Below are 95,173 nucleotides of genomic sequence, written 5' to 3'. Positions count from 1 at the left end.
GACAAGACAGACAAAACAAGCGCATTTGAAAAAGTTGCACAAAAACTAGGAATGAAGATTAAAAGGACAAGACCATATTCACCATGGCAAAATGGAAAAGTAGAAAGAAGCCATAGAGAAGATGGCAAAATAGTGTACAACAGAAAAATATTTACAAGAGAAAAAGATCTAATTAAGCAAATATATAAACATCAAAATAGATATAACAATACAGCAAAAATATCATTAAATTTTAAGACACCAAACCAAGTTGTAAAAGAATATTTTTCTAAGTGTAACATATGTCTTGACAATTAAGAATGGGCGCCACATAAAAACGCATCAAGTGCTTGAACTTATGCCTCTTTTGTAGTATAATATAAATTATAATGGAGAAGTAGGAGGCAAAATGAGAATTTTAGGTATAGACCCAGGCATCGCTATAGTTGGTGTGGGCATCATTGATTATGACGGCAATAAGGCTCGCGATGTGTTCTACGACGCAATCACAACGCACAAGGACCTTAGTTTAGATAAAAGACTTGAGAAGATTTACTTTGAGCTTGGAGCTATAATCGACAAGTACGACCCAGATGAAGCGGCAATTGAAGAACTATTTTATTTTAAAAATCAAAAAACGGTTATACAAGTTGCTGAAGCTAGAGGCGTGACTCTTCTTTGCTTAAAGCATAAGAATCTCGCAACATACGAGTACACTCCACTTCAAATTAAACAAGCTGTTACTGGTTATGGTAGGGCTGAGAAAAAGCAAATGCAAGAGATGGTTAAGACTTTTCTTCACTTAGAAAAGGTTCCAAAACCTGACGACGTTGCTGACGCTTTAGCAGTTGCTCTAACTCATAGCGCAAGTATTAATTTTAAAGATCAATTTTTATTGAGGTAATTATGTTTGAATATATGATAGGTGAGGTTGTAGATAAGAAGAAGGACTACATAGTTTTATTAGTAAATAATATTGCTTACAAAGTTTTTACATCCAAAGAAACTATGGAGAGCGATATCTACGACGGCGAAGTAAAAATTTATATGAATTTAGTAGTTAGGGAAGATGACATGAGTCTATATGGCTTTGCCAATAGATACGAAGTCGACTTTTTCAATCTGATTACAACAGTTAATGGCGTTGGACCAAAGACTGCCATAGGTATTTTGTCTGAACAAAAGGTAGTTGATCTACAAAAGGCCATCGTCACAAATGATGAAAAAGCCTTAATGAAGGCGCCTGGCATAGGAAAGAAAACTGCTCAAAGAATCATTCTTGAGCTTAAGGACAAAGTTAGCAAGGGAAGCGAATTTGAAGACCTTGCAAATGTTGTAAGTGTTGGCAGCAACCTAAACGAAGCTATAGAAGCGCTTACTTCGCTTGGCTACAATAAATATGAAATCACAAGCATTGCCAAAGGTTTAGACGAGACTATGGAAGTAGAAGATTTAATTAAAGAGCTATTGAAAAGGCTTTCAAAGTAGGTGTTTAAGTGGAAGAAGATAGATTAATAACAACTGATTTGAGGTCAGGCGAAGAAAATTTTGACAATTCACTCAGACCAAAGTGGTTTAACGACTATATTGGTCAAGACAGCGTTAAGGAAAAGCTAAAAATCTTTGTTAATGCTGCAAAGATGAGGGGCGAGCCACTTGACCACGTTCTTTTATATGGACCACCAGGACTTGGTAAGACTACTCTTGCGAATATCATCGCAAATGAGATGGGTGTTAATATCAAGATAACATCTGGTCCTGCTATTGAGAGGCCGGGCGATTTGGCCTCAGTTCTAACAAATTTAAAAGATGACGATGTATTATTCATTGACGAGATACATAGAATATCACGTTCTGTAGAGGAAATACTTTATCCAGCGATGGAGGACTATTCACTTGACCTAATCATAGGTAAAGGCCCATCGGCAAGATCGGTTAGGATAGATCTTTCAAGATTTACGCTAATAGGCGCAACAACTAGAGCAGGATTGTTGTCATCACCATTAAGAGATAGATTTGGTGTTATACTAAACTTAGATTTATACGATGAAGACTCACTTTGTGAGATAGTTACGAGATCTGCCGGCATTTTAGATGTAGAGATTGATGACGCAGGCGCAAGAGAGATAGCAAGAAGGTCTAGAGGCACTCCAAGAATTGCTAATAGGCTACTAAAGAGGGTTAGAGACTACTCTTTAGTACTAGAAGATGGCTCTATATCTGGCAAGATTGCTAAAAAAGGCCTAGATATACTAGAAATAGACCACTATGGCCTTGACAAAACTGACAGAAAGATACTTGATGTTATGATAAATACTTATGGTGGCAGGCCAGTCGGCTTAGATACGCTTGCAGCATCATCGAACGAGGAAAGAACTACGATAGAAGATGTTTACGAGCCATATCTAATTCAGCTTGGTTTTATCGCAAGAACGCCAAGAGGCAGAGTAGCAACCAAACTTGCTTATGACCACATGGGCTACAAGTATAACGAAGGAGAGAATTATGAAGAATAAAATATTAATTATACTATCAATATTTTTGTTAGCATTTTCTATAAACAGTGCTAAAGCAGAGACTGGATATGAGCATATAAGTAATGTTGATGTAAAGCTTGGTATAAGTGCGCAAAACATGAATGAATTAAAACTATACAGTGACGATGGTTTTGAAGTGAGAGATATGTACTCTAACTTAAGCCTATTCCAAAGCTTTGAAAAGAGTATCGTTCTTAAATTAAATGGACAAAATTATGATATTTATGACTCTTTAGGTAATTATTTATCAAGTATGGCTACAAACAAGTCTATGAAGATTCAATCTCCTAGTTCGAGTCCTATAAAGATAAATAATAAAAGATACAGAGGCTACTTAACATTTGATACAGTTGACAAGCAGTTGGCTGCTATTAACAATGTCGGCCTTGAAGAGTACCTTTATGGCGTCGTTCCAAGAGAGATGCCAAGCACTTTCTCATACGAAGCGCTTAAGGCACAAGCGGTAGCGGCTAGATCTTATGCGGTTTGTAGTGTTACAAGAAATAAGGATAAATCATTTGATTTATATGATACTGTATCTAGCCAAGTTTATGGCGGTTTTGACGCTGAAAGAGACAATGTGAGAAAAGCGGTCGATGAAACTAGAGGACAAATCTTATTGTCTGAAGGCAAGGTTGTTAACGCGACTTATTCATCATCAAACGGCGGATATACAGCGGATGCTAACGATGTTTGGGGCGCTAAGTATAAGTATTTAATCTCAAAAGAAGATAAATATTCTATAAATGAGCCAAATTATAATTGGAATTTTGAAATGAATGCAAATGACTTAATTAACGGACTTAAAAAGCAAGGCATTAGTATAAATTCGATAAATCAAATTTTTGTTAAAGAAAACAACAATAGCAGAAGAGTTAAGACTGTTGCTATAATGGACGGCACTAAAGAAGTGCTTGTCGATAACAATAAATTTAAGAATGCCATTGGCGCGAATAAATTCAAGAGCAGCATGTATACAGTTGAGGCAAATGGTGTAAGCACTGCTACGCAAGCGCCAGAAAACGATAATGATGGCGAAGTAACTGTTTTATTTGAAGATGGCGTAGCTATATTTATAAGCAGTGAAACTAGTGAAAAAGCTAGTCCGAGCCCAGCTATAAGCGCTGATGCAAAGATTAAGATAGCTGGTCACGGCTGGGGCCACGGTGTTGGACTAAGCCAATGGGGCGCAAACAACATGGCTAAGGCCGGACTAAAATATGATGAAATACTAAAATTCTACTATGACGGAGCTGAAATAAGTAATGGAAACTAAAGATTTTTACTATGATCTACCTGAGGAGCTAATTGCACAGCACCCCATAGACAAAAGAGATGAATCAAGACTTATGGTCTTGGACAGAAAAACTGGCAAGGTCGAACACATGATTTTTCATGACATAATAAACCTTCTTCATGAAGGAGACGTGCTAGTTGCAAACGATAGCAAGGTAATACCTGCAAGACTCTTTGGCAATAGGCCTGGAAAAGAAGAAAAGATAGAAGTTCTTCTAATTTCACAAACAGAAAAAGACACTTGGAAGACTCTTGTTAAGCCGGGCAAGAAGATGAAGATAGGCAGTGAAATTGAATTTGGTCACGGTCTTCTAAGAGCTGAAGTAGTTGATATTGATGACGATGGCGTTAGATATATAAAATTTAAATACGATGGAATTTTCCTAGAGATATTAAATGAACTTGGCGAGATGCCTCTTCCACCATATATTAAGGAAAGACTTGAAGATAAGGATAGATACCAAACTGTTTACGCTAAGAACCTTGGTTCAGCCGCCGCACCAACAGCGGGTCTACACTTTACTAAGGAGCTATTAAAAGAGCTAGAAGATAAGGGCGTGAAGATAGTTTATCTAACACTTCATGTTGGTCTTGGAACATTTAGACCTGTCAAGGTAACAGATGTTGAGAAACACAAGATGCACAGTGAGTTCTATAACCTTTCTGAAGAGGCGAGCGAGACCATAAACAAAGCAAAAAAAGAAGGTAGAAGAGTTATAGCTGTTGGAACTACTACAGTTAGAACGCTTGAAACGATAGCTGCAAAGGGCGAGATCAAGGCTAGTCACGGATGGACTGATATATTCATATATCCTGGCTTTGAATATAAGGCAGTTGACGCACTAATCACGAACTTCCACTTACCAGAGTCAACGCTAATTATGCTTGTAAGCGCCTTTGCTTCAAAAGAGATGATACTTAACGCATATGCGGAAGCTGTTAAAGAAAGATACAGATTCTTCAGCTTTGGCGATGCAATGTTTATATTGGATAGATAATATGGAATTTGAATTAATTAAAACAGATAGTAAAACTAAAGCAAGAGCTGGTCTAATGAAGCTAAAACATGGCGTTGTTGAGACGCCTATCTTCATGCCGGTAGGAACGAGAGCAACGGTTAAGACTATGACGCCTGATGAGCTTAAGGACTTGGGCGCTCAAATCATTCTTTCGAACACATATCACTTGCATTTAAGACCTGGCGAAGACATAGTTCAAAAAGCTGGTGGGCTTCACAAGTTTATGAACTGGGACAAGCCTATCTTAACAGATAGCGGCGGCTTTCAAGTCTTTAGCTTGGGCGGAATGAGAAAGATTAGTGAAGAAGGCGTTGAGTTTCGCTCACATATAGATGGCTCAAAGCTATTCATATCTCCGGAGAAATCGATTGAGATACAAACAAAGCTTGGCAGCGACATCATGATGGCCTTTGACGAGTGCGCTCCTTATCCTGCGTCTAGAGAATACATTATAAACTCGATGCATAGAACGACTAGGTGGCTTGAAAGATGTAAGGACGCTTGGACAGATAGAGAGAATCAAAATCTATTCGGCATTATTCAAGGCGGCCTTTACAAGGACCTTCGTGAAGAGCATGCGAAAGAAATTTGCTCTATTGATTTGCCTGGATATGCTGTTGGCGGCCTTTCAGTAGGTGAACCAGTTGATTTGATGAATGAGGTCTTGGACCATGTAACTGATTTTATGCCTGAGAATAAGCCTAGATACAATATGGGTGTAGGTACGCCACTATATTTATTTGAATCAGTTGAAAGAGGTATAGATATGGCGGACTGCGTTCTACCAACAAGAATCTCGAGAAATGGAACGCTTATGACATCACACGGAAGACTTGTAATAAAGAACGCTAAGTATAAGGAAGACTTCACTAAACCAGACCCTGAGTGCGATTGCTACACTTGTAGTCATTACTCAAGAGCTTATTTAAGACATCTTTTCAATGTTGACGAGATACTTGCTTATAGATTAGCTACTATTCATAATTTAACTTTCTTACTAAAGATGATGAAGAATATTAGAGAATCAATTTTAGGCGATTATTTCTTAGAGTATAAACATGAATTTTATAAAAAATATGGATATTTAAAGTAATATAGTGTATAATAGTATTAACAATATAGGGAGGTTATATGATGACATTAAATTTTTTAGCAGGAGCTCAACAAGCAAACGCAAGCGGATCATTACTTAGCATGATAATTCCATTTGTATTATTTGGTGCATTCGCATACTTCTTTTTAATCAGACCACAAAAGAAACAAGCACAAAAGTTACAAGAACTAATAGACTCACTTAAAGTTGGTGATCAAATCGTAACTATTGGCGGTATCTTAGGTAAGATTGTTCAAATTAAAGAAGATGTTTATGTAATCGAAATAAATCCAGGATGCAATATGGAGATAGCTAAGTGGGCATTCAGAGACAAGGCATCTAGAAAAGAGATTAAGAACGTAGAAAAATCAGAAGATTTATAAAAAGCAAAGGCTGGTCATAGTGGTCAGCCTTGATTTTTTTGATTAAAGATGAGTGTTTTGGGTAAATATACTTAGGTGGTGATTTAATGCAAAATATATTTTTAGTGGCAAATACAGATGTTTTTTTATTGACCGATATAGCGGCATTTTTATTAGTAATCATAGGCACGCTCTTTTTAAGTCTTGCTTTAATAAAGAAGAAGCAAAGTGCTTACATAAGTTTATTTTTCTTAACACATCTTCTTTTGTTTGGATCTAGAATTGTATGTCAAACAAATAATTTTTATCCACTCGGATTATTCATATTTGCTTGTATTTTTGTAGTTTTGGAAATATTTATTCCTGGCTTCACTATAACAGGTGTACTTGGTTTACTAGCATATTTCACATCTGTAGTTTTAGCTTTTACTGATTATAGATATGGCTTAATGACTGTATTTATATTGATAAATTGCAATATAGCTTTCCTTAAGTACATGCTTAGTAAGGGTTATTCATTTAATGGATTAACTCATCTTGTTTTAAGCACCGAATCAAATTTAAAAGAGAATAAAGAAGAAGTAAATGAGCTAGAAAAGCTCGTAGGAAGTAAGGCAAAATCAATCAGCTCTTTAGGACCAACAGGTTTTGTTTTGATTGATGGAGTCAAATATAACGCTATAAGCTACGACGGCTACCTTGATAATGGTCTTGATCTAAAGATTATAGCGGTTAAAGGAAGATATCTAATAGTTGACAGGGAGGTTAAGTAATTATGTTTTTAACAGGTTTTATTAATGCTTTATTATCAGGTAAATTAATTTTTGTAATACTTGGGATTATAGTCTTAAGTATGTTTTTCTCGTTCGTTCCTATAGGTTTATGGATAACAGCATTCTTCTCAGGAGTTAAGGTTAGCATGGCTACACTTACAGGTATGAGACTTAGAAGAGTTGCTCCAAGCAAGATTATCAATCCAATGATTAAGGCTACAAAGGCTGGACTTGATATAAAGGTTAACGAACTAGAAGCTCACTACCTAGCTGGTGGTAATGTAGATACACTTGTTGACGCACTTATCGCAGCACAAAGAGCTGATATACCACTAGACTTTACTAGAGCAGCAGCTATTGACCTAGCTGGTCGTAACGTACTTGAAGCTGTTCAAGTAAGCGTAAACCCTAAGGTTATAGAAACTCCTTCCATATCCGCAGTTGCTATGAACGGTATCGAAGTCGTTGTAAAAGCAAGAGTAACTGTTAGAGCAAATATCGAGAGATTAGTCGGTGGTGCTGGTGAAGAAACTATCATCGCAAGAGTTGGTGAAGGTATAGTAACTACAGTTGGTAGCGCGGATACACATAAGGCCGTGCTTGAAAATCCTGATAGCATTTCAAAAACAGTTCTTAAAAAAGGTCTTGATTCAGGAACAGCATTTGAAATACTTTCTATAGACATAGCAGATATCGACGTTGGTAGAAACATCGGAGCTAAACTGCTTATGGATCAAGCAGACGCCGATAAGAAGATAGCTCAAGCTAAGGCGGAAGAAAGACGTGCCATGGCCGTTGCTAGCGAACAAGAAATGAAGGCTGAAGTTCAAAAGATGAAGTCAAAAGTTGTTGAAGCTGAAAGAGAAGTACCTCTAGCTATAGCTGAAGCACTAAAGAACGGTAACTTAGGAGTTATGGATTATTACAAGATGAATAATATTAACTCAGATACTGATATGAGAAAGTCCATATCAGATACACAAAAGCTAGATAAGTAGGATACTATGGATGGATTATTTGTATTAGCGTTTTTATTTATGCTAATATCATCTATCGTCACTACTGTAAATGAAGCTAATAAGAAGAAAAAGCAAAGAGATATTTTAGATAAAAAGCTTGATGAAATTTACACTAGAACGATGAAAGATGCTAATAAAGCAAATGATAGAGAAAATAAAAAACGTGAAAGGGTTAAAAAGATAGGCAATTTAGAAAAGCACTATGACGAAGCAATTAGAGATGATTACAAAGAAAGAGCCGATGACTATTTCTCAGAAAAGAGCAAAAAGCTCGATGAATACCTTTCTAGAGATATTAAAGATAGGCTTCGTGATTATAAAGCAGAAAAAGAGGAAAAGCTTAGAGAAGAAAATAATGAAATAATTGCAGCAGAAAATAGCGCTTTTAATGAAATTGAGTCTGAAGAGATCGATGGTATTAATTTTACAAAGGAAAATTTAGCTAGATCTATAGTAATAAAAGAAATTTTAGACAAACCACTTGCCTTAAGGAGGATTAATGAGTAGAGAACTTAATTTTGACAGCAATAAGCAAGAAGCATTAGCTGGTAATTTAGATACAAATATCAAAATAATTGAAAAAGAACTAGACGTGAAGCTTGATATCAAATCTGATAAGATTGTGATAGCTTCAGGTGATGAAGAGAAAGAGGCTATGGCTGAGAGACTTATAAAAGCCTTATCAAGCCTTATCGACACACAAAAATCACTTAGTAAAGAGGACATATACTACTCCATCAATCTAGTGAAAAAATCCAAAGAACATCAATTATATGATATACAGAAGGATGTAGTTGCAATTACTAGCGAGGGCAAAACCATCAGACCAAAGACTATTGGCCAAAAAAGATATGTTGATATGATTAGAAAGTCAGGCATAACCTTTGGTATAGGACCTGCAGGTACTGGAAAGACTTATCTTGCCATCGCCATGGCGGTTAATGCTTTCAAAAATAAGGAAGTATCTAAGATTATATTAACAAGACCAGCTGTGGAAGCAGGCGAAAACCTTGGTTTCTTGCCGGGCGATCTAAAGGAAAAGGTAGATCCATATCTAAGGCCAGTTTATGACGCCTTATATGAAATTATGGGCAAGGAGCAATATGAAAAGAATGCTGAGAGAGGACTTATCGAGGTCGCTCCACTTGCTTACATGAGAGGAAGAACTTTGGATAAGGCCTTCATAATTCTTGATGAAGCGCAAAACACTACTGAAGAGCAAATGAAGATGTTCTTGACTAGGATGGGCTTTAACTCTAAGGTTATAGTTACTGGCGACATTACTCAAAGGGACTTGCCTAAGGGAAAAAAATCTGGTCTAATAGCTGCTAGCCATATCTTAAGAAATATAAATGGCATTAGTTTTATCGAACTTACTCAAACAGACGTTGTTAGAAACATACTTGTACAAAGAATTATCGAAGCATATAATGCATATGAGAGCAAAAAGCTTGATAAAGAAAGTAAAGAGAGAGAAGAAAAAGATGGACATAGTGATAAATAACGAAAATAATTATTCGATAGAGGCTTCTTACGAAGATACTATGAAGAGGATCGCTTCACTTGCTTTAAAGATGGAAGGTCTTGAAGATCACTACGAGGTAGGTCTTACTTATGTATCGAAGGACGAGATAAAGGATTTAAATAGAGAGTATAGAAATATTGATAAAGTAACTGACGTTTTATCTTTTCCTCTTATAGAAGATTTTTCATCTGATGAGACTCTCTTAGGTGATGTAGTTATTTCATATGAAGTAGCTCAGGAGCAAGCAAAGGAATATGGTCACAGCCTTGAAAGAGAAATCATGTTTCTCTTCACTCACAGTATACTGCACTTACTTGGCTACGACCACATCGAGGACGAAGACAGAGTCATTATGGAAGAAAGACAAAGAGAAATACTTGATGAGCTTAAAATCACGCGTTAAGTATTGAATTTATCACTAATTTATTGTATAATAAAGATTCGAGGGATGATATGGAATATAAAGAACTAGTTGAATCAGCCTTAAGCGTTTTAGATAGATCATACTCAGTTTATTCTAAATATAAAGTTGCTGCAGCCGTTGAAATGGACGACGGCAGTGTTTATAATGGCGTAAACATTGAGAATGCTTCTTATGGCTTAACAATATGCGCTGAGCAAAGCGCTATAGCAAATGCTATCACTAACGGTGATTCAAGAAAGATAAGTAAGATTGCAATAGTTAATCCAGATTCATATCCGTTTCCGTGTGGAGCGTGCAGACAATTTATTAGTGAGTTTACAAAAGATGCCAAGGTAATTGTTGCGAGGAACACGGGCGATTACAAAGTATATAATATAAAAGATCTGCTTCCAGCATCTTTTTCATTAGATGACAAATAGAGGTGAGACGATGGAATTTAAATCAGGCTATGTAGCCGTTGTAGGTAGGCCAAACGCTGGTAAATCGACGCTACTAAATAAATTAGTAAAATTTAATATATCAATAATCTCTGACAAACCGCAAACAACAAGAGATATAATCAATTTTATATATACAGATGACGACGCACAAATCATCTTCATGGATACACCTGGCTATCAAATAGCTAGAAATAAACTAGGAGATTACATGGATAAGGCCATGAGATCAGCTATAGAAGATGCTGATATGATTCTTTATATTATAGATGGTTCTGTGCCATTTAAGGCTGGAGAAAAAGAACTTATGGATATAGTCATGAGCTCAAATAAAGATGTCGTCATCGCCATAAATAAGATTGATAAAAAGGAATCATACTTAGACGAAATTATCGCAGAGATAAATGCGCGCAATTTGAAAGCTATTACTGTGCCAATAAGCGCTGCTAATGACGAGAACTTAAATAAATTATTAGATGAGATAAAAAACACATTAAAACCTGGACCAATGTACTACGACGGCGAGTATTTAACTGATAAGCCGATGAAGTTTATAGTCTCAGAGGTGATTAGACAAAAGTGCCTATTGTACTTATCTGAAGAAATACCTCACGGCATCAACGTTGAAATTATTAAGTACGAAGAATTTGAAGACAAGGTAAATATCGAAGCAATTATATACTGCGAAAGAGAAAGTCACAAGGGCATAGTCATTGGCAAGGACGCTTCTATGATTAAAAAAATCAGACTTGCTGCGAAAAAGGATATACAAGCAATGCTTGACACGGATGTTAATCTTAGCCTTAATGTAAAAGTTGCCAAAAACTGGAGAAAGAACGAAGACAAGGTGAAATTCTTTGGATACAAGTAAATCCGAAAAGTTTAGAGGCATAGTAATTGCAAGTAAAAGTGACCAGAAGAACGGTAAGATACTTGAGATATATACGGTAGAATTAGGTCGTATCAAGGCTTATGTAAGAAGCGCATATGATTTAAGAGATAATGTTGCGAGGAGCTCCTTTGTATTTACTGAATCAGAATTTACCCTATCGCAATATAAAGAGATATTCATGGTGAACGACTCAAAAGTTTTATATGCACCAAAGCTTTTAGATACAGATATGAAAAAGCTACATGATTTTGCCTTTTTATCAGAGCTGCTTGTGACACTTCTTAATACACAAGAAGGCGACGAGTACATCTACAGCATGATACTAACTATGCTAAACATTATGGACATATATCCAGAAAAAGCAGAGCAAATAATACTGGCCTTTATTTTGAAACTTATATACATACTAGGCTATTTCCCTAGAATTCAAATAAAGGATGGGCTTAATAGCTACAGTTTTAATTATGAAGATGGCATGATTGTGGCAAGAGACAAAGCTTACTCAAACAAGACCATAACGATAAAAGAACTTAGCTTTATGAAACACTTATTAAATAGCAAATTTACGGACTTAATTGCTATAGACTGCGAAGAAAAATCTATAGCAAATTTAAAAAGATTATTTATAAATTATATTTTATATATATTTGATAAAGATGAATTTAAGACTCTTAAAGTCAAATATTGAGGAGGACAAAATGTATTTTCAAGATTTAATGATGAATCTACTAAACTATTGGAAGGACAAAGGCTGCTTAGTTATGGAGCCTTACGACGTTGAAAAAGGCGCTGGAACTATGAATCCACATACTTTTCTTAGGTCGCTTGGACCTGAACCATGGAGGGTTGTTTACGTAGAACCATCTAGAAGACCAGCGGACGCAAGATATGGTGAGAACCCAAACAGAGTTTATCAACACCATCAATTACAAGTAATATTAAAACCATCGCCATATGATGTACAAGACCTATATTTAGATAGCTTAAAAGCTATAGGCATAGACCCATTGAAGCACGATATAAGATTCGTTGAAGACAACTGGGAATCGCCTACACTAGGAGCTTGGGGTTTAGGCTGGGAAGTTTGGCTTGACGGTATGGAAATAACTCAATTCACATATTTCCAACAAGTTGGTGGACTTAATCTAGATTTAGAATCCTCTGAATTAACTTACGGACTTGAAAGAATAGCTATGTATTTACAAGACGTTGACAATGTTTACGATATACGATGGAACGAGCACTTTACTTATGGAGACATATTTAAGAAGGCAGAGTACGAACACTCTGTATACAGCTTTGAATTAGCTGACAAAGACTTACTTCAAGAGATGTTTGAAAGATATGAGTCTGAGTGCAAGAGAGTTATCGAGGAAGGACTAATACTTCCAGCTTACGACTATGTACTTAAGTGCTCACACACATTTAACGTACTTGATGCGCTAGGAGCTATATCCGTTTCACAAAGAGCAAACTATATACTTAAGGTAAGGAGCTTAGCTAAGCTTATCGCAAGTAAATATGTAGAACAAAGGGAAGAGATGGGATTTCCTTTTACTAAGAAAGTAGGTTTTAACGATGGCAAATAGATACTTATTAGAAGTAGGTATGGAAGAATTACCTGCTAGCTACTCAAAATTAGCTATAGAACAATTTAAAAATGCTTTTGAAAAATTATTAAGTGAAAACTCATACGAAGACTTCGAAGTGAACGTATATACAACGCCTAGAAGAATCACTACTATAGTTGACAATATTATTGAAAACGAAAGCATAGAAAAAGAAGAGATAAAAGGACCATCAAAGGCAATAAGCTTTGACCAAGATGGCAATCCAAGTAAGGCGCTTCAAGGATTTTTAAAGTCAAAGGGCTTAAGCCTTGACGATATCTTTTATAAAGACATGGGCGGAACAGAATATGTTTTTGCTTCTGTTGAACACAAGAGCCTAAGCTTTACTGAACTTATTGAAGCTAATGCAGAAAGCATTATTAGAAAGATAGTTTTCCCTAAATCAATGAAGTGGGGCGGAAGAGATCTTAGATTTGCTAGACCTATCAGATGGATAGTATCTCTTTATAATGACAAAGTAGTTAAATTTAATTTAGAAAATATAAGAGTTTCTAATTTGACTAATGGCCACAGATTTTTATCTAAAAAGGATATAGAGATACCTGATGCACATGATTATATGAAGCTTATGGAAGATAATTATGTAATCGTTGACAATGAAGAGAGAAAAGCAAAAATTAGACTTGAATCAGAAAGATTAGCTAAGTCGGTTGGCGGAAGCTTACAAGATGACGAGGCCATCATAGATCAAGTTACTAACTTAGTTGAGTATCCTACGCCACTACTTGGAACAATCAAGGATCAATACTTAGAACTACCTGATGAAGTAGTAATAACACCTATGAAGGACCACTTAAGATACTTCCCAGTAGTCGATTCAAAGAATAGACTTATGAATCACTTCATTACTGTTAGAAATGGTGACAATAAATATCTAGATATAGTTAGAAAAGGTAATGAAAAAGTACTTGCTGCTAGACTTGAAGATGCAAAATTCTTCTTCAATGAAGACAGAAAGAAAGATCTTGAAGAATATGTTAATGATTTAAAAACTATAGTCTTCCAAGATAAGTTAGGAACACTATATGACAAGACATTAAGAAATATTAAACTAGCAGAAAAGATATGTGACGACTTAAACGTTGGAGATGAAACGCTAGAAACTACTAAGAGAGCAGCCTATCTTTCAAAAGCAGACCTTGCTACTAAGCTTGTTGTTGAATTTACTGAGCTACAAGGCGTTATGGGCAAGATTTATGCCAATCTATCAGGTGAGCCTATAGGCGTTCAAGAAGCAATTTACGAACACTATCTACCAAGATTTGCTCAAGATTCACTACCAACAACTACAGCAGGCGTTGTACTTGCAATGGCAGATAAACTTGATACTATATCAGGACTATTCGCAATTGGTACAAAACCAAGTGGCTCACAAGACCCATTTGGTATAAGAAGAGCAAGTTTGGGTATTATTAATATAGTATTAGAAAAGTCTTTAGACATATCTATCGATTCACTTGTAGAAGAAACATTGTATAATTATGTTAAAATAAATGAGCTAAAGTTTGACTACGATGAAGTTAAAAAGACTGTGCTAGACTATATAGAAACAAGATTTGTAGGTATATTACAAGACAGTAAATACGATGCAAACTTAATTAGAGCGGTTATTAACAAGCATAAAGATTTAAATTTACTAAGCATCAAACAAATTCTATCTAAGCTAGACGGCATTAAAGATAGCGAGGACTTTGAGGATGCAGTAGCTGCTTTTAGAAGAATATATCAAATATCTAAGGGTAAAGAATTCGAAAAAGTTGATCCTAATCAAGATATCATGGAAGAGAGCGAAAGAGAATTATTTAATCTATATACTGAATTAAAAGCAAAAGGCGAAAATATTCAAGACATGGATATAGTTGATGCGATAAAAGTGCTTGCTACTTATAAGGACGGTATAGATAAGTTCTTAGACACAACTATGGTTTTAGTTGATAACAAGCTTATAAAGAATAACAGACTTTCACTTATATCACTAATTCTTGATGAATTTAACTCCGTATTAGATTTTAAAGAAATAGAGGAGATTTAATTGAACGATATAACTATATTTGTAATTTCAGACTCAATAGGTGAAACAGCTGGTAAGATTGCTAGATCATGTATCAAGCAATTCTCTCCAGATGCGTATGAGATTAAGAGGTTTCCATACGTTGATAGTAAGGACAAGATATTTAATGTCTTTGAAAAGGCAAAGCTTGTTCCATCTGTAGTTATATTTACTACAGTGCTTGAAGAACATGCCCAATACATTGAAAGTTTAGGTAAAAAATACAATATACCTACAGTTAATGTAATGAGCAAAGTTTTGGACTCCATCGAATCAGTATTGCATCAAGCACCTATTAGGGAAGCAGGATTGATTAGAAGGCTCGATCAAGAGTACTTTGATAAAGTCTCTGCAATAGAATTTGCTGTTAAGTATGATGACGGTAAGGACCCAAGAGGAATTATCTTAGCGGATGTAGTCTTGCTAGGTATATCAAGAACGTCCAAGACACCGCTTTCTATGTATTTAGCAAATAAAAATTACAAAGTAGCTAACGTACCACTACTTCCTGAGATAGAGCCGAGCGAATTTCTTTTTGAAAAGGATAAGAGAAGGATATTCGGCCTTATCGCATCTGATAGAAAGATAAATGAAATCAGAATTGAAAGGATGAGATCCTTAGGTATAGAAGACATAGGCAACTACGCTTGTACTGATAGAATCAACGAAGAGCTTTTATATTCTAAGGAAATAATGGGCAAGATTGGCTGCCAAGTAATTGATGTTACAAATAAAGCTATAGAAGAAACCGCATCGATAATAATCGAAAGTTTAAATAGAGATTTTGGTGAGATGAATGACTAATTTTAGAGAAAATTATGAAGCATTTCAAAATTCTTACTTATCTGAATACGCTTGTAGATGCTCAGATACAAAGGGAAGAAAGATTGAAGAAGAAAAGTGTACTATAAGAACTGACTTTCAAAGAGATAGAGACAGAATACTTCACTCAAAAGCGTTTAGAAGGCTTAAACATAAGACACAAGTTTTCTTAGCACCACAAGGTGACCACTTCAGAACTAGACTTACTCATACACTAGAAGTAAGCCAGATAGCTAGAACTATAGCCAGAGCCTTAAGATTAAATGAAGATTTGGTTGAGGCCATATCCTTAGGTCATGACTTAGGACACACTCCATTCGGTCACGCAGGTGAGAGCGCATTAAATGAAAAGTGTAAGGACTTTGGTGGATTCAAGCACTACAAACAAAGTTTAAGAGTTGTTGATGTACTTGAAAAGAGAAATGGTCGCTTCGGTCTAAATCTTTGTGAAGAGGTTAGAGATGGTATACTTAATCATAGCGGACAAAATGAAGCCTTTACACTCGAAGGAAAATTAGTAAAGTTCGCAGATAGAATTGCTTATATCAATCATGATATAGACGATGCCATCAGAGCGGGTATATTATCAGAAAAAGATATACCTAAAGATTTGATAGAAATATTAGGAGATTCTCACTCAAAGAGAATAAATACTTTAATCACAGACATATTAAATGAAAGCTACGGACAAAATCACATAGCCATGTCGAAGGAGATTGGCGAAGCAATGGAGGCTTTAAGAGCTTTCATGTTTAAGGAAGTTTACTTTAATCCAATAACTACCAAAGAACATGATAAGGCGAAAAACATAATATCCATGCTATACGATTATTATGTAGAGCATCCTGAAAAATTGCCTGAGAATATTAAAGAGATAGATGCAAGTCTTAATCAACAAATATGTGACTACATCGCGGGTATGTCTGATATATATGCAATAAACGAATTTAACAAGATATATGTACCACAAACGTGGAAAAATGAGGTTATACTATGAAAGTAATTAATGCAGCAGTCATTGATAAAATTAAAGAATTTAATAATATTGAAGATGTGATTGGAGAAAATATTAAACTTGAGAAAAAAGGCACATCTTATACTGGTCTGTGCCCATTTCACAAGGAAAAGACTCCTTCCTTCCACGTTAATAGCAAGGACGGTTACTACAAGTGCTTTGGCTGCGGCGAAGCAGGTGACGTTATTACTTTTATAGAAAAGTATAAAAACTACTCTTTCCAAGAAGCAGTTGAGTACCTTGCAGATAGAGCAAATATAACGCTTCAAGAAGCAACAGCTAAAAAAAAACTGAAAATGATCTCATAGAGAAATTTTATGATATTAATAAAACAGCTCTTGACTTCTTCCAAAATCAAATACTAAAGTCAAAAATTGCTATTGATTATTTGATGAAGAGGAAGTTAAATAAAGACACTGTATTAAAATATCAATTAGGCTACGCGCCAAACGAGTGGACAGCGCTTAAAGACTATTTACTTAGCAAAGGTTATGACGAAAACTTCATAATTAGAGCAGGACTTGCGAAGAGAAAAGAAGGCAAAGATAGTTCATACGACACTTTTAGAAACAGATTAGTCTTTCCTATAGTGGACTCACATAACCACGTTCTTGGTTTTAGCGCAAGAAGCTTGGATAATAGCATGCCTAAGTACTTAAACACTAGCGAAAATATCGTTTTTAAGAAGAGAGAATTATTATTTGGCTACAATATATATAAAAAAGAAGCTGATAGAGATAAAATACTACTGGTAGAAGGAAACATTGATGTAATGAGTCTTTATCAAGCGGGTGTTAATTACGCTGTTGCCAATCTTGGAACTGCCTTTACCATAAACCAAGCTAATCTACTTAAAAGAAACGCAAAGAAGATTTATATCTGCTACGATGGTGATAAGGCAGGTAAAAATGCAACACACAAGGCGATTGAGATACTTAGGTCGATAGACGCTAAGGCGAATGTAGTTGAACTACCAGAGGGTCTTGATCCAGATGATTATATTAAGAAGTACGGTCTTGCTGGTTTTACGGCAAAGATAAATGAAGCAAAAAATTCTGTAGAGTATGAAGTTTCAGAGCTTATGGAGCTTTATGACGTTAACGATCCTGAAAGCCTTCTTCAGCTTATCAATGAACTATCAGATTTATTATCAAAGATAAACGATAAGATTGAAAGAGAGATTTACATAGACTACATTTCAAGGGTCTACTCTATAGACAAAAGACTATTAACAAATCAAGTTTCAAAAACAAAGTACGTTAACAATTATAAAGAAAAATACACTGTACCAGAGGTACCAAGAATTAAAAAGTTAGATATAGAAATTATCGATGAGAATCTTTTAATATATGCTCTTGCAGATATTAAATATTTTAAATATATTAATAAGGAAATTTCTATAGATAATTACAGTAAAGTGTTTAAAGTTAATATGCCACTACTTAAGTCCAAATACGAGGGCAATGGCGAGATAGAGCTTGATGACTTTGATTTAGCCGATAAAGAAAATGCGCTTTTAGAGATTGATAGTATTAGAAAGAAATCAGAAGAATCTACTTACATGAATCTCGAAGAATTATTAGAAAAAAGAGAGAAGCTAAAATCAAAGGATTACGTAAGCGACTTATTGAGCCAAATTAATGATGGCAAAAGTGATGCGATGGAGCTTTTAAAATTAATTAAAAAGCAAAAAGATAATGAATGATGAAGGGAAGTGTTCTTATGAAGAAAGAAAAGAATGCTAAGACGAATAATATTCAAGAAGAAAATTTAAATGAAGAGGCAATAAAGATAATAGAAGAAGAAGTCAGTGAAGAAAAAAGACAAGCTATGTATAATCTAATCGATGCTAGTAGACAAAAAGGCTTTATCGAATATAAAGATATTGAAGATGGCTTGGATAAATATGATCTTAGTGAAGATGAGATTCTATCTTTCTACGATGCTTTAGATGCTGTGCAAATTACTATTGTCGACTCAAAAAACTCAGATGATGATGAGATAGATTTAGAAAAGGATCTTGATATTGTTTCTGATGATGAAGATGAAGATATTGATTTAGATGAATTAAGATCTTTTGAGGAAGAATTAAGTAAAGAAGATAAACTTGAAGCTATTAGAGAAAAAGGAAAGAACAAGGTTGTTATAACTGATGACCCTGTTAGAATGTATCTTAAAGAGATAGGACGTATACCACTATTAACTTATGAAGAAGAGGTAGAACTAGCTAAGAGGATTGAAGCAGGAGATCAGAGAGCTAAGGATCAACTAGCTGAAGCAAACCTTAGACTAGTAGTAAGTATTGCCAAAAGATATGTGGGTAGAGGCATGCAATTTTTAGATCTTATCCAAGAGGGCAACATGGGCCTAATAAAGGCTGTTGACAAATTCGAGCATAAAAAAGGATTTAAGTTTAGTACTTACGCTACATGGTGGATTAGACAAGCCATCACTAGAGCAATTGCAGACCAAGCAAGAACAATTAGAATACCTGTTCACATGGTAGAAACTATAAATAAGCTTGTTAGAGCACAAAGACAACTAGTCCAAGAACTAGGTAGGGACCCACTTCCAGAAGAAGTTGCAGAGCTTATGAACATGGATGTAGAAAAGGTAAGAGAAGTTCAAAAGATAGCTCAAGAGCCAGTCTCGCTCGAAACACCTATAGGTGAAGAAGAAGATTCACACTTAGGGGACTTCATTCCAGATGAAGAGATACTTTCACCATCTGATGCAGCTACAAACACTATGCTTAGAGAGCAATTGATTTCAGTTTTAGATACACTAACAGATAGAGAAAGAAAAGTTCTAGCATTAAGATTTGGACTTGACGATGGCAGGACAAGAACGCTTGAAGAAGTTGGCCAAGCCTTTGACGTTACAAGAGAAAGAATAAGACAAATTGAGGCAAAGGCACTAAGAAAGCTTAAACATCCAAGCAGATCTAAAAAGCTTAGAGACTTCCTAGAACTATAATGAATTATTCTTTTAGACTTACTGAGATAGCAAAATCAGTTAAAGAAGGATCATCCTTAGTCGATGTTGGCTGTGATCACGGCTACATCGCTAAGATGCTTTTAGACTCAAATACCATAGTCAAAGTCATAGAGAGTGATATCAGTGAAAAATCACTTGAAAAGGCAAAGCTGCTTCTTTCAGGAGAAAAGTACAAGGACAAAGTTAAATTCATTGTGAGCGATGGACTTTCGGGCATTGACACAAGCGCTTATGACACGCTTTTAATTGCTGGCATGGGCGAAGAGACTATAATAAGTATACTAAATGAGAGCATTGATAAAGTAAGAAGCTTTAAGCATATCATCCTGCAAGCTATGGGCGAAGGCTCAAACATAAGAAAGTACTTTATGGAGAATGACTTCTTTATAGAAAAGGAGCGCCTATTCATTGAGAAGGACAAGTACTACAGGCTATTTGAGATAAGAAATAAAAAGACTAATGTCGCCGATTATAAATTCCCTGTAAACTTTGATAGAAATGATATTTCTTACTTAAATACTTACTATGACAATGAGATTAAAAATATAAAAACTATACTTCAAAAGATCAATAAAGAAAAAAATCTGATGAAGTATAATGAACTAGAAGAAGAATTAAATAAAATTTTACAATACATGGAGAAGATCAATGAAAAAAGATAAAATTATTAGTGCAATTGAAAGCATCTTCCCAAAGGAGCACGCAGAGACTTGGGACAATTCGGGACTCATAATAGATGCAGATAAAGAAGATATTAATAAAATTTATTTAAGCGTTGATCTCTTATATGATAATATTAATGAACTGGATGATGTGGATATGGTCATAACGCATCATCCTTTAATTTTTAAAGGCATAAAAGAGATTGATATGAGTGCTAGCTCGAAGCTTATTAAAGAGATGATTAAGCATGACATAGTCTACTACAGTGCACACACTTCCTTTGATATACAAAGAGCAGGCTTTTATAAATTTTATGAAGATAAATTAAATTTGACAAATACAGATTTCGCCATCAAAGCAGATGATGACTTGGGTTATGGCATAGCCGGCGATCTTAACGATATGGATCTAGTGAGCTTAGCTAATAGAATCAAAACTATAAACATGGCAAAGTACATTCAAGTATATAAAAACAATGATAAGAACAATAGAATAATGATATTAAACGGTAGCGGCAAGGACTTTTTAGACAATGTTCTTGAGGAAAGACCAGATACTCTTATAACATCAGACCTAGGCTATCACGATGTACAAGCACTAAGAAACGCAAAGATTAACTTAATTATGCAAGACCATAACAGCAGTGAAAGTGCTTTTGTTAATATCATGGAAGAGCTTATCAAAGAAGATTTTGAAGATGCGGAAATCATAAAAAATTTCTCGTCTTTTACTGATAATATTGAAATATTATAGAAATTTTATAGATTTTGTAGTATAATTAAATTTGTAATGAGTAAACCAGATGGTTGCGTGCTTAGGCATGAGGAAAGTCCGTGCTCCGTAGAGCAGAATGCTGGATAACGTCCAGTGAAGGTGACTTCAAGGATAGTGCAACAGAAATAAACCGCCATATTGGTAAGGGTGGAAAGGCAGTGTAAGAGACTACCTACTTTTAGGCGACTAAAGGTGACATGTAAACCCCATTCGGAGCAAAACAAACAAGGATCAAAGGTTGCTGCTCGTAACCTCCTGTAAGGTAAGTTGCTTGATTTTAGTGGTAACACTAAAACTAGATAGATAACCATCTAATACAGAACACGGCTTATAGGTTTACTCATTTACATAAATTTTCAACAAGGGAGCAATAAAATGAAAACAAAAACAAGTACAAACACAATTACAAAAGCGGCAGTAATAGCCACACTATACACAATACTAATACTATTACAAACAGTATTACCGTTCCAACAATTGACATTTGGACCAATACAATTAAGACTAGCAGAAGGACTTACAGTTCTTCCACTAATGGAAGCAGCTGCAGTACCTGGACTATTCGTAGGATGTTTAGTCTCAAACATCTTTTTATCATTTATGTCGGGCTATGGCATGATAGATATTATATGCGGAAGTTTAGTTACATTACTCGCAGCATATTTAACAAGAAAAGCAAAATCTAAATACTTAGCTATGTTACCACCAATTGTTTTAAATGGTTTCTTAGTATCAATATGGGTGTCATATTTCTCAGGTATACCATATTTTACAACAGTTTTAGGAATCATGGGTGGAGAAGCAATAAGTGTTGTAGTATTTGGATCATTAATTTATTATATTTACGATAAAAGATTAAAAAAGGTGATTTAATGAAAAAAAGAAGGATAATTACAATAACTGTATTAATACTTATAGTTCTTGCAATTATATGGAAGGTTAATTCATGTGTATCATGGATGTATAAGCCTTATGACCCAAATGATGATACTGAATATACTATAGAAATACCTGAAGGTAGTGGTGCGTCTTATGTAGCTAGAGAGCTTTATGAGAACAAAATCATTAGGAATGGTACTGCTTTTAAAGAAGTGCTTAAGGAGAATGACCTTGAAAAGCACATTAAGAGCGGTACATTTAAGGTGAAGAAATCTATGACTTTGCTAGAAATTGCTAATGTAATTGCTGGTGAAGCAGAAGAAGCTCCAAAGGGCGAAACTGTTAAAGTTACCATACCAGAAGGCTTTGAGCTTACACGTATAGCGCAAAGACTTGAGGAAAAAGGCTTAGTATCTAGCGAAGATTTCTTAAATGAATGCAAAAATGTAGATAAATACAAAGAAAAATATGAATTTTTATCAAGCATTAATAATGATACATTAGAAGGCTTTTTGTTCCCTGCAACTTATGATATTGCCATGGGTTCAAGCAGTGAAGAGATTATAACTATGATGCTTAATGCTTTTAACAATGTTTATGCAAAGATTAGCGGGGAAGTTGATGACTTAAATAAACTTATCACTTTAGCTTCAATTGTTGAAAGAGAAGCAAAGCTTGAAGAAGAAAGACCTATAATTGCAAAAGTATTTTTAAATAGAATTGATAAAAATATCAGGCTTCAATCCTGCGCCACAATTCAATATGCACTTGGCGAGAGAAAGCCTAATTTAAGTAATGAAGACTTAAAGGTTGATTCGCCATATAACACATACACACACGATGGTTTGCCACCTGCGCCTATTTGCAATCCTGGCGAAGCGTCAATTGTTGCGAGCCTTCATCCAGCTGATGTTGACTACTTATACTTTGTAGTTAAGCCTGGCTCAGATGGCGGACATAACTTCTCTTCTGACTACAATAAGTTCCTAGAAGATAAAAAGGATTATAAGAGTAATAATGATTAGTCAGTTTATTGATGAAGATGTTTTTAGCTATGTAGAAGATTTTTCTTCCGAGAAAGAAAATTTTAAAGATTTAGTTTGCTATGCTGAAGAGAATAGAGTTCCTATAGTCTCACAGGATGTGGCTAGATTTTTAGAGTTTTTACTAAAAACGATTAAGCCTAAGAATATATTAGAGATAGGATCAGCCATAGGCTATTCATCTTTGCTTATGCAAAAAGCATCTGGAGCTAATATATTTACTATTGAAAAAGATGAAGACACATTTAAGATACTAGAAGAGAATCTTAAAAAATATGATAAAGATAATAAGATAAAAGCTGTTAATGACGACGCTATAAGCGTATTAAAAAAGATGGACAAAGAAAAGAAATTTGATTTTTGCTTCATTGATGCTAACAAATCACAGTATGAAGAGTACTTAAACTTAGTATACGATTTAACAAGTGAGAATGCCATCATAGTTATTGATAATATCTTATTCAGAGGCTACGTAGCTAAAGAGGAAGACAATAAAAGATATAGAACTATAATAAAAAATTTAAAAAAATTTATAGAAGATGTTAAAAGCGATAAGAGATTCACAGCGAGTCTACTCACTGTTCATGACGGCTTATTGCTTTTAAGGAAGGAGTAAGATGAAAAAAGTTGAATTACTAGCACCAGCAGGAGACTTAGAAAAGTTTAAAACTGCGATACAATATGGAGCTGATGCTGTTTACTTAGCTGGAGACAAGCTAGGTTTAAGAACTGCTTCTAAAAATTTTAGCCTAGACGATATAAGGGAAGCAACAAAGCTTGCTCATGATTTAGATAAAAAAGTTTATTTAACACTTAATGTTATTTCACATAACAAGGATCTAGAAGGTGTTGATGAGTATATACAAAGCTTAGATGAAGCAGGTGTAGACGCATTTATAGTCTCAGACCCTGGTATATTTCAAAAGGTAAAAACACTTGCACCAAGTAAAGAGATTCATATAAGCACTCAAGCAAATATCACAAATACTGCTACAGTAGAATTTTGGAAGAGCCTTGGGGCAGATAGAGTTATCTTGGCGAGAGAATTAAGTTTAAAAGAAATAAAAGAGATAAAAGATGAAGTTAAAGACAGTATCATGATTGAGACCTTTGTTCATGGAGCAATGTGCATGAGCTACTCAGGTAGATGCCTTTTATCAAACTACATGACAGGCAGAAGCGCTAATATGGGTGACTGCGCTCATCCATGCAGATACAAGTACTATCTTATGGAAGAGAAAAGACCTGGAGAGTACTTCCAAATAACAGAGGATGAGAATGGCTCATACATCATGAACTCAAAAGACCTTTGCATGATTAACTACATTCCTGAGCTTATTGAAGCAGGAGTAGATTCATTCAAAATTGAAGGTAGAGTAAAGTCTGAATACTATGTAGCGACTGTCATCAACCAATATAGAAGAGCTATAGATGATTATTATGAAGATATTGAAATATATAATTATAATAGAGATAATAATATCTATCTAGAAGAGATAGAAAAAGTTAGTCATAGAGACTTCACTACAGCCTTCTTCTTTGGCGATGTTAAGGAAGCCTCATTAACTTATGATAATTCTTCATATATCAGACTATATGATTTTGTTGCGAAAGTTCTTGACTACGATGAAGACAAAAAGCTAATGAAGGTGCAAGAGAGAAATAAATTCTCTATTGGAGACGAAGTAGAGATATTTGGACCAAAGTTTTATGACAAATTCACCATTAATAAGATCTACGATGAGGACATGAATGAGGTAGACAATATAAATACACCTATGAAGGAAGCTTATCTAGCATATGATAAGAAGGTTGAATATAATTATATGATTAGAAGGAAGGCCAATGAATAGATTATCTTCTCTATATGACGATAAAGGCATAGTAGAGATACAAAGTAGCAAAGCTGAAGAATTTATTAAAAATACCATAGACTACGCCATTGATAATAGAGCTAGCGATATACACTTTGAACCTTATAGTAAGTATATATTGATTAGGCTTAGAATTGATGGCGAACTTGTGTTTTTTAAAAAGATCAATAAAAGCTCTTATCAAAACATTGTCAATATAATCAAGATTAAGTCCGATTGTGATACTGCAATTAAATTTGCTCCACAAGACGGAAGATTTAGTCACGGCGATGTTGACCTAAGAGTTTCCTTTATCGAGGCTATTTATGGAGAGAAAATCTGTATAAGAATTTTAAATAATAAAGAGATGTTTACCATTGACAACATAGGTTTGTCAGACAAGGCAAAAGAACTATTTAAAAAGATAGTTAAATATAAATATCAAATGACTATAATCACTGGACCAACAGGTTCGGGTAAGAACTCAACTATGTATACTATGCTTAACAACTTAGACAAAGAGCGTCTAAGCATAGTTAGCGTTGAGGATCCTGTTGAGTACAGAGTTAACGATATTGATCAAATTGAAATACATGACTACAAGGACATAACATTTGCAAATACACTTAGGGCCATACTTAGACAGGACCCTGATGTCATAGCCATTGGCGAAATAAGAGACGAAGAATCTGCACAGATAGCTGTAAGAGCTTCTCTAACTGGTCACAAGATCATTACGACTCTACATAGTATGAGCCCCGTAACTAGCATCAACAGATTATTAGAGATGGATGTAGAGGCTTCGTATTTATTTACCTCATTAAACGCTATAGTCAATCAACGTCTTGTGAAGCGTTTGAAGTCATCGTATGATGATATTGATTTTACTGATGATACAAGTGAGAGCGAGTACTACGGCAGAATTGCTGTCTTTGAAATAATGCTTATCAATGACAAGATTAGAGACCTTTTACTAAAGAACAATACAAAGCTTACAAGTGAGATTTATAATGAGATGAAGAAGCTAAGTGACTACGTTAGCTTTGAAGATTCTATAAATTATCTACTTGAGCATAAGTTTATAGACGAGAAGACTTATGATGAGTTCAAAGAGGGCGATATCAATGAAATTTGAAATCACTTTTGAAAATGGAAGGACAGAAAGCTTAAGAGCTAGAAACATTTACGAAGCCTTTCAATTGACTAAAGAAAAAGATATTGACTTTATGCACGTCCAATACTTTAGGCCGGCGAAAATCTATAGAGCTCTTAAGATTAATAGTGTAAGCAAAAAGCATATTGCTAACTTCTTTAGAATCATCGCCTTTAATCTAAAGATAAATAATAATCTGCCACAAATTTTAGAGCAAATGTATAATAATTCATCAGCTCTTAGCGATCCACTTAAGAATTATTATTTACTAATCAAGGAGCTTATAGAACACGGCTTTACTTTGTCAGACATATTAGCCAAGCTTGATATACTTGACAATCTATCATTACTAAGTCTTAGGATAGCTGAAAAGTCAGAGCATATAAAGTCAAGCAAAAACTCAAAAGACTTATCAGAGCAAATACTTGAGATAAGTGAAAACCTTTATGAACAAGAAGAGTATAAAAACACTATAAACAACATCATGATTAAGCCAAAATTTTTAATGCTGACTTTACTTGCTTTTATAATTATGATTATAGTCTTCTTAGTGCCGCAATTTTCATATTTATTTGATAACGATATGAACTTAATGCCTGATAGCTTAAGAATACTTCTAGTCGTTAGCAATTCAATTAAAAATCATTACATATACTATATCGCGGCTATATTTATAATAATTATAGTTTTCGCGATACTAAATAAGAACGACGCTTACTTATATATCAAGCAAAGATATTTACTCGAATCGAAGAACGGTTTATATAAATATAGAGTAAATTACAGAATTTTGTATTATATGCTTAGCATGCTTAGATCAGGCAGCAAAGTTAATGAAATTTTTGATTTCTTTGCAAAAAATTTTGACTTAGTGTACTTAAGAAAAGAATTTGAAAGAATGACTAAGATGCTAAACGAAGGAGAGACCCTGCAAAACGTTCTTGACTCTAGCCATATATTTTTAGATGATGTCAAGACAATCCTTATAACAGGATATGAATCAGAGCACTTAGTTGAAATTATTGAAAATGTTCTATCACTATACAAAAGAGATTTAAAGAGAAGACTAGATAAGTTTGTAAATTCTATCGAGCCACTCATGACCATAATCATGGGACTTGTGATTATGCTAATACTTGTAATGGTATTTAAGCCAATGTATGACTCGATGACTAGTATTATTTCATAGGAGGAGGAAATATTATGAAGAACTTTGAGAAGAAAAAAGGATTTACTTTTGTAGAGATAATTATCTCCATAGCGATAGTCGCTATACTTATAGCTGTTGCTATACCTGCTTACAAAGCGATTAAGACTAGCGCTGAAAGAACTGCTCACAATGCCAATGTTGATCAAATCAGTTCAGTTGCTTTATTATACTTTACTGATTTTCCTAAAGAAAAGAAGGTTACATCAGATCAATTATTTAGCGAAGGTTATTTAAAGAGCAAAGTTACTGTTCCTTCATCAATACCTGTTACTAGTGAAAATACTTCTAGGATTTATACTGTGACTCATGACGATAAAGGCGTTATAACAGTTAGTCCAGATAAGGTCGAAGCAAAGAAGAGCAGCGAAACAGGTACTGGAACAGGAACTGGCAATTAATAATTCATAATGCTTATAGCCTTATATATACTTCTGTCACTTCTTCTTTTATATATCTCATACAAAGACATAAAAGAAGCCGAGTACAATAGTTTTTATTTTTACTTTTTAATAATAATCATCTCAGCTATAGCTATATTAAAAGACGTATCTTATATTAAGATATGCCTTATATACCTAGCTTTATTTCTTTCGCACATTTTAAAGACTAAGTACCTTGATTACATTGGCGATGGTGACGTTGATCTATATATTTTGCTTTTTATGATATTTGATTTTGAAAAATTTTTGATATTAATAATAATATCAACTCTAAGCGCAATACTTATAAATCTAGCTAAAAACTATTGGCGTAAGAAAAAGGATAGTGGAGTTAGACTAGTTCCATATATAAGCTTTGCATTTTTTATCTTGATGCTCTTTGATCTATTTAAGGAGAAGGTCTTATGAAGAACATTATGTACATCGATTCATCCTATGTGTTTCTAAATAATAAAAAAACTAGCATTGTTGAGCAAATTACTTATGATGATAGTGATAAAAGTGAGAGCCTCAAGTATTTATTTAAAAAGTTTAGAGACAATAAATACTTAAATAAAGATACTCTCATTATTAAGCTAAATGATTATGATAGTGATTTAGATGCTTATTTAGCTAGCCTAGATACAATAGATCTTTTATCCTTAAACTTAAAAGAAGAGAAGATTATGAAGATTATTACAGATGAAGCGCTATATAAGTATGATGCAATTACTTCTTCATATGAAAAATCAAACTTTGATATCAATCTTTATAGTCTTGATAAGGATCAGCTTAATAACTATATTTTGAATCAAGCTAATAATATTGATGGCAAGGTCCTAGTCCTACTTAAGACAAAAGAATTTGAAGAAGTAAATAATATTTTATACTTAAAAGATTTATTTGAGATACTTGCACCGAAATATAAAAGCAAAATAAACTTATCACTCATTATAAACATAGCTTTAGATATCATTATACTAGCCTTAATTATATTGCTTGTATTGAGGTTTATAAGATGAGAAAGTATATAAATAAAGGGATAATCATAATTTTGCTTATCCTAGATAATTTATTTTTGCCTATAAATCGCGAGAAGCCAAATTATACAGATAGCGAAGTAAAAAAGAGATTTACTCTTGCGAAAGACAAGAACGACACACAGCTAAAGAAGGCAAAAAAGATTGAGATTGCAAAACACGATGCTGATGCGAGAACCATTAGCAAAGAAGAAATCATTAATAAGGTCATAATGTCTACGACTAATAGCTTTATTAGCTCTAGTGATTTTGACGAAGAAGACCCTTTTGATATCCTTGATGATTTTGATGAAGAAGACGAAGATGCTAATGAAGAGGCCATAGTTTTAGAAAGTGAAATAAGTAATCATATGCTGGATACATGGGAGGCAAAGGCGGGAAGCGTTTATTATCAAGATGAGAAATCGCTTGTCTTATATAATGACAGCAAAGAGAATATAGTTTTACTACCAAAGAATGATATTATAATTAATAAAGATTTTGTAAGCATCGATTTTACTGGCTGTAGTGAAGCAAAATTAAAACTTATTAAAGACGGACAAGAAGCTCTAATTGATTTAGAGGGCGCATCTGACTTTAAATACTTCTACATCGGCAATGATTTTAAAGGGGCAAGGATAGAGTCTATCGAGTTTATAAGAGATAACGATATGGCTTTTTATTTATCTATAGGTGAGATTGATTATGAATAAAAAGGGTTTTACATACATCGATACAGTCATTTCTTTATGCGTCGCAGCTATAATCATATCTATGTTTATACTAGCGTACAGATCTTTTACTAATTATAGCGAGAGAGCCGAGGCAAAAAATGTTGTTCAAATAATAAAAAAGGCTAGACTTAGCGCCATCATGCAAATGATTGATGTTGAAGTAGTTCTTGATGGAGACGAGATTGTAGTTTCAAATATTAACGAGATGAAGAAAGTTTACAAGCTAGAGCATCTTAAATTTGAGTCTAGCGAAAAATTTCTATTCACAAGTGAAGGCGGCACAAAATCTTTTAAGGGAGCATATAATATTATCTTAGTTTCAAATAAGAGTAAAAAGAAATATAATGTGATTGTAGCAGCAGTTGGAGGACAGGTTAGGTATGAAGAAGTATAAAAAAGCACTTACAATGATGGATATTGTAGTTTCCTTTGCTATACTTTCTTGCTTCATACTTTTTCTGTCTATTTTTATGAAGAATTTTATGACGCTTGAGGCAGATACGAAGAAGCTTAGAAAAGCTGATGCCTTTGCAAGTAATGCTATGGAGATACTTAGATCAGATGACACAAACGATGTCTATGCTATTTCAGATAAGATAAAAGACAATTTAGGTGAAGAATGTAAATTTAATCTAGTTAAAGAAGCATACACTGGAGATTTATATACATTTACACTATATATAATTGATGAAGAAGGAAATACATATGAAGAATATCAGATTATCAAATAAAAAAGCGGAGTCCTTAATCGAGTTAATTATCACTCTCTTCCTCTTGTCAATAGTCCTATTCGAAGCGAGCTCCTTACTAAAAAACTTTACTAGCTTTACTCAAAGGTACGAAGAGGACATAGAGAAGGAGGACGACATTAATCTATTCTTTTCCTTCATTGAAAATGACTTTACTTTATATAACGCAGTGAGTGTTAAAAACGACTCCATTCATTTTGAAAAGAAAGGCTCGAGAGAACTTAAATCATCTGACTATTATATGGATGGCGATAGAATAAAGAGAGTTGCGGGAGGCAAGTCTATTGGCGTAACATACTTTTTATCAGGTCTTGAAGATATCTCCTTTGCATATAACGCTGAGGATGGCTTTATCAGCATGCAAATTAAAGTCAAGGGCAAAGACTATAAAAAGTTATTCAGTACAAAGTATCTTGAGGTGATAGAATGAAAAAGGGCAGCGCAAGTCTAGTAGTTTTATCTGTAATATTTTTACTGACGGCTCTCTTAATATATCTCTTTGAATACGTAAGCATTGAAAGAACGATGTATACAAATAGGTCAAAGATGAAGCAATATGCTTATAACGAAGAGTCGCTTAATAATATAATCACTAAAGATATAGAAGAGACTTACTTAAATGGCGGCGACATTCATGACATTGTTGGTAAAGACTACTCAGTTTTTGAAAATCAAAAAGCTGTAGTCTCGCTTAATGATCCAACTGCGAAGCACGCATTTAATATTTACTACCATGAAATACTAGCTAGTAAAAAGAAAATATCTAGAAATACCAAGTATTCATTACTAAATAGAATATTTTTTAAAGACAATCCTAGTACTAAAGAGAAAAAAGATTTTTGTGATGAAATAGTTAAAAATAACGAAGTGCAAAACTTTAGCACGAGCGAAATCAATAATTACTTTATTGATATAGAGTACATAGAGTCAAGAAATTTTGATTATGGCAATGGCAATGCCATAGTCAAAATCACAGCTGACGATGAAGATCTAAACGCGAACATTAACGGCTCAGGTATAATGATTATAGATGGCGATGTAAATATAAAAGCAAATTTTAAGTTTAGAGGACTTTTGATTATAGATGGCAGCTTAAGCATTGAAGGCGATAGCGATATAATGGGAGCTCTTATTGATATAGATAAAAGATCCAATATTGACTATTCCAAATCGCTCAATATGATGTATAGAAGGTGCAAAACATTCAAAGGAATAATAAAGGTGACTAGATCAAACTATTAAAGATAATATTTATTTATAAAAATTTAGATATTATTAAAAAAATACTTGTTAAATTACAAATTAACTGATATAATAGTCTTAGAGATTAGAATTTAGGAGGAAATATATGTTATCGGCAAGTGATTTTAGAAATGGCGCTACATTCGAATGGGATGGAGACGTTTATCAAGTATTGGACTTTCAACATGTTAAGCCAGGAAAGGGAGCTGCTTTTGTTAGAGCAACTATCAGAAGCGTATTAAGCGGCGCAACAAAGGAATTAACATTCAACCCAACTGAAAAGTTCAATGACGCACAATTAGAAACAAAAGAAATGCAATATCTTTACAATGATGATGCACTTTACTACTTTATGGACAACGAAACATATGAGCAACTTCCATTAAACAAGGACGAAGTTAGCGAAGCTATTCAATTCTTAAGAGAAAATGATACAGCAGTTATAAGATTCTACAAAGGCAAAGCATTTTCAGTACAAGCACCTAACTTTGTTGAACTAGAAGTTACTCAAACAGAACCTGGTGTTAAGGGAAACACTACTACTGGAGCTACTAAACCAGCTACAGTTGAAACAGGATTTACATTAAATGTACCACTATTTGTTAATATTGGTGATAGAATTAAAATTGACACAAGAAGTGGAGAATATTTATCTAGAGTTTAAGGAGGTAGAAAAATGTACGAACTATCAAAGAGAGTTTCTTATTTAAAGGGACTTGCAGAAGGCTTAGGCTTGAATGAAGAAAGTAAAGAAGAAAAGATTTTAAGTGAAATCATCGACATTCTTGATGAAATGGCTGAAGTTGTTTGTGATAACGAAGTAGCTATCGAAGACTTAGAAGACTACATCTTCGAAGTTGACGAAGATCTTTCTTACTTAGAAGATGATGTTTATGGCGATGACTACGAAGATTATGATGATGACGACTACGACTACGATTTCGATGATGATTACGACTTTGATTATGATGATGATTATTTCGAATATCCAGAAGAAGATGAAGACGAGGAGGAAGACTCTAAATAGAGTAAGATATGGAAAATAACAATATTGGAAAGATTACTATATCTGATGATGTTATAGCAACTATAGCTAGCAATGCAACATGCGAAGTAGAACATGTTTGCTCACTATCAGCAGGTATTGGATCGAACATTACTGATTTATTAGGAGTAAAAAATTTTAATAAACCAATTAAAATTGAAAGCAGTGAAGAAGGTTGTATAATAGACATATATGTTGACATCGAATATGGTGCAAAGATTGACAAGGTTGGATACGATATTCAATCAAGTGTAAAATCGGCTGTTGAAGAGATGACTGACATACATGTTTTGCAAGTTAACGTTCATGTAAAGGGCGTTAAAGAAATACAAAAGGCTAATAAATAATTTGATTAAACTCCAGTAATTGCGCTGGAGTTTTTTTAAAGAAAAACTTAGGCACACAGCTGCCTTCTAAGTGAGGGATAATATGTCATACGACAAGACTAGATTAAATTTAATGAATGCAATATATCAATTTGACCTAAATAAATACAGCTCTGTAAGTGATTTAGATGGGTATTTTGAAGCGCTTGAGATAAGTGAAGAGAATAAATTGAAGCTTAGTAACAGACTTGAGAAATTTATTGAGAATATCGATCTAATTGATACAGAGCTTAAAAAAGCGTTTAAAGATGCAAAGCTTGAAAGGCTCTCATACATTGACAGAGCTCTACTAAGACTTGCTATCTTTGAAATATATATAGAAGAAGAAATTGCTTATCAAATTATAATTAACGATATAGTAGAAATTGCAAAGAACTTCTCAGACGATAACTCATACAAATTTATTAACGCTATACTTGGTGATTACGTAAGGAACTATTACCATGAATAAATTCACGGTAACGGGGCTTAACGACTACATAAAGGACGTTTTGGCGAGTGATTTTCTTTTGCAGGAGATATACGTCGAAGGTGAAGTGGCTGATTATAAGAAAAATAATTCGGGTCATTTATATTTTTTGATTAAGGATGAGAGCTCTAAGATTAAGTGCGCCTTCTATTGTTATAAGAATGAAGAAGAGATTACTCTTGAGAATGGTATGAAGGTCTTTATCAAAGGAAAGATTTCTACTTACGACCAAAACAGCACCTACCAGATCAATGTTGATTACGTTGAAGAGCTTGGCATAGGTAAGCTCAAGAGAGAGTTTAGAAAAACGCTTGAGAAACTTGAAAAGGAAGGCCTTTTTGACGAAGAATTTAAACAAGAAATACCAAAGTACCCAAGAAGACTTGGCCTCATCGCTTCATCAACAAGTGCCGGCTTTAGAGATATAGTAAAGGTGCTTAGACGAAGGACCAATATGATTGACATAATTCTATATGATTCCTTCGTTCAAGGGGATATGGCTGTATCTAATATAAATAGTGGACTTGATTATTTCAACCAAAAGAATGATGTTGATCTCATTCTTATTGCAAGAGGCGGGGGCAGTTACGAAGAGCTAGCCGTTTTTAACGACGAGAGCATGGCAAGAAAGATATTCGCATCAAAGATACCAGTTATGACAGCTGTTGGTCACCAGATAGATAGCTTTATAGCTGACCTTGTAGCAGATAAAAGATGCGCAACGCCATCTGAAGCGGCTGAGATTATATCAAAGTACTACTATGAACTACCAGATATGCTTGATCAAAGCATAATACAGATAAGTTTTTTAATGAATCACTATGTTTCAAGTGAAGAAGCTAATCTAAAGAATAAAAGAGATTTGATTAATAGCTTAAACACCAAAACTCTTATAGATAATTTTTATTCAAAGACAAATAATCTTATGATATTAATTAAAAAAGAGATGGATAAGTACATTTATGCGAAAGAGAAAAAAGTCGATATGCTCGCTTCAAGGCTAATTTATTCATCCGTAAGTAAAAGGATAGACGAAGCTAACAACACTATTGACAAGAGAATTGTTAATATTAATCAAGCTATGAACAATAAGCTGAGCGCTATGACAGAGGATTTACAAAAGTTTAAGCTAAGGCTTACTATAAACGATATTTATAAGACTTTAAGAAGAGGCTACTTTTTGATAAGTGATTTAGATAATAAAACCATAAAAGATGCTAGTGATATTAAGATAGGCTCGGATATATTAATTAAGTCATACAATAGTAGTATTAAAGCTCATGTTTTGGAGGTAAATAATGACATTAAATTATGAAAAAACATTAGATAACTTAGACGATATTCTTGAGAAATTGCAAAGTCAAGAGCTAAGTTTAGATGAAAGCATAGATGAATTTGAAAAAGCAGTTAAGCTTTACAAAGAATTGAATAAAAAATTAAGCGAAGCCAAGATGAAGATTAAAAAGATTGAGATAGATGACTTAAATTTATCAAAAGAGATTGATTATGACGTTGAAGATAATGACTTTGAAACTATAGACTCATTCAAAGACTTTGGCGAAGTGCACGATGACGATTTGGACTATGACGATGATGAATATTAATACATTTAAAGAGGCCTTTGACAAGAGGCTTCCTATGGAGCTAAGGCCTTACCTTAATGATGACGTCATCTCAAAGGCCATAGAATACGCTTCATACGATGCAGGCAAGAGGCTTAGACCCTTTATACTATATAGCCTTGGAAATGAGCTAGAGCTCGATAAGAAGCTAATAAATGCCTTTGCGGTCGCACTTGAGTTAATTCACAATTATTCCTTAGTTCATGACGATTTGCCAGCTATGGATAACGATGAGTATAGACGCGGTAAATTTACAGTTCATAAAAAATATGGCGAAGCAAATGCAATTTTGTGTGGCGATGCACTTTTGAACTTGTCTATGGAATACTTAGCTCACAAGCTTAGAGATAATGATAATAAAAACATATTAAAAGCAATGAGCTATATGTATAGATCATCAGGCGTAAAAGGCATGATACTTGGTCAGTCAGAAGACATTCGTATGGAGAGTGGTGAGATAGGCACATATACTTACGATGATTACAAGAGAATGATACTTAATAAAACAGGAAGACTTTTTAATATAGCCTTTCTTGTTCCATGTATTTTGGCCGATAAAGATGAAGAGACAATGAAAAACGTTTTAATCTTCTCAAGACTATTCGCAATGAGTTTTCAGATAAAAGATGATCTTGATGACTTGAATGAAAATAAAGAGATAGATGGCAACAATATACTTAAGTTTCATTCATTTGAAGAGGCAAAAGAGATACTTGATGAAAATCTTAAGAAGATGAAGGTGCTTCAAGCAAAGCTTAATTATGAAACAACAAAGTACTCATTAGAATTAATTAAATAAGACATATCTAAAACATATTGATTTTGAATCAGTATGTTTTTTTATTTCCTTAGGTTGATTATTAATTTGTATGTGATATAATATTTATAGATATAAATTTGCATGGAAGGGGATATAAATCATGAAAAAGAATGCTATCATATCATTTTGTCTTATTATACTTTTATTATTAGTCTCAATTTTTTCTTATAATAACTATATTAACACTAAGACTAATGACATAAGGACAATAAATTTAAAAGACTTGGAATATAAAGAATTTAATTTAAGTAAAGATGATTACATAGAAGATTTTAATTTTGCATACACTACCTTGAAAGAGCATTATCCATTTTTTGAAGTTAATAAAAAAGTATATGGTATTGATTGGCTAGCTAACAAAGAGAAGTATGAAGCATATATTGCAGAGTCAAAAGATGATGCAGACTTTTTTACTAGAATGACTTATGTTTTAGCTGAACTTCACAATGGACATACTCATTTAATGCCAGAAGATTTTGCAATGTTTATGTATACGACTTATTATCCTATGCCAAAGAATTCTTGGAGACATTATATTACTGAAATGTATGAGAAAGAAAGCGTTCGAAGAAGATACAATATTAATAATGAAACGGTAAAAAAATATGTTGCTGAAAATATGAAGAGCGATGATGAAGTAAATAAGACTTATTCAAAAAATCTTATGACTGAGAATATAATTAAAGATAAACTTGCTTATATCAAAATTAAATCACTTATAGGTGAGCAATATATCAATCAAGATAAAGATATCGTTATTAATTATCTTAATGAAATAAAAGATTATCCATTCTTGATAATCGATATAAGAGGCAATGGCGGTGGTGATAGCAATTATTGGCAAGAGTTTTTACTTCCCAAAATAGTGGATAAAAAATATGAAACGAAAAATTATTTTTTGATGAAATCAGGAGAAAAATATGAAAAAATTTATAAGCAGTTAGAATTTAAAAATGATGTAAAAACATTCTTAGATAACTCACACTTTAGTGAAGATGTGAAAAAGATTCTTAGTGATTTTGATTGCTATACACCTTTGGAGTTATCTGTTAAGCCAAGCAAGGATTCAATTAGGTTTAAAGGAAAGATATATCTTTTAGTAGATAATGGAGTTTATTCTTCGGCTGAGATGCTTGCCTCATTTTGCAAAGAAACTAAATTAGCTACCTTAGTTGGAAGCAGAACAGGCGGCGACGGCATTGGTTTTGATCCAATGCAAGTTGACCTTCCAAATACTGCTTTTGTTTTGAGGTTCTCTAATGTAATGGGTGTAACAGAGTCTGGATCAATAAATGAATTAGATCAAACAATGCCAGATATTATTGTTCAAGAGAGTGAAGAGGACAAGATGGGCCATCTTGAAAATCAAAGGATTATAAAAGCAGTGATGAGAGATGCTGGCCTTAGTAAATAGATATTGAGTTTAAAAATATCTAATAAAGAAAAAAATATTATATTTTTATAAAAAATACTTGAAATATGAACATTTATATGATATAATTTAGTGGTTAATGAGGTAAGAGAGGTGAAATAAATGAAAAAAGACATACATCCAGAATTTAAAGAAGTAACTGTAACATGCGCATGTGGTAACACTTTCGTTACAGGCTCAACAAGAGATGAGTTAAAAGTAGAAGTTTGCTCTGAATGTCACCCATTCTTTACAGGTAAACAAAAATTTACTGAACGTGGTGGCCGTGTAGAGAAATTCAAGAAGAGATACAAAAAAGACGAAAATTAGCAGACTTTTTTCTGCTAATTTTTCATTATATAGGTGAAAAAATGAAAAAGAATTTTAAAACAAGTATAGGTGGACAAGCTTTAATCGAAGGTATACTTATGAAAGGGCCACAAATGACTTCAGTTGCCGTAAGAAAACCAGATGGCGAGATAGAAGTTAAAGTGAAAGATGAATCAGCTAAGAATAATAAGCTCATCTTCAAGATCCCATTCATAAGAGGTATATCCAAGCTAGTGGACTCAATGTCTGAAGGCACTAAAGCTCTCTATTATTCTGCTTCTTTTTATGACGATGAAGAGGACAAAAAAGAAACTAGTAAATTTAAAGATACTTTGTTTAATATTTTTACTTTTGTTTTTTCTTTTTTTATAGCTATAGGACTTTTTGTTGTAATTCCAACATTCATAGCTAACTTCTTAAAGGATAAAATCAATAATATATTCTTACTAAACTTCGTTGAAGGCTTGATAAGGATATCTATATTTTTAATATATATTACTTTAATATCGAATCAAAAAGATTTAAAGAGAGTATTCATGTACCACGGGGCTGAGCACAAAACCATCTTTGCTTATGAGAATGGCCTTGATCTTACTGTTGAAAATGTACAAAAGATGAGCAAGTACCATCCAAGATGCGGAACAAGCTTTTTGTTTATGGTTATGCTTGTATCAATAGTAGTGCTGTCATTCTTTGGATGGCCATCGCCAGTAATGAGAGTAGTCTCAAGAATTATAGCTCTGCCACTAGTAGCTGCTATATCATACGAGATCAATAGACTCATAGGCAAGTACGATAACGTGGGCTTTTGTAGAGCGGTTGCTAAACCAGGACTATGGCTTCAAAAGATAGCTACAGTCAAAGAGCCTGATGACGATATGGTTGAAGTAGCGATAGCGGCGGTTAAAGAGGTAATACCTAGTGAAGAAGGTTTAGACGCTTGGTAGTTAAAGATATTATAAGGAAGGCTTTAGCTGATATAGAAGCATCGGGGAAAAATATTCCTAATCCTGTGGGCGAGATATATATACTTCTAGAGCATATAACGAGCAAGGATAAGCTATTTTTAAGCTTGAACAAAGATTTTGATATTAATGAAGAAGAGTTTTTTGCTCTTCTTAATAAGAGGTTAAACGATACGCCCATGGCTTATATCATAGGAAAGAAGTATTTTAGAAACATTGTTCTAAAAACTGATGAAAGAGCTTTGATACCTAGGTTTTGTACAGAGGAATTAATTGACATTGTTAATAGCTTTATAAAAGATAATGACAGTGTATTAGACATGTGTACAGGAACTGGAGCCATTGCTCTTGCTATAAAAGAAGAAAATACAAAAGTTGATGTTACATGCTCAGATATTTCTGAAGACGCACTAAATTTAGCAAAAGAGAATGCTGAATTAAACAATTTATCTATAAATTTCATTTTATCTGATTTATTTGAGAATATTAGTGAAACTTATGATATACTAATATCGAACCCACCATATATATCTAGTGAAGAATATATGGGTTTGGAAAAGGATATATTTAAGGAGCCTAAACTTGCCTTAGTGGGCGGGGATTTAGGATATGAATACTACGAAAAAATCATTAGACAGGCTAGAGAAAAGATTAAACGTATGGTATTTTTCGAGATTGGATACGATCAAGGAAATATTGTAAAAGATATATTAGAAAAGAATAATTATAAAGATATTAAAATCTACAAAGACCTTGAAGGCTTTGATAGATTTATTTCTGCCTGCATTTAGGAGATGAGAAAATGTTAGAAAAATTAAATTTTATTGAAGACAAGTATAAAGAACTTGGCGAAAAGGTTATGGATCCAGATCTTTTGAAAGACATGAAAGAGTATCAAAAGACAATGAAGGAATACTCTGACTTAAAGCCAATAGTTGATAGATATAAAGAGTATCAAGGTTATTTAAATGAACTTAAGGATACTGAAGAGATGCTTGGTGAGAACCTTGATGATGAGATGAGGGAACTTGCTAAAGAAGATTTAAAGAATTTACAAGAAAATATTGCCAAGGCTGAAGAAGACCTTAAAATTATGCTTATACCAAAGGACCCAAACGATGACAGAAACGTTATCGTTGAAATTAGAGGCGGTATAGGCGGTGAAGAAGCTGCACTATTTGCAGGCGACTTATTTAGGATGTATTCTATGTACGCTGACAAGAGAGGCTACAAAACTGAAGTCATGAGTACAAACGAAACTGGTATAGGTGGCTTTAAGGAAGTTATCTTCATGATAAATGGTAAAGGTGCTTACTCAAGACTAAAACATGAATCAGGCGTTCACAGAGTTCAAAGAGTTCCTGAAACAGAAGCCTCCGGACGTATACACACATCAGCAGCTACTGTTGCTGTTATGCCTGAAGCAGATGACGTTGAGATAGAAATCAATGAAAACGATTTAAAGATTGACGTTTATAGAGCTAGTGGTCACGGCGGACAATGCGTTAACACAACTGACTCTGCTGTTAGAATCACTCACGTTCCTACAGGACTTGTAGTTACTTGCCAAGATGAAAAATCACAATTAAAGAACAAAGAAAAAGCAATGAAGGTTCTTAAATCAAGACTATATGACAAGATGCTTCAAGAACAAAATGATGAACTAGCTAAGCTTAAGAAGGGCCAAGTAGGTTCAGGAGATAGGTCTGAAAGAATTAGAACATATAACTTCCCACAAGGAAGAGTAACTGATCATAGAATCAATTTAACTTTATATAGATTGGAAGACTTCTTGAATGGAGATTTAGATGAGATGATAGACGCTCTACTAACTCACGAACAAGCAGAAAAATTAAAAGAATTGGAGGCATAAGATGAAAGCATCTCTTAGTATTAAGAAATCGATTTTAGCTTTGCAACACCTGATTGCTATGTTTGGAGCTACAGTTTTAGTTCCTATACTTACAGGACTTGATCCATCAGTAGCACTTTTCAGTGCTGGTTGTGGTACACTTATATTCCACTACTGCACAAAGAAAAAAGTGCCAGTATTTTTGGGTTCATCATTTGCATTTATACCAGTTATAGTGCAAGTAGCTGAGCAATATGGCGATCTTAGATACGCTCAAGGCGGTATGCTGGTAGCAGGTTTGGTCTATGTATTATTTTCATTCTTCATTAGAGGCATAGGCATAGAAAAAATACAAAAGATACTACCACCACAAGTAATTGGACCTATGATTATAGTTATAGGCTTCAATCTATTGCCAACAGCGTTTAATATGGCGAAGACATCATATATAGTAGCAGGACTTACACTTGCAGTTGCTGTAGCTTGGCCATATTTAGTTAAAGGTTTCTTAAAGCAAATATCTATACTCGTTGCAGTAATATTTGGCTATATACTATCAGTTGCTTTACATCTTGTTGACTTTACAGCAATAAATAATGCTCAATATTTTGCGGTGCCAAACTTTACTTTGCCACTGTTTGATATTGAAGCTATTATAATCATTGTTCCAATAATATTTGCTGTATTTATGGAACACTTAGGTGATATCACTACTAATGGAGCAGTAGTTGGACAAAACTTCGTAGAAGATCCAGGTCTTAACAGAACTTTACTTGGCGATGGTTTAGCAACAGTATTTGCTTCACTTATAGGTGGACCAGCTAACACTACTTATGGCGAAAATACAGGAGTTTTAGCTATTACAAAGAACTACGACCCATCAATACTAAGACTTGCAGCAGTCTTTGCCATCATCCTAGGCTTTGTTGGCAAGCTTGGAGGCTTCTTAAGAACTATACCACAAGCAGTTATGGGTGGCATATCAATTATGCTATTCTCAATGATAGGCTTTATAGGAATTAGAAATATTAGAGATAATCATGTTAAATTTAATCTTAAAAATATCATAGTAATGGCAGCAATTCTTTTCATAGGATTTTCAGGCGGTTTATTTAAAGAGCTGTTCGGTTTTACTATAGAGCTTCCTATAACTGAAAGTATCAGTCTTAACGGACTAAGCTTAGCAGCTATAGTTGGTATTTTATTAAACGCTATTCTTAATGGAGTGAAGAAGGATGCTTGATATTGACCTTTTGGTCCAAGAAGTAAAAAAAGCAAAGCACATGGTTTTCTTTGGAGGAGCAGGTGTTTCGACTGAGAGCGGTATACCTGACTTTAGAGGAGCAGGCGGAATATATAACGACAGACTTTATGAAGGATATGAACCAGAAGTGGTTTTGAGCAATTCATTTTATCATGCTCATCCGGATATATTCTTTGACTTTTGCAGAGATAAGGTTATATATGAGAATGTTAAGCCAAACGAAGGCCATAAGGCGCTTGCAAGACTTGAGGAGATGGGTATACTAAAAGCAGTTATCACTCAAAACATAGACAATCTTCATCAAGACGCTGGCAGCAAGAAAGTTATTGAGCTTCACGGCAATATTAACAGGTCTTATTGCACTAAGTGCCATAAAGAATTTGACGCAATGTATATCAAGCACTCAAAAGGTGCTTGTACTTGTGATGAGTGCGGCGCATTGATTAAGCCGGACGTTGTTTTATACGGAGAGGCGCTAGACAATAATGTTATGTCTGAAGCTATAAATGAAATATCTATGGCTGATTTGCTTTTAGTTGCTGGAACATCTCTAAAGGTATATCCAGCAGCGGGACTAATTAGATACTTTAATTCAGACAATTTAGTAATTATAAATAAGGATAAAACATCTTACGATAGATATGCAAAACTTGTTTTTCATGAAGGTTTTGGAAAGATATTAAAAGAAGTGGTGGATAGAATTGACATATGATGCTATAGTCATAGGAGCAGGTGCAGCAGCACTATTTTTTGGGGCTCTTAATAAGGATAAATTAAATATACTTATGCTTGAGCGAAACGATAGAGTCGGTAAAAAGCTCCTTACTACTGGCAATGGCAGGTGCAACTACACTAACACCAAGCTTAATGAGAACCCATATAACGATAAGGCCTTTACTTCATATATGATTGAGAAATATGGCTATGAGACAATTTTAGAAAAGTTCAAAGCTATGGGCATATATCCCTATATGGAAGATGATAGGGTCTATCCTATGTCATTACAAGCGTCAAGCGTCCTTGACGTACTTAGATATGAAAATGATAGAAACAATATAGATATAAAAACTGATGTATTTGTAAAAAGTTTTCATAAAGCTGATGATATCTTTGTACTTAAAGATCAAAACTCAAATATTTATAAGGCTAAGAGCTTAGTTATAGCTTGTGGCGGCGCTGCTATGCCGAAATTTGGTTCAGATGCCAATCTATTTAAGCAAATAAAAGAGCTAGGTATATCAGTTATTGATACAAAGCCAGCTCTAGTACCATATGAGTGTGATTATAAGTACTTAAAGCACTTAGATGGATTTAGAGTAAAAGCAAAACTAAGTTTAAAAAAAGCAGGTAAGATTATTAAAGATGATGTAGATGATGTTTTATTTACGAAATATGGTTTATCGGGGCCAACAGTCTTTCAATTATCTAGATACATTAAGGGCAAGGAAAGTGCTTATAAATTTAGTATAGACTTCTTTTATACATTTACTGAAGAAGAAATGTTTGATTTATTAAGCGAAAGAAGAAAAGATTTAGGACACAAGAGTCTAGATGAATTTTTTATTGGCCTTATACACAAAAGACTTATAATTCCTGTGATAGATAGACTTGGTCTTGATAAAGAGATGCTTGCTAAGGATTTAAGCGATAATGATTTACATAAAATAATAGATATATTAAAAAATTTTGAATTAGACATTATTAAAAATAAAGGCTATGGCATTGGTCAGATAAGCCTTGGTGGAGTAGCTAGTAAAGAGATAAATAATAAGACTATGGAGTCAAAGAAAGTTCATGGACTATACTTCATCGGGGAGGTAATTGACATAGACGGCCCATGTGGAGGCTACAATCTAAGCTTTGCGTGGTTATCTGCCATGGCGGCATATGACGATATAAGATCGAGGTGGAAGGCTTGATAAATTATCAAAAGAAATTTTATGAATATAAAGAAAAAGGTAAAAAGATAAATGTTTCTTTACTAGGAGCCGGCTTTATGGGCAAGGCGCTGGTAAGTCAATATATACAAAGCGGGGTTTTAAATCCCTTATTAATATCTTCAAGACATATTGAAGACGCGATTGATGCTTATCTTGCAGCAGGTATTGCTAGAGAAGATATAATTAAAATCACTTGCGCTGACGAGATTAAGGACTTAAATAAGTATTATATATGTGAGGACAAAGAGCTTTTATACAAATCAGAGCACATTGATTATGTAATCGATGCGACAGGAGAGCCAATAGTCGGCACTGAAATCAGTTACAACGCTTTAATGAATGGCAAAAACGTTATTACATTCAATCTAGAGAGCGATGTCTGCGTTGGCACTATACTATCAAAGATAGCTGAAGAAAAGGGACTTATATATACAGGCATAGATGGTGACGAGCCAGGAACAGTTCTTGAGCTTTACAATGAAGCGAAAATAATGGGCTTTGATGTTTTAGCCATTGGCAAAGGAAAGAACAATGAAGTCGATTTAGAAGCTAATCCAGATACTGTTAGTGAATCTGCCAAAGAAAAAGGTATTAAAAAAGAGATGCTAGCAAGCTTTGTAGATGGTACTAAGACCATGGTTGAGATGGCCACTATGAGCAATGCGACTGGATTTAGAGTGGATGTCGATGGCGGACATGGAATCAAATCCGATATCAAATCGCTCGACAAGAAACTTTGTCTTAAATCAGAAGGCGGTGTGCTTAATTCATACGGCATAGTTGATTATGTTAACGGTATAGCGCCAGGCGTCTTTGTTATAGTTAAGAGCGACTTAAAGAAGATTGATCACTTAATGAGATTTTTAAAGATGGGCGAAGGTCCAAATTATGTTTTATACAGACCTTACCATTTGACCAGCATAGAGACTATAAACACAGTATTAAAGGCACACTTCGATAAGCTCGAAGCTATAAAACCTATATCTGAAATACCATACTCAGATGTAGTTGCTATTGCTAAGAAGGACATGAAGAAGGGCGAGAAGCTTGATTACATCGGAGGCTACACTTTTTATGGCAAGTGCATAGACTTTGAAAAGTCAAGAGAAAAGAATTTAGTGCCTATATCCGTCATAAACGAAGGCGCAGTCCTTACAAGAGATATTAAAAAGGGCGAAAATATTGATTATAATAGCGTAGAACTTGATAGTGAGACGCTTGTATATAAACTTAGAAAAGAAATAGAAGCAAAGTACGAAGCTTCAAGGAGGTAATTATGGACTTAAAAGCTTTATCAAATGATCGCGTAGCCGATAGAGAACATCAAATATCTGAATATTGGAAGAGCATCGATCTACTTAAATTAACAAACGATAAAAGAGATAAGGACAATAGATATGTTTTCTTCGAAGGCCCACCAACTGCTAACGGAAAGCCTGGTATACATCACGTAAGTGGTAGAACACTAAAGGACTCTGTATGCAGATATAAGGTTATGCAAGGCTATTACGTAAACAGAAAAGCCGGTTGGGATACTCACGGACTACCTGTTGAAATTGAGACTGAAAAACAATTAGGACTTCATAATAAACAAGATATAGAAAAGTATGGCGTAAAAGAGTTTAATGAAAAATGCAAAGAGTCAGTATTTAAGTATGAGTCACTATGGAGACAGATGACTGAAAAGATGGCTTATCTAATTGATCTTGACAATCCATATATAACTCTTGATAATGACTACATCGAATCTACTTGGCATATACTTGATAAGATGTTTAAGGATGGACTAATTTATGAAGGTCACAAGATTATGCCTTATTGCCCAAGATGCGGTACAGGTCTTGCTTCACACGAAGTAGCTCAAGGATATGAGATGATTAAAACTGAATCAGCTTATGTTAAGTTCAAAAAGAAAGATGCTGATAATGAGTACTATCTTGCATGGACAACAACACCATGGACACTTCCTTCAAACGTAAGTTTAACAGTTAATAAAGATTTTGATTACATTAAGATAAAACATAAAGAGACTGGCGAGATACTTTACTTAGCTAAATCGCTTTTCAAACAAGCTCTTGAAAAAGATGCAGAAAACTATGAAATAATAGCTGAGATGAAGGGCTCAGACCTAGTTGGTGGAGAGTACGAACAATTGCTACCATATTTACCATGCGATAAAAAAGCTTTCTTCATAACAGAAGCTGATTACGTTACTATGGAAGATGGTACTGGTATAGTTCACACAGCACCAGCCTTTGGTGAAGACGACTACAATACATCAAGAAGATATGATTTACCAGTTCTTAATCCAGTTGACGAAGAAGGTAAGTTCACAGATACTCCTTGGAAAGGCATGTGGGTTATGGATGCAGATCCATTAATCATTGAAGAGCTAAAAAAAGAAAATAAATTATATAGAAAACAAAAGATAGAGCACAACTATCCACATTGCTGGAGATGCCACACACCACTTCTTTATTATGCAAAACCATCTTGGTATATAGAAGTAACTAAGTTTAAAGACAAAATTGTTGAAAATAACAATACAGTTAATTGGTATCCAGACTATGTTGGTGAAAAGAGATTCGGTTTCTGGCTAGATAACCTAAAGGACTGGGCTCTGTCTAGATCAAGATACTGGGGAACACCACTACCAATTTGGAAGTGCGAAGACTGCGGTCGCATGGAAAGCGTTGGCTCAAGAAAAGAGCTTAAGCAAAAAGCTATTGAAGACATAGATGAAAACATTGAATTGCACAGACCATATGTTGACGACGTTCATCTAGAATGTCCACACTGTCATGGCAAGATGACTAGAGAAAAGGATGTAATCGACGTTTGGTTCGACTCAGGCGCAATGCCATTTAGTCAATGGCACTATCCATTTGAACATACAGAAGACTTTGATCATAAGTTCCCAGCAGACTTCATCTGTGAAGGCATAGACCAAACAAGAGGCTGGTTCTATAGCTTACTTGCTATATCAACATATATGACTGGTAAGGCTCCTTATAAAAACGTTCTTGTTAACAACTTAGTTCTTGATAAGTATGGCAAAAAGATGAGTAAAAGCAGGGGCAATACCATAGATCCATTCGAGCTATTTGATGAATATGGTGCAGATGCTGTAAGATGGTATCTATTATACGTATCACCAGCTTGGACTACTAAGAAAGTCGATGTAGATGGCTTAAAAGACATAAGCTCGAAATTCTTTAACACACTTAGAAATGTATATAACTTCTTCTACATGTATTTACAAACCGATGGCATTGATCCAAAGACATTAGATGTGCCATATGAAAAGAGAAGCGATATAGACAAGTGGATACTTGCTAAATATAACAAACTTCTTCTAAATATCGAAGAAGAGATGGATAAGTTCGAGCTAACAAATGTAGTTAGAATGATACAAGATTTTGTAGTTGAAGATATATCAAACTGGTATATCAGACGTTCAAGAAGAAGATTCTGGGCTACAGAACTTGATGATGACAAGAAGGCAGTTTTACAAACAACATACGAAATACTTCTTGGAGTATCTAAAATTATAGCACCATTTGCTCCATATACAGCAGAAGAGTTCTATCAAAGACTTGGCGATTTAGAATCAGTTCACATAGACTATTATCCAAAGGCTAATAAAGACCTAATCGATGAAAAGCTTATTTACAAGATGGATCTAGTTCGTACACTTGTTAAACTTGGTAGATCATCAAGAGAGAACGCTAAGATCAAGGTAAGAATACCTCTTAACGAGATAGTTATCGATGGTAAGTATAGAGAAGACCTAGAAGACTTGACAGACTTAATCAAGGAAGAGCTTAACGTAAAGAACGTTTACTACGAAGATGATTTGAAGAAGTACATGAATTTCAACTTGAAGCCGAACTTCAAAGTTGCTGGCTCAATACTTGGATCAAAGATTAAGGACTTCACTAAATATCTATTAAATGTTAATAGCATAGACTTTGTAGACAAGCTTGACCACGCTGATCAAACAGTTGAGCTTAATGGTGAAGCGACTGAAATCAAAAAAGATTATGTAGATGTAAGAATTGAGTCCAAAGAAGGCTTTAATGTTGAAATGGAAAATGGCGTCTTCATCATACTTGATACTAAGTTAACAGATGATCTTCTTGATGAAGGCTACTTAAGAGAGTTTATATCAAAGGTACAACAACTTAGAAAGCAAAATGATTTCGACGTGCTAGATAAGATTAAGATCTATGTTGATGCAAATGATGATTTGAAAGCTATCTTTGAAAAGTTCAAAGACTTTATACTAAAAGAAACTGTTGCAGATAGCATTGAATACAAAGAACTTGATGTAGAAGAAACAGACTTAAATGGTAAGATTGTAAAGATATTTGTCGAAAGAATATAAATTAACTAAGACTAGGGCAGATGCTCTAGTCTTTTTTTCGCGTATAAAAGGCCAGAGCAAATGCTCTGGCCATTGATTTATAAATTATTTTTTTCTCTTAAACGTATTCATTATATCTCTTGCAACAGTTCTACCTATTTGATAAGTAAAGGCACTGAAGACTCTTTTTAATATTTTATCAGCAGTACTTTCATTTCTCTTCTTTTGATTTTGTTTTGTTCTGTATTCTTTTTGTGCATCTTTTTCAGCTTTTTCAGCTTCCATTTCTTCATTAATCTTAATGTATCTTTCACTAAGTATCTCATATGCTGATTCTCTGTCAATTGGCTCTTTGTACTTAGAGTTAAAATCTGAATTATTAACAATCTCATTAAATACAGCTTCATCTATCATACCAATCTTAGACATAGGCGGCCTTATAAGTGTTATCTCAGCTATGGATGGCTCGCCATCTTCATTAAGAGTTGAGACCAAGGCTTCACCAGTTTTTAGATTAAGTATAGCTTTTTCGCTATCGAAGTTTGGATTCTTTCTAAAACTATCAGCAGCGTACTTAACGTTTTTAATCTCATTAGGAGTGTAGGCTCTTAAAGCGTGTTCGATTCTGTTAGATAATTGGCTTAAAACTTCTTCAGGTATATCCTTAGGGTTTTGAGTAACAAAGAAGATACCAACACCCTTAGACCTGATAAGCTTGATAATAGTAACGATGTTTTCAAGCATCTTTTTATTTAAGTCTTTAAAAATTAAATGAGCTTCATCTAAGAATAATACTAATTTAGGTTTATCAAGGTCACCAACTTCATCAAGACTAGTAAATATCTGACTAAGTAGATAGATTACAACCGATTGATACATCTTTGAGTTAAGGTAGAGCTCGGTACAGTTAAGTATGTTTGCTGTGCCTTTTTCACCATTTTTCACTAATAAATCATCTACATCGAAAGATGGTTCACCAAAGAAGTCAATCGCACCTTCATTTTCAAATCTAATAAGAGTTCTTTGTATAGCATTTATACTTTGCTTAGCTACATTGCCATATTTATTTGAAATATCACTAGAGAAGTCCGCCATATACTTAAGCATAATCTTTAAATCTTTAAAATCGATAAGTTTAAGCTCATTCTCGTCGGCAATTTTATACATAACATCGATGACGCCGCTTTGTACATCATTCAGTCCAAGCATCTTAGATAGTAGTACTGGACCTATATCAGTAACAGATGCTCTTAGCGGAACACCTCTTTTATATATATCAAAAATTTCAACAGGGAAGCTATCAACTTGGTAGTCATCTATACCAAGCTTATTAAGTCTTTCGTCGATCTTATCATTTCTCTCGCCATTCTCAGCTAGACTCATAATGTCGCCTTTAACATCGGTAATGAATGTGTTGATACCATCGTTATTAAGCATCTCACTAATTACTTTTAAAGTAACAGTCTTACCAGTACCAGTCGCTCCAGCTATGATGCCGTGTCTATTTAGCATCTTAGAGTTCAAATATACTTTTTCGTTCTCTCCACCTAGTAAATATTTCATAAAATCACCTCTCAAGACTATTATAACACATTTTCATCTTTAAAAATAGTCTTGCAAAATAATAATTTATATGATAATATAAATATGTGAAAGATTAAATTTTAAGGAGGATATTTTGGAAATAAATAAGGAAGTAGTCGCTAAAGTATGCGGCAAAGAAATTAAAAAAGAAGACGTTGTAAACTTTGCAAATATGCTTGGACCACAACTAACTATGCAGTTCCAATCAAAGGACGGAGTTAAAAAATTAGTTGAAGAGATGGTTAATCAAGCGATGTTATATAATAATGCTATCGATGAAAAACTAGACGAGAGTGAAGAGTACAAAGCTGAGATGGAAAAGGCTAAAGAAAACATCTTAACTAATATGGCTTTTAAAAAGGCGCTTGAATGTGAAGAAGCGACAGATGAAGAACTTAAAAACTATTATAATGAATTTAAGGATGAGTTTTCTGAGCCAGAATCAAGATCTGCTAGCCACATCTTAGTTGATAGTGAAGATAAGGCAAAGGATATCAAGGCTAAAATTGATAAGGGTGAGGACTTTGCTAGCCTTGCTCAAGAACACTCTGCATGCCCATCTAAGGCTAATGGTGGAGACTTAGGTACATTCCACAGAGGACAAATGGTTAAGGAATTTGACGACAAGGTATTCTCAATGAGCCTTGGAGAAATTTCTGAGCCAGTTAAGACTCAATTTGGCTATCATATAATCAAGTTAAATGAGATTAATGATGCAAAAGCTAGATCATTTGACGAAGTTAAAGATGAAGTGCGTGCTCATGTTATGCAAATTAAACAAATGAACGCATTTAAGGCAGTTATTGACAGCTTAAAGGATAAATACAAACCAGAAATATTTGTTTAATGAAAGGATATGAGAGCTGATGAGGCTTGAATTATTTGATTTTATAGATGACACTATAGATTTACTTGAAGAAAATAATGATAAATTGGAAGAAGTATTAGAGATTTTGGAGAATTTCTTTACTAATACATTCTGCGCTAAGGATCACTTTCTAGCTGCTAGAGGCAGAGTTAAGGAAGCTACTTCACTTAGAGAGAAGATACTTAGAAACAATTTATATACTGAGTACAAGACGCCAGAGAACCTTATGGAGAATATCTCAGACATCATCGGTGTTAGAATTGAGTGCAGGTTTATTGACGACGAAAAGAAAATATACAGAGACTTACTAAACTTATTCAATTATAAAGAGGACAGAGGTTACTACTCAAGCCATATCAATAAAAAGATATACCTAAAGCTATCTGAAGAGCAGCCACAATTACAAAAGAATGGTTTTGAGATCTACAAGATAGACGGCAAGTATGTTGATGATGACGGCAAGAAGATTCACTTTGAGCTTCAAATAAAGTCACTAGTCAATGTATTCTGGGGAGACATAGACCACAAAGTCTTATATAAGAACTACAACTACGTACTTACAGAAGATTTCTTTATAGACATCATGGCAACTATTAAGGATAATTTAACTATGGTTGATAGGCAGCTTATGAGCGTTTATAACCATCTTAATAGGTCTGACTCAACGATACAGGTTAATAAGAAGAAGCAACTTGTTAAGCTTGTATCAAAGACTATACATGATATATTTAAATCAAAGGTTAAGAGCGACTTAGGTTATATTATAGACTACAAGGACTCCTGCGACATGATTAGTGAGTACTTATTTATGAAGGCTCAAAGAAAATCTGCTAAGGATATATCACAAGAGTTTGTTGATTTAGTAGGAAGATTATCAGATATACAGGAAAATCTTGGACCTATAACAAACTATATAGAGTTTGAGAGAAAGCCTGCGTTTAACGATACTTTCACTCAAAGCTTAGGTAATGATATACTGAAACTTATAAATACTGATTTTAAGTGGAATTTATTCTTTAGGATAATATTTATTATTGAAAAGGGTACTAATGTTGAAGACTTTGAAGGCTTCATAATATTCTTAAGATACAAGTTCTACGAATCAGTTGCTCTAAGCATTAGAAATAAGGATATGTCAAAGGAAGAGAAAGAGTTTATAATTAACTACTACCTTGATCAAATAAGCTATGAGTTTAAGAAAAAACCTGAACTTTCATTTATAACTGACGAAAATATTAACGAAATTAATAAAAATATTAGCCTCGAATTAGTTAATATATCTAATTTTGAGGACTTTTCCGAACAAATTTTAGAAAGAGGAGAAACAGATGAGTAAAGATAAAGATTTTATTGATGAACACGATTGCTGCTGCCACGACGAAGACTGCGGCTGCGGACATGATCATGAACATGATGATTGCGACTGCGAAGACACAATGATCATCACATTAGATGACGGAACAGAGCTTGAATGCGCTGTACTTGATCTATTTAATTACAAAGGAGACGACTATATCTTCTTATTCCCACTAGACGTAGAAGAGGAAGAAGAGTACGTTTATCCTTATAAGTACATCGAGCATGAAAATGGTGTCGATGTTGAACTAGAAGTCGTAGATGACGCAATCATAGACGAGCTTATGGAAGAATTTTATAATAAAAACGAGGTAGATGAGTAATATTATAAGCTTTGAGGACGAGAAAAAACTCTATAGAGTCTACTCAGAGTACTTAAGAAATAAATTTCACACAAAGGTTTATAAGCTTCCTATAAGTCTAAACATAACTTGTCCCAATAGAGACGGCTCAAAGGCTTATGGCGGCTGCATCTTTTGCACAGCAGAGGGAGGCAGCTTTGAGAATTTATCTAACAAGCTATCTGTCAAAGAGCAGATTGAGCAAAACAAGGTAAATATCACGAAAAACCATAAGGCAACGAAGTTCATAGCTTATTTTCAAAACTTTTCTAATACTTATATGCCACTAGATCAGTTTAAGGAAAATATAATGAGCGCAATACAAGAAGATGTTGTTGGAATTAATATATCGACAAGGCCTGATTTAATCTTCGATGATTACATGAAGTTTTTGAAGGATGTAAAGGATGAGTATAATCTCGAGATAACTGTTGAACTGGGCTTACAGAGCTCAAATGATGAGACGCTTAAGATATTAAACCGTTGTCATAGTACTAAGGACTATATTAATGCATGTGAAACATTATCAAAGTACGGCTTAAGAAAGGCAGCTCACTTGATACTTGATTTGCCATGGGATAGCATAGATGACATATATAATGACGCTAGGCTCATTAACATGACAAAGACGGATGAAGTTAAACTACATAGTTTATATATCATGGAAGGAACTAAGATAGCCCAGATGTATAAAGCTCATGAGTTTAAACTCTTAAACAGAGAAGACTATGTAGATAGAGTAGAAATTTTCTTAACTCATATAAAAGATGATATAATTATACAAAGATTGGTCGGAAGGTCCGATGAAGAGGGAACGATTCATTGCAACTGGGGCGAATCTTGGTGGAGAATAAAAGATTCCATATTAGAACAAATGAAAAGAAAATCAAATTACCAAGGTAAATATTTTAAGGAGGATGATTTTTATGGTTAAATTAATCTTAGGAGCAAAAGGTGCAGGAAAGACTAAGTGGTTAATCAATGGTGCTAACGATGACATTAAGTCAGGTAACGGCAACATTACGTTCTTAGATGTTGAGGACGAACACATATTTTCTCTAGACACTAACGTTAGACTTATTAACTTAAGCGATTACAGTGTAAATTCTATTGAAAAGTTCTATGGTTTCTTGCTTGGAATGCTATCTATGGACTTCGACCTAGAAAAAATTTATATCGACAGTATTTATAAGCTTATCGATATTAAGAAAGAAGATTTAAAATGCTTAGTAAAGAATTTAGATGAAATTTCTGAAAAGCATGATGTAGACATACTTATCAACGTTGACTACGTAGCTGATGAAGTAGACAGTGACTTAAGGAGTTATATAGAAGAAGTTAAATAATTAGAAAGTGGTATTTAATGCTTTATGTAAAGAGGAAGAATCTTTTTGAGGTATTTTTCGAGAAGAGACATTCTTTGATCATACAGTTCAACAACGGTGACTTGACGAAGAAGGAGTTTCTTCAAGAGAATTTCAATTTTATTACTAGTCTAAACATCAAACCTTTTATTAAGATTGATTCATTTGAAAAGGGCATGTTTAACTACCAATACTATAATTCGCTTGCTAAGTACTATCTGATGCTTGCAAATGAGATAAAAAACACAAACAAGCACAAAAAGTATTTTGTCGAGTACAAAAACACTGGGCTAAGTTTGTATCATCAAAAAGATTTAACGACTATAAGCATACTGAGGCTGGTTGACTTTGAGAATGTTGATGCGTACTACGTTAAAACAAATTCAAAGTTCTTAAATGGCAAGCTTTATGAGATAGTCTTAAGTGACTATAATGAAGCAATCTTCCATTCGAAAGCTTTGTGGCTTGTAGACATTTTGAGAGAGAAGAACGTTTTTAGTGAAAAGAAGAAAGAGTCGGTAATAGATTCGTATATAAATAAACTCTACTAGTTTTAGTAGAGTTTATTTTTTATATTAAGGTTTCCTTTAGAATAGTATTTGCTCTCTATCATTAAAGAAAGCTTTGTATGCAAGCGATGTAAATATGCTTGTAGTTATCCCGACAGTTCCGACTATGGCTATCATGATTGTTATTTGATATAGTATAGCAGACATTGGGTCAGTCCCTGATAGTATTTGACCCGTCATCATGCCAGGCAAAAGCACTATGCCCATGCCGAGCATTGAGTTAAGTGTCGGTAGTATGGCTGAGCTAAATGCTTCTCTAGATATTTTTAATACAGCATCCTTAGGTTTTGCACTAAGCATAAGTGCCGACTCAATCGTATCTCTTTGATCATTAAGAGAATTTTTATAAGAGTTAATAGCAAGACTCATGCCCGTCATTGTATTACCAATAAGCATTCCTGAGATAGTTATGAAGTACCTTGGGTCGTACCATGGTCTAACGCCTACAACTACTATGATGTAGTAGAATATTGACACTAAACTCGATCCTATAAAGCATATTGCTATAAGCTCTTTAAGCTTGATTGATTTAACCTTGCTTCTTTTATATACATTAAATATTGCAAACGCTTCCATTATTGTAAGTATTAAAAGTGTTATCCATGGACTATCGCTCTTTAAAATGTATTTTAGTAGGTAGCCTGTTATTATTAGCTGAATTGTCATTCTAAGTGAAGCTACTATGATTAGTCCTTGATTTGATAGACCCTTTATCTTTGAAATTACTAGCAGTATTATGATAAATACAAAAGATAGGGCTAGCTGTAATGTTGAAATTTCAGTTAACATATTAGGCCTCCTTAATTGTCGCTGTCTTATCCTTGATGCTTATCACTTGATCAGCTAGGGAGAATAGTTTTTCTGAGTGCGATACCATAATTATCTTCTTATCTCTTTCTTTTAAGTACTTAATCACATTACTTATAAGCTTGTATTCGGTCTCTTCATCAAGTGAGGATGTTGGCTCGTCAAATAGATATACTTCAGCATCCATTGCCAAGACCCTCGCTATCGATAGTCTAGTTTTTTCTCCGCCAGAGAAGTCCTTTGGATTATCATTAAGATCTTTATCAAGCAAAACTATATCAAGCAGTTCTTTTAGTTTCGCATCATCAAGAGCGTCTATACCACTGAATTTCCTAGCTATATTTAAATTGTATCTCACATCGCCTTCGAAGATAGCGGGGAATTGTGACTGCATAATAACTTTTCTTCTTAATTCATGTGCTTTATATGTCTTAATATTGTCGCCTTTGTATAAAATATCGCCGCTATCAGGGCTTATAAGGTTATCAAGCATTTTTAAGAGAGTAGATTTACCGCTGCCGCTCGGACCCATAATCATAGTTAGGCCATTATCATCAATAGACAGATGCTCTATGCTAAGAATATCTTTGAATTTTATATTTTTTAGTTCAAACATCTTAATCCTCCATATAAATCAGCTCTTCATATAAGGCATCAAGCTTCTCATCAATCTCAGTAAGTTTAAAGTTCAAATCGTTAACTCTGTCTATGTCATCGTATATATCTGGATTTGCAAGCTCATTATGAATCTTATCCTTATGTTTTTCAAGCTCTGAAATTTCTTTTTCTAGAGCATCCTTAGCTTGTTTTTCTTTTTTAAGCCTTTCTTTTTCTTCTCTTTCACGCTTTTTATTGAGCTTTGCTTGAGTCTTTGTAATCTCTTCTGGCTCTTCTAAAAAGGCTTCTTCCTCACGCATACGCTTTTTCTTGTCAAGATAATAGTCATAATTACCTAAAAATTCATGAATGCCATCGGCTTTAAGCTCAAGTATTTTATTTACAACTTTATTTAGAAAATATCTATCGTGGCTAATTACAAGCAAAGTTCTTTCGTAAGAGTTAAGTGCCTCTTCTAAAACTTCTTTTGATTCGATATCCAAGTGATTTGTCGGCTCGTCTAGAACAAGGAAGTTTACATCAGAAAGCATTATTTTACATAGAGAAACTCTAGCTTTTTCTCCGCCAGATAATTCATCAATCATCTTATATATATCATCATCAATAAATAAGAACTTTGCAAGCGCCTTTCTTAGCTCAAAGTAAGTAAGGCGAGGGAAGCTGTCCCATATCTCTTCGGCTATGGATTTATTCACGTCAAGCTTTTCTAGCTCTTGATCAAAGTAGCCAACATTGACATTAGTCCCAAAGCGTATTTCACCAGAGTCATGACTTTCTTCACCAAGAATTATTTTAAATAGAGTTGACTTACCAATACCATTTGCACCGATGATGCCAACATGCTCACGCTTATATATGTTAAAGTTTATATCATTTAATAATTTAAAATCGCCAAAGCGTTTATTTATATTTTCAACAGCTAAGACATCATTACCTGACTCGACCTTCATCCTAAACTTGAAATTGATCTCACTGTCATCATTAACTTCACTTAAAAGCACAATCTTAGCAAGCATCTTCTCACGAGACTTTGCCTTAATAATGCTTTTTTCAGTAGCGTAGGACCTAAATCTTCTGATAATCTCTTTTTGTCTTTCAATTTCTTTTTGCTGATTAATATAAGCCTTCTCTTGAATTGCTTCATTTATCTTTCTTTGCTTGATATATTGTTCATAGCCCATATTGTACTCATGAGTTGTGTAATCCTTTATAAGAATAACCTTATTACATGTAGTATTTAAAAAATATCTATCGTGGCTGACCATAACAACAGTCTTATTAAATGAATTGATGTATTCTTGAAGGAATTCCATTGAGTCAATATCAAGATGATTAGTCGGCTCATCTAAGAAAAGTATGTCGGATTCTTGTATAAGTGCCTTGGCAAGCATTAGCTTAGATTTTTGCCCACCGCTAAGGGAGTTAAAGGCTTGGCCAAACTGTTCTTCGCAAAAACCAAGACCAGTCAAAACCTTTTTTATCTCAGCATCGTATGTATATCCGCCTTTCTTTTCGAAGTCTTCAAGTAAAAAGGCATATCTATCCAAGTTCTCTTGACTAGGGTCCTTGGCAATGATATCTTCAAAATTCCTAAGCTCCTCCTCAAGATCAGTCAAGTGCTTCATGGACTTCTTCATCTCATCATAAACACTTAAAGAACTTCTGATCGTTGTATTTTGCTCAAGGTAGGCGATTTTAATATCTTTAGAAATAAATATATCGCCTTCATCATAATTAAGCATCCCAGATAAAATATTAAGTAAAGTTGACTTACCAGTACCATTCATACCAACTATTGCAACTTTTTCGCCTTCATTTATATTAATAGAAACGTTTTCAAAAATTAACTTGTCTATAAAAACTTTTTTTATATTATTACATGCTAGTACAGTCATAAAAACACCTCGTTTATATTATAACATAAATGAAAAAATTATTGCTAAGAAATTCGCTATATGTTATACTATAATTGCTTTAATAATGAAAGGTGTGGACATATGGCTCGTGATATTACAATAAACGCAATTAAAAGATTACCTATATACTATGTGATTTTTGAAGACCTATACGCAAGGGGCGTACATAGGGTCTCTTCGAGTGAGCTATCGTCTTACACTAAGTTTACTGCCTCTCAGATCAGGGCCGATCTAAACACTTTTGGCGCTGAGGGTAGACAAGGTTATGGATATAATGTTGAGGCCATATACATGGACCTCAAAGGCGTTCTTGGTCTTGATTATAAAAAGAATTTAATTTTGACTGGCGTTGGCAATATCGGCCAAGCGATAATACAGTCGCGTGAGTTTGAATCGAGCGGCTTTAAATTCATTGGGCTATTCGATAGCAATCCCAATATGATAGGTCTTAGCTTTAATGGCATCAAGGTTAGAAATATTTCTGAGCTTGAGGACTTTGCCAAGAACAATAGCATTGATATAGGTGTCATAGCTGTTACTAGTAATAGCGCGAGAGATGTTGCTAGGACTTATGAAAAGATTGGCATAAAGGCGGTTTGGAACTTTGCACCAACTGTGCTTGATTTAGACAAGGACATCATAGTTGAGAACGTGCCACTATCAGAGAGCTTATTTACGCTAAACTATTTACTTAAATGTAAAAATGATGGCACTTTTACAAGTGACGACTATGTCAATAGAGCAAAGGACACTGTTTATGATAAGGAATTAGGAAGATATAGAGAGTCTAAGAAGAGGGGAAGACCTAGAAAGGAGAGTAAATAATGAAGTTAGAATTAATCGACATTAAAAAATCCTTCGCTGGAAAAGAAGTTTTACACGGAATTAATTTAGAGACTAGTTCTGGTAGTTCAACTGCTTTTTTAGGAAGGAATGGTGCTGGTAAAACGACTACCATAAGGATACTTATGGACGTTTTTAAGGCAGACAGCGGCAAGATACTGATTGACGGCGCGCCAATCGATAGAAAAGAGATTAAGCTAGGATATTTGCCTGAAGAAAGGGGTATGTACGCTAAGAGTGCCATACTTGATCAGTTAATTTACTTTGGTAGAATAAAAGGACTTACAAAAAAGGAAAGCCATGACAATGCGCTTGAGCTACTTGAAAAGGTTAAGCTAAGTGAATACAAGGCTAAAAATCTTGATACTTTGTCAAAGGGTAATCAACAAAAGATACAAATCATTCAGACATTTATTAATAAGCCTGATATTATTATTCTTGATGAGCCATTCTCAGGTCTAGACCCAGTTAACTCTCAAATACTTATTGATTTAATCAAAGAAGCTGTTTCAAGTGGCACTTTGCTTATATTCTCATCTCATCAAATGAGCCACGTTGAAAATTTCTGTGACAATATTGCTCTTATTAAAGACGGCAGCAATGTTTTAACTGGCAATCTTAAAGAAATTAAGAAAAATATGGGCGAGGGAAGATTAAGACTAAGCTTTTATAATGATGCTGTTAACTATTTACAAGATATATTTGATTTAGCTGGACAAGATAATGTAAGTATAAAAGATAATGATATCATCGTTAGAACGAGTGATAAAGCTGATGAACTAGCTAAGTTTGCTATAAGCAAGGACAATTTTAGAGCCATAGCAAAGTATGAACCAAGTCTAGAAGAGATATTCATAGAAGCGGTAGGTGATAAAGATGAAGAATAAAGTTGGATTAATAACATCATTTGAGTTTAAGCAGCTTATAAAGACTAAGTCGTATAAGATAACTTCAGTAGTCTTTTTCGTTCTAGCCTTATTAGGGGCTTTTGTTCCAAGACTTATACAAGGAAATTTATTTAAGTCTATCACGGATGAATTTAACAAAACACAAAAGCTAGGTGTAATTATAAATGATGATAGTATTGATGAAAGCGAATTAAAATCATTTTTATCTAATTATGAAGTTCATTTATATACTGATGAAGAAAAACTTAAAGATGATGTACTAAGTAAAGAACTTGATAGAGGAGCAATAATTGATTCAGATTCAGTTCAAAAATTTGTATTAAACTCTAAACTTACTGATATGGGTGATGGCTTAGACAGAGTCTTAAATGAATACAGATATAAAAAACTGATTGAAGCAGAAGGCGTGGATTATTCTAAAATCAAAGCCTTAGAAGAAAATCAATACCAAATAAATGAAGTAGTGCTAGGAAAGGACTCAAAGCAAAATTATTTTATAATATATTTCTTGTTATTTTTACTATATATGATTATACTAACATATGGCCAAATAACTGCAACATCAGTAGCTAAGGAAAAGAATGACAGGACTATGGAGCTGCTTATAACATCAACTAAACCTAAATACTTGATACTAAGTAAAGTATTAGCGACTGTAATAAGTGCGGTTATTCAAGTATCATTCTTGTTTATTGGATTTGCTGTAGGATACTTATTCAATAAAGAGTATTGGTCAGACATATTTAGCATCACAAGTGCACCTATACAATTAGTTATAACATTCATCTTGTTTATGATAGCAGGTTTCTTCTTATATCTGTTCATATTTGCAACACTTGGAGCACTAGTTAATAAGATAGAAGAAGTAAGTCAATCAATATCATCAGCTACAATATTAATTGTACTTGCATATTTTGGAGCTATATTTGCGTTAACATCTGGATCAGAATCAAGTTTTGTGGCGTTTTTATCATACTTCCCACTAACATCACCATTTGTAATGTTTATTAGGGCAGGCATGGTAAATATTTCTATCATAGAGATAGCTGCATCCTTTGCTATATTAGTAGCATCAGCATACTTCATATATAAACTTGCATGCGATATCTATAGATTAGGTACACTGCAATACGGAAACAGAATGACGCTTAAACAAGCGTTTAAAGCATTAAAAGAGGACAAAAAGACAAAGAGTAATGAATAAGATAATATTAAGGGGACAGACTAGCTTTGTCCCTTCTCATATATTTGAGTGCGGTCAAGCATTCAGATGGAAAAAGCTAGATGAAGAGGCATATAGATTTATATTTAGGGACATGGTCTTGGAGGCACATGCCACAGATGATGCTATAGAAATAATAGGGGACTTTAGAGATGAAAAGGATATCTTAAACTATTTTGACTTAAATACAGACTATGATGCAATTAAGAATACGCTATCTGCTAATGATGAAGTTATTAGAAAAGCTATTGACTTTGGCGGCGGAATGAGGATACTTAAACAGGATCCATTTGAGACATATATTTCCTTTATTATAAGTGCCAATAATCAAATCAAGAACATTAAGAATACAATTAAGAAACTGTCACAAATGTACGGAAAGAAGCTAAATAATCCATTTGATGAAGACGAGTACTATGCTTTTCCAAGTCCACTTGCTCTGTCTAATGCAAAGCCTGAGGACATAAAGGAGTATGCAAGAGCTGGCTTTAGATCTGAAAGGATAGTTATTGCTTCAAAAATGGTTCAAGAGGGTATAATAAATTTTGAAGAGCTTAAAGAAAAAAGCGTAGACGATATTAGAAAAACTTTATTAGAAGTGCCGGGTATAGGCGAGAAAGTCTTTCAATGCATATTACTCTTTGGTCTGGGTAGAACCGATTCATTCCCAGTCGATGTATGGGTTAAGAGAGTTATGGAAGAGCTATACTACGGTGGAGAAGAGCGAAATAAGAAGCTTATACAAGAGGATGGCATGAGAAGATTTGGCGATTTATCGGGCTATGCACAGCAATATCTTTTCTATTATATGAGAGAAAATTATAAAAAGATGAAAAAAGAAGAGGAAAAGCAAGATAATAAATAAATAATAATGATAAATATGAATAAATGCGATTATATTATCTTGTATATTTGAGGTATATTTACTACAATATAATTGTTAGCACTCAATAGAGACGAGTGCTAACAAGAAAAATATAAACAATATTATAAGGAGGAATAGATTATGAAATTAAGACCATTATCCGATAGGATAGTTATTAAGAAATTAGAAGCAGAAGAAAAAACTAAATCAGGCATAGTACTACCAAGTGCTTCAAAGGAAGCTCCTGTTATGGCTGAAGTTATAGCAATAGGATCTGACATCGCTAATGATGAAAAGAAGGCAAAAGAAGTAAAAGTAGGAGATAAGGTTATATTCTCAACATATGCAGGAACAAGCGCAAAGATTGACGGCGTTGAATACACTGTGTTAAAATTCGCTGACATCGTTGCAGTAGTTGAAGACTAGGAGGTAATTATATGGCAAAAGAAATTAAATTCAATGCAGATGCAAGACATAAAATGGAAGAAGGTATTAACATTCTTGCTAATACTGTAAAAGTAACATTAGGACCAAAAGGAAGAAATGTTGTCCTTGACAAATCATTTGGCTCACCACTAATCACTAATGACGGTGTTACTATCGCTAAGGAAATAGAACTAGAAGATAAATTTGAAAACATGGGAGCACAATTATTAAAAGAAGTTGCTACTAAGACAAATGACATCGCTGGTGACGGTACAACAACAGCAACACTTCTTGCACAAGCAATAATTAGAGAAGGTCTAAAGAATATTGCAGCTGGTGCAAATCCAATGATTCTACAAAGTGGTATTAGAAAAGCAGTTGACAAAACTGTTGAAAGCATTAAATCATATTCAAAGAAAGTTGAATCATCTGATGCTATAGCTCAAGTTGCTTCAATATCAGCTGGAGATAAAGAAATAGGTAAACTAATTGCAGATGCTATGGATAGAGTTGGTAATGACGGAGTTATTACTGTTGAAGAATCAAAATCTATGGGCACTACTTTAGAAGTAGTTGAAGGTATGCAATTTGATAGAGGATACGTTTCAAGCTATATGGTAACAGATACAGACAAGATGGTAGCTGAACTTGACAATCCTTACATCTTAATAACTGATAAGAAGATAACAAATATACAAGAGATTCTTCCTGTACTAGAAGAAATTGTTAAACAATCAAAACCATTATTAATAATCGCTGAAGATATAGAAGGCGATGCTATGGCAACACTTGTTGTTAACAAACTTAGAGGCACATTCAACTGCGTTGCAGTTAAGGCACCAGGCTTTGGTGACAGAAGAAAAGAAATGTTACAAGACATAGCAATATTAACAGGCGCTAAGGTTATATCTGAAGAACTTGGATATGACTTAAAAGAAGCTACTATAGATATGCTAGGAACTGCTCAAAAAGTTAAAGTTGACAAAGAAACTACAGTTATCGTTAACGGAGCAGGCGAAAAAGATGAAATAGAAGCAAGAGTAAAACAAATCAAGACTCAATACGAAGCATCAGACTCAGACTTTGACAGAGAAAAACTTCAAGAAAGATTAGCTAAATTAACTGGCGGCGTAGCAGTTGTTCAAGTTGGTGCAGCTAGTGAAATTGAATTAAAGGAAAGAAAATTAAGAATAGAAGACGCTCTATCGGCTACAAGAGCAGCAGTTGAAGAAGGTATAGTACCAGGAGGTGGAACTGTACTTGCAGACTCAATCAAGGCGCTAGAAGCTATAGTAGATGACTTTGAAGGAGACGAAAAGACAGGCGTTAAGATAATCTTAAGAGCACTACAAGAACCAGTAAGACAAATCGCTGAAAATGCTGGTTTAGAAGGATCAGTTGTTGTTGAAAATGTTATGAACGAAAAACCTGGCATTGGTTTTGACGCACTTAACAACAAATACGTTGACATGATTAAGTCAGGTATAGTTGACCCAACTAAGGTAACTAGATCAGCACTTCAAAATGCAGCATCAGTAGCATCAATGATACTAACTACTGAAGCAGCAGTAGCAGACATTCCTAAGGACGATGCACCTATGGCAGGTGGCATGCCTGGTGGAATGCCAATGATGTAAAATCAATTAAATAAGGTATAGAATAACTCATGGCTTAGGCTGTGAGTTATTTTTTGTTTGAACTCCATAAGAGAAGTATATATTAAAATAGAAATTTAATCTTATTATCATCGCTGCTTTATCACTGCTATTTAAATGCACCTAACAGCGCTGATAATAATACTTTAAAACGTTACAAAATCTTAAAAATATATTTACTTTAGCTCGGAGATATAGTATAATGTCTATGGTAATGGAGGGATGGAAGTGAAAAGAAAACAAATCATCGACACAATGGTAGTAGGCTTTGCACTATTTGCGATGTTCTTAGGTGCAGGGAACTTAATTTTTCCGCCAACATTAGGAGCCATAGCAGGAGACCAATGGTTCAAAGCAATGATTGGCTTTATGATGACAGGTATAGGACTACCAATACTTGGAGTTGTAGCATCGGCGAAGGCAGGAGGAAGACTTGAAGATGTTGCGGGCAAAGTAAATAATACTTTCTCAATTTTATTTGGCTCATTAATCATGATATGCATAGGACCTTTACTAGCGATACCTAGGACATGCGCCACTACATATGAGATAGCAGTTCAACCACTATTTGGTAATGTTAGCCCAATACTAGTATCTATAATCTTTTTTGGATTGACATTATTTTTTACATTAAATCAATCAAAAGTTGTTGACAAGATAGGTTCGATACTTACACCAATACTATTAGTTATTCTATTTACAATAATTATTTCTTCAATTGTTAAGCCAATAGGTGTACCAAAAAATACAGGAAGTACACAAAATTTTGTTAAAGGCTTTAAAGAAGGTTATCAAACTATGGATGCCATAGGCTCAATAATTATGGCGACTATTGTAATTAATAGTGTCAAAAAGAGAGGATATACTAGCCAAAAAGACATGTTTAGAATGACAGTTATATCTGGTATCATAGCAGCCTTTTGTTTAGCTTTTGTTTATGGCGGACTAGTTTACATCGGCGGAACTGGCAGTGGTTATTTAACTATTGATCCAGAAAACCCAAATAGAGTAGCTAACTTAATTTTCATGGTAAATAAGATTATGGGTCAATATGGAACAGCAGCTTTAGCTTTAACAGTAGCTTTAGCTTGCTTAACAACATCTATAGGCCTTACAGCAACAGCTGGAGAGTTCTTCTCAGATCTTACACATGGCAAATTAACATACAAGTCTATAGTTATATTCACTTGTTTATTTAGCGGAATAATCGCAACAAACGGTGTTGACTCAATCATAACATTCTCAGGACCAATACTTTCAGTTTTATATCCAGTTGCTATTGTAATCATTTTACTAAATATATTTGACCATAAAATAAAATACAAAGCTATATATAAAGGAGCTACACTTGGAGCATTTATGGCAAGCTTGTTAGATACTATTGCTAATATTGGCGATTTTAAAAATATAAGAAGCTTTTTAGATAGAATCCCACTAGGATCAGAAGGTTTTGCTTGGGTAATACCAGCCATAGTCTTTGGCTTTGCCTTTATAGTACTTGAAATGGCGATAGATAATAATAATCAAAAGGGTGTTATTTAGTGAAGAAATATAAAAAGTTTTTAGATCCTATTTATTCTTTGGAGAAATGGCTAAATAAAGTAGGTGAAGAAAATTATAAGCTGAACAATTTAAGAGGCTCATACTTTTATTTTGATAAAACTGAATCTAAATATGAGTACAAGGTATATTACTTCAAGGGACCGGAAAAGGACGTTAAGTCGTTTTTAACCTATGCTAGAAAAAAGGATATTGAGATTTTTCAATATCCTATAAGCGCTTCTCAAATTTCTTTGTTCTCGTTTATGGCGGCTACATTTGATAGTAACTCGCAAGACATTAGCTACAAGGCAAGTTTATTTGCAACACACATATATGTACTTATGAAGCCAAAAGTAGGAGAGAGCATAGAGGAGATATTAGGCGAAGATGACAATCTTTATTATTACAAAAGACAGATGGAGAACAAGCTTATATTAGCTCTAATACTTATGATACCACTACTATTAACGTACTTTAGAGTCTTTGGCGGAACATTTGAACAAAATAAGCTCTTCGTACAAGTGCTGATGGCTGTTGAAGTATTGATCTTGATATTTATCCTATTCTTAAACTTCAATAAGAATAGATTTTTAAGAAGTAAAAATAAGAAGTAAATTAATAAGATAATTAGGCTCATAAACATGGGCCTATTTGCTTATAAATATTGAAAATTTAATTGTTTTATGATATTATATAGATATATTTGAGTAATTTTATTTATTTTTTAGGAGGTTTTTAAAGTGTACGAAATTACAGAGAAAAAAGATATTGCTTTAAATACATTTCTTATGTACATAAAAGCTCCAGACATTGCTAGAAAAGCAGAACCTGGACAATTTTTAATTATTATAATCGATGAAAAGTCAGAAAGGCTACCTCTTACAATATGTGATAGCAATCCTGAAGAAGGAACAGTTATGATAGCTGTTCAAAAAATTGGCTCGACTACACAAAAGCTTGGTGAGCTTAATGTAGGCGACACTTTAAAGGATGTTTCTGGTCCACTTGGCAGGCCAAGTGATTTTATAAACATTCCATTAGAAGAATTAAAAAAAGAATCAATTATATTCCTAGCAGGTGGTTTAGGAACTGCAGCTGTTTATCCACAAGTTAAGTGGATGCACGATCATGGTGTTGATGTTGACGTTATAATAGCTGCAAGAAACAAGGAGTTAATTATACTTGAAGATGAGATGAAAAAAGTTGCTAAGAACGTTTATGTAGCAACAGATGACGGCTCATATGGTTTTAGCGGACTTATAACTGATTGTTTGGAAGATTTAATTTCAAATAAAGGCAAAAAATATACTTACGCGATAGTAGTTGGACCTATGATAATGATGAAGTTTGCTTGTTTAAAGACTAAGGAACACAATATAAAGACCATAGTTTCAATGAACACCATCATGGTAGATGGTAGCGGTATGTGCGGTGCATGTAGATTAACTGTTGACGGAAAAACTGTTTTTGCTTGTGTTGATGGACCTGAATTTGATGGTCACTTAATTGACTGGAACGAAGCCTTAAGAAGGTCAAGACAATATTCTAAGATAGAAAAAGAAGGTAAACACTTCTGTAACTTAATAGGAGGATTGAGATAATGGATAGATTTAAAAGAACTGAAATAAAATATCAAGATCCTAAGGAAAGAATCAATAATTTTGATGAAGTTTGTTATGGATACACGGAAGAAGAATGCATTTTAGAAGCAAAAAGATGTCTTCAATGTAAAAATCCTCAATGTGTAAAGATGTGTCCTGTAAATATCAACATACCATCATTTATTCAAAAACTTGCTGATAATAAGCCAAAGGAAGCTGCTGAAGATTTATTCAACTACACTACATTACCAGCAGTTTGCGGTAGAGTTTGTCCACAAGAAGATCAATGCGAAATGACTTGTGTATTAGGCAAGAAAGGCGAAGCTATTGCTATAGGTAAATTAGAGAGATATGCAGGCGACTACGCATTAAAGCACGGCATAAGACTTACTAAAAACGCTGAAAATAATGGTAAAAAGGTAGCTGTTGTAGGAAGTGGACCTTCTGGAATCACTTGCTCAGCGGATTTAGCAAAGCTTGGCTACGATGTTACTATGCTTGAATCGCTTCATGAAGCGGGTGGCGTTTTAACATACGGAATACCTGAGTTTAGACTACCAAAGGATGAAGTTGTAAAGAAAGAAATTGAAAACATAAAGTCCTTAGGCGTTAAGATTAAGCTAAATACAATAGTAGGAAGAACTGTTACAGTTGATGAGCTTATGGATGAATACGACGCTGTATTTATTGGCACAGGAGCTGGACTTCCTGTATTTATGAACATTCCTGGCGAAAATTACAACGGTGTCTTCTCAGCAAATGAATATTTAACAAGAACAAACTTAATGAAAGCATATCTAGAAGATACTGCTACACCTATAAGAGTAGGTGTAAATACTGTTGTTGTTGGTGCAGGAAACGTTGCAATGGACGCTGCTAGAACAGCAAGACGTTTTGGATCGAATGTAACAGTTGTTTACAGAAGAGAAGACAAGGACATGCCTGCTCGTAGAGAAGAGATTGAAAATGCAAAAGAAGAAGGCATCAATTTTATGTTCTTGTCAAATCCAGTAGAGATTTTAGCTGATGAAAACGGCGATGTTAATAAAGTAAAATGCGTAAAGATGGAGCTTGGAGAAGCTGATGCATCTGGTAGACAAAGACCAGTTATGATTGAAGGCTCAGAATTTGAGATAGAAGCTGACGTTGTAATCATGGCACTAGGCACAAGACCAAATCCACTTATAAAAGAAACAAGTACTGGAATCAAATTTAATGAAAAGGGCGGCATAATTGTTAATGAAGAAGAAAAAACTTCACGTGACTATATATATGCTGGTGGAGACGTAGTAACTGGAAGTGCAACAGTTATCGAAGCCATGGGAGCGGGTAAAAGAGCTGCTAAGGCTATTGACGAGGCGCTTTCAAAGTAATTATTTAAGGTAGTGGTGAGAAAATGTTTGTAGAAGTAAAACATATGTATAAAAGATATCAAATGGGTGACAGCACTATAGTAGCTAATAACGATATCAATTTTTCATTTAATAAAGGTGAATTGGTTGTCATAGTTGGTCCATCAGGAGCTGGTAAATCAACTCTATTAAATATAATTGGAGGTATGGATACAGCCGACGAAGGTGAGATAATTATCGACGGTAAAGACATACAAAAATACAATGAAAAAGAACTTACCACTTACAGAAGATACGATATAGGCTTTGTATTTCAATTCTATAACTTAGTTCAAAACTTAACTTGCCTTGAAAATGTTGAACTAGCTAGCCAAATAGTTAAGGACGCAATTGATCCAATGCAAGTTCTAATAGATGTAGGTCTTGAAGACAGAGCAAATAACTTCCCATCACAAATTTCTGGTGGCGAGCAACAAAGAGTTGCTATAGCGAGAGCCATAGCAAAAAATCCAAAACTATTGTTATGTGACGAACCAACAGGAGCATTGGATTATCATACAGGTAAGAAGATACTTAAGCTATTGCAAAGAAGGAGCTTGGAGGACGGTAATACGGTAGTTATTATTACTCATAATAAAGCCATCACCCCAATAGCTAACAGAGTTATAGAGATTAACGACTCAAAGGTTAGAAACGTCTTTGTTAATGATAATATTCAATCTATAGATGAGATAGAATGGTAGTGATTTTATGAAAAAAACTGCTTTATGGAAAGATATATTTAGAGAAATTAAAAATTCTCCAGGCAGATTCATTTCTATAGTTCTTTTAATCACGTTAGGAGTATTTGTCTACACTGGCCTAAAGTCAGTGGGTCCTCTTATGAGAAAAACGGCAGATACTTTTATAGATGAGTCAAATTTAGCGGATATTTATCTAAACTCACAATTTTCATTAGAAGAAAAAGATAAAGAAATAATTAATTCTGTAGTAGATATTAAAGATATAGAATATGTCTATAGCGAGGACGTTCTTGAAAAAGGAAGCGAAGCAATAATTAATCTTGAGTCACTTCCTGAGAAAATTTCTATGCCTAAACTTGTTGAGGGCAGATTGCCAGAGAAGAACGATGAGATACTTGTCGATGCCTATCCTATAAAACATTCGTTTAATATTGGAGATACTATAGAATTTGATAGTAAAAAATCCAAATTTGAGTTTGAGAACAAAAAGATACTTAAGAATTACAAATTCAAAGTAGTTGGTAAAGTTATTTCTCCTGAGAATATGTCTACGGTAATGAAAGGCACTAGCAAGAAGGGCTTAGGTGACTATGACTCTTTTGCCTACGTGCTAAAAGATGCTTTTAATGATACCGATGAGAGCAAAGCAAGAATTATTCTTAAAGGTACAGATGGATTAAAGACTACAGATAAAGAATATAAAAATATAGTCGGAGAAAACAGAAGAGAGTTAATATCCGCTTTTAATGAGAGATCTATAGAGAGATTTGAAAGCATAAAAGCTGATATTAGAGAAGAAATTGACGATGCTGACGATAAGATAGCTGATGCTGAGAAAAAGCTTAGTGATGCTAAAGAAGAGCTTGATGATGCAAAGCAAAAATTGGATGACGCTAATAAATCTTATAAAGACGGACTAAAGAAATACAATGACTCAATTAGTGAAGCTGAGAAAAAGCTTAGTGATAGTAAAAAAGAATTAGATGATAGCAAAATTACACTAGATGAAAATAAAAGCAATCTAGATGACGCTAAGGTTCAAATAGATGAATTAAAAACAAAATTAGATGAACTAAAAGATACTTATGAAAGCTCTATGACTGAGTATACTGCTAAAAAGGAAGAATTTGACAAAGCTGTAGAAGCTATGGCGGGGATACCTGAAGCAAGTATACCAGCAGATAAAGCTGAAGAGTTCAAAAAAGGCAAAGAAGAGCTAGATAAGGCAAAAGCACAATTAGATGAATTAAAAGAAAATATTGATAAGCTTGAAATAACTTATATAGAAAACAAAGCTAAATACGATGAAGGCTCGATTAAGCTTAACGAAGGCTTTGATAAGTATAACGACGGCTTAGAAATGTATAACACCGGTCTTAAAGAGTTTGAGGACAAGAAGGCTTCTGGACTTAGAGAACTTAATGATGCTAAGAAGAAAATTTCTGATGGACAAAAAGAATATGATGACGGAATCGAAAAATATGATTCAGAAAAGATAAAGGCAGATAAAAAGATAAAAGATGCCAAGAGCGATTTAGATGAAGCCAAAAGAGTTCTTAAGAATATGAAGAGACCAACATTTAATATCTTAGATAGAGAAAATATCGAAGGTCTACAATTGTTCTACGACTCAGGATATAGAATGGATATACTAGCCTTAGTCTTTCCAGCATTTTTCTTCTTAATCGCTTCAATTGTTGCACTAACTGCACTTATGCGTATGGCAGAAGAAAGAAGAACTCAAATTGGTACCTTCAAAGCGCTTGGTTACAATAACTTTGATATATATAAGAAGTATTTATTCTATGGCTTTGTAGCGACAACATTAGGCGTAGTTATAGGTATAGCACTAGGTCAAAGTATATTAACAAATATGGTATTTAAGACATATTCAGCATCATTTACACTTAAAAAGCCAATAGCATATTTTAATGTGACTTTCCCATTAATCAGTGCATTTATCTCGTACTTTTCAATTGTGGTTCCAGTAAGTATAGTTTTATCAAAGCATTTAAAACATAACTCTAGCGAACTTATGAGACCAAGGGCACCGAAGGCAGGATCAAAGATATTCTTAGAGAAAATACCATTTATATGGAAGAAATTAAGCTTCCTATACAAAGTAACATTTAGAAATACATTTAGATATAAGTCAAGAATGTTTATGACCTTGCTAGGAGTTGCGGGCTGCATGAGCCTTTTATTCTTCGGTTTTGCATTAAAAGGATCAGTTGCACAAGTAATTGATAGACAATATGGAAAAATATTTGATTATGACGTAATTGTTAATTATGATAAAGACTTTTCGAAGAATAAATTGAAAGAATATGACGATTTTGTAAATAATAATGAAGAAATTAAAGACAAAATGTCTATAAGAACAGAGAATTTAATAGCAGATACCGTTGATATACCAGATCAAAACGTTATACTTATGGCTGTTGATGATAACGAAAAGTTTTCTAACTATGTTCACTTAAATAACAATGGTGAAATGACAATCCCAGACGATGGAGTTATTGTTAATAAAAAACTATTAGACTCTTTAGGTAAAAACGTGGGCGATGAGATAGAACTAAGAGACTCATATAATAATTACTACAAGATGAAAGTAAAGGCTATAAATGAAAACTACTTAGGACATTACGCCTATATTTCAAAGACTTATTATGAAGAAGTATTCAAGAAAGATTATGATTATAATTCTGATATAATTAAATTAAACAGTAATGACGTTAAAGTCAAAGACAATTTTACTAAAGAAATTTCAAAAATTGACAGTGTAATGTATGTGTTTAATGTATTCAAAACTATAAACATAGCTAAAGACTGGTTATCAAACTTGACCTATGTAATCATACTAATCCTCTTTGTATCAGCGACTTTAGCCTTTGTAGTATTATATAATTTAAACAGTGTTAATATATCTGAAAGAATTAGAGAGATAGCTACACTAAAAGTTCTTGGTTTTTATCCGCGCGAACTAACAAGCTATGTATATAGAGAAACGATACTTTTATCAACACTGGGAATACTTTTGGGCTTCTTAGGCGGTATTGGATTAAATAATTTAATTCTTGAATATATTACGCCTATGAACATTCAACTAGTATCGCACATTATGTGGTATAACTATGTGATTTCCGCAGCTTTAACATATGTATTTATCTTCATGGTTATGATTATAGTTCATAAAAAGTTAAAGACTACAGATATGGTTGGCGCTTTAAAAGCATATGAATAAGGAGATAATATGATAGAAAAACTAAAACCTTTAGCCTTAGTTGGTCAAATCGGCATAGACATAGTATCAAGCATTGTTATTTCATACCTTGTTGGCTATGGACTTGACAAATTATTTAAGACAGATGGTACTTTTTCTATAATTTTCATAGTCATAGGAGTGTTAGCAGGTTTTTATAATTTCTATAGAAGTATCAAATACTATGTAAAACAAAAAAAATAATAAAGATCAAAAAGAAGATAAAGATGAAAAAAGATAAAGATTTTACATTTAAATATATAAGAGTCGCTATAATTTTAGCTATAGTTTCAAGCCTTATTATTGTAATTTTTTTCGGTTTCAGGAAGGATTTACTCTTAGGTTTGTACTTAGGAACACTCATAAGTGTGCTATTCTTCAGGCTTATGTACAGAAATGCAATCAAGGCAGTGGAGAAAGATGCTAAAGCTAGTAAGAGGTTCACTATAAATAATTATTATCTAAGACTCTTATTATATGGTATAATACTCTATGCGGCATATAAGAATCCTAATTTCGATTTTTATACGACAGCAATAGGCTTTACTATGATCAAATTTTCAATTCTTATAGTTGAAGTTTTTGGCATAGGTAAATAATTTCACAAATCAGTAGATTTGAATATATGAAAAGGGGGTAATAAGATGGAATTGTCGATAAGCTTTCAGATAGGTAAGAATGTATATTCACTAACACCAAGCGTTATCAACTCTGTGATAGTTGTCTTAGCATTAATAATTTTTATCTTTATTTGCTATGGCAAAATTAAAAAGACAGATTACAAAGCTAGACCAAGTGGCCTTGTTAGTGTTCTGGAAACCTTAGTTACATCAATTGATTCACTAATCGAACAAACTATGGGCAAGAACAGAGAAGGCTTTGCACCTTACATTCTTAGCTTGATGATGTTTTTATTGACAGCGAATCTGATGGGACTATTTGGCTTTAAACCGCCAACATCAGATCTTAATGTTACACTCACATTAGCGCTAATTACTTTTGTTTTGATTCATTATAACAAGATAAAAGTTAATGGCTTAAAAGATTCCATAAAAGGTTATTTTGAACCAATCTTTATACTATTCCCAATAAACATTATAGGTGATATTGCGCTTCCAGTATCATTATCATTCCGTTTATTTGGTAATATAGTCAGTGGTTCATTAATCATGGCACTTGTATATGCTGCGCTAGGTTACGTAAGTAATTTACTTACACCAATAGTAGCACCATGGTTTCACATCTACTTCGATGTATTCTCAGGTGTACTGCAAACTTTCATATTCGCAATGATAACAATGATTTACATTGCAATGGGTATGGGACAAGAAGAAAATTAAATTTGAAAGGAGAAATTTTAAATGCAAGGAATTTCAGGTCACGATTTTATTTTAGGTATGTCAGCTTTAGGAGCTGGTATAGCAATGATAGCAGGTTTAGGTCCTGGTATTGGTCAAGGTATTGCAGCTAGTAAAGGAGCTGAAGCAGTAGGTAGACAACCAGAAGCTAAAGGTGATATCATTCAAACAATGATTTTAGGACAAGCTGTTGCCGAAACAACAGGTATTTATTCACTAGTTATTGCCCTAATTCTTATCTTAGTTAAACCTTTAGTATAGTTTAGTATGGAAGGCTTAAATGTAAGCGTTGACTTTAATTTAGTCAATATGCTTGTTCAGCTTACAGCCACTCTCGTATTGTATTTTATTTTGCGTAAATTTTTATACTATCCTATAAAAGATTTACTAAAGAAAAGACAAGACTATGTAATGAAGAACATTGAAGATAGCGAGAAAAATAATTTAAAATCTCAAGTAGCATTAAGAGACTATGAGCTTAAACTAAAAGAAGCTAAAAAGGAAGCAAACGATATAGTTGATCAAGCTAAGAAGAGAGCTGATGATATCGTTAATAAGTCTGTTAATGATGCTAAAGAAGAGTCTAGAAAAATTATGGAAAAAGCTGATAAAGAACTTGCTAATAAAAAGTCAATGGCAATGGACGAAATGAAAGGCGATATGGTTAATATTGCCATCTTAGCTGCTGAAAAACTAATTGGTGAAAATATTAGCACGAAGAAAGACAAAGAGATCATAGAAAAGTCTATAGAAGAAGTAGGTAGTGGACAATGGAAGAATTAGCTACTACTTTATATGCAAAATCTATGTTCGAAGCATCTAAAGAAGATGATTGTCTTAAATTAGTTTATGAAGAGCTAAACTTAGTAAAGGAAAGTATTGATTCAAACCCTAGACTGATGGAAGTATTTAAGCATCCATTGTTTTCAAATAATGATAAAAAAGATATTGTAAAAGATATTTATGAAAAGAATCTATCTACTTTAACTATGAATTTTTTATATGTTTTAATTGATGCTAAAAGATTTGACATGATATCATCTATAATCGATGAATTTAACAATTTATACGACATAGACAACAATATTTTGAATGGAACTATAATTACTAAAAACAGTTTAAGTGATGAAGAAATAAAAAAATATGAAGAAAAATTGACTGCATCTTTAAAGTCTCATGTAAAACTAAAGAATGTTTTAGATGATACTATAATAGGTGGCTCAATTGTTAAGATCGGTGACAAGCTTATCGACTCAACACTAAAAGGTCAATTGAACGAATTAAGAAAAGAATTAATAAATAATAGTGAGGTGAGTATCTAAATGGGGTTAAAACCAGAAGAAATTAGCTCAGTTATAAAAGAATTAATAAAAAATTATGACAAAAAATTAGATACGGTTGAAGTTGGATCTATTATTGAAGTTGGAGACGGTATAGCTAGAGTTTACGGACTTGATAATGCTATGGCTGGTGAATTACTTGAACTACCTGGTGGCGTTTACGCTATGGCACTAAACCTTGAACAAGATAATATTGGTTGTGTACTTTTAGGTAGTGACAAGAACTTAAAAGAAGGAGACCCAGTTAAAAGAACTGGTAGAATCGTTGAAGTTCCAGTAGGCGAAGCGCTTATTGGCAGAGTAGTTAATTCACTAGGACAAGCTATCGATGGAAAAGGCAAAATTGAAAGCAAAAAGTATAGACCTATCGAAGCTAATGCGCCAGGTATCATTGACAGAAAGTCTGTATCTGAACCGTTACAAACTGGTATCAAAACTATTGACTCCATCATCCCTATAGGTAGAGGACAAAGAGAGTTAATTATAGGCGATAGACAAACAGGTAAGACTGCCATCGCCATAGATACAATAATAAATCAAAAGGATCAAGATGTAATATGTATATATGTTGCTATTGGCCAAAAGAACTCAACTGTAGCTCAATTAGTTAATGTACTAGAAGAACATGGTGCGATGGACTACACTATAGTAGTAAGTTCATCAGCAAGTGAATTAGCACCACTACAATACATTGCTCCATATGCAGGAACTGCTATGGCTGAAGAGTTCATGTATGCAGGTAAAGACGTACTTATCATCTACGATGACTTATCAAAGCACGCGGTTGCTTATCGTTCAATGTCTCTACTACTTAGAAGACCACCAGGACGTGAAGCGTACCCAGGTGACGTTTTCTATCTACACTCAAGACTACTTGAAAGATCAGCAAAGCTATCTGATAAATTAGGCGGAGGATCAATAACAGCTCTTCCTATCATAGAAACACAAGCTGGAGACATTTCAGCTTATATACCAACTAACGTTATATCAATCACTGACGGACAAATCTTCCTTGAAGGACAATTGTTCTTCTCAGGACAAAGACCAGCAGTAAACGCAGGTCTTTCGGTATCTCGTGTTGGTGGAGCTGCACAAATCAAGGCTATGAAGAAAGTTTCAAGTGGTATTAAACTAGAACTTGCTCAATACAGAGAATTATTGGCATTTGCTCAATTCGGTTCTGAGCTTGACAAGGACACTGCTGACAAGCTAAATCATGGTCAAAGAATCATGGAAATACTTAAACAAGCACAATATAAACCTTTAAAAGTCGAAGAAGAGGTTATGATTTTATTTGCTGTTACTAACAGATATCTTGATGATATTCCTGTAGACAGAGTTAAGGCTTTTGAAAATGATTTTCTAGAGTACATGGAAAATACTTCTAGCGAAACTGCTAAGAAGATTTTAGAGAAAAAAGAATTAACTGATGAAATAAAAGAAGAGCTAAAACTAAAGATAGAAGAATTTAAAAAGACTTTTAACTAGAGGTTTATTATGGCTGAACAAAGTAAAGAAATTAAAAGAAGAATAAAAAGTGTATCTAATATAAAGCAAATTACTAGAGCTATGGAATTAGTATCTACTTCTAAACTTCGTAAATCAAGAAAACAACTTGAACTTACAAGGCCATATTATAACACTGTTGAATCAAGTATAAGAGAAATACTAGCAAACACTAAGGGTGTTAAGTATGATTTACTTGAAAGAAGAGAAGTTAAAAATAGACTCATAATTGTTTTAACATCTGATAGAGGTTTAGCTGGTGGTTATAATATTAACGTTATAAGAAAAGCTGAATCATATATCGATGACAAAGTAGGAACAAAGTTTATACTTGTCGGTGTTGAAGCAAGAGAGTACTTTAAAAGAAGATACGATGGCATAGTAGAAGAATTTTCATATATTTCAGAAGAACCTTCATATAATAATGCTGCTAAGATAGGTAGCATCTGTTATGATTTATACAGAAAAAAAGAAATTGATGAAGTTCTATTAGTTTATACTCATTTCTCGACTGTACTAAGTTTAGTGCCTAGTATGGTTAAGCTATTACCAGCCGAATCTATAGAAAAGGAAGGCAATATGGAGAACAGACTTATTGAGTATGAACCATCTGCTGAAGAAGTATTAAACAGATTAGTTAAGGATTATATATCAATAACTATATTTGGAGCAATGATTGAGTCAGCAGCTTCAGAGCAAGCATCAAGAAGAAATTCTATGAAGAATGCTACTGATAATGCTAACGATATGCTTGAGAGTTTGTCTCTTAGATTCAACAGAGCAAGACAAGCTCAAATTACACAAGAAATTACTGAGATAGTCTCAGGTGCAAATGCATTAAATTAGAAGGGGTGAAATTATGGAAAATCAAAATATTGGTAAAGTTGTACAAATAATTGGACCGGTTCTTGATATAAGATTTAAACAAAATTCTCTACCAAACCTTCTGAACGCGATTAAAATTGATTTAAATGGCAAGCCGCTTATAGCTGAAGTAAGTCAACATATAGGTGACGATATAGTTAGATGTATATCAATGTCATCTACTGACGGACTAGTTAGAGGCGCTGAAGCTATAGATACAGGAAGCCCAATAAAGGTGCCTGTTGGCGATAAAACTTTAGGAAGACTTTTCAACGTTTTAGGTGAAAACATTGATGAAGATACTAAGGCTAAGTATGATAGATACGATCCAATACACAGACAAGCACCTACTTATGATGAACAAGTTACATCAAGAGAAATCTTTGAAACTGGTATCAAAGTTATCGACCTTATAGCTCCATATGCTAGAGGAGGTAAGATAGGTCTATTCGGTGGTGCCGGTGTTGGTAAAACTGTATTAATACAAGAGTTAATCAACAATATCGCTAAGGAACATGGTGGACTTTCAGTTTTTGCAGGCGTTGGAGAAAGAACAAGAGAAGGTAATGACCTTTACTACGAAATGAAAGAGTCTGGTGTTATTAACAAGACTGCCTTAGTTTTCGGTCAAATGAATGAACCACCAGGAGCAAGAATGAGAGTTGCTCTAACTGGATTAACTATGGCTGAGTACTTTAGAGATGAAAAACACCAAGACGTACTTTTATTCATTGACAATATATTCAGATTTACTCAAGCAGGTTCAGAAGTATCTGCACTTCTTGGTAGAATGCCATCAGCAGTAGGTTATCAACCAACACTTGCTACTGAAATGGGTCAACTACAAGAAAGAATCACATCTACAAAGAACGGCTCAATCACATCAGTACAAGCTGTTTACGTACCTGCCGACGACTTAACAGACCCTGCGCCAGCAACAACATTTACCCATCTTGACGCAACAACAGTTCTTTCACGTTCAATTTCAGAACTAGGTATATATCCAGCGGTAGACCCACTTGATTCAACATCAAGAATACTTGATCCACAAGTAGTTGGAGAAAAACACTATGAAGTTGCTAGACGTGTACAAGAGATACTACAAAGATACAAAGAACTTCAAGATATCATCGCTATACTTGGTATGGATGAATTATCTGAAGATGACAAGATAACTGTTGCTAGAGCAAGAAGAATACAAAGGTTCTTATCACAACCGTTCTCAGTTGCTGAACAATTTACAGGTATAGAAGGTCAATACGTTCCTATAGCTGAAACTATCAGAGGCTTTGAAGAAATACTTGACGGTAAACATGATGATTTACCTGAATCAGCATTCTTATTCGTTGGAACTATAGATGATGCTGTTAAAAAAGCTGAGAGTATGAGGCAAGATAATGAATAGATTATATCTTAAGGTTGTTACACCCGACAAATTGTTTTTCGAAGGCGAGATTGACATGCTTGTCGCTAGAACAATTGAAGGAGACGTAGGAATACTTCTTAATCACTCTCCACTGGTAACAATACTGGATATTGGTAGACTTGTTATTAAAGATGGAGATGAAAGAAAGATCGCTGCCTGCGCTGGCGGTTATATTGACGTAAGAAACAATAATATAACTGTAGTCTCAGACGCTTGCGAATGGGAAGACGAGATAGACATAAACAGAGCTGAGAGAGCTAAGGAAAGAGCAAGCAAGAGACTTGAAGACAAAGATACAGATACATTTAAGGCAGAGCTTGCGCTTAAGAAGGCAATCAACAGAATCAATGTTGGAAATAAAAATTATTAAAAGAAGGTAGCAATTTGCTACCCTCTTTTTGAAAGAGGAGGAATATTATGAAGTGGGATTTATCAGCATACTATAAATCATTTACTGACCCTAAATACAAAGAAGATTATGACAATATATTAAAAGAAGTAAAAGAATTAAAAGCATTTATCACAGATAACTTTGACGACAAGAAAAAAGTTTTACTTCAATATGTAGACAAAGCCAATCTTATAGAAAACTATGCTGCAAGACTATATGGTTACGTTTCACTAAACTTAAGTGAAAACGTTAACAATAAAGAAGCACTTACAGAAAAATCAAAGCTTATAGCTATAGGTAGAGAGTTTACTGAGCTAAATGTTGTCTACACAAAATTTTTAAAGAGCATCGACGACATCAATAAAATAATTGATGAAGATGACGCTCTTAAAGAATATAGATTTATTTTAAATGAAGGCTGTGAACAAGCTAAACACTCATTAAGTGATGATGTAGAGATAGCCGTTGCTCGTATAAAAGAAACAGGTTCATACGAGTGGAACAGATTACACTCTAATTTAACAAGTAAAGTAACTAGCAAAGTGGAATTCACAAATGGAGAAGTAAAAGAAATAAATCTACCAGCTATAAGAAACTTACAATATGAAGACGATAAAGAGCTTAGAAAAAAGAGTTTTGTAGCTGAAGAAGAATGCTACGACAAGATTAGAGATTCTGTAGCAATGTCACTTAGCTCAATCAAAGGCGAAGTTATTAATGAGTGCGAGTTAAGAGGATACGAAAGTCCATTAGAAAAAACACTTATCGATTCAAGATTTGATAAAGAGATACTTGACGCTATGTGGTCATCAGTTAGAAAGTATTTACCGGATTTTGTTAAGTACTTCAATAGAAAAGCAAAATTACTTGGCTACGATAAGCTTCCTTACTACGAAGCATTCGCGCCAGTAGGCAAGGGAAGTATCACTTATACATTTGATGAAGCAAAAGACTTTGTTATTAAGCAATACTATTCTTTCTCAGATAAATTAGGTGATTTTGCTAAACATGCCTTTGAAAACAATTGGCTAGATACAGAGCCTAGAGAAGGAAAAGTTGGCGGCGCATTTTGTTCAAGCTGCTCAGCTATAAAAGAATCAAGAGTTTTAGCAAACTTTGGTGGCACTTTTGATTCAATGATAACCTTTGCTCATGAACTAGGTCACGCTTATCATGGAAGAGTAATATTCCAAGAAAAGCCTATCAATCAAGACTACACTATGCCTATAGCTGAGACTGCATCGATATTTGCTGAGACAATAACATATAACGCAGCACTTAAAGATGCAAAGAATGACGATGAAAAGATATTTATACTTGAAAATATTATTTCAGGAGCAGCACAAACAGTTGTTGACATATATTCAAGATTCTTATTTGAAGATGAAGTATTTAGAAGAAGAAAAGATGGCGCACTTGATGCAGATGACTTTGATGAAATCATGATGAACGCCCAAAAAGAAGCTTTCAAAGATGGCTTAGACCCAGAAAAGCTTAATAAGGGAATGTGGATATGCAAGTCTCACTACTACAGCAGCGGCCTTGGATACTATAACTTCCCATATTGCTTTGGATTATTGTTCGCAAGAGGCCTATACAGCATATATAAGAATGAAGGAGATGCCTTCATAGAAAAATACGATACACTTCTAAGAAACACAGGCAAGATGAGTATTAAAGATTGCTGTAAATCAGTTGGTATCGACGTTACTAAAGAAGAATTCTTTGACGCATCACTAAAAACTATAAAAGCAGAAATAGATGAGTTCTTAAAATTAACTGAGTAATTGAAAATAAAAATTTTAAAGCAACCTCTTTACTTTGATTTAGTAGAGAGGTTTTTTTATAAATATATTGACAATTGATATACTATGTAGTACAATGTATATAGATAAACAATGTATATATACAAGTGGGGGATAAAATGAATTCAGATTGGATATCTCAAATAAAAAGAGGAACTTTGGAGTACGCAGTATTACTCTTAATTTATAAAAATGATAGGTATGGATACGAATTAATACAAATACTGAATAAATACACAATTCTCAATACTAACGAGAGTACAATTTATCCACTTCTTAGAAGACTTATGAAAAATGGATATCTTGAATCTTATTGGCAAAATATAGAAGAAGGCACACCACCAAGAAAATACTATAGAATAACAAAATCTGGAACTTTATATTTGGACAAACTTAAGTGTGACTGGTGTAAACTTATTGAGAATATTAACGATATAGAAAAGGAGTGATACTAATATGCAAGATGTAAAAATAAGTATTGATTTAGAAAAATATTTAAATCATGTCGATAGATACTTAAAGTATTTACCTATAAGTGAGAAAACTGATATTTTATCTGAGTTAAAAAGTTCATTTTATGAAAGGTTAATCTCTGGTCAATCTAGTGAAGAGATTATTGCTAAAATGCCTACAGCAAAAGATTTAGCTGGTAATTATATTGATGATGTTTTCGTTAAAACTAATAAATTATCTTTTAAAACATTATGTAAATATATATTATTTTTTTCATACTCTTCATTAATTTGGCTAGCTATTATACCAACGCTTTTCACACTAGCTATTGGTTTGTTCTTATCGGGAATTCTTTGTTTTGTAGCTGGTATAATGGGATTATTAAAAGGATTTATAAATATATCTTTTTTAGATAAGATTAAATTCATTTTTGTTTATTATGAATTGAAAGGAATATCTGCTTTATTTGTTGGTATTTTATTTGCAATTGTTTTTACTATATTAGGAATATTAACTTGGAGAGGAACATTAGCCATAATAAGATATTTACAAAATAAAAAGCTTAGCATTTATAATAAAAGTATATAAATTATAATTTAATATTAATAAGAAAAGTGTATCAATTTTATACACTTTTGTTTTTTTACAAAAAGTTTACATCTTTTACATTTATTTTTAACATATGAGGAATATAATCAATACAAAGAAAGGGGAGAATTCCATGAAAAAAAATTTTAAATTCTTTGTATTAGTTTTAGTACTAGCTATATTCGTATCTAGTTTTTCATTTTTAAGCGAAACAAGCTATGCTGAAAGCAAAAATGCCAAAAAGGCTAAGTATGTCTTCTTGTTTATAGGTGATGGTATGGGTGCAGCTCAAGTCAATGCTGCTCAAATCTACACTGGAAACAAGGATAAAGTAGAGATAAAACCATTAGAGTTTTATAAGTTCCCAACAGTTGGTCTTGTTAACACTGAAGACTCTACAAGCTTCTGCCCAGACTCAGCTTCAACTGCAACAGCTATCAGCTCAGGAACTAAGACTCATTCAGGCGTTATAGGTAAGACAAGTGATCTTCAAAAAAACGTTACAACTGTTGCAGAAAAAATGAAGGAACAAGGTAAAAAAATTGGTATAATATCAACTGTTACATTAAATCACGCAACACCAGCAGCTTTCTATGCTAATGTTACATCTAGAAAACAATACTACGAAATAGGTAAACAAATGGCAGCAAGTGGTTTTGATTATTTCGCAGGTGGTTCACTAGAACACAGAACTGGTGACGATAAGAACAAAAAAGAAAAAGATCTTTATGATATTTTAAGAGCCAATGGTTACACAGTAACTGAAACTAAAAAGGACTTTGAAAAGATTAACAAAAATACTGGTAAAGTATTTGCTGTTACTGAAAGAATACAAGATTCAGGATCTATGCCATATACACTTGATCAAAAGAAGGGTGATATGACTTTAAGAGATACAGTTAGAAAAGCTATCGAAGTACTAGACAATGACAAGGGCTTCTTCATTATGGCTGAAGCTGGTAAAGTTGACTGGGCTTGCCATGCTAATGATGCTTTCTCATCTATACATGAAGTGCTTGCACTAGACGATGCAGTTCAAGAAGCTATAGAATTTTACAAAAAACATCCAGATGAAACACTAATCCTAGTTACTGCCGATCATGAAACAGGCGGACTAAGCCTTGGCTATCAAGGAACAGGATACGACACACACTTTGAAATATTTGACAAGCAAAAATTAAGCTATGTTGAATTTGATAAGAAATTTGAAGAATTAAAGAAAAACAACAAGAACCTTAAATTTGAAGATGCACTAAAATTAGTTAAAGAATCATTTGGACTAATAGTTAAGGACAAAAACACTAAGAAGGAAGATGAATTATTCGTATTAAATGATTATGAGCTTGGCAAATTGAAAGCAGCTTTTGCTGAATCAATGAAAGAAAAAGACAAGAGAACTAAATCTATAGAAACAAACCTTTTATATGGCGGATATGATCCATTTAGCGCTACACTAACTCATATAATTGACAATAAAGCTGGTATAGGCTGGTCAACATTTGCACATACAGCTGTTCCAGTTCCTATATATGCATTAGGCGCAACCGCAGAACTATATGAAGGAACTTATCACGATAGTGAAATCTATAGTAAACTTATGGAATCTTTAGGAGCAAAATAATAAACTTTAATAAAATAAAATTAGCTTACAGATGAAAACAGGGAGCCGAAGCCCCCTGTTTTTTATATTGATATTAACTAATATATAACTTTATGAAATACTTTTTTACCTTTTTTAATCAATAGCTCTCCATCTTTAAAATCATCAAGCGTAATTACTTTAGATGCATCGCTTTCTTTTTCGCCATTAAGAAGTATGCCACCTTGTGAAATAAGTTGTCTTGCTTCTGAGTTTGATTTAGTTAAATTAAGTTCTTTTAGTAAGTTTAGTAGACCAATACCGTCCTCAAATAGCTTTTTATCCATAGTAGTACTTGGAATATTTTCCGAATCAGCATTGCCACTGAATAGGGCACGGCTTGCTTCTAGTGCTTTGTCTGCATCTTCTTTGCTATGAACATCCTTAGTGATTTCATAAGCAAGTATTTCTTTTGCTTTGTTAATTTCGTTGTCTTTAAGCTTTGCTAATTCATTTATTTCTTCCATAGGAAGCATTGTTAAAAGCTTTAAGAACTTAATAACGTCTCTGTCATCAACATTTCTGAAGTATTGGAAAAGTTCATAAGGAGTAGTTTTTTCTCTGTCAAGCCAAACAGCGCCTGAAACAGTTTTACCCATCTTAACGCCATCAGCATTTGTTAATAACTTAAGAGTCATAACGTAGGCTTGTTTACCTTCAAGTTTGTTTATTAGCTCAGTTCCTTCAAGCATGTTAGCCCATTGGTCTGATCCACCAACTTGAAGAACGCAGCCATATTTTCTATATAGCTCTAAGAAGTCATAAGCTTGCATTAACATATAACCCATTTCAAAGAAAGTTAAGCCAGAAGAAATTCTGTTCTTATAGCAATCATAAGCAAGCATCTTAGAAACGTTGAAGTTAACGCCTATAGTTCTCATAAAATCAAGGTACTTTACATCGCGAAGCCACTCTTTATTGTCAACGTGCAATGCTTTGCCATTAGAAAAATCAATAAATCTTGATAATTGCTCAACAAAGATTCTAGCATTTTCGTTAATAGTTTCTTCAGTAAGAAGCTTCCTCATATCTTGCTTACCAGATGGGTCACCAATCATAGTTGTCGCTCCACCAGTTAAGCAGATAGCTCTATGCCCAGCTGTTTGCAAGTGTTTCATAACCATAAGCGTAATGTAGTGACCTATAGTTAATGAGTTTGCTGTTGCATCATAACCAGTATAGAATGTAATTTTTTCATTATTTAATAAATTTCTTAATTCATCTTCATAATTGCAGTTATCTATGTAACCTCTTTCTTTTAACACGTCAAAAACGTTCATAAAATCACTCCTTTAAACTGCCTTGATTATAACATATTTCTAAATAATTTGTCAATCTATAAGCATGAAAAAGGATGGGCACTTGTCCCATCCTTATAAGCTTAAATTATATTTCTTCTGAGTTTTCCCATAAACCATGGATATTGCAGTAGCTTAATGCAAGTAGAGTACCCTTAGCATTAGCTTTTAGCTTAACGCTCATTGATGGTTCAGTGAATAAATCTGATTCGCCATGAGCTGATGTTACATAGCTAGCTACTTCAACTGGAATTTCTTTTCCTTCAGGTACGAAGAATAACTTCATCCATGCTATGTGGTGCTCAAGAGTGTTTGGATGAGCAATTTCATCTCCAACACTTACGCAAACCTTTAAATCGTCTGCTTCTTTTGATACGTGTATAACTGGAACGTGCTTTTCGCTCTTCCAATCTGCGCTTTTAACTAATTCTGATAATTTCATTTTTATCAACCCCCTTGTAGTTAATCTATACCCAAAGATGATTTTTAATACACATTTATACGAAAATATTTATTAATATATTCATTGTTTAATAAGCTAATATATGTTATAATTGTTATGGAAGTGATAGTATGTATGAATTAATTGCAACAAGTTCTTTTGGCTTAGAAGCAATAGTTAAAAGAGAATTAAATGATTTAGGTTTAGAAGTTACAAAAACTGATAACGGTCACATTTATTTCAATGGCGATGCCATAGACATTGCGAGGGCAAATATTAATCTTAGATGTGCTGACAGGGTACTAATTAACTTAAAGAGCTTCAAGGCAGAGAGCTTTGAAGAGCTTTTTGATGGCATATATGAGCTTCCATGGAATGATATTTTAGATGAAGACTCTAATTTTATAGTTGAGGGTCGTTCACACAAGTCAAAGCTATTCTCAATATCTGACTGCCAAAGGATTACTGAGAAGGCTATAATAAAGAAACTACAAATGAAGCACGATATAAGTAGATTCGCAAAGTCATCTCATAGACATAGACTTGAAATATCTCTATTAAATGACATTGCAAGCATCACGCTTGACACTTCAGGAGACAGTCTTCACAAGAGAGGCTATAGGGACAAACAAGGCGCTGCGCCTTTAAAGGAGACTATGGCAGCGGCACTTGTAAAGCTTTCCTTTTATAATAAAGATAGACCTTTCTTTGATCCTTTCTGTGGTTCAGGTACTATACCTATAGAAGCTTTATTAATAGCTAGAAACATTGCTCCTGGCCTAGATAGAGATTTTGACAGCATGAACTTTAAGTTTATAGATGCTGACTTATTTAAAAAGGCAAGGATGGAAGCGATGGAGAAGATTGATTATAAGTCAAAGGTCTACATCGACGCGAGTGATATATCTCACAAATCCATTGCCATAGCGAAACATAATCTTGAAAATCTTGGCCTAAGTGATGATATAAGGTTTTTTGTAAAAGATTTTAGAGATGTAGATATCAAGAATAACTACGGAGTAATGATTACAAATCCGCCATATGGTAAGCGTCTCGAGGAAGATAATTTAAGGAGTTTATACAGTGATTTTGGTAAAAAGATAAAAAATTTAGATACATGGTCGATATATGTTTTGACTTCATATGAAGATATAGAAAGAGACTTTTCTAGAAAGGCTGACAAGAACAGAAAGCTTTACAACGGAAGTTTAAAGACGTATTACTATCAATTTTATGGCAAGAAGCCTGAGAAATAGTGGAGGATATTTAAGTATGGAAAGAAAAGATGAAATATTAGATAAAATACTCTCCGTTGAAGTTTTGGACGCCATGGCAGATTGGGTTAAGGTAGTTAATATAAAAGGCAAGATACTTTATGCTAACCAAGCTCTTAAAGATGCGATAGGCTACGACCCGACTGGTACTAATACTGATGATTTAGATGATTTTTTAAAGCTTGATACGAGCGAAACAACTAGCGCTATTGAAAAGAATGAGATTATACAAAAGGAATTAAACATTGGTGACAACTACTACCAAGTGAAGTGCTCACCAATATATGATGAGAAGATGAATCCTATCGCCATAGTTGAAGTGTTTAGAGATGTTACAAGAGAGAGGGTTCTAGAGCTTCAACTTATTCAAAGCAATGAGAACGTTTTTCATGATATGGAAATTACAAAAAGGATACAAAAAAGTATACTTCCATTAAAAACTAAGTATAAAAACATTGCTATAGACTACCTATATGAAGCGACTGAAACGCTATCTGGAGATATGTTTGATATATTTGAGATAGAGAAGGATACTTATGTAATCTACATCGCTGACGTTGCAGGCCATGGTATAGCAGCCTCTATGCTAACTATGTTTATAAGACAAACTGTTAGAAATTTAAATAAGAACAATTACAAACCTGAAATTGCTCTTAAGCATATAAGTGATAAGTTTTTAGAGCTTAATTTGCAAAGCGACAGATATATAACTATATTCTACGGGGTTTATTACGCGGACAAAGAAGAATTTGTTTATGCAAATGCTGGTCACAACTCGATGCCAATAATATTTAATGATAATAAGATATCTGTTTTAGAGGCAAAGGGTAGACCTATAATGAGTATAGACTTAGGTAATGAATATGAAGTAAAGAAAACTGCACTCAGGGCAGGCGATAAATTGTTTTTATATACAGATGGCATAGTTGAGAGCAAAAACGCACATGGCGAAGAATTTGGTATGGATAGGCTTATAACAACGATACTAAGTAAGCCAAATAAACTACTCAAAGCCATAGACATAGCAGTACTTCAATACTCCTTTGGCGATCAAAGAGATGACTTCGCTATGCTATTAGTAGATATAGACGAAATGAATAGATAAAGCAAAAAGCTCTTCTTAAGCAAGAAGAGCTTTTAATATGTCCTGAAATACTTTTTCCTTTTCAATATCATGAAGTAGTTCATGTTTTAAATTATCATACTCTATAAGTTCTAGATCTTCTATACCAACGCTTCTTAATAGGCCATAGATTTGTTTAATGCCTAACTCGAAGTTTGATAGAGGATCTTTTTTACCTGAAAATAAATATATAGGTAAGTCTTTTGGTATATATTTTAAATTTTCTCTTCTAGTTGCTTTATCAACGCCATGTATAAGCATTTGGAAGAAGCCGTTACTGTATTCAAAGATACACAATTCATCTTGTAAGAACTTGGCTCTTTCCTCTGGATCTGATGTTAGCATATCTTCTTGAACGTTTTTACTCATGAAGTCGAAGGATTTTTGATTAAGCGATTCATTCTTCGCGTCGTAGCCTTCCTTTGAAATAACTACTTTTAAGAATACCTTAAATAACTTATTTAAGAATATAGGGCACTTAACGCTAGATAGTAAAAACATTTTATCAATGTTCTCGCCATACTTATAAGCATATGTTCTAGCAAGTATTGAGCCCATGGAGTGGCCTAGTAATACGACTTTTTTACCTGGATTTTCTTTTCTTATAATTGAATTTAACATATCGATGTCGTCAACCATCTTCATCCAAGCGTTATTCTTAGGAACTATGCCTAAGTGATCCTTATCTTCAGCAGTCATACCATGGCCTCTAAGGTCAAGCGCGTATGACGATATGCCATTAGCTTGTAAGAATCTAGCAAACTCATCGTATCTCATAGCGTGATCATGCATGCCGTGAACTATTTCCACACAAAGTTTGGGGTCTTCAGCTTTCCATTCTAAATACTTTATTTTGTTTTTGTCCTTTGCCGTGAATTCTAAATAATTTTTTTCCATTTACCTCACCTTAAAAAATATTACTTCCCCTTTTAGATATTATACTATATTTCTAAGTAATAATCAATATTTTAACTAATATAAGTCAATTTATGATATAATACAAGTACTGAAATCACATTGGAGGAATTTTTATGAAATACACTTTAGAAGTTTGCACTGACTCATTCGAATCAACTCTTATAGCTCAAAGAGCAGGGGCAGATAGAGTTGAACTTATTGCATCGACAGTACTTGGCGGAATAACGCCGTCATACGGCTTGTGTAAGAAGGTACTTAATGAGCTTGATATACCCTTCGTTGCTATGATAAGACCTAGACAAGCAGGTTTTTCTTATTCTAAATATGATTTAGATGTTATGAAAGAAGATATCATTGCTCTCAAAGAGCTTGGCGTAAAAGGCTTTGTCTTTGGCTCTTTAAATGATGATGGAAGTATTAATATGAAGGCTAATGAATACTTACTTAAGTACTGCGAAGGCATGGATAACGTTTTTCACAGAGCCTTTGATATAGATCCAGACCTTGATGGCAACTGCAAAAAGCTTATAGAACTTGGCTTTAAACGTGTATTAACTAAAGGTGGAGACAACAAAATTACAGATACATATAAGATAATCAATTCGCTTTATGAAAAGTATCATGACAAGCTTGAATTTATCACTGGAGGAGTGAGGGAGAATAACGTAGATTTTATTAAAAACAATCTACTTGTTGATCAGCTCCATATATCATCTAATAAAGTATGTATAGATAAATCGACTCTTGCAAACGATAAATTATATTTTGGCACAAACCCAAATGAAGATGAGGGAACATATTATTTAGCCGACGAAGACTATCTTAAGAGGATAATAAAATCTTTTAGATAATTATGACAAAAATTTAACAATTCTTATTTGCAAGTAAAAAAATATAAATTGCAAAAATGTTAAAAATGCATCAATATTTATGACATATATGACATATTTTGAAAACTAAGATTAGTTTTATTCATTGCTTATATTTACACATGAAAAATCAATTTTTGCTCTTTAAAAATATCCATACATGTGGTAAAATGAGTATATAATTCAAATAGGAGGAGTACTATGAAAGAAAAAAATGGTAAGACAATCGTCCTAGGGGTAATCGGATCAGATTGTCACGCAGTTGGATTAACTATATTGGACCATGCTTTTACAAATGCTGGATTCAACGTAGTTAACATAGGTGTTTTATCACCTCAAGAAGACTTCATCAACGCAGCTGTTGAAACTAACGCTGACCTTATCTGTGTATCATCACTATATGGTCAAGGAGAAATTGACTGTAAAGGCATGAGAGAAGCGTGCGATGAAGCTGGTCTTAAAGACATTCCGCTATATGTTGGAGGCAACATCGTTGTTGGTAAACAAAAGTGGGAAGAAGTTGAACCTAGATTTAAAGCTATGGGCTTTAACAGGGTTTATCCACCAGGAACAAGTCCTGATGTAACAATTGCAGACATGAAAAAAGACTTGGGAATTGATTAGATGAAAGCATATCTTTTTATTGATTTTGGAAGCACATTTACAAAATTAACTCTAATAGATATCGAAAAAGAAGAAATTATTGCTACAGCAAAGAGCTACACAACTGTTGAAACAGATGTAGCAAACGGATATCACAATGCTTATAAGGATCTTATGTCAAAAGTCGATGGAGAACTTGATATAGTTAAGAAGCTAGCTTGTTCTTCTGCAGCAGGTGGCTTAAAGATAGCAGCCATAGGCCTAGTGCCTGATCTTACTGCAGAAGCAGCTAAGAGAGCAGCCTTAGGAGCAGGAGCTAGAGTTATTAAGACATATTCATACAAGATGAACAATCATGAGATAGAAGAGCTTAGAGATTCAAATGCTGATATGATTCTTCTAGCAGGTGGAACTGACGGAGGCAACACTGAAGTAATTTTGCATAACGCTCAATTGATTGCTGACTTTGGTATTACAAAGCCAGTTGTTGTTGCGGGTAATAAGAGCAGCTACGACGATATTGAAAAAGTATTTAAAGATAAGATTGAGTACAGACTTACAGAAAATGTTATGCCAAAACTAAATGAAATCAATGTTAATCCTGCAAGAGAAACAATCAGAGACATTTTTATGGAAAGAATCACAAAAGCTAAAGGCATGACTCATATAGAAGATGATATCTCAGGCATACTAATGCCTACACCACAAGCTGTCTTAAAGGCTGCCGAAGCACTTAGCTTAGGAACACCTGATGAAGATGGCGTTGGTGACTTAGTCGTAGTTGATATAGGCGGAGCAACAACAGATATTCACTCAATAGCTGATGGCGCACCTTCTAAACCTGGAGTAATTTACAGAGGCTTGGAAGAACCTATTTCAAAGAGAACTGTTGAAGGCGACCTAGGTATGAGATACTCAGCTGAAAGTATATATGAAGCAGCTGGATTGAGAATGATTAAGAAGTACTTAGATATCAGTGATTATGATGTAGAAGAAGAATTCAAGAGAAGATACGATCACACTGATTTAGTTTTCACCGATGAAAAAGAAATAAAATTCGATGAAATGATGGCAAAGATTTGTGTAGATATATCAATGAAAAGACATTGCGGCTATGTAGAAGCTGTTTATTCACCTCTAGGAACAATGTATCAACAGATAGGTAAGGACTTAACTGAACTTAATCTTATGATAGGTACTGGAGGTATACTGGTAAATTCGGAACACCCAGAAGAAATACTAAAAGCTGGGCTTTATGATAATGAAGATTTAAACTCATTAAAGCCAAGATATCCTGAATTTTCAGTAGATAAAAATTATATTCTATCTGCTATGGGTTTACTAACAATGGTCGATAAGAACATGGCAGTTAGAATGATGAAGAAATATATAGTTATATAGGGGGAAGCTATGAAAGTAGAAAATAAAAGATGGACTGATGAAGAATTTTTCGCTGAGCGTGAAAAAGTTCTTAAACAATGGCCCACAGGAGATGAAGTTGATTCACAAGAAGCAATTGACTTTTTAAAGAAAATACCTGCAGAAAAGAACTTTGCCGAAGTTATGGCAAAGGCAAAAAAAGAAGGAAAAACATTAGCACAACCAAGAGCTGGCGTTGCGCTTATTGATAAACACATAGAACTACTAACATTCTTGACAGATCAAGGTGGAGCAGATTTACTTCCATCAACAATTGACTCATATACAAGACAAAATAGATATGACGAATGTGAAGTTGGTATAAAAGAATCATTAAAAGCAGGTAGATCATTATTAAATGGATTCCCGGCTGTTAACCACGGTGTTAAGGGATGTAGGATGGTTTACGATGCTGTTTCTAAACCACTTCAAGCAAGACATGGTACACCAGACTCAAGATTACTTTCTGAAATAATTCACGCTGGTGGATTTACTTCAAACGAAGGTGGCGCTATAAGCTACAACGTTCCATATGCAAAATCAGTACCAATAGACAGATGCTTACATGATTGGCAATATTGTGACAGATTAGTTGGTTTTTATGAAGAAAATGGTGTTCATATAAACAGAGAACCATTTGGACCACTAACTGGTACACTTTGTCCACCATCAACATCAAACGCTGTTGCTATAGTTGAAGCACTTTTAGCTGCTGAACAAGGCGTAAAGAACATTACAGTTGGTTATGGCCAATGCGGTAACTTAATTCAAGACGTTGCAGCTATTAGATCACTAGAAGAACAAGTAAATGAATACTTAAATAAATATGGTTATAACGATGTTTTAATAACTACAGTATTCCACCAATGGATGGGTGGTTTCCCTCAAGATGAAGCTAAGGCATTTGGCGTTATCTCTTGGGGTGCAGCAACTGGTTCATTAGCGGGAGCAACAAAAGTTATAGTTAAGACACCTCATGAAGCTATAGGTATTCCTACTAAGGAAGCAAACGCTGAAGGTATCAGAGCTACTAAGATGGTTTTAAATATGACTGAAGGACAATTACTTCCAGAAGGTAAAGAATTAAGAGCTGAAATTGAATTAATTAAGGCAGAAACAAGATGTATTGTAGATAAATTATTTGAATTAGGTAAAGGCGACTTAGCTGTTGGTACTGTTGAAGGCTTTGCACAAGGCGTTATGGACGTACCATTTGCACCATCTAAGTACAATGCAGGCAAGATGATGCCAGCAAGAGACAACAACGGAGCTGTTAGATACTTATTTACAGGTAACTTACCATTCACAAAAGATATACTAGACATTAACAAAGCAAAACTTGAAGAAAGAGCAAAATTCGAAGGACGTCCAGTAAGCTTTGACATGACAACTGACGATATCTTTGCTGTTGGCTTCGGCAGATTAATCGGTAGACCAAAAAATAATTAATATATAAAAGGAGACTTTATTATGAAAATTAAAAAAGTTATCTGCTCAGCAGGTAAAACAGGTTTTTACTTTGATGACCAAAAGGCTATCAAATTAGGAGCAAAACATGACGGTATGTTCTACTTAGGAGATCCAGTTACCCCTGGATTTAAAGCTATAAGACAATCAGGAGAATCAATCTCAGTTATGCTTGTTCTTGATGACGGACAAGTTGCTCACGGTGATTGCGCAGCTGTTCAATACTCAGGAGCAGGTGGAAGAGACCCACTTTTCTTAGCAGAAGATTTTATTGAATTTATCAATAAAAACATTGCACCTAAATTAGAAGGAAGAGAAATAACTACATTCAAGGAAATGGCTGAAGAATTTGACCACATGCAAGTAGATGGCAAGAGACTTCATACAGCTATCAGATATGGTATCACTCAAGCAATACTTGATGCAGTTGCTAAGACAAACAAAGTAACTATGGCTGAAGTAGTTAAAAAAGAATACAATACTGGCGTTGAAATCAAGAGAGTACCTATCTTTGCTCAATCAGGTGATGACAGATACCTAAACGCTGATAAGATGATTATAAAAGAAGCTGACGTTTTACCACACGGTCTATTCAACAACGTTGAAGAAAAAACTGGTAAGAACGGTGAGCTTTTAAGAGACTATGTTGTTTGGTTAAGAAACAGAATTATTGAACACAGACACAATGAATCATATAGCCCAATCTTCCACATCGACGTATATGGAACTATAGGTGACGCTTTCAACAACGACGTTGATAAGATGGCTGAATACCTAAAGACTCTTGAAGAAGCTGCTAAACCATTCAAGCTTAGAATAGAAGGACCTATGGATATGGGTGAAAGAACTAGACAAATGGAAGTTCTTAGAGACTTAACTAAGAAGCTTGATGAAGAAAACATTCACGTAGAATTAGTTGCTGACGAATGGTGTAACACTTACGAAGATGTTGTTTACTTCGTAGATAACGGTGCTGGACACATGATTCAAATCAAGACCCCAGACTTAGGCGGTATCAATAACACTATTGAAGCTGTTAAGTATTGTAAAGATCACCACGTAGGAGCTTACTGCGGTGGTACTTGCAACGAAACTAACAGATCTGCAGAAGTTTTAGTAAATATTTCTATGGCTACAGGAGCTGACCAACAATTAGCTAAACCAGGTATGGGTGTTGACGAAGGTATCATGATTGTTAATAACGAAATGAACAGAGTAGTTGCACTAGTTAATAACAGATAATATTTTTTATTGAAAGTAGCAATATTTTATTGCTACTTTCATAATATACATAGGGGGTTATAATTTTGAGAGAAGTAAAAAGTAGTGATATCACTAAAAAATTAAAAGAAGGTCTTTTGGAGATAGCTTCAGTTCTTCCAAAAGATGTAATGGATAGACTTGTTGAACTAAGAGATAAAGAAAAGTGGCCACTAGCTAAAGAAACTATCACAACAATTATAGATAATGACAATCTAGCTGAAAGAGATAGCGTTCCAATGTGCCAAGACACTGGTATGGTTATCTGTTTTGTTAAGATTGGTCAAGATGTACATGTAGATGGATCTATAAGTGATGCTATAAACGAAGCTGTTAGAGAAGCATATACAGAAGGTTACTTAAGAAAATCAGTTGTTAAGGACCCTATAAACAGAGTTAATACAAAAGATAACACTCCGGCTATCATTCACTATGAATTAGTTGAAGGAGATGTATTTGAAATATCTTTCGCAGCAAAGGGATTTGGCTCAGAAAATATGTCTAAGCAAAAGATGCTTAAACCTGCAGATGGACTTGAAGGTGTTAAGAAATTTATACTTGAATCAGTTGAAGCTGCAGGACCTAACCCATGTCCACCTATCATAGTAGGTGTAGGTATCGGTGGAGACTTTGAAAAATCATGTATCATGGCAAAGAAATCACTTATGAGAGATGTAAATGATTATAATAAAGATCCATTCTATGCAGATTTAGAAAAAGAATTGCTAGAAAAGATAAACGAACTAGGCATAGGACCTCAAGGTTTTGGTGGCAAGACAACAGCATTAAGAGTATTTATAGAGACTCATCCAACACATATTGCTGGTCTACCAGTAGCTGTTAACATCCAATGTCACGCTGCTAGACATAAAGTTATTTCATTATAAAGGGGGATATTACTATGGCTATAGAAATTAAAACACCATTTACAAGAGAAACGCTTAAGGATTTAAAAGCAGGAGATAACGTATTAATTACAGGCACTATATATACAGCAAGAGACGCTGCTCACAAAAGATTAGTTGATCTTCTTAATGAAGGAAAAGAACTACCATTTGACCCAAAGGGAGCTTGTATCTATTATGTAGGGCCATCGCCAGCAAAACCTGGTAGAGTTATAGGCTCAGCTGGACCTACTACAAGCTATAGAATGGACCCATATGCGCCACAAATGATGGACGCAGGTGTTATGGGCATGATAGGCAAAGG

General features: G+C 34.0%; 104 protein-coding genes and 1 other RNA gene (1 of these 105 only partly in view). 98 read left to right on the top strand and 7 right to left on the bottom strand.

Going from position 1 to position 95,173, the window contains the following annotated elements:
• The 57 genes from AC1EJ0_RS01290 to ileS form a co-directional block, all read left to right on the top strand.
• Window positions 1–297, top strand: a 297-nt coding sequence (locus AC1EJ0_RS01290; RefSeq protein ID WP_480022735.1) for an integrase core domain-containing protein, incomplete at its 5' end; no start/stop codon positions are given.
• Between the two features lie 91 nt (window positions 298–388).
• Window positions 389–883, top strand: coding sequence for a crossover junction endodeoxyribonuclease RuvC (gene ruvC / locus AC1EJ0_RS01285; RefSeq protein WP_058260476.1), 495 nt, complete (start codon window positions 389–391; stop codon window positions 881–883).
• Between the two features lie 2 nt (window positions 884–885).
• Window positions 886–1,467 carry a Holliday junction branch migration protein RuvA gene (gene ruvA, locus AC1EJ0_RS01280; RefSeq protein WP_294796354.1) on the top strand — a complete coding sequence of 194 codons (582 nt, stop codon included), beginning with the start codon at window positions 886–888 and terminating at the stop codon, window positions 1,465–1,467.
• Between the two features lie 8 nt (window positions 1,468–1,475).
• Window positions 1,476–2,495 (top strand): Holliday junction branch migration DNA helicase RuvB, encoded by a 1,020-nt coding sequence (ruvB, locus tag AC1EJ0_RS01275; protein ID WP_480022736.1) that lies wholly within the window; start codon window positions 1,476–1,478, stop codon window positions 2,493–2,495.
• The gene (locus AC1EJ0_RS01270) at window positions 2,485–3,792 is read left to right on the top strand and encodes a SpoIID/LytB domain-containing protein (RefSeq protein WP_480022737.1); all 1,308 of its coding nucleotides are present in this window, start codon (window positions 2,485–2,487) and stop codon (window positions 3,790–3,792) included. The genes ruvB and AC1EJ0_RS01270 overlap by 11 nt, the downstream gene beginning before the upstream one ends.
• Window positions 3,782–4,810 (top strand): tRNA preQ1(34) S-adenosylmethionine ribosyltransferase-isomerase QueA, encoded by a 1,029-nt coding sequence (queA, locus tag AC1EJ0_RS01265; RefSeq protein ID WP_480022738.1) that lies wholly within the window; start codon window positions 3,782–3,784, stop codon window positions 4,808–4,810. The genes AC1EJ0_RS01270 and queA overlap by 11 nt, the downstream gene beginning before the upstream one ends.
• A 1-nt stretch (window position 4,811) precedes the next feature.
• A complete protein-coding gene (gene tgt, locus AC1EJ0_RS01260; RefSeq protein WP_480022739.1) occupies window positions 4,812–5,924 on the top strand; it encodes a tRNA guanosine(34) transglycosylase Tgt in 1,113 nt (370 codons plus the stop codon).
• A gap of 38 nt (window positions 5,925–5,962) precedes the next feature.
• Entirely contained in the window at window positions 5,963–6,307 is a 345-nt protein-coding gene (gene yajC, locus AC1EJ0_RS01255; RefSeq protein WP_480022740.1) for a preprotein translocase subunit YajC, read from the top strand.
• Window positions 6,308–6,393: 86 nt separating this feature from the next.
• The gene (locus tag AC1EJ0_RS01250) at window positions 6,394–7,059 is read left to right on the top strand and encodes an NfeD family protein (protein ID WP_480022741.1); all 666 of its coding nucleotides are present in this window, start codon (window positions 6,394–6,396) and stop codon (window positions 7,057–7,059) included.
• Window positions 7,060–7,061: 2 nt separating this feature from the next.
• The gene (gene floA / locus AC1EJ0_RS01245; protein ID WP_480022742.1) at window positions 7,062–8,057 is read left to right on the top strand and encodes a flotillin-like protein FloA; all 996 of its coding nucleotides are present in this window, start codon (window positions 7,062–7,064) and stop codon (window positions 8,055–8,057) included.
• Between the two features lie 6 nt (window positions 8,058–8,063).
• Window positions 8,064–8,585, top strand: coding sequence for a hypothetical protein (locus AC1EJ0_RS01240; RefSeq protein WP_480022743.1), 522 nt, complete (start codon window positions 8,064–8,066; stop codon window positions 8,583–8,585).
• Entirely contained in the window at window positions 8,578–9,582 is a 1,005-nt protein-coding gene (locus tag AC1EJ0_RS01235; RefSeq protein WP_294984850.1) for a PhoH family protein, read from the top strand. Before AC1EJ0_RS01240 ends, AC1EJ0_RS01235 begins: the two co-directional genes overlap by 8 nt.
• Window positions 9,563–10,006: an rRNA maturation RNase YbeY gene (gene ybeY, locus AC1EJ0_RS01230; RefSeq protein WP_480022744.1), complete on the top strand. Its 444-nt coding sequence runs from the start codon at window positions 9,563–9,565 to the stop codon at window positions 10,004–10,006. Before AC1EJ0_RS01235 ends, ybeY begins: the two co-directional genes overlap by 20 nt.
• Before the next feature lie 23 nt (window positions 10,007–10,029).
• Complete coding sequence (cdd, locus tag AC1EJ0_RS01225) at window positions 10,030–10,446, top strand: cytidine deaminase (RefSeq protein ID WP_480022745.1); 417 nt, start codon at window positions 10,030–10,032, stop codon at window positions 10,444–10,446.
• A gap of 10 nt (window positions 10,447–10,456) precedes the next feature.
• On the top strand, window positions 10,457–11,335 hold the full coding sequence (era, locus tag AC1EJ0_RS01220) for a GTPase Era (protein ID WP_480022746.1): 879 nt from the start codon (window positions 10,457–10,459) through the stop codon (window positions 11,333–11,335).
• Window positions 11,322–12,044, top strand: a complete 723-nt coding sequence (recO, locus tag AC1EJ0_RS01215; RefSeq protein ID WP_480022747.1) for a DNA repair protein RecO — start codon at window positions 11,322–11,324, stop codon at window positions 12,042–12,044. The genes era and recO overlap by 14 nt, the downstream gene beginning before the upstream one ends.
• Window positions 12,045–12,054: 10 nt before the next feature.
• Window positions 12,055–12,945, top strand: a complete 891-nt coding sequence (gene glyQ, locus AC1EJ0_RS01210) for a glycine--tRNA ligase subunit alpha (protein WP_480022748.1) — start codon at window positions 12,055–12,057, stop codon at window positions 12,943–12,945.
• Window positions 12,935–15,019 (top strand): glycine--tRNA ligase subunit beta, encoded by a 2,085-nt coding sequence (gene glyS / locus AC1EJ0_RS01205; protein ID WP_480022749.1) that lies wholly within the window; start codon window positions 12,935–12,937, stop codon window positions 15,017–15,019. The genes glyQ and glyS overlap by 11 nt, the downstream gene beginning before the upstream one ends.
• A complete protein-coding gene (locus AC1EJ0_RS01200) occupies window positions 15,020–15,841 on the top strand; it encodes a pyruvate, water dikinase regulatory protein (protein ID WP_294984832.1) in 822 nt (273 codons plus the stop codon).
• Entirely contained in the window at window positions 15,834–16,856 is a 1,023-nt protein-coding gene (locus tag AC1EJ0_RS01195; RefSeq protein WP_480022750.1) for a deoxyguanosinetriphosphate triphosphohydrolase, read from the top strand. The genes AC1EJ0_RS01200 and AC1EJ0_RS01195 overlap by 8 nt, the downstream gene beginning before the upstream one ends.
• Window positions 16,853–17,182, top strand: a complete 330-nt coding sequence (locus AC1EJ0_RS01190) for a CHC2 zinc finger domain-containing protein (protein WP_058260459.1) — start codon at window positions 16,853–16,855, stop codon at window positions 17,180–17,182. The genes AC1EJ0_RS01195 and AC1EJ0_RS01190 overlap by 4 nt, the downstream gene beginning before the upstream one ends.
• Window positions 17,179–18,579: a DNA primase gene (dnaG, locus tag AC1EJ0_RS01185; protein ID WP_480023972.1), complete on the top strand. Its 1,401-nt coding sequence runs from the start codon at window positions 17,179–17,181 to the stop codon at window positions 18,577–18,579. Before AC1EJ0_RS01190 ends, dnaG begins: the two co-directional genes overlap by 4 nt.
• Window positions 18,580–18,596: 17 nt before the next feature.
• A complete protein-coding gene (gene rpoD / locus AC1EJ0_RS01180) occupies window positions 18,597–19,850 on the top strand; it encodes an RNA polymerase sigma factor RpoD (RefSeq protein ID WP_480022751.1) in 1,254 nt (417 codons plus the stop codon).
• Window positions 19,850–20,533, top strand: coding sequence for a tRNA (adenine(22)-N(1))-methyltransferase (locus AC1EJ0_RS01175; protein ID WP_480022752.1), 684 nt, complete (start codon window positions 19,850–19,852; stop codon window positions 20,531–20,533). Before rpoD ends, AC1EJ0_RS01175 begins: the two co-directional genes overlap by 1 nt.
• Window positions 20,520–21,287 (top strand): Nif3-like dinuclear metal center hexameric protein, encoded by a 768-nt coding sequence (locus tag AC1EJ0_RS01170; RefSeq protein WP_480022753.1) that lies wholly within the window; start codon window positions 20,520–20,522, stop codon window positions 21,285–21,287. Before AC1EJ0_RS01175 ends, AC1EJ0_RS01170 begins: the two co-directional genes overlap by 14 nt.
• A gap of 37 nt (window positions 21,288–21,324) precedes the next feature.
• An RNA gene (gene rnpB, locus AC1EJ0_RS01165) (RNase P RNA component class A) lies at window positions 21,325–21,655 on the top strand.
• 28 nt (window positions 21,656–21,683) lie between these two features.
• The gene (locus tag AC1EJ0_RS01160; RefSeq protein WP_294984821.1) at window positions 21,684–22,181 is read left to right on the top strand and encodes a QueT transporter family protein; all 498 of its coding nucleotides are present in this window, start codon (window positions 21,684–21,686) and stop codon (window positions 22,179–22,181) included.
• Window positions 22,181–23,212 carry an endolytic transglycosylase MltG gene (mltG, locus tag AC1EJ0_RS01155; RefSeq protein ID WP_480022754.1) on the top strand — a complete coding sequence of 344 codons (1,032 nt, stop codon included), beginning with the start codon at window positions 22,181–22,183 and terminating at the stop codon, window positions 23,210–23,212. The genes AC1EJ0_RS01160 and mltG overlap by 1 nt, the downstream gene beginning before the upstream one ends.
• Entirely contained in the window at window positions 23,205–23,846 is a 642-nt protein-coding gene (locus AC1EJ0_RS01150) for an O-methyltransferase (RefSeq protein WP_480022755.1), read from the top strand. Before mltG ends, AC1EJ0_RS01150 begins: the two co-directional genes overlap by 8 nt.
• 1 nt (window position 23,847) lies before the next feature.
• Window positions 23,848–25,083, top strand: coding sequence for a peptidase U32 family protein (locus tag AC1EJ0_RS01145; RefSeq protein WP_480022756.1), 1,236 nt, complete (start codon window positions 23,848–23,850; stop codon window positions 25,081–25,083).
• Complete coding sequence (locus AC1EJ0_RS01140) at window positions 25,076–26,218, top strand: GspE/PulE family protein (RefSeq protein WP_480022757.1); 1,143 nt, start codon at window positions 25,076–25,078, stop codon at window positions 26,216–26,218. The genes AC1EJ0_RS01145 and AC1EJ0_RS01140 overlap by 8 nt, the downstream gene beginning before the upstream one ends.
• On the top strand, window positions 26,208–27,425 hold the full coding sequence (locus tag AC1EJ0_RS01135) for a type II secretion system F family protein (RefSeq protein ID WP_480022758.1): 1,218 nt from the start codon (window positions 26,208–26,210) through the stop codon (window positions 27,423–27,425). The genes AC1EJ0_RS01140 and AC1EJ0_RS01135 overlap by 11 nt, the downstream gene beginning before the upstream one ends.
• Before the next feature lie 14 nt (window positions 27,426–27,439).
• A complete protein-coding gene (locus AC1EJ0_RS01130; RefSeq protein WP_480022759.1) occupies window positions 27,440–27,844 on the top strand; it encodes a prepilin-type N-terminal cleavage/methylation domain-containing protein in 405 nt (134 codons plus the stop codon).
• A 9-nt stretch (window positions 27,845–27,853) separates the two neighbouring features.
• Complete coding sequence (locus tag AC1EJ0_RS01125) at window positions 27,854–28,294, top strand: hypothetical protein (protein ID WP_480022760.1); 441 nt, start codon at window positions 27,854–27,856, stop codon at window positions 28,292–28,294.
• Window positions 28,291–28,887 carry a hypothetical protein gene (locus AC1EJ0_RS01120; RefSeq protein WP_480022761.1) on the top strand — a complete coding sequence of 199 codons (597 nt, stop codon included), beginning with the start codon at window positions 28,291–28,293 and terminating at the stop codon, window positions 28,885–28,887. Before AC1EJ0_RS01125 ends, AC1EJ0_RS01120 begins: the two co-directional genes overlap by 4 nt.
• Window positions 28,884–29,597 carry a hypothetical protein gene (locus tag AC1EJ0_RS01115; protein WP_480022762.1) on the top strand — a complete coding sequence of 238 codons (714 nt, stop codon included), beginning with the start codon at window positions 28,884–28,886 and terminating at the stop codon, window positions 29,595–29,597. Before AC1EJ0_RS01120 ends, AC1EJ0_RS01115 begins: the two co-directional genes overlap by 4 nt.
• Window positions 29,590–30,012, top strand: a complete 423-nt coding sequence (locus AC1EJ0_RS01110; protein ID WP_480022763.1) for a hypothetical protein — start codon at window positions 29,590–29,592, stop codon at window positions 30,010–30,012. The genes AC1EJ0_RS01115 and AC1EJ0_RS01110 overlap by 8 nt, the downstream gene beginning before the upstream one ends.
• The gene (locus AC1EJ0_RS01105) at window positions 29,999–30,349 is read left to right on the top strand and encodes a hypothetical protein (RefSeq protein WP_480022764.1); all 351 of its coding nucleotides are present in this window, start codon (window positions 29,999–30,001) and stop codon (window positions 30,347–30,349) included. Before AC1EJ0_RS01110 ends, AC1EJ0_RS01105 begins: the two co-directional genes overlap by 14 nt.
• Window positions 30,324–30,797 (top strand): hypothetical protein, encoded by a 474-nt coding sequence (locus AC1EJ0_RS01100; protein WP_480022765.1) that lies wholly within the window; start codon window positions 30,324–30,326, stop codon window positions 30,795–30,797. Before AC1EJ0_RS01105 ends, AC1EJ0_RS01100 begins: the two co-directional genes overlap by 26 nt.
• Window positions 30,794–31,609: a hypothetical protein gene (locus tag AC1EJ0_RS01095; protein WP_480022766.1), complete on the top strand. Its 816-nt coding sequence runs from the start codon at window positions 30,794–30,796 to the stop codon at window positions 31,607–31,609. Before AC1EJ0_RS01100 ends, AC1EJ0_RS01095 begins: the two co-directional genes overlap by 4 nt.
• Before the next feature lie 106 nt (window positions 31,610–31,715).
• Window positions 31,716–32,273, top strand: a complete 558-nt coding sequence (efp, locus tag AC1EJ0_RS01090) for an elongation factor P (protein WP_058260441.1) — start codon at window positions 31,716–31,718, stop codon at window positions 32,271–32,273.
• Window positions 32,274–32,285: 12 nt separating this feature from the next.
• The gene (locus AC1EJ0_RS01085; RefSeq protein ID WP_294986081.1) at window positions 32,286–32,636 is read left to right on the top strand and encodes a CD1247 N-terminal domain-containing protein; all 351 of its coding nucleotides are present in this window, start codon (window positions 32,286–32,288) and stop codon (window positions 32,634–32,636) included.
• 8 nt (window positions 32,637–32,644) lie between these two features.
• Window positions 32,645–33,001: an Asp23/Gls24 family envelope stress response protein gene (locus AC1EJ0_RS01080; RefSeq protein ID WP_058260439.1), complete on the top strand. Its 357-nt coding sequence runs from the start codon at window positions 32,645–32,647 to the stop codon at window positions 32,999–33,001.
• Between the two features lie 82 nt (window positions 33,002–33,083).
• Window positions 33,084–33,491, top strand: a complete 408-nt coding sequence (nusB, locus tag AC1EJ0_RS01075; protein ID WP_320604531.1) for a transcription antitermination factor NusB — start codon at window positions 33,084–33,086, stop codon at window positions 33,489–33,491.
• Window positions 33,484–34,824: an exodeoxyribonuclease VII large subunit gene (xseA, locus tag AC1EJ0_RS01070; RefSeq protein WP_480022767.1), complete on the top strand. Its 1,341-nt coding sequence runs from the start codon at window positions 33,484–33,486 to the stop codon at window positions 34,822–34,824. The genes nusB and xseA overlap by 8 nt, the downstream gene beginning before the upstream one ends.
• A complete protein-coding gene (xseB, locus tag AC1EJ0_RS01065) occupies window positions 34,808–35,113 on the top strand; it encodes an exodeoxyribonuclease VII small subunit (RefSeq protein WP_294796494.1) in 306 nt (101 codons plus the stop codon). The genes xseA and xseB overlap by 17 nt, the downstream gene beginning before the upstream one ends.
• The gene (locus AC1EJ0_RS01060) at window positions 35,100–35,930 is read left to right on the top strand and encodes a polyprenyl synthetase family protein (protein WP_480022768.1); all 831 of its coding nucleotides are present in this window, start codon (window positions 35,100–35,102) and stop codon (window positions 35,928–35,930) included. The genes xseB and AC1EJ0_RS01060 overlap by 14 nt, the downstream gene beginning before the upstream one ends.
• Window positions 35,931–36,051: 121 nt before the next feature.
• A complete protein-coding gene (locus AC1EJ0_RS01055) occupies window positions 36,052–37,365 on the top strand; it encodes a S41 family peptidase (RefSeq protein WP_480022769.1) in 1,314 nt (437 codons plus the stop codon).
• A 120-nt stretch (window positions 37,366–37,485) separates the two neighbouring features.
• Complete coding sequence (gene rpmE / locus AC1EJ0_RS01050) at window positions 37,486–37,692, top strand: 50S ribosomal protein L31 (protein ID WP_019213484.1); 207 nt, start codon at window positions 37,486–37,488, stop codon at window positions 37,690–37,692.
• A 41-nt stretch (window positions 37,693–37,733) separates the two neighbouring features.
• Complete coding sequence (locus AC1EJ0_RS01045) at window positions 37,734–38,639, top strand: DUF1385 domain-containing protein (protein WP_320604541.1); 906 nt, start codon at window positions 37,734–37,736, stop codon at window positions 38,637–38,639.
• Window positions 38,633–39,448, top strand: a complete 816-nt coding sequence (gene prmC / locus AC1EJ0_RS01040) for a peptide chain release factor N(5)-glutamine methyltransferase (protein WP_480022770.1) — start codon at window positions 38,633–38,635, stop codon at window positions 39,446–39,448. The genes AC1EJ0_RS01045 and prmC overlap by 7 nt, the downstream gene beginning before the upstream one ends.
• An 11-nt stretch (window positions 39,449–39,459) precedes the next feature.
• Window positions 39,460–40,530: a peptide chain release factor 1 gene (prfA, locus tag AC1EJ0_RS01035; protein ID WP_058260432.1), complete on the top strand. Its 1,071-nt coding sequence runs from the start codon at window positions 39,460–39,462 to the stop codon at window positions 40,528–40,530.
• Window position 40,531: 1 nt separating this feature from the next.
• Complete coding sequence (locus AC1EJ0_RS01030) at window positions 40,532–41,752, top strand: uracil-xanthine permease family protein (RefSeq protein WP_480022771.1); 1,221 nt, start codon at window positions 40,532–40,534, stop codon at window positions 41,750–41,752.
• Window positions 41,745–42,485: an NAD-dependent protein deacylase gene (locus AC1EJ0_RS01025; protein WP_480022772.1), complete on the top strand. Its 741-nt coding sequence runs from the start codon at window positions 41,745–41,747 to the stop codon at window positions 42,483–42,485. Before AC1EJ0_RS01030 ends, AC1EJ0_RS01025 begins: the two co-directional genes overlap by 8 nt.
• Window positions 42,475–43,692 (top strand): BaiN/RdsA family NAD(P)/FAD-dependent oxidoreductase, encoded by a 1,218-nt coding sequence (locus AC1EJ0_RS01020; RefSeq protein WP_480022773.1) that lies wholly within the window; start codon window positions 42,475–42,477, stop codon window positions 43,690–43,692. Before AC1EJ0_RS01025 ends, AC1EJ0_RS01020 begins: the two co-directional genes overlap by 11 nt.
• Entirely contained in the window at window positions 43,689–44,987 is a 1,299-nt protein-coding gene (locus AC1EJ0_RS01015) for an NAD(P)H-dependent oxidoreductase (protein ID WP_480022774.1), read from the top strand. Before AC1EJ0_RS01020 ends, AC1EJ0_RS01015 begins: the two co-directional genes overlap by 4 nt.
• 2 nt (window positions 44,988–44,989) lie before the next feature.
• Window positions 44,990–48,100, top strand: coding sequence for an isoleucine--tRNA ligase (ileS, locus tag AC1EJ0_RS01010; protein ID WP_480022775.1), 3,111 nt, complete (start codon window positions 44,990–44,992; stop codon window positions 48,098–48,100).
• A gap of 84 nt (window positions 48,101–48,184) precedes the next feature.
• Here the strand turns inward: ileS and AC1EJ0_RS01005 are convergent, their stop codons facing one another.
• Window positions 48,185–49,642, bottom strand: a complete 1,458-nt coding sequence (locus AC1EJ0_RS01005) for a helicase HerA-like domain-containing protein (RefSeq protein WP_480022776.1) — start codon at window positions 49,640–49,642, stop codon at window positions 48,185–48,187.
• Window positions 49,643–49,757: 115 nt separating this feature from the next.
• Between AC1EJ0_RS01005 and AC1EJ0_RS01000 the strand changes: the two genes are divergently transcribed.
• Genes AC1EJ0_RS01000 through AC1EJ0_RS00975 form a run of 6 tightly spaced genes read left to right on the top strand, consistent with a single transcriptional unit; the run spans window position 49,758 to window position 54,143 of the window.
• Window positions 49,758–50,510, top strand: a complete 753-nt coding sequence (locus AC1EJ0_RS01000) for a peptidyl-prolyl cis-trans isomerase (RefSeq protein ID WP_294985959.1) — start codon at window positions 49,758–49,760, stop codon at window positions 50,508–50,510.
• A 19-nt stretch (window positions 50,511–50,529) separates the two neighbouring features.
• Window positions 50,530–51,867 carry a GTP pyrophosphokinase gene (locus AC1EJ0_RS00995; protein ID WP_480022777.1) on the top strand — a complete coding sequence of 446 codons (1,338 nt, stop codon included), beginning with the start codon at window positions 50,530–50,532 and terminating at the stop codon, window positions 51,865–51,867.
• Entirely contained in the window at window positions 51,860–52,210 is a 351-nt protein-coding gene (locus AC1EJ0_RS00990) for a DUF1292 domain-containing protein (RefSeq protein ID WP_058260423.1), read from the top strand. The genes AC1EJ0_RS00995 and AC1EJ0_RS00990 overlap by 8 nt, the downstream gene beginning before the upstream one ends.
• Window positions 52,203–53,162, top strand: a complete 960-nt coding sequence (mnmL, locus tag AC1EJ0_RS00985) for a tRNA modification radical SAM protein MnmL/YtqA (RefSeq protein ID WP_480022778.1) — start codon at window positions 52,203–52,205, stop codon at window positions 53,160–53,162. Before AC1EJ0_RS00990 ends, mnmL begins: the two co-directional genes overlap by 8 nt.
• Window positions 53,155–53,574 (top strand): hypothetical protein, encoded by a 420-nt coding sequence (locus AC1EJ0_RS00980; protein ID WP_480022779.1) that lies wholly within the window; start codon window positions 53,155–53,157, stop codon window positions 53,572–53,574. The genes mnmL and AC1EJ0_RS00980 overlap by 8 nt, the downstream gene beginning before the upstream one ends.
• 17 nt (window positions 53,575–53,591) lie before the next feature.
• Window positions 53,592–54,143 carry a DUF6648 family protein gene (locus AC1EJ0_RS00975; RefSeq protein ID WP_294796017.1) on the top strand — a complete coding sequence of 184 codons (552 nt, stop codon included), beginning with the start codon at window positions 53,592–53,594 and terminating at the stop codon, window positions 54,141–54,143.
• Window positions 54,144–54,179: 36 nt separating this feature from the next.
• Here AC1EJ0_RS00975 and AC1EJ0_RS00970 read toward each other — a convergent pair whose 3' ends face one another.
• The 3 genes from AC1EJ0_RS00970 to AC1EJ0_RS00960 are packed head-to-tail and all read right to left on the bottom strand — an operon-like array spanning window position 54,180 to window position 57,481.
• Window positions 54,180–54,950 (bottom strand): ABC transporter permease, encoded by a 771-nt coding sequence (locus tag AC1EJ0_RS00970; RefSeq protein ID WP_480022780.1) that lies wholly within the window; start codon window positions 54,948–54,950, stop codon window positions 54,180–54,182.
• A 1-nt stretch (window position 54,951) separates the two neighbouring features.
• Window positions 54,952–55,584, bottom strand: coding sequence for an ABC transporter ATP-binding protein (locus tag AC1EJ0_RS00965; protein WP_480022781.1), 633 nt, complete (start codon window positions 55,582–55,584; stop codon window positions 54,952–54,954).
• A 1-nt stretch (window position 55,585) separates the two neighbouring features.
• The gene (locus tag AC1EJ0_RS00960; RefSeq protein WP_480022782.1) at window positions 55,586–57,481 is read right to left on the bottom strand and encodes an ABC-F family ATP-binding cassette domain-containing protein; all 1,896 of its coding nucleotides are present in this window, start codon (window positions 57,479–57,481) and stop codon (window positions 55,586–55,588) included.
• Between the two features lie 102 nt (window positions 57,482–57,583).
• Between AC1EJ0_RS00960 and AC1EJ0_RS00955 the strand changes: the two genes are divergently transcribed.
• The 26 genes from AC1EJ0_RS00955 to AC1EJ0_RS00830 all read left to right on the top strand — a co-directional run bounded on the left by AC1EJ0_RS00955 (window position 57,584) and on the right by AC1EJ0_RS00830 (window position 83,273).
• The gene (locus AC1EJ0_RS00955; protein ID WP_480022783.1) at window positions 57,584–58,327 is read left to right on the top strand and encodes a redox-sensing transcriptional repressor Rex; all 744 of its coding nucleotides are present in this window, start codon (window positions 57,584–57,586) and stop codon (window positions 58,325–58,327) included.
• Window positions 58,327–59,232: an ABC transporter ATP-binding protein gene (locus AC1EJ0_RS00950; RefSeq protein WP_480022784.1), complete on the top strand. Its 906-nt coding sequence runs from the start codon at window positions 58,327–58,329 to the stop codon at window positions 59,230–59,232. Before AC1EJ0_RS00955 ends, AC1EJ0_RS00950 begins: the two co-directional genes overlap by 1 nt.
• Entirely contained in the window at window positions 59,222–60,457 is a 1,236-nt protein-coding gene (locus AC1EJ0_RS00945; RefSeq protein WP_480022785.1) for an ABC transporter permease, read from the top strand. Before AC1EJ0_RS00950 ends, AC1EJ0_RS00945 begins: the two co-directional genes overlap by 11 nt.
• Window positions 60,450–61,340: a DNA-3-methyladenine glycosylase family protein gene (locus AC1EJ0_RS00940; protein WP_480022786.1), complete on the top strand. Its 891-nt coding sequence runs from the start codon at window positions 60,450–60,452 to the stop codon at window positions 61,338–61,340. Before AC1EJ0_RS00945 ends, AC1EJ0_RS00940 begins: the two co-directional genes overlap by 8 nt.
• Window positions 61,341–61,481: 141 nt before the next feature.
• Entirely contained in the window at window positions 61,482–61,766 is a 285-nt protein-coding gene (locus AC1EJ0_RS00935; protein WP_294985448.1) for a co-chaperone GroES, read from the top strand.
• 11 nt (window positions 61,767–61,777) lie between these two features.
• On the top strand, window positions 61,778–63,403 hold the full coding sequence (groL, locus tag AC1EJ0_RS00930) for a chaperonin GroEL (RefSeq protein WP_294985446.1): 1,626 nt from the start codon (window positions 61,778–61,780) through the stop codon (window positions 63,401–63,403).
• Between the two features lie 246 nt (window positions 63,404–63,649).
• Complete coding sequence (gene brnQ, locus AC1EJ0_RS00925; RefSeq protein ID WP_480022787.1) at window positions 63,650–64,963, top strand: branched-chain amino acid transport system II carrier protein; 1,314 nt, start codon at window positions 63,650–63,652, stop codon at window positions 64,961–64,963.
• Complete coding sequence (locus tag AC1EJ0_RS00920) at window positions 64,963–65,577, top strand: hypothetical protein (protein ID WP_480022788.1); 615 nt, start codon at window positions 64,963–64,965, stop codon at window positions 65,575–65,577. The genes brnQ and AC1EJ0_RS00920 overlap by 1 nt, the downstream gene beginning before the upstream one ends.
• Before the next feature lie 126 nt (window positions 65,578–65,703).
• On the top strand, window positions 65,704–66,564 hold the full coding sequence (locus AC1EJ0_RS00915) for a sulfide/dihydroorotate dehydrogenase-like FAD/NAD-binding protein (RefSeq protein WP_058260403.1): 861 nt from the start codon (window positions 65,704–65,706) through the stop codon (window positions 66,562–66,564).
• Entirely contained in the window at window positions 66,564–67,937 is a 1,374-nt protein-coding gene (gene gltA, locus AC1EJ0_RS00910) for an NADPH-dependent glutamate synthase (RefSeq protein ID WP_480022789.1), read from the top strand. The genes AC1EJ0_RS00915 and gltA overlap by 1 nt, the downstream gene beginning before the upstream one ends.
• A gap of 23 nt (window positions 67,938–67,960) precedes the next feature.
• Window positions 67,961–68,659: an ABC transporter ATP-binding protein gene (locus AC1EJ0_RS00905; RefSeq protein WP_480022790.1), complete on the top strand. Its 699-nt coding sequence runs from the start codon at window positions 67,961–67,963 to the stop codon at window positions 68,657–68,659.
• A gap of 7 nt (window positions 68,660–68,666) precedes the next feature.
• Complete coding sequence (locus AC1EJ0_RS00900; protein ID WP_480022791.1) at window positions 68,667–71,903, top strand: FtsX-like permease family protein; 3,237 nt, start codon at window positions 68,667–68,669, stop codon at window positions 71,901–71,903.
• Window positions 71,904–71,912: 9 nt separating this feature from the next.
• Window positions 71,913–72,125: an AtpZ/AtpI family protein gene (locus AC1EJ0_RS00895; RefSeq protein WP_480022792.1), complete on the top strand. Its 213-nt coding sequence runs from the start codon at window positions 71,913–71,915 to the stop codon at window positions 72,123–72,125.
• Between the two features lie 23 nt (window positions 72,126–72,148).
• Complete coding sequence (locus tag AC1EJ0_RS00890) at window positions 72,149–72,520, top strand: ATP synthase subunit I (RefSeq protein ID WP_480022793.1); 372 nt, start codon at window positions 72,149–72,151, stop codon at window positions 72,518–72,520.
• A gap of 45 nt (window positions 72,521–72,565) precedes the next feature.
• Complete coding sequence (atpB, locus tag AC1EJ0_RS00885; RefSeq protein ID WP_480022794.1) at window positions 72,566–73,261, top strand: F0F1 ATP synthase subunit A; 696 nt, start codon at window positions 72,566–72,568, stop codon at window positions 73,259–73,261.
• Window positions 73,262–73,282: 21 nt separating this feature from the next.
• Window positions 73,283–73,540, top strand: coding sequence for an ATP synthase F0 subunit C (gene atpE, locus AC1EJ0_RS00880; RefSeq protein WP_019213523.1), 258 nt, complete (start codon window positions 73,283–73,285; stop codon window positions 73,538–73,540).
• A 6-nt stretch (window positions 73,541–73,546) separates the two neighbouring features.
• Window positions 73,547–74,062: a F0F1 ATP synthase subunit B gene (gene atpF / locus AC1EJ0_RS00875; RefSeq protein WP_058260397.1), complete on the top strand. Its 516-nt coding sequence runs from the start codon at window positions 73,547–73,549 to the stop codon at window positions 74,060–74,062.
• Window positions 74,050–74,601 carry an ATP synthase F1 subunit delta gene (gene atpH / locus AC1EJ0_RS00870; protein ID WP_480022795.1) on the top strand — a complete coding sequence of 184 codons (552 nt, stop codon included), beginning with the start codon at window positions 74,050–74,052 and terminating at the stop codon, window positions 74,599–74,601. The genes atpF and atpH overlap by 13 nt, the downstream gene beginning before the upstream one ends.
• Complete coding sequence (gene atpA / locus AC1EJ0_RS00865) at window positions 74,602–76,107, top strand: F0F1 ATP synthase subunit alpha (protein WP_058260395.1); 1,506 nt, start codon at window positions 74,602–74,604, stop codon at window positions 76,105–76,107.
• A gap of 9 nt (window positions 76,108–76,116) precedes the next feature.
• Window positions 76,117–76,971, top strand: a complete 855-nt coding sequence (atpG, locus tag AC1EJ0_RS00860; RefSeq protein WP_320605157.1) for an ATP synthase F1 subunit gamma — start codon at window positions 76,117–76,119, stop codon at window positions 76,969–76,971.
• A gap of 13 nt (window positions 76,972–76,984) precedes the next feature.
• On the top strand, window positions 76,985–78,394 hold the full coding sequence (gene atpD / locus AC1EJ0_RS00855; protein ID WP_480022796.1) for a F0F1 ATP synthase subunit beta: 1,410 nt from the start codon (window positions 76,985–76,987) through the stop codon (window positions 78,392–78,394).
• A complete protein-coding gene (locus tag AC1EJ0_RS00850; protein WP_480022797.1) occupies window positions 78,387–78,785 on the top strand; it encodes a F0F1 ATP synthase subunit epsilon in 399 nt (132 codons plus the stop codon). The genes atpD and AC1EJ0_RS00850 overlap by 8 nt, the downstream gene beginning before the upstream one ends.
• Before the next feature lie 47 nt (window positions 78,786–78,832).
• Window positions 78,833–80,593, top strand: a complete 1,761-nt coding sequence (locus AC1EJ0_RS00845) for a M3 family oligoendopeptidase (protein ID WP_480022798.1) — start codon at window positions 78,833–78,835, stop codon at window positions 80,591–80,593.
• Between the two features lie 137 nt (window positions 80,594–80,730).
• A complete protein-coding gene (locus AC1EJ0_RS00840) occupies window positions 80,731–81,060 on the top strand; it encodes a PadR family transcriptional regulator (RefSeq protein WP_480022799.1) in 330 nt (109 codons plus the stop codon).
• A 7-nt stretch (window positions 81,061–81,067) separates the two neighbouring features.
• Window positions 81,068–81,652, top strand: coding sequence for an HAAS signaling domain-containing protein (locus tag AC1EJ0_RS00835; RefSeq protein ID WP_480022800.1), 585 nt, complete (start codon window positions 81,068–81,070; stop codon window positions 81,650–81,652).
• Window positions 81,653–81,785: 133 nt separating this feature from the next.
• Complete coding sequence (locus AC1EJ0_RS00830; protein WP_480022801.1) at window positions 81,786–83,273, top strand: alkaline phosphatase; 1,488 nt, start codon at window positions 81,786–81,788, stop codon at window positions 83,271–83,273.
• A 77-nt stretch (window positions 83,274–83,350) separates the two neighbouring features.
• Here the strand turns inward: AC1EJ0_RS00830 and tyrS are convergent, their stop codons facing one another.
• Together tyrS and AC1EJ0_RS00820 are read right to left on the bottom strand one after the other, a co-directional pair.
• Window positions 83,351–84,571: a tyrosine--tRNA ligase gene (gene tyrS / locus AC1EJ0_RS00825; protein WP_480022802.1), complete on the bottom strand. Its 1,221-nt coding sequence runs from the start codon at window positions 84,569–84,571 to the stop codon at window positions 83,351–83,353.
• A gap of 106 nt (window positions 84,572–84,677) precedes the next feature.
• A complete protein-coding gene (locus tag AC1EJ0_RS00820) occupies window positions 84,678–85,031 on the bottom strand; it encodes a class II SORL domain-containing protein (protein WP_480022803.1) in 354 nt (117 codons plus the stop codon).
• 131 nt (window positions 85,032–85,162) lie between these two features.
• Here AC1EJ0_RS00820 and AC1EJ0_RS00815 point away from each other — a divergent pair, with 131 nt between their 5' ends.
• Both AC1EJ0_RS00815 and AC1EJ0_RS00810 read left to right on the top strand, forming a co-directional pair.
• Window positions 85,163–86,287 carry a THUMP domain-containing class I SAM-dependent RNA methyltransferase gene (locus tag AC1EJ0_RS00815; RefSeq protein WP_480022804.1) on the top strand — a complete coding sequence of 375 codons (1,125 nt, stop codon included), beginning with the start codon at window positions 85,163–85,165 and terminating at the stop codon, window positions 86,285–86,287.
• 16 nt (window positions 86,288–86,303) lie between these two features.
• Window positions 86,304–87,410, top strand: coding sequence for a SpoIIE family protein phosphatase (locus AC1EJ0_RS00810; RefSeq protein WP_480022805.1), 1,107 nt, complete (start codon window positions 86,304–86,306; stop codon window positions 87,408–87,410).
• Window positions 87,411–87,425: 15 nt separating this feature from the next.
• Here AC1EJ0_RS00810 and AC1EJ0_RS00805 read toward each other — a convergent pair whose 3' ends face one another.
• On the bottom strand, window positions 87,426–88,325 hold the full coding sequence (locus AC1EJ0_RS00805) for an alpha/beta fold hydrolase (RefSeq protein ID WP_480022806.1): 900 nt from the start codon (window positions 88,323–88,325) through the stop codon (window positions 87,426–87,428).
• A 134-nt stretch (window positions 88,326–88,459) separates the two neighbouring features.
• Here AC1EJ0_RS00805 and AC1EJ0_RS00800 point away from each other — a divergent pair, with 134 nt between their 5' ends.
• The 7 genes from AC1EJ0_RS00800 to AC1EJ0_RS00770 form a co-directional block, all read left to right on the top strand.
• Entirely contained in the window at window positions 88,460–89,197 is a 738-nt protein-coding gene (locus AC1EJ0_RS00800; protein WP_480022807.1) for a copper homeostasis protein CutC, read from the top strand.
• 219 nt (window positions 89,198–89,416) lie between these two features.
• Window positions 89,417–89,839, top strand: a complete 423-nt coding sequence (gene glmS / locus AC1EJ0_RS00795) for a methylaspartate mutase subunit S (protein WP_058260382.1) — start codon at window positions 89,417–89,419, stop codon at window positions 89,837–89,839.
• Window positions 89,840–91,219 (top strand): methylaspartate mutase accessory protein GlmL, encoded by a 1,380-nt coding sequence (gene glmL, locus AC1EJ0_RS00790; protein ID WP_480022808.1) that lies wholly within the window; start codon window positions 89,840–89,842, stop codon window positions 91,217–91,219.
• A 9-nt stretch (window positions 91,220–91,228) separates the two neighbouring features.
• A complete protein-coding gene (locus AC1EJ0_RS00785; RefSeq protein WP_480022809.1) occupies window positions 91,229–92,686 on the top strand; it encodes a methylaspartate mutase subunit E in 1,458 nt (485 codons plus the stop codon).
• Window positions 92,687–92,707: 21 nt separating this feature from the next.
• Window positions 92,708–93,946: a methylaspartate ammonia-lyase gene (locus tag AC1EJ0_RS00780; protein ID WP_304016293.1), complete on the top strand. Its 1,239-nt coding sequence runs from the start codon at window positions 92,708–92,710 to the stop codon at window positions 93,944–93,946.
• Between the two features lie 65 nt (window positions 93,947–94,011).
• Complete coding sequence (locus AC1EJ0_RS00775) at window positions 94,012–94,851, top strand: fumarate hydratase (RefSeq protein WP_304016294.1); 840 nt, start codon at window positions 94,012–94,014, stop codon at window positions 94,849–94,851.
• 14 nt (window positions 94,852–94,865) lie between these two features.
• A protein-coding gene (locus tag AC1EJ0_RS00770; RefSeq protein ID WP_320605182.1) for a Fe-S-containing hydro-lyase crosses the window boundary here: on the top strand, window positions 94,866–95,173 show its 5' portion. It continues 259 nt past the right edge of the window; the window shows 308 of its 567 coding nt (coding positions 1–308); its start codon is at window positions 94,866–94,868; the stop codon falls past the right edge of the window.

It is taken from the genome of Fenollaria sp. C0166D3, assembly GCF_056590255.1.
This window is presented reverse-complemented; position numbering and strand designations above follow the sequence as displayed.

Coding starts and splice junctions, on each gene's coding strand:
- ruvC (WP_058260476.1), top strand. CDS start 389: ATGAGAATTTTAGGTATAGACCCAGGCATCGCTATAGTTGGTGTGGGC.
- ruvA (WP_294796354.1), top strand. CDS start 886: ATGTTTGAATATATGATAGGTGAGGTTGTAGATAAGAAGAAGGACTAC.
- AC1EJ0_RS01270 (WP_480022737.1), top strand. CDS start 2,485: ATGAAGAATAAAATATTAATTATACTATCAATATTTTTGTTAGCATTT.
- queA (WP_480022738.1), top strand. CDS start 3,782: ATGGAAACTAAAGATTTTTACTATGATCTACCTGAGGAGCTAATTGCA.
- tgt (WP_480022739.1), top strand. CDS start 4,812: ATGGAATTTGAATTAATTAAAACAGATAGTAAAACTAAAGCAAGAGCT.
- yajC (WP_480022740.1), top strand. CDS start 5,963: ATGATGACATTAAATTTTTTAGCAGGAGCTCAACAAGCAAACGCAAGC.
- AC1EJ0_RS01250 (WP_480022741.1), top strand. CDS start 6,394: ATGCAAAATATATTTTTAGTGGCAAATACAGATGTTTTTTTATTGACC.
- floA (WP_480022742.1), top strand. CDS start 7,062: ATGTTTTTAACAGGTTTTATTAATGCTTTATTATCAGGTAAATTAATT.
- AC1EJ0_RS01240 (WP_480022743.1), top strand. CDS start 8,064: ATGGATGGATTATTTGTATTAGCGTTTTTATTTATGCTAATATCATCT.
- AC1EJ0_RS01235 (WP_294984850.1), top strand. CDS start 8,578: ATGAGTAGAGAACTTAATTTTGACAGCAATAAGCAAGAAGCATTAGCT.
- ybeY (WP_480022744.1), top strand. CDS start 9,563: ATGGACATAGTGATAAATAACGAAAATAATTATTCGATAGAGGCTTCT.
- era (WP_480022746.1), top strand. CDS start 10,457: ATGGAATTTAAATCAGGCTATGTAGCCGTTGTAGGTAGGCCAAACGCT.
- glyQ (WP_480022748.1), top strand. CDS start 12,055: ATGTATTTTCAAGATTTAATGATGAATCTACTAAACTATTGGAAGGAC.
- glyS (WP_480022749.1), top strand. CDS start 12,935: ATGGCAAATAGATACTTATTAGAAGTAGGTATGGAAGAATTACCTGCT.
- AC1EJ0_RS01195 (WP_480022750.1), top strand. CDS start 15,834: ATGACTAATTTTAGAGAAAATTATGAAGCATTTCAAAATTCTTACTTA.
- AC1EJ0_RS01190 (WP_058260459.1), top strand. CDS start 16,853: ATGAAAGTAATTAATGCAGCAGTCATTGATAAAATTAAAGAATTTAAT.
- rpoD (WP_480022751.1), top strand. CDS start 18,597: ATGAAGAAAGAAAAGAATGCTAAGACGAATAATATTCAAGAAGAAAAT.
- AC1EJ0_RS01175 (WP_480022752.1), top strand. CDS start 19,850: ATGAATTATTCTTTTAGACTTACTGAGATAGCAAAATCAGTTAAAGAA.
- AC1EJ0_RS01170 (WP_480022753.1), top strand. CDS start 20,520: ATGAAAAAAGATAAAATTATTAGTGCAATTGAAAGCATCTTCCCAAAG.
- AC1EJ0_RS01160 (WP_294984821.1), top strand. CDS start 21,684: ATGAAAACAAAAACAAGTACAAACACAATTACAAAAGCGGCAGTAATA.
- mltG (WP_480022754.1), top strand. CDS start 22,181: ATGAAAAAAAGAAGGATAATTACAATAACTGTATTAATACTTATAGTT.
- AC1EJ0_RS01150 (WP_480022755.1), top strand. CDS start 23,205: ATGATTAGTCAGTTTATTGATGAAGATGTTTTTAGCTATGTAGAAGAT.
- AC1EJ0_RS01145 (WP_480022756.1), top strand. CDS start 23,848: ATGAAAAAAGTTGAATTACTAGCACCAGCAGGAGACTTAGAAAAGTTT.
- AC1EJ0_RS01140 (WP_480022757.1), top strand. CDS start 25,076: ATGAATAGATTATCTTCTCTATATGACGATAAAGGCATAGTAGAGATA.
- AC1EJ0_RS01135 (WP_480022758.1), top strand. CDS start 26,208: ATGAAATTTGAAATCACTTTTGAAAATGGAAGGACAGAAAGCTTAAGA.
- AC1EJ0_RS01130 (WP_480022759.1), top strand. CDS start 27,440: ATGAAGAACTTTGAGAAGAAAAAAGGATTTACTTTTGTAGAGATAATT.
- AC1EJ0_RS01125 (WP_480022760.1), top strand. CDS start 27,854: ATGCTTATAGCCTTATATATACTTCTGTCACTTCTTCTTTTATATATC.
- AC1EJ0_RS01120 (WP_480022761.1), top strand. CDS start 28,291: ATGAAGAACATTATGTACATCGATTCATCCTATGTGTTTCTAAATAAT.
- AC1EJ0_RS01115 (WP_480022762.1), top strand. CDS start 28,884: ATGAGAAAGTATATAAATAAAGGGATAATCATAATTTTGCTTATCCTA.
- AC1EJ0_RS01110 (WP_480022763.1), top strand. CDS start 29,590: ATGAATAAAAAGGGTTTTACATACATCGATACAGTCATTTCTTTATGC.
- AC1EJ0_RS01105 (WP_480022764.1), top strand. CDS start 29,999: ATGAAGAAGTATAAAAAAGCACTTACAATGATGGATATTGTAGTTTCC.
- AC1EJ0_RS01100 (WP_480022765.1), top strand. CDS start 30,324: ATGAAGAATATCAGATTATCAAATAAAAAAGCGGAGTCCTTAATCGAG.
- AC1EJ0_RS01095 (WP_480022766.1), top strand. CDS start 30,794: ATGAAAAAGGGCAGCGCAAGTCTAGTAGTTTTATCTGTAATATTTTTA.
- efp (WP_058260441.1), top strand. CDS start 31,716: ATGTTATCGGCAAGTGATTTTAGAAATGGCGCTACATTCGAATGGGAT.
- AC1EJ0_RS01085 (WP_294986081.1), top strand. CDS start 32,286: ATGTACGAACTATCAAAGAGAGTTTCTTATTTAAAGGGACTTGCAGAA.
- AC1EJ0_RS01080 (WP_058260439.1), top strand. CDS start 32,645: ATGGAAAATAACAATATTGGAAAGATTACTATATCTGATGATGTTATA.
- nusB (WP_320604531.1), top strand. CDS start 33,084: ATGTCATACGACAAGACTAGATTAAATTTAATGAATGCAATATATCAA.
- xseA (WP_480022767.1), top strand. CDS start 33,484: ATGAATAAATTCACGGTAACGGGGCTTAACGACTACATAAAGGACGTT.
- xseB (WP_294796494.1), top strand. CDS start 34,808: ATGACATTAAATTATGAAAAAACATTAGATAACTTAGACGATATTCTT.
- AC1EJ0_RS01060 (WP_480022768.1), top strand. CDS start 35,100: ATGATGAATATTAATACATTTAAAGAGGCCTTTGACAAGAGGCTTCCT.
- AC1EJ0_RS01055 (WP_480022769.1), top strand. CDS start 36,052: ATGAAAAAGAATGCTATCATATCATTTTGTCTTATTATACTTTTATTA.
- rpmE (WP_019213484.1), top strand. CDS start 37,486: ATGAAAAAAGACATACATCCAGAATTTAAAGAAGTAACTGTAACATGC.
- AC1EJ0_RS01045 (WP_320604541.1), top strand. CDS start 37,734: ATGAAAAAGAATTTTAAAACAAGTATAGGTGGACAAGCTTTAATCGAA.
- prfA (WP_058260432.1), top strand. CDS start 39,460: ATGTTAGAAAAATTAAATTTTATTGAAGACAAGTATAAAGAACTTGGC.
- AC1EJ0_RS01030 (WP_480022771.1), top strand. CDS start 40,532: ATGAAAGCATCTCTTAGTATTAAGAAATCGATTTTAGCTTTGCAACAC.
- AC1EJ0_RS01025 (WP_480022772.1), top strand. CDS start 41,745: ATGCTTGATATTGACCTTTTGGTCCAAGAAGTAAAAAAAGCAAAGCAC.
- ileS (WP_480022775.1), top strand. CDS start 44,990: ATGGACTTAAAAGCTTTATCAAATGATCGCGTAGCCGATAGAGAACAT.
- AC1EJ0_RS01005 (WP_480022776.1), bottom strand. CDS start 49,642: ATGAAATATTTACTAGGTGGAGAGAACGAAAAAGTATATTTGAACTCT.
- AC1EJ0_RS00995 (WP_480022777.1), top strand. CDS start 50,530: ATGAGGCTTGAATTATTTGATTTTATAGATGACACTATAGATTTACTT.
- AC1EJ0_RS00990 (WP_058260423.1), top strand. CDS start 51,860: ATGAGTAAAGATAAAGATTTTATTGATGAACACGATTGCTGCTGCCAC.
- mnmL (WP_480022778.1), top strand. CDS start 52,203: ATGAGTAATATTATAAGCTTTGAGGACGAGAAAAAACTCTATAGAGTC.
- AC1EJ0_RS00980 (WP_480022779.1), top strand. CDS start 53,155: ATGGTTAAATTAATCTTAGGAGCAAAAGGTGCAGGAAAGACTAAGTGG.
- AC1EJ0_RS00975 (WP_294796017.1), top strand. CDS start 53,592: ATGCTTTATGTAAAGAGGAAGAATCTTTTTGAGGTATTTTTCGAGAAG.
- AC1EJ0_RS00970 (WP_480022780.1), bottom strand. CDS start 54,950: ATGTTAACTGAAATTTCAACATTACAGCTAGCCCTATCTTTTGTATTT.
- AC1EJ0_RS00965 (WP_480022781.1), bottom strand. CDS start 55,584: ATGTTTGAACTAAAAAATATAAAATTCAAAGATATTCTTAGCATAGAG.
- AC1EJ0_RS00960 (WP_480022782.1), bottom strand. CDS start 57,481: ATGACTGTACTAGCATGTAATAATATAAAAAAAGTTTTTATAGACAAG.
- AC1EJ0_RS00955 (WP_480022783.1), top strand. CDS start 57,584: ATGGCTCGTGATATTACAATAAACGCAATTAAAAGATTACCTATATAC.
- AC1EJ0_RS00950 (WP_480022784.1), top strand. CDS start 58,327: ATGAAGTTAGAATTAATCGACATTAAAAAATCCTTCGCTGGAAAAGAA.
- AC1EJ0_RS00945 (WP_480022785.1), top strand. CDS start 59,222: ATGAAGAATAAAGTTGGATTAATAACATCATTTGAGTTTAAGCAGCTT.
- AC1EJ0_RS00940 (WP_480022786.1), top strand. CDS start 60,450: ATGAATAAGATAATATTAAGGGGACAGACTAGCTTTGTCCCTTCTCAT.
- AC1EJ0_RS00935 (WP_294985448.1), top strand. CDS start 61,482: ATGAAATTAAGACCATTATCCGATAGGATAGTTATTAAGAAATTAGAA.
- groL (WP_294985446.1), top strand. CDS start 61,778: ATGGCAAAAGAAATTAAATTCAATGCAGATGCAAGACATAAAATGGAA.
- gltA (WP_480022789.1), top strand. CDS start 66,564: ATGGATAGATTTAAAAGAACTGAAATAAAATATCAAGATCCTAAGGAA.
- AC1EJ0_RS00905 (WP_480022790.1), top strand. CDS start 67,961: ATGTTTGTAGAAGTAAAACATATGTATAAAAGATATCAAATGGGTGAC.
- AC1EJ0_RS00900 (WP_480022791.1), top strand. CDS start 68,667: ATGAAAAAAACTGCTTTATGGAAAGATATATTTAGAGAAATTAAAAAT.
- AC1EJ0_RS00895 (WP_480022792.1), top strand. CDS start 71,913: ATGATAGAAAAACTAAAACCTTTAGCCTTAGTTGGTCAAATCGGCATA.
- AC1EJ0_RS00890 (WP_480022793.1), top strand. CDS start 72,149: ATGAAAAAAGATAAAGATTTTACATTTAAATATATAAGAGTCGCTATA.
- atpB (WP_480022794.1), top strand. CDS start 72,566: ATGGAATTGTCGATAAGCTTTCAGATAGGTAAGAATGTATATTCACTA.
- atpE (WP_019213523.1), top strand. CDS start 73,283: ATGCAAGGAATTTCAGGTCACGATTTTATTTTAGGTATGTCAGCTTTA.
- atpF (WP_058260397.1), top strand. CDS start 73,547: ATGGAAGGCTTAAATGTAAGCGTTGACTTTAATTTAGTCAATATGCTT.
- atpH (WP_480022795.1), top strand. CDS start 74,050: ATGGAAGAATTAGCTACTACTTTATATGCAAAATCTATGTTCGAAGCA.
- atpA (WP_058260395.1), top strand. CDS start 74,602: ATGGGGTTAAAACCAGAAGAAATTAGCTCAGTTATAAAAGAATTAATA.
- atpG (WP_320605157.1), top strand. CDS start 76,117: ATGGCTGAACAAAGTAAAGAAATTAAAAGAAGAATAAAAAGTGTATCT.
- atpD (WP_480022796.1), top strand. CDS start 76,985: ATGGAAAATCAAAATATTGGTAAAGTTGTACAAATAATTGGACCGGTT.
- AC1EJ0_RS00850 (WP_480022797.1), top strand. CDS start 78,387: ATGAATAGATTATATCTTAAGGTTGTTACACCCGACAAATTGTTTTTC.
- AC1EJ0_RS00845 (WP_480022798.1), top strand. CDS start 78,833: ATGAAGTGGGATTTATCAGCATACTATAAATCATTTACTGACCCTAAA.
- AC1EJ0_RS00840 (WP_480022799.1), top strand. CDS start 80,731: ATGAATTCAGATTGGATATCTCAAATAAAAAGAGGAACTTTGGAGTAC.
- AC1EJ0_RS00835 (WP_480022800.1), top strand. CDS start 81,068: ATGCAAGATGTAAAAATAAGTATTGATTTAGAAAAATATTTAAATCAT.
- AC1EJ0_RS00830 (WP_480022801.1), top strand. CDS start 81,786: ATGAAAAAAAATTTTAAATTCTTTGTATTAGTTTTAGTACTAGCTATA.
- tyrS (WP_480022802.1), bottom strand. CDS start 84,571: ATGAACGTTTTTGACGTGTTAAAAGAAAGAGGTTACATAGATAACTGC.
- AC1EJ0_RS00820 (WP_480022803.1), bottom strand. CDS start 85,031: ATGAAATTATCAGAATTAGTTAAAAGCGCAGATTGGAAGAGCGAAAAG.
- AC1EJ0_RS00815 (WP_480022804.1), top strand. CDS start 85,163: ATGTATGAATTAATTGCAACAAGTTCTTTTGGCTTAGAAGCAATAGTT.
- AC1EJ0_RS00810 (WP_480022805.1), top strand. CDS start 86,304: ATGGAAAGAAAAGATGAAATATTAGATAAAATACTCTCCGTTGAAGTT.
- AC1EJ0_RS00805 (WP_480022806.1), bottom strand. CDS start 88,325: ATGGAAAAAAATTATTTAGAATTCACGGCAAAGGACAAAAACAAAATA.
- AC1EJ0_RS00800 (WP_480022807.1), top strand. CDS start 88,460: ATGAAATACACTTTAGAAGTTTGCACTGACTCATTCGAATCAACTCTT.
- glmS (WP_058260382.1), top strand. CDS start 89,417: ATGAAAGAAAAAAATGGTAAGACAATCGTCCTAGGGGTAATCGGATCA.
- glmL (WP_480022808.1), top strand. CDS start 89,840: ATGAAAGCATATCTTTTTATTGATTTTGGAAGCACATTTACAAAATTA.
- AC1EJ0_RS00785 (WP_480022809.1), top strand. CDS start 91,229: ATGAAAGTAGAAAATAAAAGATGGACTGATGAAGAATTTTTCGCTGAG.
- AC1EJ0_RS00780 (WP_304016293.1), top strand. CDS start 92,708: ATGAAAATTAAAAAAGTTATCTGCTCAGCAGGTAAAACAGGTTTTTAC.